We start from the raw sequence: 88,565 nt of genomic DNA on the forward strand, positions 1-88,565 counted from the left end.
TGACGGCGGCGATCCGCTCCGACTCGTCCGGCCAGGAGTTCAGGACGTCCTCGCCCCAGTTCTCGGCGTGGACGCGGTGGAGAACGTTCCAAGTGGCTAGCGTGATCACGCGGCGCGATGCTAGCCCATTCGTTGCCTGGCCTGTGATCAGGTTCGACAACCGAGCGGCACAGATCATGAGCCTGCCGGCCGCTGCCCCGTTCGGTTCGGTACGCGGATAGTCGACGGGCTCCTGGAACACTGGCGGGGGTTGGCAGGGGCGCCCGTACACCGGCGCCTGCCCTCCCACCGGCCAGCCGCTCCGTCGGCAGCACCCAGGCGCCCTTGGTCGGTGCCCCCGCCTTCGAACAATTGCATACGGCACAACGCTGCCGGTAAGCACAGACGTTGCGGAACGACGCCGAGGCCCCACCCGCTCTATGGGCGCACCTACTCATCTCCGAATGAGCACGTCACCCCTGTCGACGAGCCGGCCCCATGGCGTGGAATCGCCTCATGGAGAAACACCCGCCCCAGGAACCACCCGCTGCCCCCGTGGACACTCCAGCCCCGACCGCAGGGGTAAGCCGCAAGGTCGTGGTGCGGCGTTGGCTCATCAGCCTGGGTGCAGTCGCGGCGGTCTTCTGGGCATGCTCTGCGGTGTCCGACTTCTTCGAGAATCTCGGGGGCGGCCCGGTTCGGTCCGCGGCGGACTACCGCAAGCAGGACATCAACACCCGGGAGGCCGGCAGGCGGATCATCAGTGACCTGCGACCGGGCGTCGGTGACGGCGACCGGATGCATGAGGAAGGCAGCACCTCATGCGTCGATGACCTGGGGTTCGACGATGACGGGGTGACCAGGAAGCAGCCCCACTACACATGGGGCCTCCACTATTCCAGCGAGGCCGACTACCGGGCCGACCTCGGCAAGCTCCGCGCCGCATGGGCGCACCGCGGCTGGAAGACCGTGGAGCAGCCCGCGGACGAGCCCTTGAACCCCGACCGTCCGACACCGCGATGGCCGGGCATCCGGACCACCGACGACCACGGCGTCACCCTTGCCATCCGCATCGACTGGTACACGGGCGAGCCCACTCTCTCAGCCGACGGCGGATGCATCCGCTACCAGCGCGACAACGGGGTCATCGCCCGCAAACGCACGGGCGCAGGCGGCGGCAAGTCCCCGGCCAGGCAGGGCACCGTCACCTACGACGACGGCGTCCGGCTCTCCATCGGCCCCGTCCAGCCCATGCCCCCGACCCCGGACGAGACAGGCGACGGCACGCCGGCCGCCTACACCTACCGCGTGCCCGTCACCGTGACGAACCTCAGCGGCGCTCCGGTAGAACTGCGCAGCTACGACATCGGAAGCTACGCAGGTGCGAACCCGGGCGTCACAAGGCTCAGCAGCTACCCGGCAGAGCTCAACTCGGGCGGACCGCACCTCGTGTCGGAGGGCGAGTCGACGCGCCTGGAGTTCGTGTACACAGCGAAGACCAAACCCTCGCACCTGGACCTCACCTACGGCCCCGGCGAGCTTCACACCTCCTACCCATGGCGACTCTCCGTCCCCTAAGACCCGCGGCCCTGGGCAAGCCCGCGTAGCCGGAGGGGGCTGGACGGAAGGACGGGTGACGAGCAGCTGACGCCTGACCGGGTGTACGGCTCGCGATGTGGGTCGCCTCCGCACGCACGTATCCCGTCCCAAGGGGGAATGGATGGAGTGGGTCGGACATGGGAGATAATCGATCTGTTCGATTATTTATCAGGAGATTCATGCACAAACATCTGCCCCTGTTCGCGGTCTGTCTCACGGTCGCCGCTTTCGGCGTCTCGGCGTGCGGCCCGTCCGGTGACAGTGGCTCAAACGCCCCGGCGGCGTCGGCCTCCGCCTCGGCTGCCCCGTCCATGAGCCCGTCAGCTGCCCCCGAGGAAGTGCGCGGGCTGACAGGGCTGTCGGCCAAGCTCTACCTGGAGACAATCCGGGAGCACTACGCCGACCTGGACCGCGTCAGTGACGACGTGCTGGTCACTCATGGGAACGCGCTCTGTCTCGCCCGTGGGCAGGCCCTTGTCGACCAGGCCAAGAAGACCAAGCAGGAACTTGAGCTCTCCGGGAAGCAGGCTTCGGCAATCCTCGGGACCGCGCACGGCTACTGCGGCAGGAACGTGTTCGGGTGAAGGCAGAGAACTAAACCACCAGCCTGCTCAACGGCTACCCAGCAGGTGTACGGCACAAAGGTGGACCGACGGGTGTGCGGTCGTCGAGACTGCGCCGCCACTCCCGGCAGCTACCTCGTCTTCGTCGGGGACTAGCCGGACCAGCGGACGGTTGAAGAGCGAGCTGAGGGCATGGGGCACCTGTCGGCTCGGCTGCCTGGATCGTCCATGTCCGGCCGCGCGGGAAGGTGGAGGGCGCGAGCGGTTCAGGGGAGCCAGTCGGCGTAGCGGGTGGGGGCGAGGTGGGCGTCCGTGTCGGTGAGGACGTCGCCCTTGACGACGGCGAACATGCCGGCGGTGGGGTCGGTGACGACGGTACGGTTGTCACCCTTGTGGGACAGGGTGATCCGGCCCAGCTCGTCCAAGGGGAAGATCTCGGGGCCGGCGATGGTGTGAATACCGTTCAGCGGGGCGCCCGCGGCGACCTCTGCCACCGCATTGGCCACGTCCTTGGAGGCGATCGGCTGGATCGGCGTGGCGGGCAGCCGGACGGTGTCGCCGTCGGCGGTCCAGGACAGAACGGCATCCATGAACTCCATGAACTGCGTCGCCCGGATGATCGAGTAGGGGACCGGCCCGGCGGCGAGGATGTCCTCCTGGAGCACTTTGGCCCGGTAGTAGTCAAGCTCCGGCACCTGGTCCGCGCCGACGATCGAGAGGATGACGAAGTGGCCGACACCGCCCTTCCGGGCCGCGGCCAGAAGGTTGTCCATCGAGGTCTGGAAGAAGGCCGGGGAGGCTTCGTCGAAGGTCGGGGAGTTCGTCAGGTTGACGACGACGTCGGCTCCCGCCAGCGCTTCGCCTAGTCCTTGACCGCTGATGACGTCGATTCCGGTGGACTGCGAGTGCGGTACCGCCTCGTGCCCGGCGGCATTGAGAATCTTGACGACCTGCGACCCGATCAGTCCGGTGCCGCCGATGACTGCGAACTTCATGACGCGCCTTTCATCGGAAGATGCATCTGCAATATCACACATGACTCCAATATGGGCGTTCGGTGTGAAGCAAGGTCGCACATCCGGCACGCCTCCCTTGGCAGGGAGCCGCTGCACGGGCTGCGCTGGTTCCCCTAGGGGCACCCCGCTGCCCCAGTCGGCGGCGACGCCGAGCGAGCGTGCCTTTCACGTAAGGCTGGGTGGCGACGACAGCTCCCGGTGCCGGCCTGGCGTGAGGTCCGCGCGCATGGCCTGGAGCAGGCGCTGCTGGCACGCGCGGAATCGTTCGCGCTGCGCCGCACAGCGGGGATGGTTCCACCGTGTTCCGGAGGCGACTTCGTCGCGATACGCCGGCAAGGCCGTCAAGGCTGCCTGAGTGCACTCGCGCACCTGCTGACCGGCTGTCAGCTCCATCCGGTACCGGCGGGTGTAGACCTCGTGCTCGTGGACGGCTGCCCCCGCCAGGGTCTTCCGCTCGGAAGCTCGTCGCGGCCAGCGGCTGGCGGCGAATATCTGCTCGCGCGCCCCGAACAGGGCCGTGAGGAACTCCGCATAGAGAGCATGCTTCTGCTCCCGTGCCCGTACGCGCTCTTCGCGGCGCCAGCGCGTGCGGTCTGCCAGGTAGGTGGCGATGACAGCGAGCAGGCCGCCGGTCGCCGCACTCACTGGTGCTGTCCAGTCCATCGAACCAAATTGCCATCCCTGTATGGCCGAAGGGAATACCAGAGCCTTGCTGGTAGTACGGGCCGTGCGCGGCGTGGTTACCGCCCGCGCTCTCGGGCGTCCGGCCGTTCGGGAGCGAGAAATAGACAGTCCTGTACCCGCCGCCGGCCGCCTGAGCAGCGCCGTTGGCGGATCCCGGAGGCCCGCCCGGAAGCACCCGCCGATGTCGTGGTGCACCGGCTCAACTGTTCCAGGGCGGCATGTCTCAGCGGTCCGTCACCGACGGCGAGGCCCTGCGCCTGCTGGCCGACCCTGAGACTGCTCTGACACGCGGGGCCGCGGCCCCCGGGGGGGGGGAGAGGGAGTCGGTTCCCCGGGCCGCGCCCAGCCGGGAGCAGTCGGCCTGTCGCGGCTGGTGACACAGTGACATGTTGGTGTCCCATGGAGGCCGTGTTTGTCGCTCGCCGCCGTGAGCGTGCCGGGGACGGTGGCCGGCGCGGCACTCACGGCGATTGCCGCGGCCCGCTCAGAACGGCGCAGGGATGCCGCCGCCCAGCACGGGCGGGAAACGCAGGAGTGAGGTGGCGCAGCGCACTCAGGCGTACGAGAGGGCCCTGGAGCGCCGGCGGTGGCGGCGCGAGAGCGCCGCCAGGCTGCCCGCCCTCGCGACAGGGCAGTCCAGCACGCGCCTTGGCAGCCAGAGGCCTCTTGGGGGCTCCGGAGCCACTGCCACCCATCTGTGGAGGATCCAGTTGCCTGGTGCCGACCTTGTCCGGCAGTCCTCCAAGAAACTCCCGCAAGGAACTCCCGCCGCAGTCTGAGTCCAACGTACTGTGGATCACATCTGGCCGACGGCGTGGAAGCGCCTTCAAGGGGTCAGGGTTCAGGTGGCGAGGAGAAATGCTCAGGGAGCTGCCCGCCTCCGTGATCGCCCTGTCCTGTACGGCCCGCAACACCTGTTCCAGAAGGACCCACTTCACGGTCATGTTCGCCTTGGTGGCATCGCGGCGCATCCGCCCCGCTTCGAGGGCTGTGCCGAGGTAGAGGCAGGTGACTGCCGAGGTGCCGGAGGTCAGGGGATGGAACCGGGTGAGTAGGCACAGTTGTGGATCTTCTGAAGTGAAGATCCACACCCATTGACGATTGCCGACGGGCGTGTCACGGGCCCCGTGCGCTGGGAGTGGGCCGCTGCACGCCGCAGACGGGCGGGCGTCTGGAGGGCTACGGTCCGGTGTGTCGGACGTACGGGACGCCTTCAGGGAGGGTTCGTGAAGATCACCCGGGCAGCGATCACCGGTTGTGCGGCGGCCGTGCTGGTACTGGTCTGTGCGTCGGGGGCCGGCGCCGACACCTCCGTCGGCGGCTCCCTCCTTGGGGGGAACCAGGTGATCGCGTCCATTTCGGCGCCGGTCAACGTCTGCGGCAACGCAGTCGCGGCCCTGGGGGTTGCGGTCAGCCCGGATGCACCGACAAACGCTTGCAATTCGGGCACCAGTAACGGCCTCTCCGTCCTTGGGGGAAGCCTGACGAACGTACCTGCGACAGTGCCGTCCAACGTCTGCGCCAACGCGCTCGGCATCCCCGTGGCATCCACCGATCCAGACGACCCAAGCTGCGCAAACACCCCGTCCGGCTGACCCAGCTGACCCAGCTGACCCAGCTGGCGCAGGCCCATCGTGGTAAGGATCGGACACCAGCTTCCAGGATGCCTGCCACTCGGTCGGTGATCGTTGCGATCCCCGGACGGCGCAGCTTGCCGGCCGCCTTGGGGATCATCCGCTCCCGCACCGGCCTGGGCCGGAAGGTGTGCGGTCCTTGATCTGAGGCCGCAGCACGCCGAGGAACTCCTCGACGCCAATCCACAGCGCGATGGACGACGCCGTGCGACCATCCCCCGGCCGTGCGTGCGCCCTTGTTACCCCGCACCGGTCCCAGGCCACCAGCAGGAAGCCGGGATCGGCGACGAGAATGAACAGGTCGCCGAACCGGCGATGAGGATCATCACGAGCCTAGGTGCAGCTTGGTCTGAATCTTCAGTACCCGGAGCTCCGCCTCGAACAAGGCGCGCTCCAGCTCGTCGGTATCCACCAGCGACCCTCCCGGCATTCCAGTACTTCAGCCACTGACTTGCCGGCCCCCTTGCCCTGCGACCGACTTTTCCGGTCTCCACGACGGGTCGTTACGCCGCGGCTGCTACGGGGCCTCCGCCCCACCCACGGCCATCAGTCGGCAACGGACCTGCCCACCACCGGGCCGGCTGTCCGGCAGTTCGGGCGACCGCGGACGGTTCCCACGTTCAACGCGCGGAGGCGATGCTCACCATCGCCGCGGTCACCCTCATGACCCACCGGCTCACGCGGCCCACCGCCTTCCCCGACGCCGGCACCCCGCACCTCAGCAATCCGGTCCGAGCTGCCTGAGTCGGCCCCTCACTGAGGGGGAGGTGGTACGCGAGAAACCCGCCACTTCGTTACGAGCTGTCAGATTCGGTGGTGGTGAGTGCCGACATCGGGAGTGACGACGGACGCTCTTATCTTTCACTAAGAACTTTCCCCTAGCGTCTCGTTCATGATGATGCAACGTGGTGCAGCCGGATCTGTTGTCCTCACGGCCGTGGCCTTGACGGCCACCGTCGGGGTGGCCGCCGCGGCTCCCGCCCCCGACAAGGCCGCCGCCTCGGCGTCCCACGGCAAGGTGACGGACAATCTGTACATGTCGCTCGGCGCATTCGAGGATGCCACGTCCGGCGAGGACCCTAAGGTCAAGGCCATGATTGACCGTACGGACATCGGCGGCGTACAGGTGGTGGTGCCCTGGAAGGCCCTTGAGGGGAAGAAGGGGGAGTACAAGTGGTCGCGGCTGGACAATGCCCTGACGTATCTCCAGGAACGCCACAAGAAACTGTTCGTCCAGGTTCAGGACCGGTTCTTCGATGTAGCCATGAAGGACGCCAACGTTCCCCAATACGTGAAGGACGAGGGCGGGGTCGCGCCGACAGTCGATGAGAACCCTGACAACCCCACCACTCATGGGGCCATGGTCGCGCAGTGGAACAAGGAAGTGCGAGCAGACTTCCAGGCCATGCTGAAGGCGATGGCGGAGAAGTTTGACGGCAAGCTCGCCGGGGTGAACCTTCCGGAGACCGCGGTCGAGGTGGACACCAAGACGGATCAGACCAAGTACACCTCGAAGTCCTACATCGATGCCGAGATCGACAACATGCGCTACGGCAAGAAGGTCTTCACCAAGACGCAGTTCATCCAGTACATCAACTTCCTGCCGGATGACGACGACCACAAGCGCATGAAGGAGATGTTCGACCTCGCCAGGGACAAGAAGATCGGCATCGGAGGACCGGACACCCTGCCGGACCGGAAGTACCAGATGGAGAACTCCTACAAGTTCCTCCACGAGTACAAGGATGCCCTTCCCCTCGTCGCGATGGCCGTCCAGGAACCCGACATCAAGGCCAAGGACCCCAAGACCGGTAAGCCGTACACCCGCGAACGGTTCACGGACTTCGCCCACGACTATCTCGGTGCGCGCCAGATGTTCTGGACCACCGAAGCGGACTGGCTGCAGAAGCCCCCGGCATGACACGTGCGCGAGTGCGGCTACTCAGACCCGTGTGAGTGACCGAGCGCTCCCGGGGTGGCACAACCTCGGTCTGACACCCCTGGGGGAGCGCTCCGTCTCGAAGTGGACGGCTTCGACCGGTTCGACGCCGTGCATGACTGGACAGCCGAGCCCCCATCGCCGTATACGCCGGCACACGGCGCGCCTTCAGGCGAACAGCGCGGTGGCCGCCGCCAGCAGGTCGTGGTTGCTCCCGGTGATGTCACGCTTGGTCAGCCGGTGCAGTTCGTCCGCCTGCACGCCGAGGTCCTCAAGGGGCACGTCGACGTTGCCACGTGCCCGCGTGGCGCGCCGCAGGGCCACGCGGAATCCTGCGCCGCGCGGCAGGTCGCCGAGCAACTCGGGCAGCCATACGCGGAGCAGTTCGTGAGTCCATACGTTGGCGCCACCGGCACCGGTCCGCAGGGCGGTCCCGAGGACGGGCCCGAGACCGTTGTCCTGGAAACCGGCGGCGAAGATGTCGGCGGCCGAGTAGGACAGCGCGTCGGTGATCAGGACCTTCGGGCCGACGTAGCGCGGCAGGCCGGCGGTGATCACCACGGGATCGGTGAGGGGGAAGGCCTGCGAGTACAACTCGCCCGTTTCCACGGCGGCGCGGATCGAGCTCGTCCAGGCGCGGAGGCCCGGATTGGACCGTGCCAGGGCGAGCGCGGTCCGCGTGGTGGACAGCGAGAAGCTGACGGGGACGACGGGGTTTTCGCTCAGGACCTGCAGGGCGGATTCCGCGGCCGGGACATGGCCGCCCGGGTTGCCGCGGATATCCACGATCAGCCCTCCGGCGGGAGCGCGTGCCACGATCCGCGCCACCTGCTCGGCGAACAGCCGCGCGCTCGAGACGTTGAACGAGAAAACGCGCAGGTACCCGTACGCGCCGCCGCGGAGCCGCAGCGTACGGTAGGCGACGACGCTGCGGAGGGCCCGCGCGGCCGAATGCCGGGCACCGGGCGGAGCGAACAGCGAGCGCTTGATCTGGCGCGTGGTTTCGTTGCCGGCGTCGATGGCGAGACTCGTAGCGAGCGTGGGGACGGGATCCTGCGCGCGCCCCGCGTACTGGTCGGCGGCGCGTACGCGCCACGGGACGCGCGTCTCGCGGCGGCGGCCGGCTCGAGTGCGGTAGGACAGCAGCACCCAGTGCTCGTCGGGCGGGGGACCGGTCCGCAGCGGGCGCAGCGTCAGCGACTCCAGCCCGCGTGCCAGGCGCGCGTCGGGGTTGGAGCCTGCTTGTGCGGCCGCGTTGCGTTCGATCGCGCGCTCGATCGGGACTCCGTTCCAGGATTCCAGCTCGGCTCCGGCGTCGAAACCCGCGTGCACGAGCGCGGGGTCGATCTTGGAGACGATGTGGTGCGGGGTCCCGTCGGGGTCGGTGTAGCGCTCGACGAGGAAGCCCAGCGCCGCCACGTGACCGCGGTACGGGTCGGGCAGCTGATAGACGGTGTGCAGGTCGTGCAGCCCCTTGAAGACGTCCGCGAGTTCGGCGTGGAACTGGAGCTCGCCGAGCGGCGGGAGGCGGCGTTCGAGCAGACGCAGGCGCTGGACCGGGTCGGTGGCGTGCATCGCCCGCTTGAGGGGGAGGTGGACGTAGAGCTCTTCGAGCAGTACGCGGGCGGCGGCCACGAGCTGGTAGCGGCCCGCGAGCGGCAGCGGGTCGGCCTCGGCCCGTGCCGTGAACTCGTCGAGCCCGACCGACTCCGGAAGGACCCGGGCAGGCTGCGCGGTGGCCGGGCTCACGAGTAGTACTCCGCGAGGTGCTGAAGCTCCGGCACCCCGCTGCGCGCCACGGCGTCGAAGTAGGCCTCTTCGTGGGTCAGCGCGTCCAGGGGCGGAATGACCAGATCCGGCGGGATCTCGCCGGCGGCGGCGAAGGCGCCCACATCGCCGTCCGGCATGTCGCCGAACAGCGCGAGCGGTGCTTCGGGTTCGTCGAGCGGCCCGCCCCAGGCCGCGAGCGCGTCCTGCGAGGCGCGCCAGGCGGCCACGGGATCTTTGCGTACCTTCTCCAGCGCGCGCTTGATGCCGGGCCAGTCGAGCTTGGCGTCGGCCCGGTCCGGCCGGCGCACCGCCACGTGGCGCTTGAGCCCGGCCACGGTGATCGTGTCGGTCTGCGTCGCCCCGGCGGCCGTCATCAGCGCCGGCGCTCCGTAGAACGGACGGCCGCGCACCATCACCAGCCGTACGTGCCGCTCGGTCGCTTCGATCAGGTTGCGGTAGGCGCCCTCGGCCGGGTTGTGGCGCTCAAGTACGAGCAGGTCGGCGGCGCTGCCGCGCTGGAGGCGACCCACCTGCGGTCCCCAGGCGGTCGCCAGGGCGTCGCCGGGGTTGGCGGTGACCATGTCGCACAAGTCGCGGTCGCTGAAGTGCCCGTCCAGCTCATGGCGGTTCACGGCGTCGGCGACTTTGAGCTCGCCGAGCACGTGTTTGGTCCCCGACGGCGACCAGTCGGAGCCGAGCGCGATGCGCAGCCCTTTCTTGTCCGCTTCCGCCACGTCGGTCGTGTCGTGGTAGAGCCAGTAGTTGGAGAACGGCGACCACACGACGGTCCCCTTCTCCGCGGCGTTGATCGCCGTGACCGCGTCGTGCCACTTCGTGAAGTCGGCGGCGGTGAGCGCGGTGCCGTGAACCCCGACCAGCCCCGGTTTCAGGCACGGCTCCAGCTCGTCGAACTCGCGGTGGACGATGGAGCCCGGCTTGCCCTCCGCGACGTGGTAGATCAGCACCCGGGTGCCGTCGAGCTTCGGCGCCCGGATCTCGCGCAGCTCCTCGGCATCGAGCTGGAGTGCCGAGGTCATCACCATGTCAGCGCCCGCCGGCAGCTTCTCGTTGTCGATGATCCGCAGGAGCCAGCCGTCGACGGCGCGCGTCGAGGCGGGGGCGCCCTGGATGGACGTGGTCCCGCCGATCAGCGCCTTGACCTCGACGTACTTGACCAGCGCCTCGGGCGCGGCCTGAGCGAGCACCTTGGCGGGCCAGGTGACCGACGTGGAGTAGCCGGGCGGGTGGTCCTCATCGACCCAGCGGTCGTGGTGCGCGTAGGGGACGCCGGCCGCCTCCCACAACGGCAGCGTGTTGTAGGTGAGGTGGTTGTGCAGGTCGACCAGGCCGGGGAGGATCAGCGCGCCCGTGTCGATCCGCGGCGCGGCGGAGAACCCGGCGGGCGCATCCTGTGCGGCCGGCCGCACCGCCGCAAGGCGTCCGTCGTCCCCGACGTACACGGCGCCGGGGTCGAGGATCCGGTGGTCGCTGTCGAAGGTGACGACCGTGCCCTGCAGGACGATCGCCATCAGCTCGGCGCTTTCCAGATCAGCGTGTGCCGGTCGTCCGGCGACGGGCGGCTGACGGAGTTCTGCGCCCCGCTCGGCTTGGCGCGTACCCAGGCGTCATCGCCCAGGAACGCCGGCGCGCCGAAGGGCAGGTCGCGGCGGGGGATCGCGCTGTAGTCGGACTCCTGGAAGTCGGTTCCGTAGTTGGGGCCGGTGTTGTCGCCGTCGTCGTCCAGTGTCACGACCGCGCGCAGCCGTGTGACGGCATCGCGCCAGGCGTTCAGCAGCTCCGCCGTGTCATGGCTGGACGGGTGGGGCACTTCGCAGAGTCCGACCTGGGGCCGTGCGGTCCACAGCCGTACCGCTTCCTGGGCCATGAACCCCATCGCCACGACGGCCTGCAGCGTCGTGTCCGTAGCCCGGTCGAAGACCGCGTTGCGCCACTGCATCTGCTCCGGTTCGTCGAGCCGGTCTTTCATCGCGAAGGCCTGGCTGGGACGGACCGCGTACGCCCAGGCGTTGAGACAGACGTAGGAGCTGGTCAGCCCCAGTTTGGTGAGGAAGCCCTGCACGCGCTGGCCGGCGTTGCCGACGAGGCTGCGCCCGGCGATCCGCTCGGTCGGGCCGGGGTCCGACGCCACGATCAGCACGCGGGCCGAGCCGTCGAGCCGGCCTCGGTAGAAGACCGGCCCCCAGTCGGACCAGAACGCCGTCTTGACGGGCGGTTCGGGCACCTTGGCCAGGAGCTCGGCGAACTGCTCCGTGGGCCCGCGATCGAACTCCGGCATCGGTCAGCACCCCTTCCCCGGGCGGGTGGCGAACTGCGTCGGCCTCACGAACCTCACGGCGGCGTCCACGGTCTCGTACCGTCGGAGCGCCGGCTGTTCGAAGCGCGGGCTGTCGGAGCGCGGGCTGTATGAGGTGTGGCTGCGGCCCTGCACGTCCGGAGCGCGTCTCGCCCCCTCCGGCGGCCGGCGGCGCATCCAGCCGGCGGTGCCTCGCGGCCCCGGAATCGAACCAGATTCTTGATTTCATTTCTGGCATCTAGTGATAAAGGGAGCATGCCGCCTCGGGTTCTGCAACCTGAGGCGGCTTCCACCCGCCTGCGCGCGCTGGTCCCGCAGCTCGCCGGGTACGACGACGGGCAAGAACCGATCGCCGGCCTCGACGGTTTCCTGAGCCGGATGCCCGAGGCGGTGCCGCTTGACTCGCTCTACGGCGGGAGCGCACGCTGAGGATACGAGGTACGCATCGGATGTAAGCGTACGTACCACGCATGTGTGCGCCCACGGGTACACACCCACTCGTCCACTCGTCGCGAGCGCGCCGTCCCCCGGCCGGGTCGGCATGGCCGGTCTCCGAGCCCGACGGCGCCCGAGAGGGGCCGTCATGTCCAGCGAGTACACCATCCTGCGTGTCCGCGTCACGGCCAAGGACGCCGACACCCTGCGCGCCCTGCTGCGCGACTCCCGCCCCGATGTTGGCGGCCGAATCCGCCAGAACGAGGACGGCAGTCTCACCTTTGACGCCTATGTATCCCCCGAACAGGGCGAAGCCCTGGCTCGCGAGGGTGTGTCGGCCGTGACCGTCGAGGACGCCACCGCCACCGGACGTGCCCGTCAGGCCGAGGTAGGTGAAGGAGACCGGTTCGCCCCCGAAGACGCGGTTCCGCAGGGACTCGCCCTGAAGGTGCGGGACAGCTAGGAGGGACGCCATGCCGTACCTGAACATCACCGAAGTCGAATCCGGCGTGACCAGCCTGGCCGCCGCGTTCCCGACGACTGACCTCATCGAGCTGCCCGAGCCGACCTTCGAGGGCCGGACCTGCCACGCCCTGCGGATCGGCACCCACCGCCTGGAACCGAAGCCCGCCGTCGTCCTGATCGGCGGCGCACACGCCCGCGAGTGGGGCAGCTGCGAGATCCTGATCAACCTCGCCGCCGACCTGTTGCACGCACACGCCGGAGGCACTGGCCTTGCGTACGGCGGCACGAGCTTCACCTCCGCCCAGGTGCGCAGGATCATGGAGGAGCTCGACGTTGTCGTCTTCCCGCTCGTCAACCCGGACGGCCGGCACTACAGCCAGACCGTCGACCCCATGTGGCGGCGGAACCGCAATCCGGCCCAGTCCGGTGGAAATCCGGCCGCGGTCGGCGTCGACCTCAACCGCAACTACGACCACCTCTTCGACTACCGGACCGCTTTCCACCCCTCCGCCCCGGTCCGCGTCTCGGACAACCCGGCCGACCGCGACCAGGTCTACCAGGGCCCCGAGCCCTTCTCGGAGCCGGAGGCCCGCAACGTGCGCCGGCTGCTGGACCACTTCGTCCGCACCCGCTGGTTCGTCGACGTCCACAGCTACACCCAGAAGATGCTCTACGTGTGGGGCGACGACCAGAACCAGTCCGTCGACCCGGCCAAGAACTTCCGCAACCCCCTCTTCGACGGCAAGCGCGGACTGAAGGACGACCTGCTCTACGCCGAGTTCATCGAGGAGGCCGACGCCGACGCCTCCGCCGTGCTCGCCGAGCGGTTCTGCGAGGCCCTGAAGGGCGTACGCGGCAAGGAGTACGCCCCCGAGCCGGGCTTCGACCTGTACCCGACCTGCGGAACCAGCGACGACTACACCTACGCGCGCCACATCCTCTCGGGCCAGGAGGAGGAGAAGATCCTCGCCTTCACGGTCGAGTGGGGAATGGACTTCCACCCACCATGGGCGGAGATGAAGAAGATAGTCCTCGATGTCGACGCCGGCCTCGTGCAGTTCTGCCTGACCGCTCTCGCCTAGGAGTTGCCGTCAGAGAGCCGCGCCCGCCCACTACGCAGGCGATGCCCGCCCACTACACAGGCGATGCGAGGGTGACGGCTGATGGGCCGCTGATCAGACACTCCCGATCTCTTCGGGACCTTTTCGGGATCTCTTCGGGATCTCTTCGGGATCCTTTCGGGTGGATGTCGGTTGAGGGCGGATGGCCGAGCCGGCGCCTGTGAGAAGTCCGTCGATGACATCAGGACGTCTCTGAATGGGCGTAGGCCGCGATGGAGTGTGGTGGTGAGTTGGTCGAAATCGGTGAACGGGCAGGCAGCCTGTCAGTCAAGGCTCTTGCGTAGTGGGCCCCGCCTGCAATGTCTGTGGGCGACCGGTCCGCCTGCGCCACCGAAGCCGGCCGGCGGCCACAAATAAGGGACTGGGGGCGGTGCGGTACCGACTTTCGGCCATCCGATGCCGATGCCGGTGTCCAAGTGGACTGGTCCGTGGCACGATCCCCGCATGGTCCGAGCGGCTCGATGGCGTGCCAGTGGCCACTTTTTCCTCCTCCTTGGAGCCGCCGCGGCACTGGCCGTACTTGTGTGGTTGTCGTGGCCGCAGAACAACCGACCGGCGTTGAGCGGCCGAGTGACGCTCGCGACGGGCGTTGCTGCCGGGGTCTATGCGAAGTACGACGGCCTGCTCCGTGAGGAACTTAAGAACTCCTACCCCGGCTTAGACGTACGTCTGGTCCCCAGCCAGGGCTCGGTCGACAACCTTCGGCAAGTCGCCGAAGGCCGGGCCGACTTCGCGATCGCCGCCGCCGACGCGGCGGCCGAATACCGCAGCGCCGGCGGAAACGGAAGCCGGCTGCGAGCCTGTGCCCGGCTGTACGACGACTTCCTGCATCTGGTGGTGGCACACGACTCGCCGGTGCGGTCGGTCCGGGATCTGCGGGGTGCGCGGGTCGGGGTCGGGGGTGTCGAGTCAGGTGTCCAGCTGGTCGCGCGCCGCGTGCTGCGGGCCGTCGGGCTGGATCCGGACCGCGATATCAAGCCGGTGCTTGCGGGCATCGACAGGATGCCCGATCAGCTGCGCGTGGGACAGATCGACGCTTTCTTCTGGTCCGGCGGACTGCCCACTCCTGCCGTGCAGAGACTCGCCCGCACCTTCCCTATCCGCCTGATACCGCTGGGCGATCTGGTCGGAGCCCTGCACCGGCTGAGCGGGGCCTCAGTTCCCTTGTACCGCGCGGCCTTGCTGCCGTCCGACCTCTACCCGGAGACCGGCAGCCGCGAGGCGATCAGTACCATCGCCATCCCCAATCTGCTGACCACCGCGGACTATGTCACAACGGATCTGGCACAAGCGGTCACCGGCACTCTAATCAACAACCGCGAAAGCATCGGCCGACAGATGCACGCGGCCCAGAGTGTCGATCTGCGCACGGCCATTTTCACGGATCCACTGCCTCTGCACGAGGGAGCCCGGCTCTGGTACCGGCGCGTCAAGCCATAGCAGGCCACGTGGCCCTCCCTTCGGGGCACTCCGCCGGTGGCCGAGAAACACCTTGTAGGCGATCCCCGGCCCGGGGAATGTGAGGAAGCGGATCGCGTAAACACTCGCGTTCGCGCGGTGCGAAATCGGCGACGGGAGGACACGATCATGGAAATGAGCCTGCAGCCCACCGAGGAAGTCATGGGGGTGGACGGGCGATACCAGTGGACATTCCCGCTCACCACCGCGCTGCCGGACTCCTCCATCCACTCGGTCTGGTACGTCGCATTGCCCTTGACCTCCGCCCACCGCGGTGGTCACTCCGGCGGCGGGGCTCCCATTCCCGGCGTGGAAGGGCAGGAGCGTTATAGCAACGAGGGTTCGGTCTATCCGCACGCCGCCCTGGTCGAAATGATCACATACCAGGAGCGGTGCTTTCCCGATATGGCCTGGCGGTACCTCGACATGAGCCACCTGTCGTGGCCCGAGGTACGCGCCCAGATCGCCGCAGACCCGCCGGATGTCGTGGCATTGACCGTGTACACCGCCACCGCACTGTGGGCCTTCATCGTGGCCGCGGAGATCAAGCGCGTGAATCCCGACGCGGTCGTGGTCTTCGGGAACGACCATGCGGGAATTCTGTATCGCGAGACCCTCACCGGCCGGTACGGAAGCCGGTTGGTGGACTTCGTCAGCACAGGCAACAATGGCCCGTACACCATGATGGGGTTGCTGTACACGCTGCAAGGCGGGCTCGACCTGGCACGTGTCCCCTCCCTCGCCTACCGGCACCGCGGTGAGGTAGTCAACCAGCCTGCGCCCACCTATCCCATCGACCGCAGGCTGCTGCCCGACTACCGGCTGATCGAGGACCAGCTCGAGCAGTACTACGACAAGGCATTCGCCGTCTGGTACGCCCACCACTACGAGCTCAAACGGATGGTAACGCTGTCCCTGGACGCCGGCTGCACATGGGGCAGACGGCCCGGCCGCAGATGCAAACACTGCTCCATCCAGGGACTCACCCCCAAGACCACTCGTGTTTCCACCATCGTGCCGGTGCTGGAGGACGTAGTCGGCGTACTGGGCGCCAATGTGTATGCTGCGGGCGACTCCACCTTCGGCTTCTCACGCGGACAGTGGTCCGGAGAGATCGACTTTCTGGACGAGCTGGCCGAGGCGTGTGCCAACTCCGCCGTACTCCGGGACCACCGGTTCATGCTCGCTTACGGCCTGATCTTCGAATTCCTGCAGTCCGCCAAGTTGTGCCAGGGGTTCATCCGCACCTGGAACGTCGGTCTGGAAGCATTCGACCCCCGGCTCCTCAAGGGCGATTCCAAAGGAATCAACAAGGGACCTGACCGGGTGTACGCGGCATTGGAACTGGCGCAAGACCTGGGCTACAAGCTCTACATCTCAGGGATCATGGGTCTGCCCGGAACGACGCGCTCCATGCTCCGCAGCGAGGTGGACAAATGGCTTTCGCTGGCGGAGACCTACCGTGACTCGATCACCACGATCTCCGTGGCGGCACCCGGTGTCATCCCTGGATCCCGTATGTACTGGGAGTCGTTCACCTCCGACCCGGTGGTACGCGCCTGCCATGGTGAAATCATTCCGGCACGGCGGCTGACCGAACGGTATGTGCGCGAGCACACCGAGGTGGAACTGGCCGATGTCGAGGCTGCCATCGCAGATGTCGGCCGCGGCGTCATCACGCTGGGCGGGCAACAAGGCCAGATGAAATTCGGCGGCTACATGCTCGGCGGCCTGGATGAGGACGAAGCGGCCGAACAGCGTCTGCTCGATGCCATCTGCGCCCAGCTTTGACCCGCGATGGCAGCTGTGCGCGCCCAGCTGATCGGCCCGACCTACACCATCACCGTCACCTGCGTGGGTTCAAGTCTGCCCACTTCGCTCTACTCCGCGTACGGACGCCACTTCGCCCTCTCCTCCTTCGCGGTGACCGGCCTCTTCGCAATCTACGTCGCCGTCATCATCCCAACAATGCTGTCCTGCGGCGGCCTCTCCGACCGCTGGGGGCGCCGCCGGGTGGCCGGCATAGGACTCATGCTGTCCGCGGTGGCCTCCGCGTTGCTGGCCTCAGCGATCGCACCGGCCATGCTCTTCGTCGGGCGGATGCTGCAGGGCACTGCTGCCGGGCTCATCTCCGGCGCGGCAACCGCCGCACTGGCGGACGCCGCCCAGGAGCACAACCCCGGACCGGCGGCTCGCGGAAACGCCATCTCCCTCGCCTCCCTGGGAATCTCGGTGGGCAGCGCCAGCGGACCTCTGCTCTCCGGCGCCCTCGCCTCCTTCGCCCCCGCGCCCCTCTCCACCCCCTTCCTTGCCCATCTCACCCTGCTCCTGCCCGTATGCGCGATGCCCTGGCCGGCCAAGCCGGCCGGCAACGTGCTCTCGCAGCATCCCGGACCGGCCCGCCGACGGCACCGGTACTCCAACCGCCCGGCACTCGCCGGCAGTGCGGCCACCACCGTTCTCACCTGGAGTGTCCTGGGCATATTCCTCGCTCTGGGGCCTGCGGTGGTTGCGGCCCTGAACCCCTCCGCCGGGCCGGTCCTGGGCGGCGAGATGGTGGGGCTGATGCTGGTCTCCTCCGCCCTGGCACAGTTCTCCGCCGGACGGCTCCCTTCGGGAGCGGGCCAGCGCCGGGGACTCGCCGTCATCACGGTGGGACTCTTCCTGCTGGTCACTGCGGTGCTGCTGCACAGCCTGCCCCTGCTCGCCGTGGCCTCGGTAATTTCAGGGATCGGCCAGGGAACCGGCTTCACCGGTGCCCTCACCGACCTCACGGCCGTGGTGCCCGCCCAGCACCGCGGCAGGATGCTGTCCCAGGCATATGTCATCGCCTATCTGGCCCTTGCCGTCCCGGTACTCGGCGTCGGCGCGCTCGCGGACCACACCGGCGTCCTCACCGCGGTCACGATCTACGCGTTCGTGACCGTCGCCGGCTGTCTGCTGTACTTCCTCACAGCTCCTCCAGCCTGCCCTGCTACGGATCCGGCCCCGGAGAATTCCCACGGCGACTCGTTACCAGGCAAGCAGTCACGAGCACCGCGCCCTCGGAGGAAACCCCGAGGCTGACTTGACTCTGTCGGGGATCTTGTGACGTCGGTGTCATCCGTTGGTCGTTCGCCAGGACTGCCGATGGGGAATTCCGCGCTGATGCAGGTAGCTCCGGAAGGCCGTCGGAGAGCGTGGAGGTCGCGGTTCCCCCCTCCGTAGCGGCTGTGGTGGCCACGTCGGTGATCACGTTGACGCGGTCGTCGTCGCGTGATCCGTGATCCATGATCCGTAATCAGAGGGAGGCGCCATACGCAACGAACCGCACGAGACGGCTGTGCCGATAGGACTGCTGCTCCTGGTGGCTGGAACCCTCGTCGGGGATGCCCTGGTCGACCCCTGAGGGACCTTCGCCGGCGGCGTCGTCCTCGTCCGAGTCAAGAAGCCACGCCCTGACCAAGGTGCTGCGCCTGTCCGACCCCGGCATGCGAGAGATCCTGGCGAAGACGCGCGAGTCCGCGCCGCTCATCGGCGTCGGAGAGGGCAAGAAGAAGGTCTCTGTCGACCTGGCCGCCGACACGGCCCCCTGGAGGGTGCTTCGGCATCACGGGCCGCTTCGGGGCTCCCTGTATGCCTACGTTCCAGCGCTTTGATGTGGTCGTGTCAGAATGTTGATCACGAGCGACCGTCGGCCCGAGCAGCCCCCGCCGCCCCAAGAGGCCCCGCCGCCCGAGCCTGTCGAAGCCCCGGAGCCGACGAAGGCTGCGGACTCCGGTACGGGCCCGGCGGAAGCGCCGGAACCCACGGGCGGGCACACCGCAAGTGCCGAGCAGACGGATGACGCTCCGGAACCGGCGGCTGCAGAGGAAGCCGAAAGCACACCGGAGAAGACCGACGCGCCGGAACCGGGATCCGGGCAGCCCGACGCCGAGGCCCCGGAACCGACGGATGCGGAGGGCACGCAGGAAACGGGTGCCGAGGAAGCGGACGAGGCCCCGGAGCGGGAAGCCGAGCAATGGGACGCTGACACCCCGCAACCGGCGACTGCTGAGGACGCAGACGCAGACGCGGACGCGGACTTCGAAACCGTTCCGGCGGACGCACGCGAGACGCCGAGGTAGACCATTTCCGCCCCAAGACCTACGCGGTCCACCGAGGCCGGACGTATCCGGCCGCTGCTGAGGCCGACGCGTCGGGCCTCATCGCTCTGACCACTGGGGATGACCGGCCTGAGGATCTCATCGCCGATCCCCGGGACCCGAGCGGCGAGCGCTTCCTGGCCGCCCCGGAGCAGTTGGACGCCTGGTACCGGATCCACTGGACCTTCCGCTGGCAGGGCGGCCCCTTCGACGCCGTGGGGACGGTGGACGGCAGGATCAAGGGCGTCTACACGGGCTGCAGCTGGGGTTTCGCGGACAACTGGCAGCTGACCGACGAGACGGCTCTCAGCGGGTACACCCGGTACACGGTCCAGGCGAGCCTCAAAGGCGTCACCGACCTCGAACAGCACCGCACCGACCTGCTGGCCAAGCAGCAGCCGAGGTCCCGGGGGCCATCTCGGTGTCGCAGCACCTGCTCCAGCGTGATCAGGCATGGCTCCGGCACATACTCGTCGTATTCCACTTCCACCGAGGCGGTTCCGGGGGTGTGGTGAGGACGTCAGTGACGGCGGCTGCGGATCGCCAGAACGGCGCGGTCCTGGGCATGTACTTCTCCGGAGGGTGGTCGAAGGGGCACCACAGCACCTGGAGCGGATCGGCCCCGGCCTGCCCGGGCGGGCGCAGCAGGGGGATGTCACGCACGTACAACTGGGCCACGGGCAGCAAGGCGACCGGGCCCTCGGACCTCCAGCGGCCGGCATCGATCCGCTCCTTGATCGCTTCCTCCTCGGGCGTGTGCCGGGGGCCGTGGGGATTGCGGAGCAATCGGCCCTGGACGCGCCGCTCCAGCCGTACCTCTTGCCGGTGGGAGGGAATCGTTCATCTCGTCCCACTCGTGCGGGCCGTCGGAGTACGGCCACGGCTCGTCGGCGGGCCACGGCAAGGGCCCTCCAGTCGAACTGTCATGCGACGGCGATGGCCCGGGGCGAGGGTGCAACCGGATCGCCGTGCGTGCCGGCGGAGCCGGTTGAGGGAAGACCGCGGTGGCGTCGAGCGGCCGCGGCGGGGTGGTACGGATGGTGTTCAAAGTGGCGATGCTGCCAGCAGCCTCAGCTCCTCCTCCGCCGTGCTGCAGCACCCACCTGAAAGAGACTTCTCGGACATTCCCTAACGAGTGGACGGCAAGGTGAGGCTAAGCAGGGGGCTAATCGTGGGCGAGTCTTTACACGACTGAAACGTCACTTGGAGCCATCGGGCGATGCGTAGACAGCGGCAAGTGTCCTGTTTTGCGGGTTGACTTGGCGTCGAGGCGACGAGGGCGTATCGCCGCGCGGTCATCGCGTCTGCCTCCTCCGTGGAGCGCACGGTCGGCGGTGCGGTGTCCGAGCGGGGTTCCCGGGCCATCGCCCGGCGGGGCAGTGGTATACGGACGGCGGGTCGCGCCATGCGTACGGATGGCCGTGTCGCGAGTGTTCCGTTCTCCCCGCTATGACGGCGCATTCGCATTGGTCCAGTGGATGCGGCGGTTCCGGCCCCCGAACTGAGAGTGCACCGTTCCGGGCTTCCGCGAGGCCTCGTGCTCTCCGCTCCTCCGTGCCGTCCCGGCCGCCCTCGCCGCAGTCCGTGTGACGTTCTGCGGGCATGTGCCGACCGCAATGGGCCAGGCCATGTTGGCGCATATACAGCTGTCGGTGCAGGGCGGGCCGTACCTAGTTTTCATTTCGCTTAAACATTGCTGCCAACGAGAAATCGGGCAGGGCGGGGGCATCACAAGATGCGGAAGACGGCATTGCTCTTAGCCTGAATGATCGCGAAGCCTGACGGTGATTGCCGATGGTGATTGCCGAGGTGATTGCCGAGCCCGATTCACCGGGATGCCGGACATCGGCGCACAGCCGAAGCGCGAATGGTCTTTTCCGGACCGTCGCCGTGGGGCCGGCCGTCACGTGCAGCGATATGTCGAGCGGGGGATTTCATCGGCTCTTCATCGGTTCGGAAGCCAAGGTGTCGGCTCATCACGGCTCGGCACGCCACTGTGGGCGGGGGTTTATGCACCTTTTCTTCCTGTATGCGGCAGATCCGCCCAGCACTCACTGGCCCGGCTCGCGCAGACCGTCAACAGCAACACGGGCGCGTGTCAACTGAGGGTGTCAACTGAGGGGCGCATTCGGTCAATAAGGAACACGCGGCGTGGAAAATTTGAAGAGAATTCGAACAGGGGGAATCCATGGCAGGCGTGAGATCCGCTCATGAGCCCGCGACGTCGGACCCGGTGCCAGGGTTGCCGCCGCCGGCCGGCGCATACGGGGAGCCGCCCGTCCGGACGTTGTCGCGGTATTTCGAGCGGAGCTGCGACAAAAACCCGGACCGCACCGCCGTGATCTGCGGAACCGAACAGCTCGGTTATGCGGAACTCGACCGCCGCGCCAACCGGCTCGCGCACCTGCTCCTGTCGCGTGGCGTGACCCAGGGCGGCGCGGTGGGAATCCTGCTCGAACGGTCCGTCGACACCTACGTCACGCTGCTCGGAGTGATCAAGGCCGGGGCCGCCTACGTCCCGCTCGACCCGTCGTTTCCCGCCGACCGGCTGGCCTTCATCGCGCAGGACGCGGGGCTGTGCGACCTCGTGACGACCTCGGCGATGCGCGATCGTGCACAGCTCCTGCCCTGTCCGGTGCTGGAACTCGACCGCATGCAAGCGGAATTGGCCGATCAGTCCAGCGACCGCCCCGGTGGTGACATCCCGCCATCATCGGTCGTCTACATCATCTACACCTCCGGCACCACCGGCCGGCCCAAGGGCGTGGCGGTGTCCCACGCCAACATTGCCAACTTCCTTCGCGTGGTGACCCCGATCTACCAAGTGCGCGGCGAGGACCGCGTCTACCAGGGGCTGTCGATCGCCTTCGACTTCTCGGTGGAGGAGATCTGGCCGGCCTGGATCGCGGGAGCGACCCTGGTCGCGGGTCCCACCGACGCCCGCCGCGTCGGCCAGGGCCTGGGCGACTTCCTCATCGAGCAGGCGATCACCGTACTGTGCTGTGTGCCGACACTGTTGACGACCCTTGAGGCCGAAGTGCCGTCCCTGCGCAGCCTGCTCGTCAGCGGCGAGGCCTGCCCTCCCGACCTGGTACGCCGCTGGTCCCGCCCGGGCCGCCGCATCCTCAACGCGTACGGCCCCACGGAGACGACCGTCACGGCCACCTGCGGCGAACTCGTCCCTCACCGGCCGGTCACCATCGGCACCCCCCTGCCCACCTATCGCGTCTACATCCTCGACGACGAGCTGCGCCCCGTCGCCGAGGGCGAGAGCGGCGAGATCTGCGTCGGCGGCCCCGGGGTGGCGATCGGTTACGTCAACCGGCCCGACCTCACCACGGAACGGTTCGTGCCCAACCCGATCGCACGGGACCGCGCCGACGTCCCCCGGATCTACCGCACCGGCGACCGCGGCCGGTTCACCGCCACGGGCGAGATCGAGTACCTGGGCCGTGCCGACACCCAGGTCAAGATCCGCGGCTATCGCATCGAACTCGCGGAGATCGAGGAAGTGCTCCGCGAGGACGACTCGGTCGAGAACGCGGTCGTCACCCCCCTCGAACGGGACGGCGTCGTCCAGGACCTCGTCGGCTACGTCACCCTCACCGACCGCACGGCACGAGGCGCCGACGATGACCTGCGCGACCGGCTGCGCGTCCGCCTGCAACGCCGGCTCCCCGACTACATGATCCCCTCATTCGTCGAGGTGCTCCCCGAATTCCCGCTACTGGCCGCCGACAAGGTCGACCGGGCTGCCCTGCCCGCCCCCACGTCGCCGCCCCTCACCCGCCGCTCCGCCCAGCGCATCGCCCCTCGCACGCCGCTGGAGCGGCAACTGGCCGCGGAGTGGAAGGAGGTCCTCGGTGGCGAGGAGATATCCGTCGAGGATGACTTCTTCTGCGACCTGGGAGGACATTCCATGGCGGCGGCCCGCCTGATATCGCGGCTGCGGCGGCAGCCGCGCCTCCAGGGCGTGGCCATGGGCGACCTGTACGCCCAGCCCACCATCCGGGGCCTCGCCGCCTCCATCGAAGCCGCCTCCATCGAAGCCGCTTCCATCAAGGCCGCCTCCATCGAAGCCGGCGCCACGGCGCCCGGGGAGCAGCGGGCCGGCACCCCGCCACCACCGGTTCTGCGCCACTCCACCGCCCGGGTCCTGACCTGCGGTGCCGCCCAACTCGCCGCCTTCTGCGCATGGTTGCTCCTGCCCGGCCTGCCGGCGATGGTCCTGCTCTACCGCCTGCTCCTCGCCTGGCACGTCCCGGTGCACGGCCTCGCCCCCGGCAGCGCCCTGCACCGTCTCACGCACCTGAGCCTGCCCGGCTTCGTGCTCCTGGAAGTCACATGGCTGGTGGCGAGCCTCGTGCCGCTGCCACTGCTCTGCGGCCGATTGCTGATGCTCGGTGTCCGGCCGGGGTGGTATCCGCTGTGGGGCGTCACCTATCTGCGCTTCTGGCTCTACGGGAAAGTGCTGGCCTTCTCCCCGCTGGCGGTGCTGACCGGCTCGCCGCTGCTCGCCCCCTGCCTCCGGCTGCTCGGCGCCAGGGTCGGCCACGGCTGTCACCTGTCCGCCGTCATCGGCCTCCCGCCGTTCGTGGAGATCGGCGAGGGCACGAGCATCGGCTACGGCGTGCGCGTCCAGCCGTACGTGGTCGAGGGAGGCCGCATCCGGCTGGCACCGGTCCGGATCGGTTCCGGCTGCTTCGTCGGCACCAACAGCGTCGTCATGGCCGGCGCCGTGATCGGCGACCGCGCCTCGGTGGGGGAGCAGTCCCTCGTAGCCGCCGACCACGTCGTACCGGCGGAGGAACACTGGGCCGGCTCGCCGGCCGCCTCCCGCCCCGGCACGCCACCGCTCCTGGAGTCCATGGCCGCCGCGGCCGACGACCGGCCCTGGACCGTGCGCCTGCTGGCCGCGTACGGGGCGGGGGCGCTCCTGCTCACGCTCGTCCCGCTGCTCGCGACCGTGGCCGGTTCGGCACCCGTGGCGTACGTGGTGTGGCGGTACGGCTTCGCCTGGGCGCTGCCGGCCACGGCCCTGACCGGCCCGCTCGTCGTGCTGATGACCTGCGCTCTCGTGCTCCTCGTCAAACGGGGCGCCCTGCCGGCGGTGCGCGCCGGAATCCACCCCGAACGCAGCGGCTTCGGCGTACGCAAGTGGATCGGCGACGGCATGATGACCACGAGCCTGACGCTGACCCACTCCCTCTACTCCACCCTCTACCTCGTCCCGTTCCTGCGGCTGCTCGGTGCGCGCACCGGCCGCTGGTCCGAGGTGGCGACCGTCAGCTTCGTCGACCCGGACATGCTGATCATCGGCGAGGGCAGCTTCGTCGCGGACGTCTGCGTCGTGGGCCCGGCCGCCTTCCACCGGGGCCGTATCTCGGTCGCACCGGCGGAGGTGGGGCGACGCGCCTTCGTCGGCAACGGGGCGCTGGTCCCCGGCTCCTGCCGCCTGGGAGAGAACAGCCTGCTCGGGGTGCACTCCCTGGCGCCGACCCGGCCGACCGACCCCGAGACGACCTGGCTCGGCTCACCCGCGATCTTCCTGCCGCGCCGCGAGGCCAGCCAGGACTTCCCCGCGAAGCTCACCTACAGCCCCAGCCGGGGACTGATCGCGGCGCGCCTGGCCATCGAGTACTTCCGGGTGACACTGCCCGCCACACTCGGCGCGCTCGGCGCCCTCATCAGCTTCTACGCCGCGGTACGCCTCGCCGAGGCCCTGCCGCCGTGGGCGCTGCTGCTCCTGGGGCCGGCCCTGTTCCTCGGGGCCGGTGTGTGCTCCACCCTGGCCGTCGCCCTGCTCAAGTGGCTCGTCATCGGCCGCTACCGGCCGCGCGTGGAGCCTCTGTGGGGCATCTGGGTGCGGCGCACCGAGCTCGTCACGGGCCTGTTCGAGAACCTCGTCGTCCCGGCCCTGCTGAACTACCTGACCGGCACCCCCTGGATGGCCCCGGTCCTCCGCCTCTTCGGCGCCCGGATCGGCCGAAGAGCCTGGCTGGGTACGACGTACCTGACCGAGTTCGACCTGGTCGAGGTGGGCGACGACGCGGCCGTGGCCGAGGCCACCTCGCTGCAGACCCACTTGTTCGAGGACCGGGTCATGAAGATGTCCGACGTGAAGATCGGGGCGTCGAGCTCCGTGGGTACCCGCTCCGTCGTGCTCTACGACGCCGAAGTCGGTGCCGGCTCCTCACTGGACGCACTGTCCCTGGTCATGAAGGGCGAACGCCTGCCCGACCGGTCACGGTGGCGCGGCATCCCTGCCCGCCCCTGCTGACACCACGGGGCGGCGCTCCGACGCCGCCCCCTCCGCCCGCAATACCCTTACGGAGACAGTCATGGCACCCCTCGTACAGCGTGGTACATGGACCGAGCCGCACGTCGACGGCGCTCTCCCCGGTCCCCGCTCCGCCCAGTTCCTCGCGCGGCAGCGAGAGTGGGAGTCCAACGCCCGTACGTACTCGCGGCATTTGCCGATCGCCCTGGCGGAAGGTTCCGGAAGCTTCCTGAAGGACGTGGACGGCAACGTCTTCATCGACTTCCTCACCGGCGCCGGCGTGCTGTCGCTCGGCCACAACCACCCCGAGCTCGTGGAGGCCGTGACCGCACAGCTGGGGCAGCTCACCCACGGCCTCGACTTCCCCACCCCGGTGAAGGACGCCTTCGTCGAGGCCCAGCTCTCGATGCTGCCGCCCTCGATGCGCGACAGGGTGAAGATGCACTTCTGCGGGCCGACGGGGGCCAACGCGGTGGAGGCCGCCATCAAGCTCTGCAAGATCGCGACCGGCCGCGGCGACATCGTCTCCTTCCAGGGCGGGTTCCACGGCAGCAGCCACGCCACCATGACCCTCAGCGGCCTCGTGGCCCAGAAGCGCCCGGTTCCCAACGGCATGCCCGGCGTCCACTTCTTCCCGTACTCCTACTGCGCCAGGTGCCCGGTCGGCCTGTCGCCGGACACCTGCGCGACCAACTGCGTCGAATACCTGGAACGCTCGCTCGGCGACGCCAACGGCGGCATCCCGCTTCCCGCGGCGGTGTTGCTGGAAATGGTCCAGGGGGAGGGCGGCATCGTGCCCGCCCGAGCGGACTTCGTACGGCGCGTGCGCGACCTGACCCGCGAGCTGGACATCCCCCTCGTGGTCGACGAGGTGCAGACCGGCTGCGGACGCACCGGCACGTGGTTCGCCTTCGAGCAGTACGACATCGAGCCCGACGTCATCGTCGCGTCCAAGGCACTGAGCGGGATCGGCACACCGGTCGCCCTCATCATCTACGACGCCAAGCTCGACACCTGGGCGCCGGGCGCGCACATCGGCACGTTCCGCGGCAACCAACTGGCCTTCGCGGCAGGCGTGCAGACTGTGCGCATCGTCCGCCGCGACGACATCCTCGGCAACGTCCGCCGGCGGGGTGAGCAGATCGCGGACAGGCTCGCGGCGCTCCTGGCCGACCCTTGGGTGCGCGAGGTGCGGGGCCGTGGCCTGATGTGGGGCATCGAGCTGGCCGACCCCGGCACAGGCCGGCCCGCCTCGGCGTTCGCGGCCGCGGTCCAAAGCCGTGCGCTGCACAACGGGCTCATCGTCGAACTCGGCGGACGCGACGACTGCGTCGTGCGGATCATGCCGCCGCTGAACGTCACCGCCGACATCGTGGACACGGCCTGCTCGATCCTCGTCGACGCCGTCGAAGCCGGTCATCCGTAGCCCCGGGGCGGCCGGCACCGGCCGCCCCACACCGAGTGGCCGCCCGGACCAGGGCGCCGCTGGAGGACACCTGACCTCATGGCTCTCATCGTTCAGAAGTACGGCGGCTCCTCAGTGCGGACCGCAGAACACATCAAACGCGTCGCGGAACGCGTCGTCGCCACCCGCGGGCAAGGCCACGACGTCGTCGTCATCGTCTCCGCCATGGGCGACACCACCGACCGGCTGCTCGACCTGGCCCGGCAAGTCACCGACCTCCCGTCCCCCCGCGAACTGGACATGCTGCTCACCGCGGGCGAGCGCATCGCGAACGCGCTGACGGCGATGGCGATCCACACCCTGGGCGCCGAAGCATGCTCCCTCTCGGGCCCGCAGGCCGGAGTGCTCACCACGCCGGCGTACGGCAAGGCTCAGATCGTCGACGTCGCACCGCGGCGGGTGCGGCAGGCGCTGGACCGAGGGATGATCGTCCTGGTCGCCGGATTCCAGGGCATCAACCCGGAGACCGGGGACATCACCACGCTGGGCCGCGGCGGATCCGACACCACGGCCATCGCGCTGGCCGCCGTGCTCAAGGCCGACGTCTGCGAGATCTGCACCGACGTCGACGGCGTCTACACCGCGGACCCCAGGATCGTGCCGGAGGCCAGGCGCCTGGAGCACATCACCTACGAGGCGATGCAGGAGATGGCCGCCGGCGGCGCGAAGGTCCTGGCACCGCGCAGCGTGGAGTACGCCAGGCGGTGCGGCGTGCCCGTACACGTACGCTCCTCCTTCCACACCGGACCGGGCACCATGGTTTCCGGCTCGGCGGAGGACGTCCCTACGGAACACGGGGCGATCACCGGCGTCGCGCACGACGTGTCCGGCACGAAGGTCACCGTGACGGGCGTGCCGGACCGCCCCGGCACCGTCGCGCGCATCTTCCGTGCCGTGGCCGACGCCGGGTGCGAGGTCGACATGGCCTTGCAAAACGTGCCGTCGCCGGCCGACGGGCGCACGGATGTCACCTTTCTGCTGCCCAAGGACAGCGGGCTCGCCGCGACGGCCGCGCTCCGGAAGGTCCGCGCCGAGACCGGCTTCGCGGAGGTGCACCAGGACGACGACGTCGCCAAGGTCTCTCTCATCGGCAGCGGCATGCGCGCACACCCGGGCGTGACGGCGGCCTTCTGTGAGGCCCTGGCGGGGGCAGGCGTGAACATCGAGGTCATGTCGACCTCGGAGATACGGATCTCCGCCGTCTGCCGAACGGCGCGGCTCAGCGAGGCGATACGGGCTCTGCACGGCGCCTTCGGCCTCGACACGGGGGAGGGCGAGACGGAGGGCGAGGCGGCGACGTCCGGGTAGCCCCGGGCCCTTCCCGCCGGTGCGGGACAGGGGCCCCAGCAGCGGTCACCGTGCGCGGCCATCGTGGTGATCTCGAAGCGGGCCTCGGGGCGGTCCTTGGCCAGCAGCTCGACGCACCAGTCGGCCTGTCGGCGGGCCATGGTGCCGTTGCGGTTGCCCACCCGCACGATGTATGTGGTCTTCACGAGTCCTCCCCGGCGGCTGGGCGGGCGTCGTGGTGTCGGGCGGCGATGAGGGGAGTCGCGCAGGGGTCTCCGCCACGGCAACGCCGTCACCGTACCGACCGAAGTCCTTTACCGTGTCGGACCGCTGCTGCCGTGACCGCTGCCGGTGGGGCGGCCGCCGAGCGGCTACGACGCGGTGGCTTCCAGGATCAGCGCCTGTGGTGCCCGGAGGTACGCGGACCAGTAGGCGTCCCCGAGAAGCTCCCGGCCCTGGGGTGACACGGTCAGACGCGTCCAGGACGTACGAGCGAACCCCGCCGCGCGGGCGGCCCTTTCGTAGGTGTCCTTCGACCACCAGTGCGCGGTGAGGTGCAGCCGCCCGCCACTGGGAAGGGTAGCGTCCAGGGTGACGGGGGCGCCCTCCCGCTCCTCCGGCTGCGTCAGGGTGAAGCCGTAGGGGGCGTAGTAGGCGGTGCCCCGCCCGTAGTCCGGGTTGAGGGTCACGGCGACGAGACGGCCCCCGGTGGGCCGCAGCGCGCGGCGGGCCGTGGTGAGGACGCCGGTCAGCTCCTGCTGGGAGCGGGCGTAGCACAGGACGTAGACACTCAGGACGAGGTCGGCGGTGCCGTCGTCCGTGACCGGCCGGGTGGCGTCGGCGTGCACGTACCGGGCACCGACCGGGCGAGCTCGTTCGACGACCCGTGCCGTGGCGAGCATGCTTGCGGAGCAGTCGACACCGGTCACGCGGGCAGCGCCCCAGGCCGCCAGGCGGCGGGTGTAGACGCCCGAGCCGCACCCGAGGTCGAGTGCGTCGAGCCCGGTGACGTCACCGACGGCCTTCCGGACCGAGTGGTGTTCCAGATGTTCACGGAAGGGCAACCGGGCGGACTCTTCGTAGAGGTCGCCCAAGGCGTCGAACGCATCCGTTGTCCCGGCAGCGCCCGTGGTGCTCGGCTCGCGCATGCGTGACTTCACCTCCATACGACGGGCAGGGCAGCGGGCCGGAGGAACATGGAGGTGGTGTCCCAGGCGATTTCGCGGCGGGACACGGCGAGTTCCAGGCCGGGCAGCCGCTCGAACAGGGCGCGGTAGGCGACGGTCAGGGCGGTGCGTGCCTGGGCGGCACCGAGGCAGTAGTGAGGTCCCGCCCCGAAGGTGGGGTCGGCATTCTGCCGCCGCCGGACGTTGAACCTGGCGGGATTGCGGTAGTGGGCGGGGTCCCAGGTGGCGCCGAGCATCGTCGCGCAGACGGCGTCGCCCTCCCGGATGAGGGTGCCGTGCAGTTCGACGTCCTCCAGGGCGATGCGCGGCAGTCCGAGGACGCCGTTGTGGTGGTAGCGCAGAACCTCCTCGACCGCGCCCGGCCACAGGGACGGCTCCGAGACGCAGCGCAGGAGCTGATCAGGGTGGAGCAGGAGCGTCAGGGGCCCGGTGGCCAAGGGGGAGACCAGCGATTCCCCGCCGGTGACCAGCAGGTAGGAGGCCGTCCCGTAGAGCTCCTCCTCAGTGATGACACCGGCCTCGCGTGCCGACAGAAGTGCGCCCAGGGGGTCGTCACGGGACGGATCGTCGCGGCGCAGGTCGACGGCCCGCCGGGTGAAGTCGCTGACGGCCGCGGTCGCGGCGGCCACGTCCGCACGGTCGTCGGCGAAACTCATCTGCGCGGCGAACCCCGCCGAGGCCTGCTCCCACAGCGACCGGGGAACACGCAGCAGTGCGCAGGCCAGCCTGGGTGGGAGGGGAGTGGCGAAGGCCTCCATAAGGTCGCAGGGGTTGGGGCCGCGGACCATCGCGTCGAGCACTTCGTCGACCAGGCCGCGGATCGCCGGGCGGCAGCCGGCGGCCGCGGAACGTGTGTAGTAGGGGGCGAGGATGCGGCGGAGCCGGGTGTGGTCGGGCGGGTCGAGGTTGAAGAGGGAGCCGGGCACGGCGGTGACGTCTTCACCGACCACCCGGGGAGCTCCCGCGAAGGCGAGTCTGCGCGAGAAGCGCCGGTCGGCCAGGACGGAGCGGATGTCGTCCCCGCGCGTGAGCATCCAGGCCCGTGCCCCGGACGGTAGCAGGACGGGGCAGACCGGCCGGTGGGCCCGCGCCCAGTGGATCACGGGCGGTGGCGTCCCCATGGGGCCGAGGGCGAACGGATAGCGCAGGGGCAGGGGAGGCGGTGTCGCGGGCATGTGCAGGACGGTCACCGGGCTGTGACCTCCTGATCCTGTACGTCCTCTGCCGGCAGCCCCGCGGGCGAGGCGACGACGAAGCCCTGCCCCGGTGCGGGACGAAGCGCGGCGTCGTCCCGCAGGAGCGGCTCGATGAGCGGAATGCGCCGGTGGTAGACGAGGACCGAGGAGGCGGTGCCGAAGATACCCGGCGAGTCGAGCATGAAGGGAAGCTCCGACCAGGCGTAGCGGACGGCAATGTCGAGCCGCTCCTCAGACAGTTGCGGCCGCGCAACGGACATCCGCGGCCGCTCCTCGGACAGCTCCGGTCGCTCCACGGACTGCGGCTGTGCCATGATCCGCCCCTGCACGCCGGCGACGGCGGCACGGGCGACGTCCAGGCATGCCGCGCGGATACCCGGATCGCGGTGGTACGTACGCTCGGCCGTGCGACGAAGCTGCAGGTATCGCGGCACCGCCGCAAGAGACGTTCCCGTGTGGATCCGGCCCTCGCCGCACCCGGCCCGCAGAAGTGCGCGCTGCGCCGGCCTGCGAAGCTTCTTGACCGCCCGGCGCGCCCGGCCGACCGCCACGGATGGTTCCACACCCGCCGCGATCAGGGTGTAGGCCGCCTCGTAGCTCGGGATGATCACGTCCACCGCACGGAAAGTGCCGGCGGCCCACTCGACCAGGGATTCGACACGCCGCGCCGTGAAGTAACCGTTCCACGGCGACAGACCGATCAGGGCGTGCTCGGCCGCCATGAGGTGGCGCCCGCACTGGTCGGTGTACGGGAGCGCGTGAAATGACGGAACGGTCTCCATGGCTCTCCGGGGAAGGGATGGGCACATGGTGACGCGAAGCCCACGTCACGGGGCGTATCCCACGCCGGTTGCGCCCGGTCCGCCACGCCGGTCCCTCCGGGCGCCGACGCATTCGGGTGGCTTCGCATGCATCCCGCGTACGGGGCAACGGAGCGGGAGATCCCTCAGAGAGCCGAAGTGAAGGCGAACACCAGAGGAGAAGGGAACGGCATGCTGGGAGACGCACTGAACCCCGGAGAACTCGTCCGCTTCGGCGAGGGCCGCGGGGAGTACCGCCTGACGCCCCGTGCGGCCACTGCTCTGCAGGAAGCCGGCATCACACTGCAGGCGCTGTCACCCGGCGAAACGCACAGCAACGGGAACGGGGGAGTGTCGCTGCCCGTCACAGGTGGGAACATCGATCCGGACTTCTCGCGGGGCAAGCTGCAGTGCAAGGGCGGCTTCGACTTCACCCGCGGCGACGGCCGCAGGCTGCAGATCCGTGACCACTGGGCGGACGCGGCGGCCTCGCGCTACTACGCCACCGTCGACGGCCGCGAAGTGCCCTGGCTCGCCTTCCGCCTCGGCCCGCAGGTGCTGTCGCTGACCCCGGCGCGGCTCACGGCCAAGCTCCCGGTCACGCTGACCGAAGAGGGGGCTGCCTTGTTCACGGAGGTGCTGGGTGTCTCCCCGGTCCCCGCGGGCGAGAACCTCTTCGACACGGAGGGCCGGGTTTCGCTGACGCCGATGTCGATGGGCCTCTGAGGGCCGGCGGCCACTCCTCGGCGGGGTCCGGTGCCTGCGGTGGGATCGGTCCGACGGACGCGGCGTCGAGCACGTCGTCCCACGGTCGCGGCTTCTGTGTGGCGGTCACGACGTCCGTCAGGTCGTCGACGATCTGCTCGACGAACCACAGTGCGGACATGGACGTCAGGTTGTCGGCGGTCAGTACTTCCACCATCCAGGGGCAGGCGGCGAGCGTTTCGTGGATCGCGGTGGCGGCGGCGATGACCCGTTCGCGGGGGTGGGGGCCGGTTCGGGCCGGCTTCGGCCGCGATCCGGCGGGCTTGTTGAGAGCCCGCGAAGACGAGGGCCCCCTCAGCCGCCTTCCGGTTCCGCTGCCGTGCGTGTGTCACGGTTGGGAGGCTTGGCTCCCTGGGGGGGCTTCGTAGGTCTCCGCGGCGGTATTCCTGATCTCATCCTTCTTCAGGTAGTGGTCGGGTTATTCAAGATCGCGCACGGACGGTGGTAGGACCGGGTGATAGCCGGGGTTGGTGTGGGATCGGCGGATGCGGCGGGCTCGTAGTCGCATTCCGCCGGACGCCAGTGCACGGACGGGGGCTGGAGGGCGGGGAGCCCCGAAGGCATGGCGCAGCGGCTCGTCAAGAAGTGCGTCGGCCGCAGCGCGGATGAAAGGAGCCAGGAAGGAGGGGAAGCGGTTGGTGAGCAGGTCCCGGGTGGCAGCCCACAGTTCAGCTGCGTCGGCGGTGGCCGTGAATCGGGCCTGCTCGAAATGGTCCGTCCAAGTCGCGAACTCACCCCATGTAGGCGGGACGTCGCGGATTCCCATCCGGTCGGCGAGAGCGCGGTAGAAGGTATGAGAGGCCTCCTTCTCGTCCGGGGTCGTGGGCCGCCATGCGTAGGTGTCGCACCAGCGCATGGGAGCGATGTCGAAGCAGGCCAGAACGTAGAGGAACGCGTCATTGCTGATACGCCAGCGGGCGTGTACCCGGTTGAGGGCGGCCACTGTCTCAGCACCGCGGGCACCGTCCAGACCGTCGCGGAACAGCAGGTACATCATCTGTCCGGTCGCCTTGGCGCGGAGCTCTGTCCGCTTCGTCATCTTCCCGGTGGAGACCAGGACCTGGGCTATCTCGGGCACGGCGAAGGTTCGGTAGAAGCCGATGTTGAGACCCAACGCAAGATCCTCGCTGAAGTCATGGAAGGCGAGACTCCGGTAGATGGATTCAGCTTGCGACAATGCTGTGGCTGCATCAGATACGGGCTTCATGCGCAGATTCTCCCCTCCAGCGGTTTCGTTCCTCGCCGAGTCTCAGACAAGATCTGGGCCATGAACAGTCCGTGAAGGCGTCGGGCTCGGGCAACCAGGACCAGATGTCGGCATTCGTCTCCCGGGGCGCCGTCCGCGCCGCGGGAGCGTGCTCACAATGCTGGGCCGGGGGCTGCCGGGGGCGCAGGTCCTGGCAGGCCCGCCGGCCCAGGGTGTGCAGGGTGAACCGGAGCGAGCCGACAGCCACGACCTCGCCTGCGCTGCTCACGCGTCGCCCTCGCTTTCGTTGTCCTCATCCGGGTAAGAGCCGGCGAGCGCGGCCATGGCTTCCCGCATGGCCCCGTCCCTGCCCCCACCCCCGCCCCGCCCCGTTCCGGGACCGGTGACCGGATCGCGGTGGTTCTGCGGCGGACGGACGTGCAGATGGACAGACGTGTCACGCCTGGGATGCGAACGCTGGTGCGAGGTGGAAGGAGTCGGTAGGGTTGCGCTCTTCGGCGGGCTGGTGCCCGCGGGAGTCCCGAGAGCTGCACCTGAAACATGAGCTGTGACACGGCTGCCGCGCGCTTGCGCCTTGATGCCGCCCTGGCCCGCGTGGCCATGTCCTTCTGCGGGATGACCGCACGGCCCAACGAGTCGAACTGCGCGTGCCACTGGGGCAGCGCGGAGGAGCTCGCGCTGCTGAAGACGCCGGACACGGAGCTCGATCCGGACCTCCTGCACCGGACGTGGTCCGCGTGCGACTGGAAGGACCACGCAGCGGTGCTACGTCGCATCCTGCCCCAGCTCACCCGTGGCTTGGTCCGCGGTCATGTCGACGTCGGGCACTTCGCGGAGGAAGTCGGGCACTCCTTCGCCCTCGGAGAGTGGCGGCAATGGCCCGCACAGCAAAGGGCCGCCGTGAGTGAGTTCCTCTGCGCATGGTGGGCACACACCTTGGTCGATCCGGAACCGGTGGTGCCCGCGCACGGTGTCTTCGTCGTATGCGCTGAGGCATTCGCCGACGTCGGCCCCTGGCTCAGCATCTGGCAAGCCACTGACCATCCTGCAGCCGACCGGCACCTGGCCGAAGCGGTCGATCGCTGGGAGTGCGACCTGTTGTGCGACGAACTGCCGTGGAGCGCGTGGGACAACAAGGACGACATGTGCCGCGAACTGGCGCAGTGGCTGGTCCTTCACACCCCGGCCCGGCTCCGGTCACACGGTGCCCCCCCAGCAGCTGATCCACCGCATACGGCTGCTCGGCCTCTCCCACCCCGACCGCTGGGCGGACCCGCTTCTGGCCGCGTACCGCTTCTGAGCGCGGCGGAATGAGGACGAAAGCATGCCGGAACACGCACCCTGGGCGGCTCGTCTTGGCATGGGCGGTTGGCTACTGGTACCAACCGTCTCCGCCATCATCGGCGAGAGCACGCTCGAGATAATCCTGCAGGTCCCGGGCTACCCATCGGCGGCTGTCGTCCTCGTGCTGCCACACGAAGATGTCGGACCGGGGCGGGGTGCGAATGAATGCGAACTGGTCGCCGCCGCCGTTGTCGCCGAAGAAGATGAGTGCCTCGAAGGGCATGTAGAGGTCGGCGAGAGAGCCGTCCGACCAGAAGCGGAGGTTCTCCTCGACGATCCGCTCCAACGGCCAGACCATGTCCACGCCGTCGTGTCCCACGATACCGTCGGTCTCCTGGAGCAGACTGACGAGCTCGGCCGGCAAGCGGCACCCCAGCTGTTCGGCAGCTGCCAGCCCGGCCGCACTGACCGGCCCTTGGAATTCGGCACCGGAGAACGTCTGACCTGCCGCTTCTCGCCACATGAGCGAAATCCTAGACCCGGCGAGAAGTGCACTTCTTGCGCCCACCTCGCTCGGCTCAGCGGCTGCGCCGCTGTTCGTAGACGGTCAGGGACAGACTCTTCATCGCGGCAGCCGCCTGCTGGGCATCCGTGCCTCGGTCAATGACCTCCAGGGACGCGGCCGCGGCCGCGGAAAGCCGTACCGCCGGGCACGACGCGAGCCGATGCCCGCCCCCAACCCCGCCGCTACCGCAACACCCAGAGCCATGAGCCGGCCGCCCAGGACCGGGCCCACGCACAAGCCGCCCAGGGCCGAGGGAAGCTCCTCAGCGGCCACCCATGCCCGGAACGGTTGGTCGCCTCGGCGCTCTGGAGTGCCTGTGTACACGCCGACAATCGCGCGGCCGTGCATGAGCGCGTCATCTCGGCGCCCGAGGGTTTCCTTCCACACGGACAGATCTCCGGCAGAGTCAAACACTCATCCCGCGCTGGTGCGGCAACTTCCTCCTGACCGCCGCACAGGTCCGCGGGACACTGCCGAGCGTCGAACGGGCCCTGTCTTTCACCCAGGAAGAGCGAGCCGCGGCCAGGGGTCAGGATTGGCACGACCACGGGCCGGATGAGGAGACCGTCCTTGCCGGCCCACTGCGCCAGTGGCGCCGTGCCACCTAGGCAGGACTCGGCCTCGTCGGGGGGCAATCTGCTCATCTGCCGACCGGTACTGACCGGTTGCGAGGACTTGTCGGCGTACGCTCACGAAAAACGCACCGTGACCGGAAAGGACGTGCGCCATGCTCGGCTGGAGCATCCATATATCGGCCCGGACCCCGGAAGGGTCCGACTCGGACACCGCCCACCTGGCGCACTGGACGGTCGGTGTGTTCGGGCTGGGCTGGCTCACTGACCTCGTCAAGGCGGGCAAGGCCGAGCAACTGTCGAACTCCGGCTACCCCTGCCGCTACACCGCCCGCGCCGGCGACGTACTGCCGCTGCTTGCCGGCGGAACGCCGCCCCAGGACCGTCCCCAGGACCGTCCCCAGGACCGTCCTCAGGACCGGGTCCGCGACGTGTGGATGAACTCCGAGCGCATCGCCGCGTGTCCTGCGGATCAGGTCCTGACCATTGATGCATGGGACCAGTCGTAAGCACCGAGACTCGGTGAAGGCCGCAGGCCTCTTCCGACGCACCGGCACACGGTCATGGTGACCGGCAGTGCCGGCGCGCCGTCGGCAAGGGGAGTCCCGGACGCCCGATCAGTGGGCCATCCGGCGGTTCATCTCCCGTGCCTGCGCGTTCAGCGCGTCGACGACAACGGCCGATGTTGCCCGAAGGGCGGCGGGGATTTGCGCGTCGCGCTGGACGCCATCCCTTACCGGGCCGGACACCGGTTCGGGCGTCCCCCCCCTCGATTCCCGCCCGCCTCGCGAGCGCGACTGCCGTCGCCACGAACCCCTCGGAGAGCGCGAGGATCACAGAGTGCCTCGTCCGGCAGTGCCAGGCGACCAGGCCGCGCACGAAGTCGGCGTACACGGCGGGGTCGATCTCCAACGTGTCCGGGTCACAGTCACTGTCACTGCTGCCCTGTCTGATTCCCGAGGACAGCTCGAGCTCCGCCTCGAAGACCTCAAGCTGCCGAAGGAAGAGGCGGCCGGCACCGTTCGACGGGTTCCACAGCGTCTCGTCGCCGACGTCGAAATACATGCTCATCGCTCATCCCCCTGCTCAGCGGCCCTGGCCCAGGGTAGGTGACCGGGTAGCTGGCAGGCACCGCGGCAAGAGCGGCGACGTCCCCCGGCCGCACCGGGGAACCGGAGCAGGCGACGTTCGATGGGCCCCTCACCCGCTGGCCGCCGGGGCCGGGCCACTCGATCAGGCATGGCGCTACCGCTGCGCGGCGGACGAGCTGCTGCTGCAGCGGATGGCCGGTGGGCAGACACGCGCTGAGGCGCTCGGCTGACCCGGGGGTGACGCAGAGCAGGGTGTCGCCGGCCAGGCACGTGCCGCGGCGGCGCTCCCACTTGATGGCGTTGAGCGTCTTACGGACGCCGGTTCGTTCGGCTTCACGGAGACTAGCGGTGGCGGCGCCGTTCGGGTGGCCAGAACGCGTAGCGCTACCTGCACCACCGCCGTGCCACCTCCCGCCGGGAGGAGCCGAGTCAGCTCATGCCCTTGATGTACTGGGATGGATGATACGGAGCCCGGCGAAGTCCTGCGGCTCGGCTTCGCTGCCACCAAGGGCGAAAGCTAGGGGCACCACGATAAGCCCGAAGAGGAAGCCGCCCAGCCACCGGCCGAGAGCCTGGTGCAGCCGGGGCCGGCCGCCATCACTGCTGCGCACCACACTGGTGCCCACCAGCGCCTTGCCCGTACTCGCGCGGACCATCACCACCAGCACCACGTGATTGACGAAGGACACAGCCACACCGCCGGCCAGAACGCTGGCCCACACGGGACCCGGGATGGCCATGCTCGTGACCTGCGACATGAAGTAGACGAGCCCCGCCGCAAGCCCACTGGCGAAAGAGAGCATTCCGTCAAGAACAGCCGCTGCGTAACGCCGCCTCAGGCTCGCCGACCGGATGCCGGTCACCGCCACGCTCACACTTCCCCCACGCCCCGAGAAATCATCTTCACCAGGACCGTATCCCACCACCCATCAGGAGCCTCCCGCGCCCGACGCCTTGCGAGGTGTGACGCAACGGGCCGACGCCTCGTGTCCGACGGCGTTGGCGGCGGACGCGAGCCTGTTGAGCGCGCGGTCCGCGGCGCCCCGCCGCCGGGCCGGCGGCGGGGCCCGATCCGCTGCGTGGGACTCCGGGCGACGCCGTACGGGAAAGCGGAACCGGACCGGGCTGCGCCAGCTGTACCGCGAGCGCCCGGAGGTGCTGTTTGCCCATCCGGGCGCTCGCGGCGGCCACGAGTGTGCTGGAGACCCCGGCACCGTGGTGGTGGTCAAGGTGCTCACTCGCTGGACGGATCCGGTCGAGGCGATGGTCGACGTCCGTCGTCACCGGGGCGCGTGAGCAACTGGTTGTCACCGGCTCAACGGAGTCGGGAGGAGGTGTATCCGGCGGCGATCGAGACGGCCGTGGCCCAGCACCGCACCCGGACCTGGTCCACTACCGGGTGCTGTACGGGCCGCCGCGGCATCGGGCGCTCGCTGACCATCTGGTGCGGCCGCTGGAGCAGCGCGATCCGGCCGTGCGTCGCAACGGCATCAAGACGCTGCACATCAGGCCGCAGGCACATCCGGATCTTGTCCTCATCGCTACCCGGGGGCAGGCCCATCCAGAGGCCCCCCGGCGACTGTTCCCGGAGAGTCCCAATCAGGCGACCTCGGACACTGGCGACTAGCGTGGAAACCAGGAAGCACCCGCGTCCCGGGGTCGTGCGCCTGTGGCAACTGTTGAGCCGTCAACCGGGAATGCCGCTCCGTGGCGCGTCAGTATAACCATGAGGAGATGGTGAGGATGTCGCACCAATATTCAGGAGCAGAAAGCGGACCCTCGACACGTAAACTTGAGAACGCAGAGCCCGAAAGGATCCCCGACGGGCTGGCCGCCGAGCTGTCGGCGCACCAGGCAGCCAGTGGACGCATGCGCGAGTTCTTCCCGGACGTTCCTGTTGTTCTCGATGGGGAAGCCGTCGAGGACCTTGAGCGCATGAACGCGGAACTGGTGCAGCCCTTGTTCATGACGCGCCTGGTTTACGATTCATCCTTGGCTCTGGGGGCCTTCACTAACCGTGAAGCAATGCTTGCGGAGGCGCGCCGCATGCATGCCCAGGCCGATGAAAGGTCACTCGCGTCAGCACTCGAGGCGATCTGTACACAGCCACCCGACTCCTTGCCCACCCAGGTATGTTTCTTCGAAGACATCAACGAGGGGGGCGATGTGAAGTGTGTGGACGCGGGGCTGGGGTACCCAGACTTGAGTAAGGTGCACAGAGGTTTTCTTGGCACGCAGGATTGGAATTTCGTCATCTCCTCCCTCAGCCAATGCCGATTCGACGTGTCGCTCTTCGATCTCCTCCAATGGCACGGAGACGAGTTCTTCCAGCCTAAGGGATGCAACACACCGGATCTGGGTCGATTCCGCTGGAACGATCTAGCAGTTTCGATCGCAAACTGGGGAACGTAACCAACCGGGAGAAGTCCGCAGATCACCGGTGCCCTCGGACGTTCGTAGTCGCGGTGCTCAGGCAACGAGCCGGACCAGGACGTTGGACGGATCCACGGCGGTGACGGTGCGCGGGAGCGGGCCGGCACTGCAGCGACGTGCATTGCGACGACCGGGTTCTGCTCCGCTCCAGCCGGGACTGCCCCGCCCCCTGCGAGGGGCGACAAGCCGACCGCCTTGCCCAGCCCCCGCCCCGGTCGCGGCCGCCGTGGATGCCGCGATGCCCAGGGCCTCCGAGGCCGAGCGGAGGCCGCATCAGCCGGTGACTGCCGAGGGCTGGGCGAAGGCATAGGAGCGGTAGTCGCGCTCCAGTAGCTCCTCGGAAACGATCGCGTATCCGAGATCGGCCAGCGCCCGATTGCACTTGTGCAGATCCGCGCTGTCCAGCTCGCCTTTCGTCCCGTGCTTCCCCGGTGACGAGGAAGGCACCGGGGTTGTCCGCACAGACCAGGGCCGGCGAGCCGAACTTGCTCACACAGATGACGATCCGGGTCCCGCTCACAGTCGCACTTACTGGCACGGTGACAGGCCCGTACTCACTGGAGTCCTGGGTGTCCCGCTCACTGGCACATCGCACTCCCATGCACCTTGGCTCCAAAGGCGGTTGCGCAGGAGGCGCTCCGGACAACGGCTAGTCCGATCACCGGCCCGCCACCGGACAGGTTGCCCAGGCCGACGGCCACTGCGTCACGGCGTCGGCGGGTGCCGGTACGGTGAGTGGCGCTCTGCCTCTGGATGACCCCCGGTAGCAGCCGGGACTGCCAACCGGAGGCGGGATGTCTGCCCGGCCTCGCAGCGACGAGCTCGACTCTCTGCCGGCTGCGGATGCTGAGTGCCGGGCGATCTCAACACCGCTCGGCCCGATCTAGCTGATCATCCAGGCGAACGTTGAGAAGGCGATGAGGCCGAGGAGCCAGAAGGAGCAGCCCGCCTTCGGGTTGCGGCCTTTGACCCAGGCTCCTTTGACCTTGGTGCCGTACTTGTTGACGTAACCCCTGCGCCAGTGCTTGGCCATCCCGCTCCCCATGCTCCCCGTGTTCCTCGGCTGCTCCCCGTGCTCCTCGGCGTGGTCGGGTGTGACCTCTCGAGCTTGCTGGCTTTGAGAGTGCGGTAGCCAGAGAGCGCCTGGCCGTTTGTACTGGTGGCCAGGGGTGTGAGGGGGATGCAGGTCGACTTGAGGGCTATCGCGGAGCCCCGGGGTGTACACGGCGGCCGGCCGGCCGCGCGGTCTTGTCAAAGAACTCCCTGCTTGTCAGAGCCGGAAGACCCCGAGCGGAAGGGAGAGGGGAAGTGCGATGGACGATGTGTGGTCACGACTGAGTGCAGTGAAGCGGTGCGACGTGGTGCCGGAAGTGCGGCGTCGTTCGGCAAGGCCCTGCTGATGCTGCTCCGGCAATATCGGCCATCGCTGCAGGCCGCGGCGGCATCGTCATTATCGGTTCCTCGGTCGGCCGGTCGCCTCTACGTCGTCTGCCCGCGTGATTGCTTCCCGACCGAGTTGTCCCGGCCGATCGAGCGCCTGACGGCTGGCTTGGGGGCCTTGATCGACGAGGAAGGGGCTCTACGCCCTTCCTGTGACAGCCGTAGCCTGAAGTCTCCGCTGGTCATTACCCTGCTGGCTCCGCCGGCCGGCAGTCAGCGGAATGCTGCGGTGAGCCGTCAGAGAGGCTGGTACGACCCAAGCCGTCTCAAGTCGTACGCACCAGCGGTCTGATGCTGACGTCGGCCATACCCCGGCCACCTCCCTTTACCGGCAGCCCCGCTCACCAGGGCCGGCGAACCTTTAGCGCCGCTTTCGGCGCCTCCTATGCCGCTCCTCATGTGAGCGATCCTTGGACCCGGCACGTCCACAGCTCCACCGGTAAGCTGGCGCCTCGTGCCGGATACCCGCCGATCCGTCCCGTCGCCCTCCCTGCCGCCGTCGACCGCGCCTCACAGCGGCGCCTGGATTCCGCACGGCTTCCAGCTCGATCCGCACTCCCACACCGAGGGCCAGCTGGTGTATGCGGCCGCCGGTGCCCTGGCCACCACGACCGAGCGGGGGACCTGGGTCGCTCCGGCCCACCGCGTGACGTGGACACCGCCGGGGTTCGAGCATTCGCATCGCTTCTACGGCACCACCGACGCCCGCCTCGTCACCGTCCCGGTCGACCTGTGCGGCGAGTTGGTGGCGCATCCCAGTGTGTTCGCGGTGAGCCCTCTGCTGCGCGAGGCCCTGCTGGCGCTGACCGACCGCGCAGAAGCCCGCCCCGGCGCCGTGGGGCGGCTGCTCGCCGTGGTGATCGACGAGCTCGCCGAGACTCCCGAGCAGTCCCTGCACCTGCCTCAGCCCCGTGACGACCGGCTGCGCGCCGTCACCGACCTCCTGCACGCCGAGCCCGGCCGGAGCGCGACCCTGGCCGAGCTGGGGCGGGCAGCGGGAGCGAGCGAACGGACCTTGAGCCGCCTGTTCCACACCGAGCTGGGCATGAGTTTCCACCGCTGGCGCACCACGCTGCGGATCCACCATGCCCTGGCCCGGCTCAGCGATGGCCGACCGGTCACCGACACGGCGATGGAGTGCGGCTGGTCCAACCCGTCGAGTTTCATCGACGCCTTCACCGAGATCGTCGGCCAGACCCCCGGCCGCTACCAGGCCGGTCTGCGCAAGCACGGAAGGTAGCCGGTTACGGCCTGCTGGGCACACGCGCACCGCCCGTCCCAGACCTTGACCTTGGCGGGTTTCCGGGATCCCGTGTCCGCATCCCGGTTGGTGACGGTCGCTGCCGCGCCCACAGTGGTGGGAGCGGGCCGCACTCTCTGTGCGGCCAACCGGCCGTACATCTGCGCCACGGCCGGTTGTCCCATTCACCGGAAGGCTCGGAAAGACATGGTTGAGACAGCGGGGAACACCACCACCGTCGTCATCGTCGGCGCCGGGGTGGCCGGGCTCACGCTCGGCAACTTCCTCCTGCGCAGCGGCATCGGCTGCATCGTCGTCGAGAAGCACAGCCGCGCGTACGTCGAGAAGCGGCAGCGTGCGGGCACCGTCGACAGCCGCGGGGTGCGGATGTTCCGTGAGTGGGGGCTGGAGGAGGTCGTGAAGGACGGCTCCTCCCCGAAGGAGATCGCGGGCGGCATCTGGATCGACGGGGCCATGTACCCCCTCGGGTTCGGGGACGGCAACACCGATGCCGTCTTCTGCCCTCAGCAGGTTCTCGTCCGCAACCTCACCGACGCGTTCCTGGAGGCGGGCGGCGACCTGCGTTTCGAGGCCCTGGACGTCAGCCTGAAGGACATCGACAGCGAGCGTCCCACGGTGCGCTACCGCGATCCCGACGGCACCACCCGGACCGTCGCCTGCGACTTCGTCGCCGGCTGCGACGGATTCCACGGCGTCAGCCGGGCCTCCATCCCGGCCGACGCGCTCACCCATTACTCCCACGAGTACAAGTACTCCTGGGTCAGCGTCATGGCCGAGGTACCGGCGGACCCCTTCGGCATGGCGATCCACGACCGCGGCCTGGCCGCACGCTTCCCCCGCGGAGCCGGCGCCAGCCGCCTCTACCTCCAGTGCCCGGCCGGCGACACCCCCGACCAGTGGCCGGATGAGCGCATCTGGAGCGAACTGGGAGCCCGCTTCGGTGCCGACGTGCCCACCGGCCGCATCGTCGACAAGCGGATCGTGCCTCTGCGGTCGGTGGTGTTCAGCCCGATGAGCCGCGGCCGCCTCTACCTGCTCGGCGACTCGGCCCACATCGTCCCGCCGATGAGCGCCAAGGGCATCCACCTCGCCCTCTACGACACCGAGATGTTCGCCCGCGCGATCATCGCGAAGGTCGAAGAAGGCGACGGGAGCCTGCTCGACAGCTACTCCGACGCCTGCCTGAGCCACGTCTGGAACTATCAGGCTTACGCGGTCTGGATCACTGACCTGATGCACGACGCGGGCGACGTCTCCTACGAGGGAGCCTTCCGCAAGGAGATCGCCCGGGCAGAACTGCAGCGGCTGAACGACTCCCCTGCAGCCGGCCGTCTGTACGACGAACTGACCGGGGGGCTGCTTTAAGCAATCCCGGCCACACTGACACCAGCCCGGGCAGCGCTCCGCAAAGCCCTTGCCATAGTCCCTCAGTCGCGTCCCGCCCAGTAGTGCCACGAGCAGTGGTGGCGCTCGTCGTCCGCGCTGGCCCTGCCGTGGGAGACGTGCGGGTCGTGAAGGTCCCTGAGATACGCGCCGATCCGCAGGACGTGCAGTAGCTCGAAGGACAGGCCGTAGGAGGCGATCTTCCGGGCGCGCTCGACCACGGCATCCGCGCCGACAACGGTGCCGCTGACGGTGTTGTCGCCCGGCAGGGTCCAGGTGGCGTCGTCGTGGAACATGGAACGGATGGCCGGCCGGTGGCGCTGTGGCTCAGCGGGCGCTGCCGAGGTTCCGGTCTGCGTCGGCGCCTTCGAGCATGAGGGTGGTCTCCTCGATGCGGCGGAAGCGGCCGTCGGGGGCGAACTCGCCGAAGAGGTAGACCTCTATGCGGACGGTGGAGCCGTCGGTCTTGATGACCTCCATCGTGTGGCGGTCCGCGTAGCGGTCGCCGGAGGAGAGTTCGTCGTGCACCTCGACCGAACCGCCGGCGACGACCTTGCGCAGGTGGGCGATGTGGGCGAGGAACTCGGTGCGGTCGTCCCAGCGGCCGTCGGTGCGCTGGCGGTAGTCGGGGGCGAAGTGCCTGTCGGCAGCCTCGTCCAGGTCGAGACCCGGGGTGAGGAGCAGGTCGGTGAGGGCGGCGCGGATGTCGGTGTGGTTCACGGTGATTCCTTCGGTTGCGTGCGGGCGCGGCCCGCTGTGAATCGGCCCGGAGATGCGTGCCTCGAGCACGCTTATGACCGTACAGGAAAAGCGTGCGCAGCGCACGCTAATCTGGGAGGGATGAACCACTCGACAGGACACGACATCGCCGACGCCCTCGGACCGCTCCTCCGGCGCAGCACCCGCGCCCACCTCTACCACCGCCTGACCGAAGGACTGGGGGAGGCGGTCGACGACCTCACCTACCCCGTCCTCAGCGGCTTGGCCCGCACCGGCCCGTCCAGCGCCGCCGACCTCGGCCGCGAGATCGGACTCGACCGCACCACCGTCACCCGCCGCGCCGACCGCCTCGAACGAGCCGGCCTGCTGCAACGCCAACCGGACTCCACCGACGGCCGCGCCACCCTGCTCGCCCTCACCGACGACGGCCACCGCATCGTGGTGACCACCCGGCAGCGGCTGGCCGCCGCCATCGACAGCGCACTCGCCACTTGGCCCCCGGCCGACGCCCAGGCCTTCGCTCGCCTCCTGCGCCGCTTCGTCGACGACGGACCCTTCACCCCCGACCACGACTGACCCACCGCGCCGGGCCCGTTCGGCGGTCATGGCGGGCTTCACCAGCGGCGGCAGTGCCGCTGGCCTTGAGTTCCCCGGCGACCACGACGTGGGCCGGGCGCTCGAGGGCAGCCCGGTAGGAGCTGGGGCTCCGGGGCATCCAGCAGCTCCTCGCGTCGGGGCCTCCAGCCCCCGGCCCGCAGCGCTTGGTATCCCTCCAACCGCACCAGCGACTCCGGCCGGTGGACGGCGCTTCGGCATCACGGGCCACCTCGAGTCTCCCCGTTTCGTAGGTGTGCTTGCCAGACGATCGGTCGGACTCGCTGATGCGTCCGGCTGTCCGGCTGTCCGGCCGGCGGTGCGGCGGAGCGGTCCCGTACCCGGCCCCCCACCCACGGCCCCGCTCACCGCGCCCTCTACGTGGTGCCTGCGTTCCCGTCCGCCCCGCCGCAGCTGCCGAGGAAACGCATCGCGCGTACCGCCTTGTTCTTGCCCCTCGATGCTCATCCTGGCCGCCGGACCGGATGTTCCGAGGCGGAAACCGGTGTCGACGCCCTGCCTTCCAGGCGCTGCCCGAGCGTGCCCGGTGAGCGCGAGGCGAGTCCTTCACGTGCGCGCGGATCCCGGAGACCACGTCATCTCGGCTAGAGCCGGGCTATGGCGAAATCCGGCCATGCGGCCGCCGCTGCACGCCGTTGACGGCGACGACCTGCGCTTTACCGTGCCCCGGCAGTCACACGCCAGCGACTCTCGGGCATTTATTCGGCTCCCCTCGTGAAGATTCGCTCAAGTGGGGAGCATCTGTGTGTTTCCTATGGGGGGTGTGTGACGAGTGTTGCGATCTACGCTACCTGCACGACTTAAGCGGCCTGTACGACTTAAGCGGCCTGCACGATCCACGCGATCCACGCGATCCGCGCAGCGAAGAGCTGCCCGGCTACTGTCCTTTCTCCTGACGTTCGCTCTCCTGGCCGTGGCCGGAATCACCGAGACGGCCTGGGCCCGGACGGTCTTGCCACCTGTGCCGGGCCGGACCGCACCACCCCCCGTACCGGACCCCCTCCTGACCCGTACCGCGAAGGACCTGCCCAAGCCTCCCCGGCCGATGACCCTGCCCGAGCGGCGCAAGCAGCTCGACGCCCGCCGCGGCAGCACCGGCCCGATGCGCGAGTTCGTCCGGCCCCAGCCGCCCGCTCGGTCGGCGGCGCCCGAGAACCCGCCTGCCGCCGGGGCGCTGCAGAAGGGCCCGGCAGCCTCCGCCAAGGGCACCCGGGGCGCACCGGGCCTCAAGGCGCCCGCAGGCACGGCGCCCAATCCCGACTGGGTGTCCGCCTACGCCTCGGCCTACCCCGGCATGCTGTCCATCGGCGGGCAGGTGAAGTTCTCCGGCATCGACGCCGCCAAGCTCTCCAGCATGTGGCTCTACGTCATGGACGAGGAGAAGAAGCCGGTCCTCCAGCAGGAGATCAAGAAGGCCGACGCCGATCCCCAGGGCCGGTACCTCGAGAGCGGCGCCTGGTGCTACGGCTGGTGGCCCAAGAACTCCTACCCCGCCGATCAGTGCTTCTGGTGGACTTCCAGCCTGCTGAACGGTCACCTGAAGGACGGCAAGAAGTACTACGCCTGGATCTTCCTCACCGCCACCGACGGCTCCTCCAGCCCCGGCGGCACCACCTCGCCCTTCGTGGAGGCCTTCTACACCCCCAACATCCCCGGAGCCCAGGCCGGTCTGTGCACGTGCTACGCCCAGGAGCACCGCGCCGACCCCATCAACACCGCCACCGGCATGTACTACGAGAAGATCACTGACGCCACCCTCGCCGGCGCCGGCAAGCCCTTCTCGCTCGACCGCTACTACCGCTCCGACTCGGCGGCCACCGGGCTGCTCGGCCGCGGCTGGTCCACTCCCTTCGACAGCAAGCTCACCCTTGCCTCCGGCAGCGCCACGCTCCAGACGGACGACGGCGCCCAGGTCGTCTTCACATTGTCGAACGGCACCTACACCGCCCCCGCGGGATCGGTGCTGAAGCTCGCCAAGCCGGGTTCCTCGTACGTCCTCACCTCGATCGACCACACCCGGCGCACCTACAACGCCTCCGGTCAGCTGACGGCCGTCACCGACGCGAGCGGTCACGGCCTGACCATCGGCTACGCGTCCGGCCGCCCCGCGACCGTGAAGGACACGGCCGGCCGCACCGTCGAGTTCACCGTTGACGGCGCCGGCCTGCTGACGAAGGCGGCGCTGCCCGACAACACCACTGTCGCGTACGGCTACACCGGCGGCCTGCTCACCTCCGCCACCGATCAGCTCGGCAGGACCACCACCTACACGTACGACGGCGCCAAGCGCCTGGCCACGTTCACCGACGCCGAGGGCGGCAAGGTGACCAACGCCTACGACGCGGTCGGCCGGGTGAAGTCCCAGACCGACAGCGCGGGTAAGACCACCACCCTCACCTGGGACAACAAGCGCGAGTCCCACGTCACCGACCCCAACGGCGGAGTCTGGACGGACGTCTACTCCGGCAACGTGCTGATGGAGAGCACCGACCCGTACGGCAAGACCGTCTCCTACAGCTACGACCGGCAGCTGCGCCCGGTGTCCATCACCGACCGGCTGGGCAACACCACCGAGATGACGTACGACGGTGCCGGGCGGATGCTCACCCGCAAAGCCCCGGCGTCCGCGGGCTACACCGAGAGCTGGACCTACGACGGCGCCGGCAACGTCACCAGCCACACCGACGGCCGCGGCAAGACATCGAAGTACACCTACACCTCCGACAACCAGCTCGCGACCAGCACGGACCCGGCCGGCGGGACGGTCACCTACACCTACGCCCCGCTCGGGTCCCTCGCGAGCGTGCGCACCCCGCGCGGCAAGACCGTCACCTATGACCACGACGCGGCCGGCAACCGCACCGCCGTGACGACGCCCCTCGGTGAGAAGACCACCTTCCGCTACGACGCGGCCGGCCGGATCACCGAGAAGACCGACCCCCGCGGCAACGCCCAGGGCGCCAACCCGGCCGACTTCACCACGACCTACACCTACGACGGCCGCGGCCTGCTGCGCACCGCCAAGGACCCGCTGGGACACACCACCGTCTACGGCTACGACGGCGTGGGCCGGCTCACCTCGGTCAAGGACGCGACCGGCCGCACCGCCGCCTACGAGTACGACGGCGAGAACCGTCTCACCAAGACCGTCAACCCCGCAGGCAAGGCCATCACCCGTGCGTACGACGCCAACGGCAATCTGACGACCGTCACCGACGCCCTCGGCCACAAGACGACCTACGCCTACGACAAGGCCAACCGCCTGATCGCCGAGGTCTCGCCCCGAGGAAACGCCCAGGGCGCCGACGCCGCCGCGTACACCACCAGCTACGGCTACGACGCGGGCGGCAACCGCACCACGGTCACCGATCCCACCGGAGCCGTCACCACCACCGGCTACGACTCCCTCGGCCGGCCCGTATCGGTCACCGACCCGCTCAAGCAGGTCACCAAGACCACCTACGACGCGACCGACAACATCGCCACGGTCACGGACGCGCTCGGCAAGGTCACCCGCTACACGTACACCGACACCGGCCTGACGGAGTCCGTCACCGACCCGCTCGGCAAGAAGACCGCCTACGGCTACGACGCCGACGGCCACCGCACCAGCGACACCTCCCCGCTGGGCCGCAAGACCACCTGGACGTACGACGACGACGGGCGCACCGCCACCCGGACCGACCCTCGGGGCAACGCCCAGGGCGCGAACCCGGCCGACTTCACCACGACCTACACCTACGACGACGCCGGCAACGCCACCAAGGTGCGCGACCCGCTCGGCGGGACCACCGTCACCGCATACGACGCGCTCGGCCACGTCGTCTCGGCCACCGACCCGCTCGGCAAGGTCACCAGGACCGCGTACGACGAACTCGGACGCGTCGCCAAGGTCACCGGGCCCGACGGCGCCGTCACCGCATACACGTACAACACCGCCGGTGACCTCGCCACCCGCACCGACCCCAAGGGACACACCACCAGCTACGCCTACGACGACGCGGGCCGCCGCACCGAGGTCACCGACCCGCTCGGCCGCAAGAAGACCTTCGGCTACGACGCCGACGGCAACGCCGATCGGATCACCAACGCCCGCGGCACCACCGCCACCGTCGCCTTCGATCCCCGCGGCCTGCCCACCGCGACGGCCTTCACCGACGACACCCCCGGCAGCACCCTTGGCTACGACGCCCTCGGCCGCCGCAAGTCCGTCACCGACGCCACCGGCACCCGCGCCTATTCCTACGACCCGGCCGGCCGGCTGACCGCCGTCACCCCGGGGTCGGGCAAGGGCGCCTACGGCTACACCTACGACGACGCCGGGCACCTGACCTCCCGCACCGTCGACTACACCGCCCCCGAGCCCCTCGACTGGAGCGGCTCGGCCCTCACCGCCACCGGCGACCTCAACGGCGACGGCATCACCGACATCGTCGCCACCGACGCCAAGAGCGGCGTGCGCACCTTCCTCGGCCGCGCCGACGGCACCTTCACCGCGGGCAGCACACTCACCGGGACCGGCACCGGCTTCCAGCAGATCCTGACCGTCGAATTCACCGGCGACGGCAAGCCGGACCTGCTGACCGTCGACAAGGCCACGGGCCACCTGTGGCGCTGCACCGGCGACGGCAAGGGCGGCTTCGCCGCGCCCGCCGACCTCGGCGCGGGCTGGGGCCCGATGACGCTGACCGCCGGAGACTTCAACCAGGACGGCAAGGCGGACCTCCTGGCCGTCAGCTCCGGCGCCAACCGGCTCTACCTCTACCCCGGCGACGGCAAGGGCGGCTTCGGCGCCCGCACCGACCTCGGCAGCGGCTGGGGCGGCTACCGCATCGCGCTCCTGGAGTACACCGGCGACGGCAAGCCCGACATCCTCGCCGTCAACCCCGGCGACGGCCACCTCTACCTCTACCCGGGTGACGGCAAGGGGGGCTTCGACAACCGCACCGACCTCGGGGCGGGCTGGGGCGCCATGCACCTCGTGCCGGGCGAGTTCAACGGCGACGGCAAGCAGGACTTCCTCGCCGTCGACACCGCCGCCCACAAGCTGCGCTTCTACCCGGGCAACGGCACCGGCGGCTTCGGAACGTACGTCCTCCAGTCCGACGACTGGACCCCGTACGGCATACCGGCCCTCGCCCGCACCGGCGCCTCGGACCGCTTCGGCATCGTCGCCGCCTCCGGAACCCGGCTGCGCACCTGGAAGGGCGACGGCAAGGGCCGCTTCACCGACCCGGCGGACGCCGCCACTGCGGCCTCCGGATCGAAGGCCGGCTACGGCTACGACGCCGACGGCCGGCGGACCTCCCAGACCGGCGCCGCCGGCACCATCACCTACGACTACGACCCCGCCGGGAACCTCAGCACCACCACCCTGCCCGCGGGCAACGGCCACACCGAGAAGCGCGCCTACGACAACGCCGGCCGCCTCACCTCCGTGGTCAGCGCCAAGGGCGACGCAGTCCTGTCCGGCCGGCAGCTGACCCTCGACCCGGCAGGCCGGCCCACCCGGGTCGCGACCACCCGCGCCGGACAGCCCGACAACTACCGCTACTACACCTACGACCCGGCCGGCCGCCTCCTCATCGACTGCGCCTCCACCGCCCGGGCCGACGCCTGCCCCGCCGCCGACGCGGCCACCACCACGTACACCTACGACCCCGTCGGCAACCGCAAGACCCGGAGCCGCAACGGCACCACCACCTCCTACACCTACGACGACGCCGACCAGCTCACCTCGGCCGCCTCCGGATCCACCACCCGCGGCTACACCTACGACGCCGACGGCAACCGCACCGGCGCCGGAGACGACACCCTCCGCTACGACGCGACCGGGCGCCTCGCCTCCGTCACCTCCGGATCCGGCACCTACACCTTCGGCTACGACGCCGACGGCAACAGGGTCACGGCCGACAAGGCCGGCAAGCGGCTGCGCACCACGACCTGGGACGTCAACGGCCCGCTCGCCACCGCCGGCACCGAGTACGACGCCGACGGCACACAGAGCGCCGAGTACCAGTACAACCCCCTCTCCCAGGTCCAGGCGCAGACCGGCCCCGGCGGCACCCTCTTCCACCACCACGACCAGCTCGGATCGGTCACCGACACCACCGACGCGGCGGGCGCCGCCCAGAGCAGTTACACCTACGGGGCGTTCGGCGAGACCGAGCGCACCGACATCGCCAAGAACCCGCCCGCCAACCCCTTCACCTTCGCCGGCGGCTACGCCGAACCCACCACTCCGGCGGCCGGCCTCTACCTCAGGGCACGCGACTACGACCCGGCCACCGGCCGCTTCACCGCCAAGGACCCGGCACCCGCAGCCGTCCACGATCCGTACGTCTCGACATACGCCTACGCCAACAACACCCCCACCCGCTTCACCGACCCCACCGGCCTCAAGGCCGACGACCCGAACAACGACCACATCGACTCCTTCGGCGAGGGCGTCGAGGTCTTTGGCGACGGCTTCCTCAAGGGCCTGAAAATGCCCTTCGAGTTCGTCGGCGACCTCTACAACGCCTTCACCGGCAAGAACGGCGGCGCAGGCGGCTTCTTCGACAAATACATCCCCATACGCCCCGCCTACAGCCTCTACCGCGCCTCGTACCACTTCTCCAAGCAGGGCTGCGAGGAGCTCTCCGAGGTCTACCGCAAGGCCGCCGACGAACTCGCCGGACAGGTCGTCCTCGTCGGCCTCGGCGGACTGCGCGGCTGGCAGCGCAAGGTCGTCGAGGAGGAGACCAGTGTCCTCGGCTCCGAGGGCGTTCCGCCCAAGCCGGGCAAGGGCGGCGACGGACCGCCGCCGCTGCGCCAGGCCTACATCAACGAGGTCGAGGGCCTCTCCCAGCAGGCCGCGTCGATGCGAGCGGCAGGTGCAAGCCCCGAGACCATCGCGCGCACCCTGCACCAGGCCCGCCGCGACCTGGGCGTGAAGTACAAGGACCTCACCCCCGAACCGCTGCGGAGCGAGATCTACCAGCGCAACCTGCAGAAGTACGGTGACAAGCTGGGGCCGACGATCGACTGGCTCCGCGCCAAGGGCAAGACATGGGAACAGATCATCGAGAGCGCGACCCGCACCGGCGGGCAGGACCTCGGACTGGGGAAGAAGCAGGAATGAGCATCATGGTGCGGTCCTTCGACCGCTTCGGCGAAGCGGCCGCATTCGACCCGGCGAGCGGCGAGCTCGGCCCGCGCACGCGGGCCGGCTCCCCGCCCCCGGGGCAGGCGCCCGCCGGTCACTACGGCGAGCTCGGCGGGGTCCCGGTCGTGTTCTACCGCACGGCCGGCGGCCTCCGCCTGCGGCTGGGGGAGCGGGACGTCGCCGTCGACGGCCGCCTGGACATCCGGCACGAACGCTCCGCGGACCGCTGCCTGCTGACGGTCGGCACGACCACCCTCACCTACCCCGCCCCGGACACCCTGACCGACCCGGAGGACGACCCCACGGCCTTCGCCGAGCCGGAGGACTTCGACATGGGCCTGTTCGTGGCCAACGTGGCCGGTGATCCCGGGCGCAGGGAGGCGGTCTACCGGTAGTAGTGGGGCCTGGCGGGGCCCGGGCGCGCGGCCATCCGTGATAGGCAGGTCCCGTCAGCCCCGCCCGCGCCCTGCCGCCCGCTCCGAAAGACCCGAAAGAGAGACCCCCTGTGATCCGTAAGCACGTCGTCGTCTCCGGCCGCGTCCAGGGGGTGTTCTACCGGGACACCTGCCGAGAGGAGGCGCGGCGCCACGGCGTGGCCGGCTGGGTACGGAACATGCCGGACGGCACCGTGGAGGCGGTCTTCGAAGGCCCCGCCGAAGAGGTGGAGCGCATGGTCGCCTGGGTACACCAGGGGCCGTCCCGTGCCGAGGTGCGGGGAGTCGAGGCCGAGGAAGAAACCCCGCAAGGACTGACCGGCTTCCAGGTCCGCCCGACCGGCCCGTAGAGTCCGGCCGAAGCCGTGGACGGTAGGCGAACACCTTGGGCGAATGCCTTATCGGGACTGCTCGTGGCGGGTGAACGCGGCGATCAGGTCGTGGGCTGTGGTGTGGCCGGAGTCGGTCCCGTGGGCCTCGGCACCTTCAAAAAGGGTGGCAGTCCGGGCGCTGCGGGGGAACATGGCCTGCTCGTATCCGGTGAGCGCGGCCTCGATGTCGCCAGGGTGCGCGGCGAGTGCCTTGCCGAGTTCGGCGCCGTCGAGCATGGCCAGGTTGGCGCCTTCGCCGTTCGGGGCCGAGAGGTGGGCGGCGTCGCCCAGCAGGGTCACCCCCGGCACCCGGTCCCACCGGTGCCCGGCCGGCAGAGCGTAGAGGGGGCGCAGGACCGGCGCGATGTCGCCGTCGGTGATCAGCGCGGTGAGCTCCGGCGCCCAGCCGTCGAACTCCTGGGCGATCCGCGTGGTGGCCGCGGCGACATCGGTGAAATCGATGGCGGCGAACCAGTCCTGCGGTTCGGACAGCCCCACGTAGGCGTGCAGAGTGTCGCCCCGTTCCCGGTGAGCGAAGATCTCCCTGCCCGGCGTGGGCACGATCATCGACCCGCCGCCGACCGCTTTCGCGGCTGCCGGGTGCCGGGTGTCGGCGTCGAACAGGTAGGTTTCGACGACCGACTTGCCGACGTACTCGGGTGCGGCGGTGGAGAGCAGCGGCCGGACCCGTGACCACGCGCCGTCCGCGCCGATCAGCAGGCCGGTGACGACGGTGCTGCCGTCGGCGAACGACACCTCGTGGCGCCCCTCGCCGAGGGTACGGGTGCTCCTGACCTTGTGCCCCCATCGGACGGTGCCGGCCGGGAGTGAGTCGAGCAGGATCTGCCGCAGCTCGCCGCGCTGCACCTCGGGGCGTCCGCCCGTGCCGTCGTCGGCTTTGTCGAACAGGACGGTCCCGTCCGGGTCGAGGATCCGCATCGCCTGGCGGCCCTCCAGGATGAGGCCACGGAACTCGTCCATCAAGTCGGCGGCTTCGAGAGCGAGTTGTCCGTTGTAGTCGTGGATGTCGAGCATCCCGCCCTGCGAACGCGCAGCCGGGGAGGGCTCCGCCTCGTAGACCGTGGCCGGTATTCCGTGGAGGTGCAGGACGCGGGCGAGCGTGAGGCCGCCGAGCCCGGCGCCGATGATCGTGACGTCAGTGGTCATGGGGGGCTTCTTTCCTGATCGTGGAGGCTGGGCGCACACCCGGCAGGTCACGCCGGGAGCGCCGTCCAGTAAGTCGGGACGATGCGACGCCGGTGGCCGGTGCGTTGACGGCCCGGCGCCGATCAGCTCCTAATGTCCGGGCAGCCATCGACAGATCACCGACAGATCACCGGCCACCGCCGACAACCACCCGACACCGGCCCCGGCCCCGACTCCGGTCCGCTGGCGGGCTCACGTATTCAGCGCAGCCCTGGAGACCGGCGGTACCGGCGCGGGATCCATCGCCGCCGCGGGCGGCAATATAATCCGGTAAAGCGTTACCCGGCGTGAGAGGCCTCATCAGTTTCATGGACAGCTCAGCGATCGAGCATGCGCAGCGGGTAGCGGCGCAGGTCACGGCCGAGGCAGCGAGTGAGGCGTGGAAGCGTCGTCACCACATGACCTTGACTTTCTTCCTGGCCGGCGCCCGGTCGTCGCACGAGGAGGACCATCACGCCCGGAAGTTGGATGAGTGGAGGGAACAACTCGTCGACTGCATCGAAGCGAATGCCTACGCCAAGGTCACCGACGGCAAGGTCGCCGAGCTGCGCAGGAAGCTTCAGGGCTGGATCCTGTGGGAGATCGAATACCGTGACGATGCCCTGGATTCGCTGCTGAAGGCGTACCCCCCGACCGAGCCGCGGCGCGAACCGCGTTCGTTCCTTCCCATGCCGGTAGCGGAGGCCCATGGTGACCAGGCCGAGTTCTACTTCGCCGACGTCTTCGCCTTCGTCACCGGCTACCTGGCCCACACCATCCGCCGCCCCTTGGACGGTACGTCCGCCACATGGTGCCCGCGCTGGTGGGACCATCCCGAGGCGGGGGCCCGGCTGTCCGCGCTCTGGCTGGCCTGGGAGCAACTGCGCCTTGATCCCATGCTCGGCATGAGCACGTGGTGGGTCCAGCACGCCGACCCGCACCTGCAGGTTCTGATGGACCCCAAGCAGGGCCCGTTCGCCGCCTGCTCGCCCAAGGGGCACACACAGACACCGCTCGAACAGCTCCCAGTGGCCCCCAACCCTGCCTAGAACGTGACTTCAGAGCCGCCGGACGCGCAGAACGCAGGTCAGCATCGGGAGGGCGAACTCACCGTCGGCGAAGGCTGGTGACCGGGGTGCCTTGTCCCAGGCCCTGACGGATCGCGATCTCCACGGGTGAGTACGCGCCGTCGGGCCGCTCCAGTTCGTACGGCGCGGCCGGCATCAGCGGCGGCTGGGCCATGAAGCGCGGCCGCACCCCATGGTGCGGTTGCGCCGCGTGCACCAGGAACGGATGGCACAGGAAGACGTCGCCCGGGGACCCGGTGGCGAGGGCGAGCGGCCGGTGGTCGGACGCCGCCACCAGATCAGGCGCAAGGGCCAGCCCGCTCGCCCCGTCCTCCCCGTACTTCTCCAGCACCTTCGGCACGTCGAGGTGTGAGCCGACCCGGATCCGGGTCGGGGCGTCCTCCTCACCCACCTCGCTGAACAGGAACAGCATCAGCAACGCCCGGCCCCGGGAGCGCAGATTAGTGAAGTACCAGCTCTCGCCCTCCGGCAGGTAGCTCCCCTCGATGTGCCAGCCCGCGTCGTCCGGCTCCTCCTCGTGCGGGAAGCGCAGCGGGAACGTGCCCAGCGAGTAGCGCGGATCCCAGCGTCCCGCGCCGACCAGCAGGTCGTACGCGCGGTGCAGGGAGGGGGAGTTGGGAGCGGCGGCGAACGGCCCCTGCGCCATGCCGGCAACCCAGTGCACGGGCTGCGTCCACGTCGCCGGATCGTCCGGGTCGCAGCCTGTCTCCCGCCACAGCAGCCGCGCGCAGTCCGCGGCCACGCGCGGCGCGACGGCGCCCTTCAGCTTCACGAAGCCGTCGCGGAGGAAGCGGGATACCAAGGTCGTGTCATCCATGCCCCCATCGTGCGGCCGCACCGGTGACGATCACCCGACATTCTCCGCACCGCCTTTGCCGGGTGTTCACCGAGCCCCTTCCTGCCGAGCCGAGACCGGCAGCCTTCAGTGAGAATCGCTCAGATCTTCGCTGCGAGAGGTCAACCGAGAGCCCTGTGTCGCACCGGCTGGTGGTGTCTCGTCCCGGCTGAGGTGGGCCGGGTTTCATGTGATGTGGTGCGGGTCAGTCGTCGTCTCAGCGGATCGGGTTGGCCCGGCTTGGCTGGAGCCGGTTGCTGCTTCAAGGTTGCGAAGGCGTACCCCGACCGTAGGCCTGGACCTCCGCCATCCAAGCCGGGCAGAAGGCGACGGTCACGGTCCGTACTGGCCGCTTCCTACACTCACGGGATGAACAACTACACGTGCACCCATTGCGGCACCGTCGGTCTAGTGGAGGGATTCATCGAGGACGCCGGCCAGCACTCGCGCGGGTACGCGCGCTGGATCGAGGGCGCGTTGGAGCGGGGATTTTCGGGGGTGCCAAGCGCATGGGCCGGCCCCGGCGGCAGATAGAGGCGTTCCGCTGCCCCAAGTGCGGGCATCTCGAGCTGTTCGCCACCGGCGAAGAGTAGTTGCGAGTAGTTGCCCTCGTTGATCCGGACTCCCGTACAGTCGGTCGTGCGACGCGTGTCGCACGCCTGGGCCATCCGGACGTCGGTGTGCCGGCTGCGGTGAACAACGCCATGACCTGCTGGTAGGCCGGATGCTCCGGCATGGGCGGAAGAAGCGTCGCCCTGGACGACGACCGCGTGGATGCCCGGTCTGCGCAGCTCCGTGCCGAGCGCGCTCAGCAAGTCGGCGATCAGTTCGGTGACGTTGTCCGCGCCGTGCGGCGCGGACAGTTCCATGTCCGGGCCGATACCGAAGATACCGACGCAGGCCATGGTTTCGCGGATCACCGGGCTGTGCTGACGGGTGGGGCCGGGCCGGCCAGACGCCCATCGTCCGGGTGCGCGGCCGAGGCTCCGGACGAGTGTCGATGGCGGGCATGACCTGCTACAAACCGGGCGAGCGGTCCCGGCTGATCTACGCCGTCCGCGGGTACAACGGCCGCAAGAACCAGCCGAAGGGCTTCGGCTGGCGCGACTTCCGCGACCTGATTATCCGCGCCCGGACCCAGCTCGGCGGACCGATCGTCCTGGTCTGGGACAACGTCCGTCTCCACCTGGCCAAGCCGCTGCGCGAGTTCATCGAGGCGAACGCCGAGTGGCTCACAGTGTTCCAGCTACCCACCTATGCGCCGGACCTGAACCCGCAGGAGGGCATCTGGTCGCTGGTCAAACGCGACATCGGCAACCTCGCCGCAGCCGACCTCGGCCAGATCACCAGGGCCGTGAAGCACCGGCTCAAGCAGATCCAGTACCACCCGGACCTGGTCGACGGCTGCCCGGCCGCCACCGGACTGATCATGGACGGCTGACCGAGAGACTGCAGGGGCTGGGCCCGGAAAACTGGGAGCGCGACAACACGGGGTGCGCGAGACTTGCCTGATGATCACTGACGTCAATGTGCGCGAGGCTGACGCGGCTGATGCTCCAGTCCTGGCCCGTCTGCGCTGGGCATTCAAGCAAGAGGACCATGACGGGGACCTCTCCGAGCCGGTTCGGCCCGTGAAGCACGCTGAGGACTGGATCCGGGAGCGGCTCGCGAGCCAACGCTGGCTGGCCTGGGTCGCCGAAAGCGACGGCGAGATCTGTGGGCATGTCTTTCTCCACCTGGTGGAGAGGGTGCCGGAGCCCTACGAGGACAACACCCCGGTCGGCTACGTCACGAACTTCTACGTGGTTCCTGAACACCGCAATCGAGGGTTCGGGGAAGCCCTTCTTGAAGCTCTGAGAAGGCATGCGCAGGGCAGCGGCATGGACGTCTTGATCGTCTGGCCGTCCGAACGCAGCGTCCCGCTCTACCGCCGATCCGGATTCCAGCCTCCGACCGAGTTGTTGGAAGCACGGTGAACTGACCACCTGTCGGTGCGGACGGTGGCAGGCGTCGAGCCGGAGAACGTTGGCCAGTATGCGTGACTCTCTTTCGCCGCGTGCATCGGTCAGCCCACTGTCTGGCGAACGGGCCCGACATCACCCAATCAAGTTCAGTAACTTGATCCAAGCGCACCAGAAGGGCACCGTCTGGCGATCTGGTTCAGGTTTGACGGGTGGCGTCGGTCTGCTCACGCAGGATGTCGCTGTGGCCGGCGTGGCGGGCGAATTCCTGGATCATGAGCAGGTAGATCCATCGCAGGCTGACGGTGCCGCAGGCAGGGTGCTGCCGGGTGGCGTCGAGGTCGATGTTCGCTGCGATCGTTCGTGCGCGGCTGCTGGCGCGCTCGAATTCGGCGATCACGTCGGCGACCGTTTCCTGGTCGCTGACGACGAAACTGGCTTCGCCCGCCATCGAACCGTCGCATTCGGATTCCGGCAAACGTCCCAAGATGTGCTGGAACCACTTCCTTTCTGCGAACGCGGCGTGTTTGACCAGTCCGATCGACGTCGTCATGGACGGGACGAGACGGCGGCGGGACTCTATTTCGGATAGGCCGCGCACCGTGTCGATCAGTTCGGCGCGGGCGTGGTCGAGCATGTATTCGAGCATCTGGCGCTCGGGGCAGTCGGTGATACGGGTCGGGATGTTCATGTCGTGTGTTCCCTTCGTGGACAGCGGGGGAGTTCACGGCTCTGGCCGATTGGGCCTTCGGTGTTTCCGGCCGAATGGCCGCATCGAGGCGATGTCGCACGGCTTCGACGTGGCGGGCGACGACGCCGGATCCAGGAGCCGGCCGGCAGGCGTCGATGATCTCGCTTGCTTACGGGCAAGTGGGCCGAGTCGATCGGTTCGGTGTCGAACACGAATCGGATGTCGACCAGGATCCCCAGCCGAGAGGGGTGTCGTCGACGACCAGCATCTGGGCCACAGAGACGACGAGACCGGCATCTCCTCGGAACTTAGTGTCCGGGCTGCCGCAGAGGTCCCGCCGAACCCGACTCTACTTCGCCGGAGGACGCGAGTCCATCCCGGCAACCGACCCGCCCACGGTCGATGACGACAGACGACAACGGACAAGCGCCCCCGAAGTCACCCTGGCGCACGAGCTGGTGCACTGTGTCCATGCCCTGGCCGGGACCATGGACTCGATGGGTCGGGACACCGCCGGGCGCCGCTGGATCCGCCAGGCCGCGACTATGGAGGCCGTAGGGCTGTTCCGTGAGAAATAAGGCACCAGCTACCAGCTACCAGCGCAGCACGAAGGACCCGGACCTCGCGAAGGTGCGCCGGACCGGGAAGACCGAGACGCGTGCGGAACGCATGGCGTTCTACGACAAGGCGTTCAACGAGCTGTTCCTCAGGCACCTCCATCCGCTTCCGGTCGGGGAGACGCCTGCGGGTGTGGCAGATGGCTGATGCCACTGCCCGCGGCGCAGCGGCGCTGCTGCCCGTACTGGTTGTACCGGTCAGGCAGGGTGCAGGCCGGGGTGTCCGGCTTGGGTGATGAGGCTGGCTTCGGTGGCCAGGGGTGCGCCGGGGCGGGTTACGTAGGCCAGGTGCGGTAGTCGGCGTGGGCGGGGGTGAAGGTGCCCTCACAGGACGACTCCCGCCCCGTGTGCTCAGTCGATGCAGAACTCGTTGCCCTCGATGTCCAGCATCGGGATGCACGAATCATTGCCGTCGTACAGCGTTTGCACATGTACTGCGCCGAGCGGGACCAGTCGTGCGCATTCGGCCTCAAGTGCGGCGAGGCGCTCTTCACCTACGAGTCCGGTGCCGACCCGCACGTCAAGATGCACCCGGTTCTTGGCGGCCTTTCCTTCGGGGACGCGCTGGAAGTACAGTCGCGGACCCACACCTGAGGGATCTATGCAGGCGAACCACGAATCCCGCTGCTCAGGTCGCTGTGAACGCTTGAAATCATCCCAAGTGGCAAACCCTTCTGGTGGCGGCGGTACGACGTACCCCAACACCTCGCACCAGAAACGAGCGAGACGCTCAGGTTCTGCGCAATCAAAGGTGACTTGGAACTTCCTGATCGCTGACATCATTGCACCGTACCAAGGGGACTTGAGACTCTGCCGCTCATTTCCCCGGGGGAGCCGCCCGCGACCCCGTCGGACCCTGGGGGTGAGAAGGCGCGCATCAGTCTGCCCCGTCGGGTCCTAGTCACCACCACCGTCACCGCCCCCGCCCCCGCTGTCACCCCCGTCACTGCCCCCACCGGAGTCGCCGCCGTCCCCGCCGTCCGCGCCCCAGCCGTCGTTGCCGCCGGGCTCGTTGTCTTCGTCCCCCTTCCCGAGGTTGGTGAACCAGGGGCGGTCCCAGCTGTCGTCGGCGGCGACCGGCTCGGCCCCCTGCGCCGGGCGCCGCTCGGCGCGGAACCGTGCCAGCCCCGTCGTGTCGCCGAGCCCGAAGGCGACGGCGAAGACGTGGGCCATGACGGCGTCCAGCGGGTCGGGGCTCTCATGCTGTACGGGGGCCAGCGGCAGCAGGACCGTGCCCGGCTCGAGCGCCGGCCGGCGCGGCGGACGCGTCAGGAGGGCGACGCGTTGCTCGTTGCGCAGCAGCCACGAACTGACCGCGTTCTCCCGCCGCAGCACCCATTGCTGCCCGGGCAGCCGTGCCTCCACCGAACTCTTCGACTTGCGCAGCTTCTTCTTGAGGACGAGTTGCGCGTTGACGTCGCCGATGGTGAGGTGCAGGCCGCCGGAGGGGTTGCGGGAGTCGCGGTGGAAGCCGTGCGGCGCCCGGATCCGTACGACGGGGGCGTACGGTCCCCACACATCGGCTCGTACCAGGCGCCGGTCCACGGCGACGGTGATGGGCCCGGCGGGCCCCGGCGCGACCCGACGCGCCATCCACAGCGGTACGCCCTCGGCGCGAGCCCTGTCAGCCAGGGCGGCCACGTGCACCGGTCCACCGCACTGCCGTACCGCCAGCTCGCCCAAAGCCCGGGAGAACTCGGCGGCCTGCCGGACCTTCACCAGAATGGTGGTGCCGGTGAGACGTGTCACCGGAACGACACCGGCCCCGTCCGTCAGCCGGTCCAGCGGGCGTTCCGTTCCGCCGCCTCCGAGCCAGCAGCCGCGCTGGAACGCCTCGGCCATGGCGCCGAGGTTCAGCTCGCCCAGCGGCGTGGTGCTGCCGCCCCGGCGCAGGCCGGTATCGGTGAGCTCCACGGTTCGTGCCAGCGGGTTCCACGACCGCTCGCTGTAGAGCGCCTGGCTCACATCAACCCCCATATATATGTGGTTCAGCAGAGCCCGCCGGGCCCCAGGGACGTACTACGCGGCACGCGCCACGTACAGCGTGTTACTTGCTGATGGCGAAGCGCATCAGCGCGTGCTCGTCGCCCTGCTTGATTTTCCCCGTCTGGTTGTCACCGCTGTGGGCGAGGGAGCCGTTGCCCATGGGGTTGAGGGAGTCGAGGCCGGCCAGGCGGACGGGGTCCGAGCCCTGCATGGCGATGGCTATCAGGTCGAGGCCCGTGCCGGCCTTGCGGCGAAGCATGCCCATGACACCGTCGCTGCCGCCGGCTGTGGGGTCCCACGACACACCGATGGACAGGTGGGTGACTCCGTCCAGGTCTGCCGGGCCGTCTTCCTTGGTGAGCGTGATCATGTGTGGAGCAACTATCTGTGCAGGGGACTACAACACACACAGAGTGTGCCCGGCGCCTTTGCGGTTCCGGACGAGGGGGTCCCTTTGCCGTACGGGCCGGAGCGCCGCAGCACGGCAAGACGGCAGGGAGAGCGGTGCGGGCTTGCCGGGGCGTCGGGTGCGGCCGATGTCCCTCCCGTACCGAATGGAACATTCCGCCCCTACGGTGCCTGGGCATGGACTCCACGCGAAGAACGATCCTGCGCGGTCTGGCCGCAGGGCCCCTGGCCGCAGCCGCCGGCGGCCTGCTCGTACCGTCCGCGGCACATGCCGCGCCCGGCGGTTTCGCCCTTGCGATGCGGCTCAGCCCGTCGCAGTACCACCGCAACTGGTCTGCCGCGGCCGACACCCTCCGCCGTCGCCTGGAACCCGCCGACCTGGTCAGGGACGTGCTGCGGCAGCCGGAGCGCACCGGTGGCCCGGTAGGCGACTGGCGTGACGGGGCCGGCAAGGGCGCCGAACCCACCCGCTTCGACTACGGCTTCTCCTGGGACCCGGACACCAAGGACCCGCACGGCAAACTGGACGGCAATACCGCTCAGTGGTATCCGCAGGGGATCAGCACCAGCGTCGACGGCTACGGCGGCACGGTGGGAGGCCGGAAGGTCGTCGCGGTCAGCTGGTACGGCTACGAGAACTACGAGAACCGGGGCGCACGCATCAGCTTCATCGATGTGACCGGCGACCCGAAGCGGCCGCGCTACCGGCACGTTCTCCTGGTCGAGCCCAGCCAGCTGCAGGGCTCGGACACCGCCACCTTCAACCCGGTGATCATGCACGCGGGTGGCGTGGCCTGGGTCGGCAACTTCCTCTACGTAGCCAACCTCCCCGGCCGACTGGCGCCTTTCAAGCAGGGCGGGGTGAGCGCCTTCGACCTCGCCCGGATGGTCAAGGTGAAGGGCGAGGACAAGCGCAAGGCGTTCGGCTACGACTACATCCTCCCCCTGCACCACCTCTACGAGAACCAGGGCGGCAGCACGCTGCGGCACTCGCAGCTGTCACTGGACCGCACCCGCCGTAACGAACCCCACTCCCTCGTCGTCAGCGAGTTCCTCGAGGGCCGCAGGGGAAGGGTCGTGCGCTGGAACCTGAGCCCGGCCGGCTACCTGACCGACGGGCAGTCCGACGAGACCTGGACGTCCGAGTCCTACGTCCAGGGCGCGGTCGCCGTCGGCGACGACGCCTACTACGCGGCCAACGTCCGTGGCAGAAAAGGCCCCGAGGACGCCAGGGCCCGCGCCCCGAAGGCGGGCCGGCTGTGGCTGCACCAGGGTCGTAAGGGCCGCCCGGAGAAGAGCGGCACGCTGGCCATCGGCCCCGAGGACCTCAGCTACGACGCGGGCAGACTCTGGTGCCTGGCCGAGCATCCGGGCCTGCGGCGCGTCTACCGCATCAGACTCCACCGCTGACCACCGGAACGGGGCCGGGCCGGGCCCACTGTCCTGGGCCCGGCCTGTCCGACTGTCGTATCGGCACCTGAAGGGCGCCACCCCGTCCAGACGAGGAATCCCCTACAAGGGAAATCCCAACAAGCGCGCGAGATTGTCGGTGTGTCCGTTGGCAGACACCCCTGACCGGCTGCCCAACGGTATCCGGTCGCGTTTTTGTGATCGGCTCCGGGACTGTACAGGTCAAGCGTCAGGGTCAGTGTCGGCGCCGTCGAGCCGTACGAGAGGTGGGGGAGTCCAGTCCAACCCTTCCCTCTCCAATGTCGCCGAGATCCATTTTCGGCCGGCTGCTCCCGCCACGTTCCAGGCCCAGTGCATCGGGCGCTTGTCCTTACGCCACGGCGGCCACCGACGCGTTGGCCGTACCCCGGCCGCAATGTTGTGCACGAGGTCGGCAAGCCAAGCGATGCAGGCGACGTAGTCATCGTCCGGCCAGCTTTTCAGCGCTTCGCGGCGCCTGGCCATGCTGCGGATTTCAAGGACTGCCCGATGGGTCAGATAGGCGGCTGCCACCTGATCGTCAACCCGTCGCCTGCTTCCCATCTGAGCTCCCCGCCCCCACCTGCACATATACGGAAAACACCAGCGAGCCGACCGGCGCCGGCCCAAGTGTCCCGCTGGCTGGGATGCATGGGCGTCAGAATGCGAGGAGCACGGACACGGCTAGCTAGGCTCTGCCCGTGTACAACTACCAAGATCCTTTTACTGCCTGCTATCCCGCCCTTCTGCCGTGGGCGCAGCCTTCCCGGCAGGACGATCTTCACCGTGCGGTGAGAGCTGCAGTGGAACGTTCGCTTGTGGCGCAGTGGGGTCACATAGCCCCGGAGAAACCGGCGACTGACGCCGACGTTCATGCGATCGTCGCCGCCCGTGACGCCTACATCCAGGGCTGGTTCGACGCCGTGATCCGCCCTGCTTTCCACTGGCCCCCACACGACAGGGGGTGGTCGTCCCCGTTGGGGTCATGGCTGGATGCCTCGAGCAGCCACGGCCGGGGCAGGGCCTTCCGTCACACCATCGCCGAGAACCTCGACTTCTTTGCCAGATTCGAGTTCTGCGCCACGCTGGACCTGGTGAGGTACGCCGAGCACGCCGCCCGAACGGGGACGGGAACAGCACGGCAACGGGCTGCCGATGCTACTGCTGAGGCCCTGCGGTGGGCGTGGGCCCGGCACGCCGACAGACTTGGCTGGGACGACGCAGAGTGGTACCAGTACATTGAGGTGAACGAGCTGATCGGCTGGACGGCGGCAGCGCTGCAACTTCCCGGGGTGAGGCCGTCCCAGGCTGCCGACCGGGTGGAAGAGATCGCCGAGCAGGAGTGGGACGACTGGTCACCGTGGACGTCGGATGAACTGCCGGCACCGTTCATCGCCCAGGCGGCGCAAGCCGTGGCGGACTGTGTGACGACAAGCGCGGCTACCTAGGCCGTGCCCGACGGGTCGGGTGGGGCTTGAGTCGGACGATGAAACGTTTCGCTGTCTCCGGGCGAGTGATCATGTCTGGACGGCCGTGTCTCTACCTGTAATCCGCTCGTATGCAGATCCCATCCGTCCACGATGAGCACGGCGTCCTTGGCGAACCGCTTGCGTGGCTGGAGCGCCGGCAGCGGACCAAGGTGGTCGATGATCCGGTGCGCTGCAGACTTCGAGACGCTGAACAGCGGCGCGAGCTGCCACATCGTCAAGTACGTCCGCCAGTAGGCCACGTTTGCACCCTCACGTCGCAGCGCGGTCAGCAGCTTGCCGAACTGGCGCGGGCTCAGCCCGGTGAACGGGGCTGTCCAGGAAGACTTCGATGCTGTAATCACAACAGGCATTCCAAGATCGTTCCATGGGGTGACCTGAGGCTCGGTCTGTCTCTCAGCTGCCGCTCAGAGGAGACTTCCACGTCGGATCGTGGTGGGAACTTCTCGTGAGATGGGCAAGCAGGTGCTCCGCCGTGGTGAAGGCAGTGTCTTGGGGCGCGCCGGCCGCAGTCAGGGCGGAGGCCAGCCTTGCCAGGGCTGCATCTGGCAGGTCCGGGTCGGTAAGGAGGGGAAGGACCAGCAGGAGGCGGGCGGCCGAGTCCTTGACGCCTTCGCCCGTGGCCGGGGTGTCGGCGATGCGGATCAGTTCGTCCCACGACAGCCCGGTCCCCGAAAGGTCTCCTTCCCGACTGGCGACGTGCTGGGCGTGACTTTGGCCTGGATGGGTGAGGAGGTAGTCAGTGCTGTAGTCACCGAGCAGGTTGCGGTAGATCACCACAACTCCAGGACCGCCCTCAGCCGCCACCCGGAACACCGGCCAGCGTTCGGGATTGAAGAGGACCTCGGACAAGGCATCGGCATCGGCGCCGTCATCGCCGAACCACCCCGGAACAGGATCCGAAGCCCCCGACGCGTCGCCGCAGATCGCCATGAGGTAGTTCGACCAGAAACCTGGGCGAGGCAGTAGTGACTCGCCTGCAACCAGCGGTCCGTCGTCGTATCCCTTGATCAGCATTCTTGGATCCTGGCACCAGCCACTGACATGGCCCGATCCGGGACTGGTATGGGCGCGCCGCTGAGTTTCGGAACACGCTTTACAGTTCGTCCCGGAAGACCTTCGGGTGGGCCGCCAGCAGGCCGCCCCACTTGACCGATAGCGCAACAGTGGTGGGCTGTCGTGGGATTCGTGTACTGGTGTGCGCTTGATGACGATGGAGTCGGTTGCAGTGCGATTACGGGGCGGGTGGGGCTCATGTGGTCGGGTGCAGCATTCGCACGGCCGGGATCAGGTCTCGTAGAGGGCGCGCACCATGTCCGCGAACTGCTGGAGTCGGGCGGCCTCGCAGCCGTTGCAGCGGTACCAGTAGAACCGGACGCGGGCCGGGTGGTTCTGCTGGCCGGAGGGTCGGGTGCGGCGGTACTCGGGTCGGAGCGGCCGGAGGCACAGTGGGCAGAGGTCTTCGTGAACGGGTTCGTGGTCCATGGGCGGGAGGGTGCACAGGACGGCGGCTTACCGTCTCGGGCTGTTGTGGCGGCCCGCCTGCCGGGCGCCGCGGTAAAGATCTGGTGATGGCTTCCCGCCCGGCGGGAAGCGCCCTCATGAAAACCCGCCCCCGCCCTGACCGCGCTGCTGCCCGTCGAGGACAGCCGCCGCCCCCAGACTGGACCGGCTGCGCCGCTCCCCGCGCGGCATCACCGGCCCCGGCACGGGCAAGGCCATCAAGTGGTTCACCGAGCTGAACAAGCTCGGCGCCCACTCCTGGGACCTGTCCGCCATTCCCGCAGGCCGCTCGAGGTCTTCGACCTGCTGATGTCCGACCCGGCCCGCACCTCGGCGAACCCGGCTGCCAAGCACCGCATGCGCACCCTGGGCGACCTGGACGCCACCGCCCTGATGCTGCGCGAGGCGTGGATCACCCTCAGCCACACCGCCGCCGCCCCCGAGGGCGACGTCCGCGGCGGCTGCGACCTGCTCGACATCACCGCCATGCATCAGGCCGCGCGCACCGTCAGCGTGCAGGCCCGGCCCGAGGCCGAGACCATCGCGGATGAGCTGACCGTCCGCTACCGCACCATCAACCCACCGCTGCGCCACCTGGCCAAGCACCTCGGCCCGGAGGGCGCCTAAGAGGCTGGCCCTCTGACGGAGGCACTGAAGTTCCTGCCGAAGCTGGAACGGACGCTGGCTGAAAGCCGCGACACGCATGCCTGGATCGTCGGCACCGCCGAGGGCCTCGGAGTGGAGTTCACCGACGTGGAGCGGACCGACATCGAGCTGTGATCGTCCGTCCATGGACGGGGCCCCGGACCGCACTGTGACTGAGCGCTTCAGCTGCCCGGTTAAGAAAGGGCGGCGTGCCCACACCGTCCGCCCGGCCGGCCTCACTGTCAGCACTCTGTGTCATTATGCGGACGCGTCCCAGGGGAGTGGGCCGCGGACTGCTGATTGCCAGGGGGTTGAGAATGGGTGCGGGTACGGAGCCGGACGGCTCGTCCAGGTCCGACGAGGAGTGGGAGCGGTTTCTGCGCGAGTCGGTGGCGGGTGCCGCCGACGCGCCCAAGGAGCCGTCGGCGCGGGCCCGCGACGTGGCAAAGCGGTTGAGCGCGGAGCCCGGCCGCGGCCCGGTGGGCTGGCGCAGCTACACGCCCGCGCGGCCCAAACGGCGCACGGGCTGGTACGTGGTCGGGCTGCTGGCCTCCCTGGTGCTGCTGGTGGTAGCGCTCGCGCCGGAGCGGATAGTGGACCTGTTCGCCGGCGCTGACTCCCCGCCGCTGGCGGCCCGCCCGCCTCAGGTACCTCCGGCGGAGGCGGCTCAGCGCCCCACCATGGACGAGCCGTTCCGCGGCTCGCCGGCGGCGGACTGGGCGAGCGGAGCGGCGGGGATCACCGTGCCGAAGGCCGGGGCGGTCGGCTGGATGAGCGCGGCCGAGGTCGAGCGGGCCCTCGCCCGCAGCCGGGACTTCCTCGTCGCGTCCGGCCTGGACCGCGGGGTGCTGCGGGGCGAGCGCCCTGAGAAGGCGATTGCACTGATCAACCCGCACCAGAAGGACGTCCAAGACCTTCTGAAAACCGCTTTCCGAACCCCGAGCGAGAAGAACGACCCCCTCCTCCTCTTCAGCCGCTTCCAGCCCTCCCGCACCCGCCTGGTCGGCGATGTCGTGAAGACCCGGGGCCGGCTCACCTACCGGGAGGGCGAACGCGGCGCGCTCCAGGTGACCGGCGACGTCACCTTTGTCTACCCGGTCACCCGCGCGGACGCGGGCGGCGGCGACGAGATCGTGCGCACGATCGTCCGGCGCGAGCTGGTCCTGAGCTGGGACGACCCTGACAAGGTGATCACCGAGCCGGGTACGTTCTCGATCGTCTCGTACAAGTACGACATGACCAACGGCGGCTGCGGCGCCCCCACGGGCTATTTCACCCCGCCCTTCGGCACGGACCGCCGGCCAGCCGGAGCCGGGACGGAAGTTGATCCGTACGATCGCAGCGCGCCGGTCGGGCGGGGCGAATCCTCTGGGGACGAGTGCGGGAGGGCGACGCGGTCCTAGCGGGCGTTGCTCGGTGGAGGCCACCTCAACCCCGAGGGCGATGAATATCCAGCCGCCGATCCGCTCCCGGTGCCGCTCCCAATGCGGGTGCGGGTGCCAGGCTGGTCGGCCGAGGAGCGTGCTCAGCCGGGCGGCGACGTGCACGAGCGCCGGCCGGTAGATGACGCCGATCGTGACATCGAGCGCGTCGAGTCAGCCAGGTCCGGTACGCAGCACAAGTTGCGCCGGGCAGTTCCGCGCTCAACGGCCGAGTCCACTGCTCAATGCTCGCTGCCAGCCGATTGGAGCTCTCTGTCGCAGTGTGTGTGACGCAGTGCTTCAGTCGGCCGGTGAGCGTTGAGCCGGCCGGTGGAGCGCGACGTTCTGCCCCATGGTCGACGGTGCAGGCTGAGGTGTGTTCGACGGAGCACGTGACGCCGTCCTTGAAGGGCGTGCGGATCAGCCGCCCTGGCCGGCGCTTCCGATCGGGCCGACCTTCACCGGGGAGCCGGCGCTGTCCGTGACGGGCAGCGTGGCGGCGCCCGGCCAGCGGAGGGTGACCGTCTTGGTCTCGTTCGGCGGGGTCACCAGCAGCGTTGTGATGCGGACGCCGGAGCCACCCGACTTGTTGATGGGGTAGTTGATGCTGAAGGCCGTCGACTGCCCGTTCTTGAGGACGGTCGTGGGGGCCTGCTCACCAGTGCGCTTCGCGGACAGCGATCCCGCGTTGGTCTTCAGGTCGACGCCCGCGTACCCGGAGATCGTGCAGTTGCGGCCGCCGCGGTTCTTCAGCTGCACCGCGACGGTGCCATCGGGATCGCCGTCGATGGTGTTGTCCTTCGCTGTGATCTCCAGCCCGTCGGTCCGGCACTTGGCGACCTTGCCGTTCTCGTTGGAGCCGGTCCCGGCGGCCGTGCTCTTCCCGCCGGAGCTCTTCCCGGCGGAGTCCTTCCCGCCGCCTTGATCCGAACCGCCCGAGCCTGAACCGCCGCCCGGTGAAGACGTGGAGGACGCCGACGACGGGGTGCTCTGTCCCGTGCCGTCATCGTCGTTCTGGCAGGCCGTGAGCGAGAGACCTGCGGCAATGGCCAGGGCGGCGAAGGTGAGCTTGTGAACGCGCATCGGTTCTGCCTCAATATCGGTCGGGGGCGCCGGTAGCTCGGTACGAGCGAGTGTTTCTGATCACCAGGATGCATCCGGCCCGGCGAACCGTTCCGCCCAACCACTCTCTAGTACATGCCTGTTACATGCACAGCCGGGCGTGACACACCGCCCGCACCCGTCCCTCCTCCTCGAACTACGGGCCCCGAGGGGAGGTCCCGCAAGAACGCATACGTCGAGCAGGCCAAGGTGGACGACCCGGTGCGAGCGCTCGGGGCCTCCATCGAGGACAGCGACCGCGACGCCTTGGACGACCACGGCATGAGGCTGCAGAACGAGGTGGAGCCGGCCGTCTACGAAGACGTGACGAGCCTCCTCGAGGAGGCCGGCGGCGCCGGCGATGCCGAATTGAGCATCCGCACGAAAGCCGCAGACGGCCTGGTCGGCAAAGTGAATCGAACGACAGAGGGGAGCGGGGGGCGAAAAGCCCGCCCGGAGTACGAGATCGGGGACTTCATCGATGCCGTGGGCGCAAGAATTACCGTCGAGAGCACCGCCCAGCTCGGAGCCGTTTCCGAAAAGGCAAAGAAGTATTTCGGTGACGGAGAGGACGGGTACCTGGTGGAGGTCGAGAAGATGTATGCCGATCCTAAGTGGTCGAGTTCGTAAGTCCTTCGGGGGTTGATCGTGTAGGGGCTCGGCGGAGGATTCTTCCTGGGTGATCGGCGGTCTGCCGGTCGAGTCTGGCCAGTAGATCGTCCAGTCAGAGGTGGTGAACTTCCACTGGAACGGCTGTGCCGTGACGTTATAGCGGTCTTCGAATGTTCGGAGCCGGTCCCTGACCTGGGCGAGGTCGGTGAAGTCGTTGGGTGAGACGACCTTGCGTTGGACGACGGAGAAGTAGATCTCCACCTGGTTCAGCCATGAAGCGTGCACCGGAGTGTGGACCATCACCGCGTTCGGGAACGCGCTGGTCAGCCGTCGGCAGCCTTCTTGCCGTGGTGGGAGGGGCCGTTGCCGACGATCCAGAACACGCGCTTTCGTGCCGGCGTAGGGCTCGGTGCTCATGACCTGGGTGGCCAGGATCATGAACGGGCCGATGCCGGTCTTGGGTTCGGTGCAGCCGACACTTTCGCGTGGTGGACGTCGTAGGCGGCCAGGTTAGGCCAGGGCGCCGCCGTGTCCGTAAGTGTGGTTGACGCGCATCGCGTGGGCCCGGCCGGGGGCAAGGGTGGGGTAGATGGCGGCGGCCGGGCTCGGACCGGCGATGTCGGCGGTTGCCTGGGCCAGGCGCTTGGCCTGTATGCGCAGGATCTGGCAGGCATAATCGGCGCGCATCATCCGCGCGTACGTCACCGCGTGAGTGGGCCACGGGCAGGCTTGGATCAGCATGTGGAGGCAGGCAGCGGAGAGTCCGGGAGCGTCGGGGCGTGCGGCCTCCAAGACCTCGTTGACCCGGGCCGGCTTCTTGCGGTGAGCCTCGGGTCCGGGAGACGGAACGCTCGCATGGCCGCGAAGAGAGCGCTGTGCGCGTGGTTGCCGAAGTGGCCGGATGTGAGTGAGGTGAGGACGCCGAGCTTGGTGCGGCGCGAGTAGCAGCGCGCCGCGCACGGCCTGCTCGGCGAAGTGCACGACAGGCAGGGGCGCCGGCTCTTCCAGATCGATCTCCTGGTGTGACTGGTGAGGGTGGAGCACCAGGCCGCCGGCGCTGGCAGACTCGCTTCTTCAAGGCCCTCGCACCTCTGTGGGGCGACCTCGTCGAGGTCAGCCCCGACATCGTGCCCGCCACCACCAACTCTGGTGAAGTGACCGAAGACGAAGGGGACTTCTTCCTCCATCGCGGCGTCACCGAGGTCAACGACGGCATTCTGCCCCTGAAGGCCTACCGCTCCGGGCGGGTCCAGCAGGCCACCCGACACGCCCTCGCCTAGCTCGGTGAAGCCGACACGACTCACGGCTACGCCACGGTGGAAGCGACTATCCTCACAGACATCCTCGGGGCAAAGCACCGCGGCCTGAAGCCGAACGGCAACATCGCCCGGCCCGCACCCGGGACCGCTGAGCACGAGGAAAACCTACAAGCCGAGACAGAACGGCTGCTGCTCGTTGCCCAGGCATACGCCGAGAGCGACGTCATCGTGTACGACCACTACCGAGACCGCCCAGGACAAGGAAGCCGTTCCCACACCATGAGCGACGCGCTGTCGTGCCCGGAGTTCTTCCAGAACCCCTACCCCTTCTACGACGAACTCCGGGCGACAGCCCCGGTGAGCCAGGTGACCACCGGCCCCGGAGGCCGACCCGGCTACCTCGTAACCGGTTACGCCGAAGCGAAGGCAGCCTTCACGGACCCGGGCCTGTCCAAGGACACCGCTCGATTCTTCGCCGGCCGCTCCAACGACCGCAACCTGCACCCCGCAGTCGCCCACACCATGCTCGCCACCGATCCCCCCGAGCACACCAGGCTGCGCCGCCTAGTGAGCAAAGCATTCACCACTGGCGCCGTCACCCGCCTGCGCCCATATATTCAGCACACCGTCGACCACCTCCTCGACAGCCTCCCGGAGAACGGTGAGGCGGACCTCATCACCGGTCTCGCCATCCCGCTGCCAGTCACGGTGATCTGCCAGCTGCTCGGCGTGCCCGAGGCCGACCGCCCTCAGCTGCACACCTGGTCGAACGACCTCTTCGCCGCCGGGCACCCCCAACGGATCGACTCGGCCTCCCACGCTGTGGCCGGCTACATCGCGAATCTCATCGATGCCAAGCGCCGCGCCCCGGACGACAGCCTTCTGCACGACCTCATCGCCGTCCGGGACGAAGGCGAACAGCTCAGCAAAGACGAACAGCTCAGCGAAGACGAACTCGTCTCCCTCGCCGTCCTGCTCTTGGTCGCCGGCCACGAGACCACCACGAACTTCATCGGCAACGCCGTCCTGGCGCTCCTCCAGCACCCCGCCCTCCTCAACCGCGCACGAAGCAATCCCGCCAAGATTGGCAGCATGCTGGATGAACTGCTGCGCTATGACTCGCCGGTCGGTATCGCCACCTTCCGATATAGCACGGAAGCGATCACACTCGGCAATACCGAAATCCCTGCCGGCGCCCCTGTGCTCATCTCGCCCGCGGCAGCCAATCGGGACCCCGTCCGATATCCGGCTCCCAGCTGCCCAGACGCCGACCGTGACGCGAGAGGCCACCTGGCATTCGGCCACGGAATCCACCGTTGCCTGGGAGCGCCCCTTGCCCTCGCCGAGGCAGAGATCGCCCTCCGCGCACTCCTGACCAGGTTTCCTGGGCTGCGCCTTGCGGTCCCAGCCGGTGAGTTCCAGTGGCGGCGCGCGCGGCTTATGCGGGGCCTGGAGTCCTTGCCGGTGCTCATGCTGTGAATGCTGTTCTCAATCGGCCTCGCCGGTTGTGCGGGCGACGGCACGGACGAGGTGTCTTACTGATCGTTTCAGAATGAGCTGAGCTGCGGGCCTTGTGCTCGACGTCCATCGCGGCCGGGAAGGTGACGCCGCCAGCGTTCAGGGGAGGTCGGCGAGCGGGAAGCGTTCGCGGGCGACCTGGTCGCCGGGGCACGGAGGATGGTGCAGGCCGTAGTGCCGCAGGTCCTTTGTCCACCACTGCGGGCCGCACTTCCATGACATCTACCGGCGGTCGCCCCGCGGACCCGGCCACCGAACCGGCCCAGCCGATGCGGCGCAGCAAGGAGCAGCTGGCCGCGATCCGGATCTGGGCCCGTGCGCATGGGCACGCCGTCGCCGACCAGGGCGTCATCCCGAAGAAGATCGTGGCCACGTATGAGGCCGCCCACCGGGCCACGCAGCCCCTGGCCGCGGCGGGCTGAATCGTGGACGACGTGTCCTGGACGGCTTCCTGGGTTCGGGGAATCCGCCTCCCCGGCCGGGGAAGAGCGGGCGGCAGGTCAGAAGTGAGCGAGCAGGAAATCCTGGACCTCGGCGTGGGTCATCGGCCCCGCGCGGCGTGCCGCCACCGCACCTTCTTTGAGTAGGACGACGGACGGGGCTCCGGTGACGCCGTACCGCTTGGTCGCCTCCGGGCAGCGGGTGATGTCGATCTTGACGGCTGTCAGGAGGTTCGCGTACTCCTCGGCGATCCGACCCACGACAAGGTCCATGGCCCGGCATGCCTCGATCGCCTTCGGCCACGTCCCGGAGAAGTAGGCGAGGACCGGGCTATCGCTCATCCTGAGGACAAAGTCGACCTCCTCGTCCTCCAGCGGCTGATGAACGCGCCTTGGCATCGGAGCTCCTGACCTCGTGATCTACGTACCGGGGGCACCATCATCGCCTGCAACACGCGCGTTCGACGCCAACCGCGGCTCGGTCCCGGTCTTCACCGGATCCGGGGCGTGGGTCGGCGAGGGGGCCAGCCCCGAAGCGACTGGCGACCTGATCGACGCCTTCGAGAACGGCGGCCAGTCCCGATCGGACGACCATTCCCTCCGACCGGCTCATGTCCGTCACCAGGATGACCGTCGAGCGGATCAAGCAAGCGCAGCACGGCGAAACGCCGACCGCCTCGACCCGGTAGCCCGCAGAAGGCGGGGCCGGCCGGGGTGGAGCGCTCCATACGGGGCACAGCGCGGCGGCCCAGTGTCGGATCCTCCGGGGCGGAGCATGGCGACCGGGATGTCTGGGATAACGTCACCCTCGCTTGTCTGGAGTAGGGGGCGTTGTGGAGATTCGGATTCAGACACGTGGGCAGGGAGCCCACCGGTGGCTCGCGTTCGGCATGATCACCGTCGGGGCGCTGTGCCTGGTCGCCGGGCTGATCTTTGCCGGGATGTCGGTTTCCTTCCTGACGGACGCGCAGCGGGCCCGAGGCACGGTGGTGGCCCTGGACTGGCGAGAGGACCACGGCGGCGGATCTCGCACGGCACATGCCGACGACGCGCCTGCGGCGTACCCGGTGGTCGAGTTCACGTCGGCGGATGGCACGCTGAGGAAGTTCCGGGACTCCGCGGGTTCCAACCCGCCGTCGTACGAGGTGGGTGAGCAGGTCGAGGTGCTCTACCGCCCAGGCTCCCCCGAGGACGCGCGGATCAAGGGGTTCCTCTCGCTGTGGCTGATGCCGCTGATCTTCGGTGGGATCGGTCTGGTGTTCACGGGGATCGGTACAGGCTTCGCGTTGGCAGCCCGGCGCCGTCGCTAGTGAGGTGTCCGCCCCGGCCGCATCCGGCGTGCGCGTGGTGCGGGCGGCCACGATGCTGGAGGCCATGGATGAGCACCGCGCTGACAGAGCCCGGCGCCAGCCGGTGCGGGACCGGGCTTGGGCATGAGGCCGGTGTGGAGAGGGACGATCAGCGTGGGGATGATCGTTTTGCCTGTCCGGCTGTATCCCGCGACGCGTACCGTGCACCCGGGACGCACCCACGAAGTCCATGAGGCGGAACGGCGGCCGGATCAAGCACCGTCGCGTATGCGACATCGACCACCAGGAGGTCCCCTACGAGCAGGTCGCGCACGGGGTCGAAACGCTGGCCGGCACGGTCGTCCTCCGCGACGACGACTTCGCCCGCCTTCCCCTGCCTGCCCGCAAGGTCCTGGCCCTGGCCGGCTTCGTCCCCGCCGGCAGCGTCGACCCCGTGCTCTTCCACCGCTCCTACTACGCCGAGCCGCACGGGCCCGGCGCCGACCGCGCGGGCGCCCTACTCGCCACGGCGCTGACACGCTCGGGCCTCGTCGGCGTCGGCAAGATCGCCGTCCGCATGCGCGAACGCCCCGCGGTCCTGCGCCCCTACGCCGGTTTCCGGCTCCTGGTGGCCACTTTGTACTGGCCGCACGAACGCAATGAACCGCCGGAGCACCACGGGCCCACGGTGCCGCCGACGGATCGCGAACTGGGGATGGCCGAGGTTCTCGTCGAGGCCCTGGCCCAGGACGCCCTGCCCGAGCTGCACGACGAATACGTCGCCGTCCTCGAGCGCGTGGTCGAGGCGAAGGCCGCCGGCAGGCAACTCCAGCCGCTCGCCGAATCTCCGCAGCCCGTCGACTTGATGGCTGCCCTGGAGGCTTCGATCCAGGCGGCACGCCGTGATGAGCACCCCTGACCTCCAGACCACCGGCCACCTAGTCCTCGCCCTCGCTCAGGTCACCGGCCGCAGAACCAACGACCACGGGCGTGCCGCTGCTGGAGACGGCGGTCTAGCGGCGCGGTCATGAGAAGACGGAAGACGGTAGCGCGGCCGGTATACCAGTGGGCATACTCGGTGTATGGACGACAGCAACGGCAAGGACACCAGCGTCAAGGTCGACAAGGTCACCCATGCCCGCCTCAAGGCTCTCGCCGGGAACACACCGCTCAAGGACTTCCTCGCGGACCTCGCGCTGCGTGAAGAACAGCAGCGCGCCCTGGATACCGCAACCGAGGCGTTCCGGCGCGTGCTGACCCCGGACGTTCTCGACCGGTTCGACGCCGACTTCGGCGGCCTCCCGCCGGTCGCGCACCAGACCCCGCAGGCGGCCTGACCCGGTGGATCTCCTTGTCGACTATCGATGGCTCCTGGCCCGCCAGGAGGACATCCTCCGCACCGACCTGACCGTCAACGACCTGTCCGTACTAGTCGGCATGGCCGCCCGCCACCGAGTGGACCCGCCACGCCTCGACCAGGAGCACCCCGACGCATACTGGCGCGCCGCCGTATTCCTGGAGGAATGCGTCCTGCTGCGGCCACTGCCGGCGCGCAACGAGGCGTACGGATACGGCCTGGCCATCGCCTACCTGGAGGCGTCCGGCGAACGCGTCGACACCGCCTTCGAGCCGTGGCGGGACCTGATCAGAGAAATCGCCGCCCTGCGCCTGGATTCCTACCAGATCGCCAGTCGTCTGCGGTCCTGGAAAAGACCCTGACGGCCATGCCGCCCTCGCCGGCTGCACTGCCTCGGTGACCGAGCACGGGCCCCCGGGGGCATATAGTCCAGCGGCGCCGAGGCACCGCCCGTCGGCTTCCTCGAAGCCCACGCGAAAGCGCGTCCGGGCGGGCGACCGCCCGGATCGGCTCCCGACACCACTGGCACCGGCGCAGTTCTCCGGCCGTGCCCTCAGCGTATGCCGCCCTGCCCGCCCGTTTCGACTCCAGCCCGGCACGCGCGCAGCCCGGGCGCGGCGCTACCGATGCCGGTACGGCGAGGGCGCAGCGATCGGCTTGTACATGATCCTCAACGGCCCGATGCGATCGCCGTACGGTGCCCCGCCTGCGGCTGCCGCTTCCTGCCAGGACGTGGGCACCGTCGGGATGCTGTCTTTTGCCGGTCCGCCTGCCGGCAGGCGGCTCACCGCGCGCGACAGGGCTGGCAAGCCCCTACGCGAAGGCGTTACGCCGAACTCGCCAGTACACAGTGCCACCGGCTCGCTGACCAGCATCGACGCCCTCGCCGGGTAGGGGACGGCCTCTCTGGAGGGTGGTCAAGGTCTAGGCCTTGGCCACGAGCCGTGAGGGTGGGCGGCCGGCTCAGGCCTTGTACCTGCGGCGCAGGTTGGTCAGACGCTCGTACAGGGCGGCCCAATCGTCCGTGCCGGGCTACTGGCGATGCTCGATGCGCTCGGCGGCCTGGCACAGGGTCTGCAGCGCGCGCAGCCCCTGCCCGTCGAGAGCGGCCGACCGCGAGGTCTCCAGCCCCGGTCGCCGTGTCCCCGCTGCGCCGCTGTATAGCGGTGAGCTGGGGGAGGAGTTCGACGACGAGCGGGGCGAGGAAGTGGTTCCACCGCCTGTTCGAGCGCAATCGACCCACAACGGGCAGCAGCAGGAGGACCCCGGCGCTCCACAACACCACCTGGACGGTAGACAGGGCCGTGTTGTCGGGGGTCAGGAGCAGATTCAGGGCGCGGCCGGCCTGCAAACTGCCGAAGGCCGCGGCCACGCAGGCCATCCACAGGAAGGGTCTGGGCAGCAGCGACGGCTGGCGTGGCTCGGGATGCTGTGCCTTGGCCACGGCGATGACCACGAGGGCGACGGCCACCAGCCACCCCAGGGTCCGTCCCAGCATCAAGACTGCTTCCACTGCCCCGCCCGCTCCCTCGAACAACCTGTCCCCCGGACCCTAGAGGGCGGCAGTGACATCGGCAGCGACGATCCCCGGGGCGCACGGAGGACGACTCCGCCCGGTGCAGGCGCCTGCGCCTACGGGGGCGGCTCGACCTCCAGCCAGCGGTGCCGACGTGCCCCGCGGTACTCCAGGACCTGCCAGCCGAGGTCCTGGAGGGCCCGCGAGCAGCGCTGAAGCTGCTCATGCTGCTCGTAGGCAGCCCGGCTGCCGGGCGGGCCGAGCCATTCCACGCGGACGACCCCGTCGACGTGGCTCACGCGGTAGCCGGCAGCGGTGCGCCGGCCGTCGGGGCCGAGAGCGGAGGCGGGGATCCCGGCCGCCGCCAGGGTGAGGGCGACGGCGCGCAACGGCTGGCGGCGTTCCCACTCGGCCGGCACGGACACGGGTCGGCCGTCCGCCGGGTTCATCACCTTCCGGATCTGCCACAGCCCGTCCATGGCCTGGCGTACGGCGGCCGCCCGCTCCTCGGCGCCGAGTCCGGGGCCGGACGGGTGCTCGTCCCCGGTGGCCGCGCGAAAGCCTTCCGCACTGTCAGTCACGGTGTGCCCCCTCGCCGGGTGTGAGATCTGGGACCGGGTAACCGCCGGTCCCCTTGGAACCCTTTGGAACCCCTACTTCACCTTGAACTCGCACATCTTGTCGGACTTGCCGTCCTGGTTGTCCGCGACCTTCTTGCCGTCGACGGTGATGACGCAGGGCGCGGCGTGCATCATGCCGTCTGGGCCGGTGACGGAGCCGGGGACGACGGACACTCCGAGGCCGGCCTTCTTCTCGGCGTCCGTCGTCAAGGTGATGGTCGAGGTCTTCCTCCAGGGCAGCTGGACCTGTTCCATCTTGTTGGTGTCGAGGTTGTAATAGACCGAAGTCGTGCCGGTGCCGAGGACTTCGAGGGTGACCTCGTGCTTGACCTCGCTGCCCCCATCCCCGCTCTCCGTCTTCGCCTTCGGCTGTGTGGACGCAGCCGGCTTATCGGATTTAGCCGGGCCGTCGTCGCTGCCGCATCCCGTCAGCAGAGCCGTGGTCAGGACCAGCGCCGCGCCCATGATGATCTTGCGCATGAATTCCCCCTAGTGGACAAGTGAAAGATCCTACCTATACCTATCTGGCACGACGGCTGCACGGACGGCTGCCGGACGAGCCCGACGGCGAAATGGGTGGTCTGGCTCCGCCCCACGTCATGGCCGACGCCGTCGGCTTCCGGCCGTCACACGGGCGATTCCGGCGAAGACCCGGTCCCGACCCCGCTGTGGAACATGCTGCCCCGCTCCGCCGGGCCCTACGGCGGAATCAGCGCCACCGCCACCGACGTCGTGCGGTTCGCCCGGCTGTTCGTCGACGGCGGCACGGCAGCGGACGGCACCCGCGTACTGTCTTCCGCCGGCGTTGAGGGTGTTCGGACCGCCCGAGCAGCCGCCCACGGTGAACACGGCCCCGTTCACCGGCGCCTACAAGAGCGCGGGCTTCCTCATGACCATCACCGACCGCCCCTCCGAGGAAGGCGTCCTCCAGCTGACGTACGAGGGCGCCGACGGCCTGGCGGGCACCTTCGACCCCTGGTCCGGCATCTGACCCCGGTCTCGGACAGCCCGGCGAGAACGGTCTTCGCCGGCCGCCGCAACGAGAAGGGCGGGTGGATTCCGGTGGTCTTCTATGCATTGGCCGACGGCAGCCGCTACGTCCACTTCGGCGTACGCGCCACAGCGAAGTCCGCCGCCTGAGACCGGCGGTCACCGGGACATACAGCCTCGGTGACCGCCGTGACGCATATCGGCCGGCGTATCTCCCCAGCCCTTACCTGGCAGCAGGTCCTCAACCCAGCCGATGACGCGTGGCGCCGTCGCTCTGCGGGCATTGCACCCAACGGCCCTTGCGCCGCCTTGAAGTTCGCCACAGACACCTGCGGGCCGGACTCGGTACGTATCGGCGTCGGATGCCGGCGAAGAGGGCGGGGAGATCGTTGATGCCCGGGCCCCGCAGATCGAGCGGTGAGGGAGGGGCCGGTGCCGTTCAAGCAGGGATGGTTGCATTCCGCCCCGGCCGGTCAGCCCGGCAGTACACACGCCCTGAGGCAGCGTGCGGTGAAGCCGTCACGGCCTCCAGCGTGCAGAGGATCTTCCGCGGGCCGTCCACAGCGACGGCGTACATGTCGCTGCCCCGGGCCACAGTGCTGATCAGGTCATTCACGGTGACCTTGCGCACCCGTGAGTCCTCGGGCCAGTGGCCGTCGAGACGCCACTGACATGCCGGGGCACGCGCGTGCGGGGCAACCGATTCCGGTATGTGCATCGGTCCTGCGCCGAGATTCCGGGCCGGAGGTTACTGCTGTCCGGGGCGTAGGTTGTGCAGTCGTTCGCGGGTGGTGCGGGGCAGTTCGGACACGACGCATTCCCAGGCGTGGTGGAGCATGTCGGTGAGCTCTTCGGCGGGCATCGCGTCTTCCAGGGGGACGGTGAGCCAGTGCCACCGGCGTCCCCTGTACCAGGGGCGTATTGCCGGGTATTGCTCGCACAGGTGCAGGGCGAGGTCGGGTGCGCACTTGAGGGTCACCTGTTCGGGGTGCTCCTTGGTCGCTGCTGCAAGCATGGCGAAGATGCTGCCGCCGACTTTGAATACCGGCCGGTTGGGGCCGTACGGTTCCTCCTCTGTGGCCTCGGGCAGTGCGAGGGCGAATGCCGCCACATCTTCGGGGGTCATGGGGATTCCTTCGTCCGGGCGGCCGGCGTCAGCGGTAGGTGCTGGGATCGCCGGCTTTGCCGGCCGCGTTGACCAGCACGTCCAGGCGACCCTGCGCACGGTCGATGCGCTAGACCAGGGCCTGCACCTGCTCCGCCCGGAGGCGGTCGACCGCCACGGCGATGCCCTGGCCGCCGGCCCGGGTGACCAGCTCCGCGGTCTGCTCGATGGCCGCCGCCGCCCGTCCCGTCTCGCTGACCGCGGAGCGGGTGGTGCGACCGGTGACGTAGACGGTGGCCCCGGCCCCGCCCAGCTCGGCGGCCATGGCCCGGCCCGCGCCCCGGGTCGCTCCCGCGATCAGCGCGACCTTCCCCGCCAGCGGCTTTCCCCCCGTCCGTGCCGGTGTTCCGGTTCTGCGGCTTGTTCTGAAGAGACATGGCAGGAGTATGTGACCCGTATAGGACAATGAGCGTCCTATACGTCGCTGGCGTTCGGGGGAATGCCCGTGCCCTGTGCACCGGACTCTGCGTCCGCGCCGAGCCGGGCCAGCAGTCCACGGTGTCCCGTCCGCATGGCCAGTGCGTGGTTGAGGTGGAAGAAGGGGCGGGCCAGGGGCATCCAGCGCCGCAATTCTGCCGCCTCGACGGTGACGTGTTCGTGGAAGGAGGCCGCACAGCTCCGGCTACCGTCGTTACTCACCTGCCATCGGACCGTGCCCGCGATGTCCCCTTCGAGAGCGGCTGACAGAATGCGCGCAGCCGGGTCCTCGACGAGCGGCCTCATCCGTACTTTCAGCTCGTAGGGCAGTGCGGATCTGATGACGACCTCGCATTCCCGGTCGCCGGTCCGCCTCACCGACCGGAACGCCGGCCACCATCCGGGGTAGTGCTCGAGGTCGGCGAGCCGCGCATACACGGCGTCCGGCGGCAGGGGCACCCTCCAGCGGCCGGCGAAGCGGATCTCGTGACGTTTCACGCGCACCCCCGTGCCGCCTGCACCCTTCGGGGTCTTCCGAGGTGGTTGCGGGTGCGGGCAAAGAACGCGGCCGTACCGAGCAGCCGCATGAGGAGGAACCGGAGCGGTCCGGGGAGGAGATGTGCGTACGGAGTGCCGGTGGGGGTGAAGCCTGCGGCGACAGCGACCTGTGTGGGGCCGTATCCGGGCAGCAACTGAAGACCATCCTTGTCGGAGCCGTTCTCGCCCACGACGCCCGCCGGAGCGCCCGGCTCGAGGCGGAGCGAGACGCCTCGGATCACCCGGCGTGATCGGTAGGCCTTGTGCACGTCGTCGCCCCGTAGGGCGTGCGGTGGTGGCGTCACAGCGAGTCGTCCTCCTGCGCAGGGGGTGTTCGTCGTCGTAGCGGATGTCAACGGCTGCAGCGGAACAGGTGCGCGACGAGGGAGTGCCACTGCTCCTGTACGCCGGGGGACGGCACCGCCTCGTCCAGCGACGCGGCGGCCGACGCCACATGACGTGCGGCCGCCTCCTCGGCACGCTCCCTGCCGTGCGTCGCGTCCAGCAGACGCATGGCTTCGGGGATGTCGGCCGCTGTGAGGCAACCGGAATCGAGGAGTTCTGCGAGCTGATCACCAGCTGCTGTGCCCGCCCCGGCCGCAAGCAGCAGGGGCAACGTCTTCTTGCCGCGCGTCACGTCCGTACCGACCGGTTTCCCGGTGACGGAGCTGTCACCCCACAGGCCGAGGACATCGTCGAGGATCTGAAACGCCACGCCCAGTTCGCTCCCCGCGGTGTGGAGGGCGCGCGCCACGTCGGGCGGCGCGTCGGCGAGCACGGCCCCCAGGGCCGCCGACGAGCCGAAGAGGGCACCGGTCTTGCCTCGTGCCATGTCCGCGTACTCGCTCGCGGAGACCTCCCGCACGGACCGGCGTTCGAGGGCGAGATCCTCCGCCTGCCCGTGCACCATCTTCTCGACGGCCACGATGAGGGCGTCGGTGGCCGCGGACGCCCCGGGAGCCTGCGCGTGGAAGAGCCCGGCCACGGCCTGGACGATGAGGGCATCACCGGCGAGTACGGCGGCGCCCGTTCCGAACGCGGCCCAGGCGGCGGGACGGCCACGCCGCTCGGTGTCACCGTCCATGACGTCGTCGTGCAGCAGCGAGAGCTGGTGCACGAGCTCGACGGCCGTGCCGGCGACTGCGGCGAACCGCTCCGGCGCCCCGACCGAGCGGACCGACAGCAGCGACAGCGCCGCGCGCACCCGCTTTCCGGTACGTCGTACCACTGCCCGGGAGCCGTCACCTTCGGTGTCCCACCCCAGGTGGTAGCGGCACACCCGTGCCACAGAGGGATGAAGCCGTTCCACGACCCGGCGGAGCTCGGGCTCGACGAGTGCCATCCCCCGCCGGAGGATCTCCGCACCGCGCCTGAGGCTCTCCTCATCGGCCGGCAGTTGCCGCGGCATGCCGCAGGGTCCGCTGCCCCGGAGCAGAGCGTGTGTCATCGCCACCTCCGTCGCGCTCTGTCGTCCCACAGCGGCCACCCTCGGCCTCGGATCACATGACCACACCGAATCATCAGGAGTTGCGGCGCATGCCCGGATCGGGCGCCGGAATGCCTTCCGGCGCCCCTCGGGAATCGGCGCTCTCCTCGGACACGCACAACGACGGCCGGGCCTCCGTGGTCACTCCCGTGCCGTGCCAGGGGCGTGCGCGGGCAGGCCGCGGGACACCGACCAGGATCCTGCCGGGTGTTCCGCGACCGGCTCCGGAGGCCCGGCCGCTCCGGCAGCCGTGCCGTGCGGGCCCGTCAGCTACTCGCGTAGACGTCCTCGACGTAGCGGCCCTCGGCGACCGCGGCCCGCCACCACTCCTGTGCAGCGGCGGCATCGCCTCCCGTATGCCGTGCATGGAGCTGCTGGAAGGCGTCCCGCACGCCGGGGGCCATCCGGCCGCCGTCGCCGCAGACGTACACCTTCGCGCCGGCCTGCAGCAGCCGCCACACCTCCGCGCCCTCCGCTTCGAGCCGGTGCTGGACGAACAGCCGGCCTTCCTCGGGCGCTTTGGAGAAGACGGGGCGCATGGAGACCACTCCGGCCTCTTCGGCGGCCTCCAGTTCGGCGCGGTGGAGGTAGTCCACGTCCGGGTGGTCGCAGCCGAAGTAGCACAGTGCGGGCGCGAGAGGCGTGCCCTGGCGGGCCAGGGCCAGGCGGTCGGCGACGGCACCCCGGAAGGGGGCCAGGCCCGTACCGGCGGCGACCATGATGACGGGGGTCTGCGCGTCGTGGCGGATACGGAAGGCGTCCCGGCACGGCTGGACGCGCGCGTACACGGTGTCGCCGCTCCGTACACGGTGCAGATACGACGAGCCGGTGCCTTCGAAGATGCCCCTGCCGGAGTGTGCGGGGGCGCGGAGCTGCGAGACCATCAGATCCGCGTGCCCCGGGGCGGTGACGGGGGAGGAGGAGATGGAGTAGTGGCGGATGCGCATCGGGGGCAGCAGGTCGAGCAGCAGCGGCCAGCCCATCCGGCCGCGCAGTGCCGGGTATTGCTCGGCGAGGTCGAGCAGCCGGTGGCGGGTGGCCGACGGCTGCTCGGGGCCGGTGGCCAGCTGCCGCAGGGCCGCTTGCTCGGGCGGGCAGGGATTGAGGCCGGCGAGCCGGGCGACCTGCTCGGTGGTGAGCGGGTGCTGCAGTTCCACGTGGTGGGTGAGCAGCTCACGGACGGTGACCGGGCGGTCCAGATGCAGGCCGGAACGGCTGGAACGGCCCGTGCGCCGGGCGCGGATGCCGAGCACCGCGTCGGAGTCGAGGCCGAGAGCGGTGATGGCGCGCTCGACCAGGGCGGGGTCGTTCTCGGGCAGGACGGCCAGATGGTCGGCGGTCCGGTAGGCGGCGGCCTCGGGCAGCGCGAGGCGCACGAATCTCTTGGAGCGGCCGAGGGGGTGGGCCGGGTCGGCGAGGTCCCCCGTCGCGGTCACGGTCATCGGGACCAGGCCGTGGCGGGAGGCCAGCGCGTCGAGGGGATCGCCGGTGATCTCGGTGACGTCGTAGGCGTGCCCGGAGAGGGCCTTGCGGGAATCCTCGGGCTCCGTGACGGCGTCCGGGTCTCCGTACGCCGTGAGCAGGGCGCGGCGCAGTGCGGCGGTGAAGCGCGCGAACGATCCGGCGAGGTCGCCCGAGGCGTCGGCTGTGTGCCGCTCCACGAGCCTGATGGCCCCCAGTGCGGCCAGGCGGTCGTCGATGGCGGTGGGCACGTGTTGGTAGGTGGCCGCCCAGTTGCGGTCGCCGACGCCCAGAACGGCGTAGGGCACCGCGTCCGCGGTCCCCGGCTCCGCGCCGGCCAGCCAGGAGGCGAAGGCTCTGGCGTCGTCGGTCGGCTGCCCGTTGTAGGAGGCGGCCACGACGACGAGGGGAGCGCCTTCGGGCAGGGCTCCCGCGATCTTGTCGAGGGGTACGGCCTCCGTGGCGAAGCCGAGGGCGCCGAAGGTGCCGGCGAGGTCCTCGGCGAACTCGCGGCAGGTGCCGAAGTTGGAGCCGTACGCGACGGTCAGCGCACTACCCGCCGTGGCCCTGGCGGGCAGGGCGCCATCCTCCGGTTGCTCCTCGGCCCGGTCCGTGCGCGCGGGGCCGCCGGCGAGTCCGCCGAGGGCCTCGCGGACCCGGTCCCGGTCTTCGGCGGTGCGGTGCGCCAGGGCCAGGGTGAAGCCGTCGGGCTTGAGGGTGAGGGTCTCCTTGACGTCGAGGGTGTAGCCGGTGTGGTCGAGGAAGCGGTAGCGGTGGATGAGCAGGGCCAGCAGCATGGTGGCCTCGTGCATGGCGAACTGCCGCCCGATGCAGGCGCGTTCCCCGGTGCCGAAGGGCTTGTACGCGTTCGCGGGACGGGCGGCCTCGGCGGCGGGAGCGAAGCGGTCCGGGTCGAACTCCTCGACGTTGTCACCCCACACCGGATCACGGTGCAGCATCGGGGTGAGCACGGTCAGCCGCCGGCCGGCCGGGACCGGGTACCTGCCGCCGATGACGGTGTCGGCCACGGGCGCACGCTCGAAGGCCGCGGCGGTCGGCCACAGCCGCAGGGTCTCGCTCAGGACCTGCCGTACGTAGCGCAGACGGCCGATGTCCTCGAAGGCGGGCTGCGGATCCGCCTCGTCGCCCCACAGCGCGTCGACCTCGGCCTGTGCCAGACGCAGGGCGACCGGGTTCTTCATCAGGTGGTAGAGGGCGAAGGAGAGCGTGCCGGACGTGGTCTCGTGGCCCGCGATCAGGAAGGTGATGACCTGGTTGCGGACGTTGGCCTCGTCGAGGGGTTCGCCGTCGCCGGGGTGACGTGAGTTCAGCATCAGCCCCAGCAGGTCGTCGTCGGCGCCGCTCTCGCCGGCGGCCCGGCGTCCGGCGATCACCTCGTCGACGACCTGCGCGAGATGGGCGACGTCCGCGCGGAAGACCCGGTCCTCCTCCGTGGTGTCCTGGTCCGGGGCCCTCCCCAGGGCGGCCTGGCTGTGGCTGAGTGCCCGTACGAGCGCCTGTACGAAGGGGTGGGGCTCGGTGCGGGCGAAGGACTGGAAGTCGTAGCCGAAGCCCGCGAGGCCGATGGTGTCGAGCGTCATCCGGGTCATGTCCGCCGACACGTCCACAGGCCTGTCCTGGGCGAGATGCGCGTCCCAGGCGGCGAGCATCCGCCGCGCTGCCTTCAGCATGACCGGGTGGTACGTGCGCATTGAGCCCATAGCGAAGGCGGGCAGCAGGACGTCGTGGGCCTTGGCCCAGTTGGGCTCGTCGTTGTAGGCGGTGAACAGGCCGTCGGCGGCGATCTCGCGGACGTTCTCCAGCGCGGGGCCGATCACCTTGGCGAACCGTGTCTCGTCCGAGAGCTCGTCGACGAGTTCGTACGAGGAGATCAGCACCGTCTCGCGGCTGTGGAAACGGCGCCTGAAGGCGGGGCCGAGCTCTCGGGCGAAGGCCATGGCCTGTTGGACGGGCCTGTCGGTCAGACCCGTATCCGACACGTCGACGACAGGCAGGTCACGCATGGACTCCATGGGCTCTCTCCTTGGCGGGTGATAGTCCGGCCTCCGGCGGGCGGTGCTCCCGGCCGGTGCGTCCACGATTCCGCCGCACGCGGGCCTGCCGGCCGTCGGAACTACGATTTCTTGTAGCGTCTTGGCCGTGTCGTGTCGTGCGCGCTGTGGCTCGACTGCGCTAGAGGGCACAACTGCCGGTGGCCCGGAGAGGGCGAAGGGCGGGCCGGGAACCGACAGCAGAGGAGTACGTGACCGTGACTGTGTACGACCCGGAGTCGGACCCGGCGGTGTGGCGCACCCGCTTCCTCAACCTGTTCGACCGCACGCCGGTCCCGACCGCCGTCAGCACCGCCGACGGCGTGATCACCGGTGCGAACCCGGCCCTGGCGGCCCTGTGGAACCTCACCCCGGGCCGCCTGACGGGCCGCCACCTGCTCGACCTGTTCACCCCCGCCGAACCCCGCAGGCTGAGCAAGTTCGAGAGCGCCATGCGCGGGGGGCGGCGCTCGCGCTACCCCTTCCGCGTCCGCTGGACCACCGGCGGATCGTCCTACGAGGGAGAGCTGACCGTCGAACCGGTGAGCGACCCGGCAGGTGACCCTCCGCCCCTGCTGGCCATCCTCCGTGTGGACGAGCCGCACCCCGCCGCGGACGCCCTGGAGCCGGTGGCCGGCCCGGTGACGCTCACGGCACTGGAGTCCCGCATCCTCGCCCTGGTGGCCGAGGGCCGCACCACGGCCGTGGTCGCCCGCACCGTCGGGCTCAGCGGCGACGGGGTCAACTACCACCTCGCCCGTCTGTGCCGCCGCCTGGAGGCCCCCAACCGCACCGCCCTGGTGGCCCGCGCCTACGTCCTCGGCCTGCTCTCCCCGGCCGCCTGGCCACCCGCGGTGGGGTGAGTGACACCTCGGTGCCCGTCGGTGACGGCCATGCCCGTGGAGCGGGCGGGCCTGTCCGTATGCGCATGATCGCGTTGAGTGACATTCGGGGGTGCCGCGTGTGAGGCCGCCCATGAGGCCTGCATCACTTACGAATTTCGTTACTGACTTTGAAGGTGGGTTGTCGTAGGGGCTGACGGGCGGTGCTTGTCGCGGTATGCCGGGGGAATGAGGTACCCGCAGGGTGGTGGGCTGACGGATGAACGGCGGCGGTTCCGTGAGCGGGTCCGCCTGGAAGCGGCCCGGTTGTTTGCCGACGGGCAGCCGAACGGGCTGGTCGCCAAGCAGTTACGGGTGAGTGTCCGTTCGGTTCAGCGGTGGCGGCGGGTCTACGAAGTCGACGGAGAGGCCGCACTTCGGTCGAAAGGTTCCGCCGGCAGGCCGAAGCTGAGTGGCGAGCTGTTCGCGGCCCTGGAGGCAGAGCTGGACAAAGGCCCGGTCGCGCACGGCTGGCCGGACCAGAAGTGGACCCTGGCGAGGATCAAGACCTTGATCGGCCGCAGGTTCCACAAGAGCTTCACGCTCTCCGGCATCGCCCAGATGCTCCGGCGTCACGGATGGAGTAACCAGGTCCCCGCCCGGCGGGCACTCGAGCGCGACGAGGACGCCATCAGCGGATGGGTGAAGGAGACGTGGCCGCAGGTGGAAGCACCGCGGCGGCGCTCGGGGCCTGGATCGTCTTCGAAGACGAGGCGGGCTTCTCGATGACGCCGCCCACCACCCGCACCTGGGCCCGGCGCGGGCACACCCCGGTGATCCGGGTCAGGGGACGGTCCCAGCGTCGGGTCTCCCTGGCCGCGATGTGCTGCTACAAACCCGGCGAACGTTCCCGCTTCATCTACCGGCCCATGTTCCACAAGGACCACAAGACGAAAGAGCGCCGCAGCTTCGCCTGGACCAATTTCCGGGCCCTGCTCGTGGCAGCCCACCAGCAGCTCGGAGCCCCGGTCGTGCTCGTGTGGGACAACCTGAACACCCACCGGGCAGCCGGGATGCGCGACTTCATCGCCACCCACGACTGGGTCACGGCCTTCCACCTGCCGCCCTACGCACCCGAGCTCAACCCCGTCGAGGGCATCTGGTCACTGCTACGACGCAGCAGCCAGACCAACACCGCCTTCGCCGACCCCGACCACCTCGTCCGAGTACTGCGACACGGCCTCCGACAGATCCAATACCGCAGCCACCTCATCGACGGTTGTTTGACCGCAACCGGCCTCACACCCTGACGACAACGCCGCTGCAAACTCAGTAGTGGTCAGCCGCCGGGAAATGCGGGGGCAGGGCGGATAATCGCGGGCCGGAAATGAAGGGGCGTAGTAGGTCACAGCCCTTGTCAGGCGTTTTCGCCGCCGCTAACAATTGCGGAGTCGCTGGGCGCCGTCGACCGAGAAACGGCGCTTCTCTATTTGCGCCGCTTCAGGGCCGGGCGACATCCCGCGATCGGAAGGTTCAGCTCAGTTATGCGCTCCACCATCTCCGCTTATGCCCGTCTGCCGAAGATTCACAAGTTCTCTGTTGCCGGTATTGCCGCGACCGGTGCCGCTGTCGTCGCGGTGGCCGTCGCCCCGCACGCCTTCGCTGCTGACACGCACGCTGCTGCTGCGGTGAAGCCGGTGGCCTGGAGCGCTGAGGCTTTCGGTGAGACGCAGCAGGGCGAGGGCGAGCTGGAGAAGCACGCCGACGCTGCCGCCAAGGCCGGCGCGGATGCTGCTGCGAAGGTGAAGGCGGACACGGAGCGGACGCAGAAGCAGGCCGCTAACCGTTCCACCGAGCGTAAGGCCATTGCCGCCAAGCCGGCAGCCCCTGCCAAGCCTGCCGCTGCGGCGAAGCCCGCTGCCAAGCCGGCCGCTCCGGCCGCTCCGGCGAAGAAGGCTTACGCGGACAATGTGGACGGCTGGATCAGTGAGGCCCTGGACATTCTGCGGGCCAAGGGCATTCCGGCTTCGTACGAGGGCATCAAGAAGAACGTGATGCGTGAGTCG

76 protein-coding genes and 6 pseudogenes are annotated in these 88,565 nt (G+C 69.2%); 45 read left to right on the forward strand and 37 right to left on the reverse strand.

The genetic code is table 11. The features are described from left to right. Positions 1 to 639: 639 nt before the first annotated feature. The gene (locus tag IF61_RS33545; protein ID WP_052393027.1) at positions 640 to 1,557 is read left to right on the forward strand and encodes a hypothetical protein; all 918 of its coding nucleotides are present in this window, start codon (positions 640 to 642) and stop codon (positions 1,555 to 1,557) included. A 332-nt stretch (positions 1,558 to 1,889) separates the two neighbouring features. Then, a complete protein-coding gene (locus tag IF61_RS0125640; protein WP_157848664.1) occupies positions 1,890 to 2,162 on the forward strand; it encodes a hypothetical protein in 273 nt (90 codons plus the stop codon). Between the two features lie 245 nt (positions 2,163 to 2,407). Here IF61_RS0125640 and IF61_RS0125645 read toward each other — a convergent pair whose 3' ends face one another. Both IF61_RS0125645 and IF61_RS0125650 read right to left on the reverse strand, forming a co-directional pair. Beyond that, the gene (locus tag IF61_RS0125645) at positions 2,408 to 3,136 is read right to left on the reverse strand and encodes an SDR family oxidoreductase (RefSeq protein ID WP_030368905.1); all 729 of its coding nucleotides are present in this window, start codon (positions 3,134 to 3,136) and stop codon (positions 2,408 to 2,410) included. 186 nt (positions 3,137 to 3,322) lie between these two features. Further along, positions 3,323 to 3,820: a hypothetical protein gene (locus IF61_RS0125650; RefSeq protein ID WP_157848665.1), complete on the reverse strand. Its 498-nt coding sequence runs from the start codon at positions 3,818 to 3,820 to the stop codon at positions 3,323 to 3,325. A gap of 1,247 nt (positions 3,821 to 5,067) precedes the next feature. On the opposite strand from IF61_RS0125650, the gene IF61_RS35995 reads away from it, so the two are divergent. Further along, on the forward strand, positions 5,068 to 5,436 hold the full coding sequence (locus IF61_RS35995; protein WP_157848666.1) for a chaplin family protein: 369 nt from the start codon (positions 5,068 to 5,070) through the stop codon (positions 5,434 to 5,436). Positions 5,437 to 6,412: 976 nt separating this feature from the next. Continuing rightward, the gene (locus IF61_RS0125675) at positions 6,413 to 7,396 is read left to right on the forward strand and encodes a hypothetical protein (RefSeq protein WP_245684608.1); all 984 of its coding nucleotides are present in this window, start codon (positions 6,413 to 6,415) and stop codon (positions 7,394 to 7,396) included. Positions 7,397 to 7,582: 186 nt separating this feature from the next. Here the strand turns inward: IF61_RS0125675 and IF61_RS0125680 are convergent, their stop codons facing one another. From IF61_RS0125680 to IF61_RS33550, 3 genes are read right to left on the reverse strand one after another with little or no spacing between them, the layout of a single operon-like run. Continuing rightward, positions 7,583 to 9,163 (reverse strand): S41 family peptidase, encoded by a 1,581-nt coding sequence (locus IF61_RS0125680; protein ID WP_052393029.1) that lies wholly within the window; start codon positions 9,161 to 9,163, stop codon positions 7,583 to 7,585. After that, the gene (locus IF61_RS0125685) at positions 9,160 to 10,713 is read right to left on the reverse strand and encodes an amidohydrolase family protein (RefSeq protein ID WP_030368910.1); all 1,554 of its coding nucleotides are present in this window, start codon (positions 10,711 to 10,713) and stop codon (positions 9,160 to 9,162) included. Before IF61_RS0125685 ends, IF61_RS0125680 begins: the two co-directional genes overlap by 4 nt. Further along, a complete protein-coding gene (locus tag IF61_RS33550; protein WP_052393030.1) occupies positions 10,713 to 11,480 on the reverse strand; it encodes a uracil-DNA glycosylase family protein in 768 nt (255 codons plus the stop codon). The genes IF61_RS0125685 and IF61_RS33550 overlap by 1 nt, the downstream gene beginning before the upstream one ends. A gap of 273 nt (positions 11,481 to 11,753) precedes the next feature. Between IF61_RS33550 and IF61_RS36000 the strand changes: the two genes are divergently transcribed. The 11 genes from IF61_RS36000 to IF61_RS0125760 all read left to right on the forward strand — a co-directional run bounded on the left by IF61_RS36000 (position 11,754) and on the right by IF61_RS0125760 (position 28,154). Then, positions 11,754 to 11,927: a hypothetical protein gene (locus IF61_RS36000; protein WP_157848667.1), complete on the forward strand. Its 174-nt coding sequence runs from the start codon at positions 11,754 to 11,756 to the stop codon at positions 11,925 to 11,927. A gap of 154 nt (positions 11,928 to 12,081) precedes the next feature. Next, a complete protein-coding gene (locus IF61_RS0125705) occupies positions 12,082 to 12,396 on the forward strand; it encodes a hypothetical protein (protein WP_030368912.1) in 315 nt (104 codons plus the stop codon). 10 nt (positions 12,397 to 12,406) lie between these two features. Then, a complete protein-coding gene (locus tag IF61_RS0125710; RefSeq protein WP_030368913.1) occupies positions 12,407 to 13,480 on the forward strand; it encodes a M14 family metallopeptidase in 1,074 nt (357 codons plus the stop codon). A gap of 483 nt (positions 13,481 to 13,963) precedes the next feature. Beyond that, positions 13,964 to 14,959 (forward strand): TAXI family TRAP transporter solute-binding subunit, encoded by a 996-nt coding sequence (locus IF61_RS0125715; protein ID WP_030368914.1) that lies wholly within the window; start codon positions 13,964 to 13,966, stop codon positions 14,957 to 14,959. Positions 14,960 to 15,106: 147 nt separating this feature from the next. Further along, positions 15,107 to 16,768 carry a B12-binding domain-containing radical SAM protein gene (locus tag IF61_RS0125720; RefSeq protein ID WP_030368915.1) on the forward strand — a complete coding sequence of 554 codons (1,662 nt, stop codon included), beginning with the start codon at positions 15,107 to 15,109 and terminating at the stop codon, positions 16,766 to 16,768. A gap of 6 nt (positions 16,769 to 16,774) precedes the next feature. Continuing rightward, entirely contained in the window at positions 16,775 to 18,043 is a 1,269-nt protein-coding gene (locus IF61_RS0125725; protein WP_078660491.1) for an MFS transporter, read from the forward strand. Between the two features lie 587 nt (positions 18,044 to 18,630). Then, on the forward strand, positions 18,631 to 19,083 hold the full coding sequence (locus IF61_RS0125740) for a hypothetical protein (protein ID WP_030368919.1): 453 nt from the start codon (positions 18,631 to 18,633) through the stop codon (positions 19,081 to 19,083). Between the two features lie 173 nt (positions 19,084 to 19,256). After that, positions 19,257 to 19,616: a hypothetical protein gene (locus tag IF61_RS37615; RefSeq protein WP_030368920.1), complete on the forward strand. Its 360-nt coding sequence runs from the start codon at positions 19,257 to 19,259 to the stop codon at positions 19,614 to 19,616. A gap of 1,718 nt (positions 19,617 to 21,334) precedes the next feature. Continuing rightward, the gene (locus tag IF61_RS0125750; RefSeq protein WP_281178049.1) at positions 21,335 to 25,381 is read left to right on the forward strand and encodes a Pls/PosA family non-ribosomal peptide synthetase; all 4,047 of its coding nucleotides are present in this window, start codon (positions 21,335 to 21,337) and stop codon (positions 25,379 to 25,381) included. Positions 25,382 to 25,442: 61 nt separating this feature from the next. Beyond that, on the forward strand, positions 25,443 to 26,807 hold the full coding sequence (locus IF61_RS0125755; protein ID WP_030368922.1) for an aspartate aminotransferase family protein: 1,365 nt from the start codon (positions 25,443 to 25,445) through the stop codon (positions 26,805 to 26,807). A gap of 78 nt (positions 26,808 to 26,885) precedes the next feature. Next, positions 26,886 to 28,154 (forward strand): aspartate kinase, encoded by a 1,269-nt coding sequence (locus IF61_RS0125760; protein ID WP_043190718.1) that lies wholly within the window; start codon positions 26,886 to 26,888, stop codon positions 28,152 to 28,154. Positions 28,155 to 28,504: 350 nt separating this feature from the next. On the opposite strand, the gene IF61_RS0125765 is transcribed toward IF61_RS0125760, so the two are convergent. Genes IF61_RS0125765 through IF61_RS0125775 form a run of 3 tightly spaced genes read right to left on the reverse strand, consistent with a single transcriptional unit; the run spans position 28,505 to position 31,325 of the window. After that, on the reverse strand, positions 28,505 to 29,281 hold the full coding sequence (locus tag IF61_RS0125765; protein ID WP_052393032.1) for a class I SAM-dependent methyltransferase: 777 nt from the start codon (positions 29,279 to 29,281) through the stop codon (positions 28,505 to 28,507). A gap of 8 nt (positions 29,282 to 29,289) precedes the next feature. Continuing rightward, the gene (locus IF61_RS0125770; RefSeq protein ID WP_157848668.1) at positions 29,290 to 30,495 is read right to left on the reverse strand and encodes a cytochrome P450; all 1,206 of its coding nucleotides are present in this window, start codon (positions 30,493 to 30,495) and stop codon (positions 29,290 to 29,292) included. An 11-nt stretch (positions 30,496 to 30,506) separates the two neighbouring features. Beyond that, the gene (locus IF61_RS0125775; protein WP_078660494.1) at positions 30,507 to 31,325 is read right to left on the reverse strand and encodes a tRNA-dependent cyclodipeptide synthase; all 819 of its coding nucleotides are present in this window, start codon (positions 31,323 to 31,325) and stop codon (positions 30,507 to 30,509) included. 183 nt (positions 31,326 to 31,508) lie between these two features. Between IF61_RS0125775 and IF61_RS0125780 the strand changes: the two genes are divergently transcribed. Next, entirely contained in the window at positions 31,509 to 32,042 is a 534-nt protein-coding gene (locus IF61_RS0125780) for a hypothetical protein (RefSeq protein ID WP_030368927.1), read from the forward strand. Between the two features lie 112 nt (positions 32,043 to 32,154). On the opposite strand, the pseudogene IF61_RS37140 reads toward IF61_RS0125780, so the two are convergent. Both IF61_RS37140 and IF61_RS0125790 read right to left on the reverse strand, forming a co-directional pair. Beyond that, positions 32,155 to 32,304 (reverse strand): annotated as a pseudogene (locus IF61_RS37140) (TetR/AcrR family transcriptional regulator); the annotation flags it as partial. Positions 32,305 to 32,499: 195 nt separating this feature from the next. After that, complete coding sequence (locus IF61_RS0125790) at positions 32,500 to 33,288, reverse strand: oxygenase MpaB family protein (RefSeq protein WP_078660495.1); 789 nt, start codon at positions 33,286 to 33,288, stop codon at positions 32,500 to 32,502. 540 nt (positions 33,289 to 33,828) lie between these two features. Between IF61_RS0125790 and IF61_RS32675 the strand changes: the two genes are divergently transcribed. Then, positions 33,829 to 34,602: a hypothetical protein gene (locus tag IF61_RS32675; RefSeq protein ID WP_342668023.1), complete on the forward strand. Its 774-nt coding sequence runs from the start codon at positions 33,829 to 33,831 to the stop codon at positions 34,600 to 34,602. A gap of 58 nt (positions 34,603 to 34,660) precedes the next feature. Here IF61_RS32675 and IF61_RS0125800 read toward each other — a convergent pair whose 3' ends face one another. Next, positions 34,661 to 35,095, reverse strand: coding sequence for an SMI1/KNR4 family protein (locus tag IF61_RS0125800; RefSeq protein WP_030368930.1), 435 nt, complete (start codon positions 35,093 to 35,095; stop codon positions 34,661 to 34,663). A 769-nt stretch (positions 35,096 to 35,864) separates the two neighbouring features. Between IF61_RS0125800 and IF61_RS0125805 the strand changes: the two genes are divergently transcribed. Beyond that, the gene (locus IF61_RS0125805) at positions 35,865 to 36,218 is read left to right on the forward strand and encodes a hypothetical protein (RefSeq protein WP_030368931.1); all 354 of its coding nucleotides are present in this window, start codon (positions 35,865 to 35,867) and stop codon (positions 36,216 to 36,218) included. A gap of 52 nt (positions 36,219 to 36,270) precedes the next feature. Here IF61_RS0125805 and IF61_RS37145 read toward each other — a convergent pair whose 3' ends face one another. Both IF61_RS37145 and IF61_RS0125810 read right to left on the reverse strand, forming a co-directional pair. Next, entirely contained in the window at positions 36,271 to 36,780 is a 510-nt protein-coding gene (locus IF61_RS37145) for a DUF6086 family protein (protein ID WP_245684611.1), read from the reverse strand. 454 nt (positions 36,781 to 37,234) lie between these two features. Then, positions 37,235 to 37,669 (reverse strand): RDD family protein, encoded by a 435-nt coding sequence (locus IF61_RS0125810; RefSeq protein ID WP_052393035.1) that lies wholly within the window; start codon positions 37,667 to 37,669, stop codon positions 37,235 to 37,237. Between the two features lie 874 nt (positions 37,670 to 38,543). Here IF61_RS0125810 and IF61_RS0125820 point away from each other — a divergent pair. Continuing rightward, positions 38,544 to 39,212, forward strand: a complete 669-nt coding sequence (locus IF61_RS0125820) for a hypothetical protein (RefSeq protein WP_157848669.1) — start codon at positions 38,544 to 38,546, stop codon at positions 39,210 to 39,212. A 294-nt stretch (positions 39,213 to 39,506) separates the two neighbouring features. On the opposite strand, the gene IF61_RS36625 is transcribed toward IF61_RS0125820, so the two are convergent. Together IF61_RS36625 and IF61_RS36010 are read right to left on the reverse strand one after the other, a co-directional pair. Further along, the gene (locus tag IF61_RS36625) at positions 39,507 to 39,680 is read right to left on the reverse strand and encodes a hypothetical protein (protein WP_211264936.1); all 174 of its coding nucleotides are present in this window, start codon (positions 39,678 to 39,680) and stop codon (positions 39,507 to 39,509) included. Positions 39,681 to 40,116: 436 nt separating this feature from the next. Beyond that, positions 40,117 to 40,278 (reverse strand): hypothetical protein, encoded by a 162-nt coding sequence (locus IF61_RS36010; protein WP_157848670.1) that lies wholly within the window; start codon positions 40,276 to 40,278, stop codon positions 40,117 to 40,119. A gap of 921 nt (positions 40,279 to 41,199) precedes the next feature. On the opposite strand from IF61_RS36010, the gene IF61_RS0125835 reads away from it, so the two are divergent. Together IF61_RS0125835 and IF61_RS0125840 are read left to right on the forward strand one after the other, a co-directional pair. Beyond that, on the forward strand, positions 41,200 to 41,913 hold the full coding sequence (locus IF61_RS0125835) for a helix-turn-helix domain-containing protein (protein ID WP_211264939.1): 714 nt from the start codon (positions 41,200 to 41,202) through the stop codon (positions 41,911 to 41,913). A gap of 207 nt (positions 41,914 to 42,120) precedes the next feature. Beyond that, positions 42,121 to 43,299, forward strand: coding sequence for a 4-hydroxybenzoate 3-monooxygenase (locus IF61_RS0125840; protein WP_030368935.1), 1,179 nt, complete (start codon positions 42,121 to 42,123; stop codon positions 43,297 to 43,299). Between the two features lie 62 nt (positions 43,300 to 43,361). On the opposite strand, the gene IF61_RS37765 is transcribed toward IF61_RS0125840, so the two are convergent. Both IF61_RS37765 and IF61_RS0125850 read right to left on the reverse strand, forming a co-directional pair. After that, positions 43,362 to 43,613, reverse strand: a complete 252-nt coding sequence (locus IF61_RS37765) for a hypothetical protein (RefSeq protein ID WP_245684612.1) — start codon at positions 43,611 to 43,613, stop codon at positions 43,362 to 43,364. 31 nt (positions 43,614 to 43,644) lie between these two features. Continuing rightward, a complete protein-coding gene (locus tag IF61_RS0125850; RefSeq protein ID WP_030368936.1) occupies positions 43,645 to 44,037 on the reverse strand; it encodes a nuclear transport factor 2 family protein in 393 nt (130 codons plus the stop codon). A gap of 120 nt (positions 44,038 to 44,157) precedes the next feature. Between IF61_RS0125850 and IF61_RS0125855 the strand changes: the two genes are divergently transcribed. The 4 genes from IF61_RS0125855 (at position 44,158) to IF61_RS0125870 (ending at position 52,583) form a co-directional block, all read left to right on the forward strand. Beyond that, positions 44,158 to 44,613 carry a MarR family winged helix-turn-helix transcriptional regulator gene (locus IF61_RS0125855; RefSeq protein ID WP_030368937.1) on the forward strand — a complete coding sequence of 152 codons (456 nt, stop codon included), beginning with the start codon at positions 44,158 to 44,160 and terminating at the stop codon, positions 44,611 to 44,613. Positions 44,614 to 45,697: 1,084 nt separating this feature from the next. After that, positions 45,698 to 51,775: an FG-GAP-like repeat-containing protein gene (locus tag IF61_RS37495; protein ID WP_052393038.1), complete on the forward strand. Its 6,078-nt coding sequence runs from the start codon at positions 45,698 to 45,700 to the stop codon at positions 51,773 to 51,775. Next, complete coding sequence (locus tag IF61_RS0125865; protein WP_030368939.1) at positions 51,772 to 52,194, forward strand: hypothetical protein; 423 nt, start codon at positions 51,772 to 51,774, stop codon at positions 52,192 to 52,194. The genes IF61_RS37495 and IF61_RS0125865 overlap by 4 nt, the downstream gene beginning before the upstream one ends. A gap of 110 nt (positions 52,195 to 52,304) precedes the next feature. Then, on the forward strand, positions 52,305 to 52,583 hold the full coding sequence (locus tag IF61_RS0125870) for an acylphosphatase (RefSeq protein WP_030368940.1): 279 nt from the start codon (positions 52,305 to 52,307) through the stop codon (positions 52,581 to 52,583). A gap of 48 nt (positions 52,584 to 52,631) precedes the next feature. Here the strand turns inward: IF61_RS0125870 and IF61_RS0125875 are convergent, their stop codons facing one another. Then, a complete protein-coding gene (locus tag IF61_RS0125875; protein WP_030368941.1) occupies positions 52,632 to 53,771 on the reverse strand; it encodes an FAD-dependent oxidoreductase in 1,140 nt (379 codons plus the stop codon). A 347-nt stretch (positions 53,772 to 54,118) separates the two neighbouring features. On the opposite strand from IF61_RS0125875, the gene IF61_RS37175 reads away from it, so the two are divergent. After that, the gene (locus IF61_RS37175) at positions 54,119 to 54,838 is read left to right on the forward strand and encodes a DUF4913 domain-containing protein (RefSeq protein ID WP_245684613.1); all 720 of its coding nucleotides are present in this window, start codon (positions 54,119 to 54,121) and stop codon (positions 54,836 to 54,838) included. A 58-nt stretch (positions 54,839 to 54,896) separates the two neighbouring features. Here the strand turns inward: IF61_RS37175 and IF61_RS0125885 are convergent, their stop codons facing one another. Next, complete coding sequence (locus IF61_RS0125885; RefSeq protein WP_030368943.1) at positions 54,897 to 55,694, reverse strand: phytanoyl-CoA dioxygenase family protein; 798 nt, start codon at positions 55,692 to 55,694, stop codon at positions 54,897 to 54,899. Between the two features lie 387 nt (positions 55,695 to 56,081). Between IF61_RS0125885 and IF61_RS37180 the strand changes: the two are divergent. From IF61_RS37180 to IF61_RS0125900, 3 genes and pseudogenes are all read left to right on the forward strand, one after another. Continuing rightward, positions 56,082 to 56,305: pseudogene (locus IF61_RS37180) on the forward strand (hypothetical protein). A 335-nt stretch (positions 56,306 to 56,640) separates the two neighbouring features. Beyond that, a pseudogene (locus IF61_RS34560) lies at positions 56,641 to 57,153 on the forward strand (transposase); the annotation flags it as partial. A 70-nt stretch (positions 57,154 to 57,223) separates the two neighbouring features. Further along, positions 57,224 to 57,688, forward strand: coding sequence for a GNAT family N-acetyltransferase (locus IF61_RS0125900; protein ID WP_211264938.1), 465 nt, complete (start codon positions 57,224 to 57,226; stop codon positions 57,686 to 57,688). A 184-nt stretch (positions 57,689 to 57,872) separates the two neighbouring features. On the opposite strand, the gene IF61_RS0125905 is transcribed toward IF61_RS0125900, so the two are convergent. The 4 genes and pseudogenes from IF61_RS0125905 to IF61_RS0125930 form a co-directional block, all read right to left on the reverse strand. Next, positions 57,873 to 58,364 carry a DinB family protein gene (locus IF61_RS0125905; protein WP_030368947.1) on the reverse strand — a complete coding sequence of 164 codons (492 nt, stop codon included), beginning with the start codon at positions 58,362 to 58,364 and terminating at the stop codon, positions 57,873 to 57,875. 968 nt (positions 58,365 to 59,332) lie between these two features. Next, positions 59,333 to 59,761 (reverse strand): VOC family protein, encoded by a 429-nt coding sequence (locus IF61_RS34565; RefSeq protein WP_078660499.1) that lies wholly within the window; start codon positions 59,759 to 59,761, stop codon positions 59,333 to 59,335. 117 nt (positions 59,762 to 59,878) lie between these two features. Beyond that, on the reverse strand, positions 59,879 to 60,946 hold the full coding sequence (locus IF61_RS0125925; RefSeq protein ID WP_030368948.1) for a hypothetical protein: 1,068 nt from the start codon (positions 60,944 to 60,946) through the stop codon (positions 59,879 to 59,881). A gap of 94 nt (positions 60,947 to 61,040) precedes the next feature. Then, positions 61,041 to 61,337 (reverse strand): annotated as a pseudogene (locus IF61_RS0125930) (TerD family protein); the annotation flags it as partial. A gap of 215 nt (positions 61,338 to 61,552) precedes the next feature. Here IF61_RS0125930 and IF61_RS0125935 point away from each other — a divergent pair. Then, positions 61,553 to 62,785: a hypothetical protein gene (locus IF61_RS0125935; RefSeq protein ID WP_030368950.1), complete on the forward strand. Its 1,233-nt coding sequence runs from the start codon at positions 61,553 to 61,555 to the stop codon at positions 62,783 to 62,785. A gap of 719 nt (positions 62,786 to 63,504) precedes the next feature. Next, on the forward strand, positions 63,505 to 64,251 hold the full coding sequence (locus IF61_RS0125940; RefSeq protein WP_157848671.1) for a hypothetical protein: 747 nt from the start codon (positions 63,505 to 63,507) through the stop codon (positions 64,249 to 64,251). A gap of 122 nt (positions 64,252 to 64,373) precedes the next feature. Here IF61_RS0125940 and IF61_RS34570 read toward each other — a convergent pair. From IF61_RS34570 to IF61_RS32690, 3 genes and pseudogenes are all read right to left on the reverse strand, one after another. Beyond that, positions 64,374 to 64,643 (reverse strand): annotated as a pseudogene (locus tag IF61_RS34570) (helix-turn-helix domain-containing protein); the annotation flags it as partial. A 43-nt stretch (positions 64,644 to 64,686) separates the two neighbouring features. Beyond that, entirely contained in the window at positions 64,687 to 65,307 is a 621-nt protein-coding gene (locus IF61_RS0125945) for a hypothetical protein (protein ID WP_030368952.1), read from the reverse strand. A 270-nt stretch (positions 65,308 to 65,577) separates the two neighbouring features. Then, positions 65,578 to 65,775, reverse strand: a complete 198-nt coding sequence (locus IF61_RS32690) for a hypothetical protein (RefSeq protein ID WP_245684615.1) — start codon at positions 65,773 to 65,775, stop codon at positions 65,578 to 65,580. A gap of 327 nt (positions 65,776 to 66,102) precedes the next feature. On the opposite strand from IF61_RS32690, the gene IF61_RS32695 reads away from it, so the two are divergent. Then, on the forward strand, positions 66,103 to 66,420 hold the full coding sequence (locus IF61_RS32695) for a hypothetical protein (protein ID WP_043190731.1): 318 nt from the start codon (positions 66,103 to 66,105) through the stop codon (positions 66,418 to 66,420). A gap of 335 nt (positions 66,421 to 66,755) precedes the next feature. Continuing rightward, positions 66,756 to 67,841, forward strand: coding sequence for a hypothetical protein (locus tag IF61_RS0125965; protein WP_030368954.1), 1,086 nt, complete (start codon positions 66,756 to 66,758; stop codon positions 67,839 to 67,841). A gap of 438 nt (positions 67,842 to 68,279) precedes the next feature. On the opposite strand, the gene IF61_RS0125970 is transcribed toward IF61_RS0125965, so the two are convergent. Continuing rightward, a complete protein-coding gene (locus IF61_RS0125970; RefSeq protein ID WP_030368955.1) occupies positions 68,280 to 68,942 on the reverse strand; it encodes a DUF4232 domain-containing protein in 663 nt (220 codons plus the stop codon). A 228-nt stretch (positions 68,943 to 69,170) separates the two neighbouring features. Between IF61_RS0125970 and IF61_RS0125975 the strand changes: the two genes are divergently transcribed. Next, positions 69,171 to 69,590 carry a hypothetical protein gene (locus IF61_RS0125975; RefSeq protein WP_030368956.1) on the forward strand — a complete coding sequence of 140 codons (420 nt, stop codon included), beginning with the start codon at positions 69,171 to 69,173 and terminating at the stop codon, positions 69,588 to 69,590. A gap of 492 nt (positions 69,591 to 70,082) precedes the next feature. On the opposite strand, the gene IF61_RS36380 is transcribed toward IF61_RS0125975, so the two are convergent. Continuing rightward, positions 70,083 to 70,277, reverse strand: coding sequence for a hypothetical protein (locus IF61_RS36380; RefSeq protein ID WP_030368957.1), 195 nt, complete (start codon positions 70,275 to 70,277; stop codon positions 70,083 to 70,085). A gap of 317 nt (positions 70,278 to 70,594) precedes the next feature. On the opposite strand from IF61_RS36380, the gene IF61_RS36015 reads away from it, so the two are divergent. Next, positions 70,595 to 70,852 carry a DUF6545 domain-containing protein gene (locus tag IF61_RS36015; protein ID WP_157848672.1) on the forward strand — a complete coding sequence of 86 codons (258 nt, stop codon included), beginning with the start codon at positions 70,595 to 70,597 and terminating at the stop codon, positions 70,850 to 70,852. Between the two features lie 258 nt (positions 70,853 to 71,110). After that, positions 71,111 to 72,310 (forward strand): cytochrome P450 family protein, encoded by a 1,200-nt coding sequence (locus IF61_RS0125990; protein ID WP_030368958.1) that lies wholly within the window; start codon positions 71,111 to 71,113, stop codon positions 72,308 to 72,310. A gap of 138 nt (positions 72,311 to 72,448) precedes the next feature. Here IF61_RS0125990 and IF61_RS37500 read toward each other — a convergent pair whose 3' ends face one another. Next, entirely contained in the window at positions 72,449 to 72,571 is a 123-nt protein-coding gene (locus IF61_RS37500; protein WP_281178047.1) for a hypothetical protein, read from the reverse strand. Here IF61_RS37500 and IF61_RS34575 point away from each other — a divergent pair. Continuing rightward, a complete protein-coding gene (locus IF61_RS34575; RefSeq protein WP_043190736.1) occupies positions 72,565 to 72,771 on the forward strand; it encodes an Lsr2 family DNA-binding protein in 207 nt (68 codons plus the stop codon). The genes IF61_RS37500 and IF61_RS34575 overlap by 7 nt on opposite strands. A gap of 78 nt (positions 72,772 to 72,849) precedes the next feature. On the opposite strand, the gene IF61_RS0126000 is transcribed toward IF61_RS34575, so the two are convergent. Then, positions 72,850 to 73,188, reverse strand: a complete 339-nt coding sequence (locus tag IF61_RS0126000; RefSeq protein ID WP_030368959.1) for a thioredoxin family protein — start codon at positions 73,186 to 73,188, stop codon at positions 72,850 to 72,852. A 434-nt stretch (positions 73,189 to 73,622) separates the two neighbouring features. Between IF61_RS0126000 and IF61_RS0126005 the strand changes: the two genes are divergently transcribed. The 4 genes from IF61_RS0126005 to IF61_RS0126020 all read left to right on the forward strand — a co-directional run bounded on the left by IF61_RS0126005 (position 73,623) and on the right by IF61_RS0126020 (position 75,797). Beyond that, complete coding sequence (locus IF61_RS0126005) at positions 73,623 to 74,099, forward strand: DUF3592 domain-containing protein (RefSeq protein ID WP_245684616.1); 477 nt, start codon at positions 73,623 to 73,625, stop codon at positions 74,097 to 74,099. A 229-nt stretch (positions 74,100 to 74,328) separates the two neighbouring features. Continuing rightward, positions 74,329 to 74,997: a Ku protein gene (locus IF61_RS32710; protein ID WP_052393040.1), complete on the forward strand. Its 669-nt coding sequence runs from the start codon at positions 74,329 to 74,331 to the stop codon at positions 74,995 to 74,997. Positions 74,998 to 75,160: 163 nt separating this feature from the next. After that, entirely contained in the window at positions 75,161 to 75,415 is a 255-nt protein-coding gene (locus tag IF61_RS0126015; RefSeq protein ID WP_030368961.1) for a hypothetical protein, read from the forward strand. A 4-nt stretch (positions 75,416 to 75,419) separates the two neighbouring features. Beyond that, positions 75,420 to 75,797, forward strand: coding sequence for a hypothetical protein (locus tag IF61_RS0126020; RefSeq protein WP_030368962.1), 378 nt, complete (start codon positions 75,420 to 75,422; stop codon positions 75,795 to 75,797). Between the two features lie 1,270 nt (positions 75,798 to 77,067). On the opposite strand, the gene IF61_RS0126025 is transcribed toward IF61_RS0126020, so the two are convergent. Further along, positions 77,068 to 77,532, reverse strand: coding sequence for a hypothetical protein (locus tag IF61_RS0126025; RefSeq protein ID WP_030368963.1), 465 nt, complete (start codon positions 77,530 to 77,532; stop codon positions 77,068 to 77,070). 72 nt (positions 77,533 to 77,604) lie between these two features. Further along, entirely contained in the window at positions 77,605 to 78,051 is a 447-nt protein-coding gene (locus IF61_RS0126030) for a hypothetical protein (RefSeq protein WP_030368964.1), read from the reverse strand. A 361-nt stretch (positions 78,052 to 78,412) separates the two neighbouring features. On the opposite strand from IF61_RS0126030, the gene IF61_RS37185 reads away from it, so the two are divergent. After that, a complete protein-coding gene (locus IF61_RS37185; RefSeq protein ID WP_245684617.1) occupies positions 78,413 to 78,562 on the forward strand; it encodes a hypothetical protein in 150 nt (49 codons plus the stop codon). A gap of 747 nt (positions 78,563 to 79,309) precedes the next feature. Here the strand turns inward: IF61_RS37185 and IF61_RS0126040 are convergent. The 5 genes and pseudogenes from IF61_RS0126040 to IF61_RS0126060 form a co-directional block, all read right to left on the reverse strand. After that, positions 79,310 to 79,687, reverse strand: coding sequence for an MmcQ/YjbR family DNA-binding protein (locus IF61_RS0126040; protein ID WP_030368966.1), 378 nt, complete (start codon positions 79,685 to 79,687; stop codon positions 79,310 to 79,312). Between the two features lie 112 nt (positions 79,688 to 79,799). Beyond that, positions 79,800 to 80,045 (reverse strand): annotated as a pseudogene (locus tag IF61_RS34585) (SDR family oxidoreductase); the annotation flags it as partial. A gap of 95 nt (positions 80,046 to 80,140) precedes the next feature. Continuing rightward, positions 80,141 to 80,641 (reverse strand): SRPBCC family protein, encoded by a 501-nt coding sequence (locus tag IF61_RS0126050; RefSeq protein ID WP_157848673.1) that lies wholly within the window; start codon positions 80,639 to 80,641, stop codon positions 80,141 to 80,143. Between the two features lie 391 nt (positions 80,642 to 81,032). Next, entirely contained in the window at positions 81,033 to 81,908 is an 876-nt protein-coding gene (locus tag IF61_RS0126055) for a polyprenyl synthetase family protein (protein ID WP_245684618.1), read from the reverse strand. A 524-nt stretch (positions 81,909 to 82,432) separates the two neighbouring features. Next, positions 82,433 to 85,660, reverse strand: a complete 3,228-nt coding sequence (locus IF61_RS0126060; protein WP_030368970.1) for a cytochrome P450 — start codon at positions 85,658 to 85,660, stop codon at positions 82,433 to 82,435. Between the two features lie 230 nt (positions 85,661 to 85,890). On the opposite strand from IF61_RS0126060, the gene IF61_RS0126065 reads away from it, so the two are divergent. The 3 genes from IF61_RS0126065 to IF61_RS0126080 all read left to right on the forward strand — a co-directional run. Then, positions 85,891 to 86,541, forward strand: coding sequence for a helix-turn-helix transcriptional regulator (locus IF61_RS0126065; RefSeq protein ID WP_245684619.1), 651 nt, complete (start codon positions 85,891 to 85,893; stop codon positions 86,539 to 86,541). Positions 86,542 to 86,748: 207 nt separating this feature from the next. Further along, a protein-coding gene (locus tag IF61_RS37770; RefSeq protein WP_425428238.1) for an IS630 family transposase occupies positions 86,749 to 87,809 on the forward strand; the annotation gives its coding sequence in 2 pieces (ribosomal slippage) (positions 86,749 to 87,192 and positions 87,195 to 87,809; 1,059 coding nt in all). A gap of 234 nt (positions 87,810 to 88,043) precedes the next feature. Continuing rightward, positions 88,044 to 88,565: hypothetical protein (locus IF61_RS0126080; RefSeq protein ID WP_030368974.1), on the forward strand; the 522-nt coding region annotated here is incomplete at its 3' end.

Source organism: Streptomyces roseoverticillatus (genome assembly GCF_000719265.1).
In the GTDB taxonomy this organism is placed as follows: domain Bacteria; phylum Actinomycetota; class Actinomycetes; order Streptomycetales; family Streptomycetaceae; genus Streptomyces; species Streptomyces roseoverticillatus.

Excerpts from the sequence above, each read along its gene's own strand:
- IF61_RS36000 (WP_157848667.1), top strand. The coding sequence starts at position 11,754 with ATGCCGCCTCGGGTTCTGCAACCTGAGGCGGCTTCCACCCGCCTGCGC.
- IF61_RS0125885 (WP_030368943.1), bottom strand. The coding sequence starts at position 55,694 with ATGGATGACACGACCTTGGTATCCCGCTTCCTCCGCGACGGCTTCGTG.
- IF61_RS0125965 (WP_030368954.1), top strand. The coding sequence starts at position 66,756 with ATGGGTGCGGGTACGGAGCCGGACGGCTCGTCCAGGTCCGACGAGGAG.
- IF61_RS0125685 (WP_030368910.1), bottom strand. The coding sequence starts at position 10,713 with ATGGCGATCGTCCTGCAGGGCACGGTCGTCACCTTCGACAGCGACCAC.
- IF61_RS33550 (WP_052393030.1), bottom strand. The coding sequence starts at position 11,480 with ATGCCGGAGTTCGATCGCGGGCCCACGGAGCAGTTCGCCGAGCTCCTG.
- IF61_RS0125765 (WP_052393032.1), bottom strand. The coding sequence starts at position 29,281 with ATGCGCGAGCCGAGCACCACGGGCGCTGCCGGGACAACGGATGCGTTC.
- IF61_RS0125855 (WP_030368937.1), top strand. The coding sequence starts at position 44,158 with ATGAACCACTCGACAGGACACGACATCGCCGACGCCCTCGGACCGCTC.
- IF61_RS0125790 (WP_078660495.1), bottom strand. The coding sequence starts at position 33,288 with ATGAAGCCCGTATCTGATGCAGCCACAGCATTGTCGCAAGCTGAATCC.
- IF61_RS0125755 (WP_030368922.1), top strand. The coding sequence starts at position 25,443 with ATGGCACCCCTCGTACAGCGTGGTACATGGACCGAGCCGCACGTCGAC.
- IF61_RS0125800 (WP_030368930.1), bottom strand. The coding sequence starts at position 35,095 with ATGTGGCGAGAAGCGGCAGGTCAGACGTTCTCCGGTGCCGAATTCCAA.
- IF61_RS0125805 (WP_030368931.1), top strand. The coding sequence starts at position 35,865 with ATGCTCGGCTGGAGCATCCATATATCGGCCCGGACCCCGGAAGGGTCC.
- IF61_RS0125715 (WP_030368914.1), top strand. The coding sequence starts at position 13,964 with ATGGTCCGAGCGGCTCGATGGCGTGCCAGTGGCCACTTTTTCCTCCTC.
- IF61_RS36010 (WP_157848670.1), bottom strand. The coding sequence starts at position 40,278 with ATGGGGAGCGGGATGGCCAAGCACTGGCGCAGGGGTTACGTCAACAAG.
- IF61_RS0125900 (WP_211264938.1), top strand. The coding sequence starts at position 57,224 with ATGATCACTGACGTCAATGTGCGCGAGGCTGACGCGGCTGATGCTCCA.
- IF61_RS0125875 (WP_030368941.1), bottom strand. The coding sequence starts at position 53,771 with ATGACCACTGACGTCACGATCATCGGCGCCGGGCTCGGCGGCCTCACG.
- IF61_RS32690 (WP_245684615.1), bottom strand. The coding sequence starts at position 65,775 with ATGGACCACGAACCCGTTCACGAAGACCTCTGCCCACTGTGCCTCCGG.
- IF61_RS0125990 (WP_030368958.1), top strand. The coding sequence starts at position 71,111 with ATGAGCGACGCGCTGTCGTGCCCGGAGTTCTTCCAGAACCCCTACCCC.
- IF61_RS0125640 (WP_157848664.1), top strand. The coding sequence starts at position 1,890 with ATGAGCCCGTCAGCTGCCCCCGAGGAAGTGCGCGGGCTGACAGGGCTG.
- IF61_RS0125780 (WP_030368927.1), top strand. The coding sequence starts at position 31,509 with ATGCTGGGAGACGCACTGAACCCCGGAGAACTCGTCCGCTTCGGCGAG.
- IF61_RS0125705 (WP_030368912.1), top strand. The coding sequence starts at position 12,082 with ATGTCCAGCGAGTACACCATCCTGCGTGTCCGCGTCACGGCCAAGGAC.
- IF61_RS0126015 (WP_030368961.1), top strand. The coding sequence starts at position 75,161 with ATGGACGACAGCAACGGCAAGGACACCAGCGTCAAGGTCGACAAGGTC.
- IF61_RS0125970 (WP_030368955.1), bottom strand. The coding sequence starts at position 68,942 with ATGCGCGTTCACAAGCTCACCTTCGCCGCCCTGGCCATTGCCGCAGGT.
- IF61_RS34565 (WP_078660499.1), bottom strand. The coding sequence starts at position 59,761 with ATGTCAGCGATCAGGAAGTTCCAAGTCACCTTTGATTGCGCAGAACCT.
- IF61_RS37765 (WP_245684612.1), bottom strand. The coding sequence starts at position 43,613 with ATGTTCCACGACGACGCCACCTGGACCCTGCCGGGCGACAACACCGTC.
- IF61_RS0125645 (WP_030368905.1), bottom strand. The coding sequence starts at position 3,136 with ATGAAGTTCGCAGTCATCGGCGGCACCGGACTGATCGGGTCGCAGGTC.
- IF61_RS37495 (WP_052393038.1), top strand. The coding sequence starts at position 45,698 with ATGACCCTGCCCGAGCGGCGCAAGCAGCTCGACGCCCGCCGCGGCAGC.
- IF61_RS32675 (WP_342668023.1), top strand. The coding sequence starts at position 33,829 with ATGAGCTGTGACACGGCTGCCGCGCGCTTGCGCCTTGATGCCGCCCTG.
- IF61_RS0125865 (WP_030368939.1), top strand. The coding sequence starts at position 51,772 with ATGAGCATCATGGTGCGGTCCTTCGACCGCTTCGGCGAAGCGGCCGCA.
- IF61_RS32710 (WP_052393040.1), top strand. The coding sequence starts at position 74,329 with ATGAGGCGGAACGGCGGCCGGATCAAGCACCGTCGCGTATGCGACATC.
- IF61_RS0125935 (WP_030368950.1), top strand. The coding sequence starts at position 61,553 with ATGGACTCCACGCGAAGAACGATCCTGCGCGGTCTGGCCGCAGGGCCC.
- IF61_RS0125770 (WP_157848668.1), bottom strand. The coding sequence starts at position 30,495 with ATGCCCGCGACACCGCCTCCCCTGCCCCTGCGCTATCCGTTCGCCCTC.
- IF61_RS0125720 (WP_030368915.1), top strand. The coding sequence starts at position 15,107 with ATGGAAATGAGCCTGCAGCCCACCGAGGAAGTCATGGGGGTGGACGGG.
- IF61_RS0126040 (WP_030368966.1), bottom strand. The coding sequence starts at position 79,687 with ATGACCCCCGAAGATGTGGCGGCATTCGCCCTCGCACTGCCCGAGGCC.
- IF61_RS0125905 (WP_030368947.1), bottom strand. The coding sequence starts at position 58,364 with ATGAACATCCCGACCCGTATCACCGACTGCCCCGAGCGCCAGATGCTC.
- IF61_RS37175 (WP_245684613.1), top strand. The coding sequence starts at position 54,119 with ATGGACAGCTCAGCGATCGAGCATGCGCAGCGGGTAGCGGCGCAGGTC.
- IF61_RS0125740 (WP_030368919.1), top strand. The coding sequence starts at position 18,631 with ATGTTGATCACGAGCGACCGTCGGCCCGAGCAGCCCCCGCCGCCCCAA.
- IF61_RS34575 (WP_043190736.1), top strand. The coding sequence starts at position 72,565 with ATGACATCTACCGGCGGTCGCCCCGCGGACCCGGCCACCGAACCGGCC.
- IF61_RS0125650 (WP_157848665.1), bottom strand. The coding sequence starts at position 3,820 with ATGGACTGGACAGCACCAGTGAGTGCGGCGACCGGCGGCCTGCTCGCT.
- IF61_RS0125840 (WP_030368935.1), top strand. The coding sequence starts at position 42,121 with ATGGTTGAGACAGCGGGGAACACCACCACCGTCGTCATCGTCGGCGCC.
- IF61_RS32695 (WP_043190731.1), top strand. The coding sequence starts at position 66,103 with ATGTCCGACCCGGCCCGCACCTCGGCGAACCCGGCTGCCAAGCACCGC.
- IF61_RS0125710 (WP_030368913.1), top strand. The coding sequence starts at position 12,407 with ATGCCGTACCTGAACATCACCGAAGTCGAATCCGGCGTGACCAGCCTG.
- IF61_RS0125760 (WP_043190718.1), top strand. The coding sequence starts at position 26,886 with ATGGCTCTCATCGTTCAGAAGTACGGCGGCTCCTCAGTGCGGACCGCA.
- IF61_RS0125775 (WP_078660494.1), bottom strand. The coding sequence starts at position 31,325 with ATGTGCCCATCCCTTCCCCGGAGAGCCATGGAGACCGTTCCGTCATTT.
- IF61_RS0125945 (WP_030368952.1), bottom strand. The coding sequence starts at position 65,307 with ATGCTGATCAAGGGATACGACGACGGACCGCTGGTTGCAGGCGAGTCA.
- IF61_RS37145 (WP_245684611.1), bottom strand. The coding sequence starts at position 36,780 with ATGAGCATGTATTTCGACGTCGGCGACGAGACGCTGTGGAACCCGTCG.
- IF61_RS0126000 (WP_030368959.1), bottom strand. The coding sequence starts at position 73,188 with ATGCCAAGGCGCGTTCATCAGCCGCTGGAGGACGAGGAGGTCGACTTT.
- IF61_RS0126060 (WP_030368970.1), bottom strand. The coding sequence starts at position 85,660 with ATGGAGTCCATGCGTGACCTGCCTGTCGTCGACGTGTCGGATACGGGT.
- IF61_RS0125820 (WP_157848669.1), top strand. The coding sequence starts at position 38,544 with ATGTCGCACCAATATTCAGGAGCAGAAAGCGGACCCTCGACACGTAAA.
- IF61_RS0126030 (WP_030368964.1), bottom strand. The coding sequence starts at position 78,051 with ATGCGCAAGATCATCATGGGCGCGGCGCTGGTCCTGACCACGGCTCTG.
- IF61_RS37500 (WP_281178047.1), bottom strand. The coding sequence starts at position 72,571 with ATGTCATGGAAGTGCGGCCCGCAGTGGTGGACAAAGGACCTGCGGCAC.
- IF61_RS0125725 (WP_078660491.1), top strand. The coding sequence starts at position 16,775 with ATGGCAGCTGTGCGCGCCCAGCTGATCGGCCCGACCTACACCATCACC.